This is a genomic window from Caballeronia eucalypticola (assembly GCF_047608185.1).
Lineage (GTDB): Bacteria > Pseudomonadota > Gammaproteobacteria > Burkholderiales > Burkholderiaceae > Caballeronia.
Map to the genome: position 1 here is coordinate 1 of NZ_JBLKRU010000010.1, position 111,906 is coordinate 111,906.

Sequence of the window (111,906 nt, forward strand, 5' to 3'; positions counted from 1 at the left end):
CCGGCGTTCCTATCCTGACCGGCGGCGACACCATGCCGACGCGCGTTCAGGTTCAATGCCCGGGCTTTGCGTATCGCATGAGCGCCTCCGCTTTGCGCGAGCAGTTCAATCGCTCGGATTTCCTGCGCCGCCTGATGATGCTGTACATGCAAGCGCTGCTGACGCAAATTGCGCAGACCGCTGCGTGCAACCGTCACCATTCGCTGAGCAAGCAGTTGTGCCGCTGGTTGCTGATTGAGATTGACCGTACGCCGTCCAACGAATTCCAGGTGACGCAACAGATGATCGCCGACATGTTGGGCGTGCGTCGCGAAGGGGTCACGGAAGCGGCAGGAAAGCTGCATGACGCGGGCCTGATCCATCACAGCCGTGGTTGTATCAAGGTGCTCGATCGCGCCGGCCTGGAAGCGCGTGCTTGCGAATGCTATGGCATCGTCAAGCGCGAGTTCGACCGGATGCTGCCGCGCGTGCGCCAGGCTGAAGAAGTCTGCTAAGCGTGGTCTTGCTGACGCGAAGCTCAAGCGTGTAGATCGTCGAACGAGTCGAAAAGGTGGGAGGAAGTCGTCCTCTCGGTGCCGAAGAAGGTCGACTCCGGTCCGATCGGCTGCGCGAATTCGTAGATTCAATGCGCCAGTGCGCTTTACCGCTATCTCAGGTAATGCGCCGCAGTCGAATGCTTAGAAAATTCATTCGCCCGTTTCATGAGGTTTCCTTATGAAATCGTATTTGCTCATTCCTCTCGCCTTACTGCGACACGCTAGGAGTCCTTGAACTCCGCCAAAGCCTCGCGGATCGAACCAGCATCCGTGGTGGTGCGACTCGAACTTCTCCTTATGCCCGTGATCTTGTGCGCTGAAAAAGCATAGATAATGCAAGCGTAATCTAAGTGTTGGGCAAGTGAAGCTTTGGCACGATTCACGCTGTCTTTTCGGTTGTATCCACCACGAAACATCGTTGTTGGCGCGCTATCTTGTTGCTTAGCAAGCAGTGGCTGCGTAGATTCTGTACGATGCGAGTCAATCGATGGCTGGCAGCGGCCTTCGCCAAACCAACAGATCTAGAGCCCTATTCCCGATCCTTCTGATACGCCGGCAAGCCTCTCAAGCCAGACCGGCTTGATCACTGGCTCCGCAACCCGGACGCATCGTCTTCTTGTTCAGGCGGGGCCACATTTGCCGAGATTGTGAATGGACAAGATCATCGTCTTTATACTGCCGGTTTTTGTTGTCCTCATCGGGGCCGAGTTTGCTTACGGCTGGTTCAGGCAACGTAATACGTATCGGCTGAACGATGCACTGAGCAGTCTTAGTCAGGGCCTGATAAGTCAGGTGCTGGCGCTAGTCACGCAACTCTTTCAAATCGGTCTGTACATCCTTGTGTTCAACGCGTTGGGGCGAACTCCGAACGTCAGGTTCTGGGACACTTGGTACGGCTGGCTGATCGCCATCGTCCTGTTCGATTTCTTCGACTATTGGCTGCATCGCGCCGGGCATGAGTGCGCTGTCATGTGGGCTGCGCATGTCGTTCATCATCAAAGCCAGCACTTCAATTTTTCGACCGCCCTGAGGCAGGAAAGTACCGTCGCGCTCATCGGCTGGATCTTTTACCTGCCCATTGCGGTGATAGGCGTGCCGCCTGAACAGTTTGGCATTGCCGGGCTTGTTGTCCTCTTGTATCAATTCTGGATTCACACCGAACATGTCGGCAAACTTGGCTGGTTCGATCGCGTGTTCTCTTCGCCGTCCAACCATCGCGTGCATCATGCGGTCAACGATCAGTATCTCAACAAGAATTACGGTGGCATGTTTGTGATCTGGGACAGGATGTTCGGGACATTCGCGGAGGAAGAGGAGCCTTGCGTCTATGGAACGAGGACCCCGCTGCGAAGCTGGGATCCCGGCTGGGCAATCTTTGCGGAATACTGGTCGCTCGTGCAGGCATCGCGTCAAACGAGGTCGTGGGCGGACAAGTGGCGCATCTGGCTCAAACCTCCAGGCTGGCGACCTTCCGGTTCCGGTGCGGACCTTCAGGCAGAACTCGCCGCGCCAGCGTTCGACCTCGACGCAGCCAGGCAGTTGTACGGAGAGCCGCTTGGCACCCGCGCTGCGATATTTGCCGCCGTGCAATTTGCGCTGATGATGGGCGCTACGGCCGGTTATCTCTGGTATGCGGAAGAACTTTCATATGCGAAGGAGCTGGGGCTGACCGCTGTGATAGTCGGCGGACTTTGGGCCTTGGGCGCATACGTGCAACGCCGCGTGAGCGTTATGCCGGTTGTTCTGGTTGACCTTGCGGGCTTAGCAGCTGCGGTCATGATGTTCAGAGCTTGATTGGGATTTTCTGGCGGCCCGAGGGCGAACGCACCCGCTGACCATCTGCAACAGTAATCAAGCAGGGCCCGTCAGAACAGAAGTCCTGACGGGCCTACGCGACCTTTAAGCGAGGTCGAAACGGTCGAGATTCATCACCTTGACCCAGGCTGCAACAAAGTCGTTGACGAATTTTTCCTTCGCGTCCTCAGTCGCATAGACTTCGCTCAATGCCCGGAGCTGGGAATGCGAACCGAAGATCAGATCGACACGGGTGCCGGTCCACTTTCTCTCGCCGCTCTTGCGGTCACGTCCCTCAAACACATCTCGCGCCGACGAAAGCGGTTGCCATTCCGTATTCATGTCGAGCAGGTTGCGGAAGAAGTCGTTGGTCAGCGTTTCCGGCTGGCCGGTGAAGGCGCCATTCCCATTCGTCCCTGCACCCACGTTGAGCGCACGCAGGCCACCGATAAGCACCGTCAGCTCCGGAGCGGTCAGCGTCAGCAATTGCGCCTTATCGATCAGCAAAGCCTCGGCCGGAACGGTGTACTTGCCCTTCAGATAATTGCGGAAGCCATCGGCGGCCGGTTCGAGCGCCGCGACGGATTCCACATCGGTCTGTTCCTGCGAGGCGTCCGCCCGGCCCGGCGTGAAGGGCACGGTCAATTCATGTCCGGCTTTTTTCGCCGCCTGCTCGATGCCGGCGCCGCCAGCCAGCACGATCAAGTCCGCCAGCGAAACTTTCTTGCCGCCGGACTGCGCGCTGTTGAACTCGCCCTGAATGCCTTCGAGCGCTTTCAGCACCTTCGACAATTGCTCGGGCTGGTTGACTTCCCAATCCTTCTGCGGCGCGAGACGGATGCGCGCGCCATTGGCGCCGCCACGTTTGTCGGAACCACGGAAGGTGGACGCTGACGCCCAGGCAGTCGACACCAGCTCCGAGACGGATAGCCCTGATGCCAGGATCTTCTGCTTGAGCGAAGCGATGTCCGCTTCTGCAACCAGCGGATGATCCACTGCCGGGATGGGGTCCTGCCACAGCAATTCTTCGGCCGGCACTTCCGGGCCAAGATAGCGGGCGCGCGGTCCCATGTCGCGGTGCGTCAGCTTGAACCAGGCACGGGCGAAGGCATCGGCTAATTGATCGGGATTTTCCAGGAAGCGCCGCGAGATCTTCTCGTAGGCCGGGTCGAGGCGCAGCGACAGGTCAGTGGTGAGCATGGTCGGCCGAAGCTTTTTCGACGGATCGTGAGCGTGCGGGATAGTTTCAGCGCTATCCTTCGCGACCCACTGGTTGGCGCCGGCAGGGCTCTTGGTGAGCTCCCATTCGTGGCCGAAGAGGTTCTGGAAGAAGCCGTTGCTCCATTGCGTTGGCGTGCTGGTCCAGGTGACTTCCAGACCGCTGGTGATCGTGTCGCCGCCCTTGCCGCTGCCAAAGCTGTTCTTCCAGCCCAGCCCCAGGTTCTCGATATCGGCAGACTCGGGTTCCGGACCCACATTGTCGGCAGGACCGGCTCCGTGCGTCTTGCCGAACGTGTGACCGCCGGCGATCAGCGCGACGGTTTCCTCGTCGTTCATGGCCATGCGCGCAAAGGTCTCGCGGATATCGTGCGCCGCAGCAACCGGGTCCGGATTGCCATCGGGACCTTCAGGATTCACATAGATCAGGCCCATCTGAACGGCGCCCAGCGGATTTTCCAGGTTGCGTCCGCTATCGGTGCGGCTGGCCTCTTCGCCGTGCTTTTCTTCATCGGCTACGATCACGCCGCCGTCGTCGTCCTTGCCGGCTGCTCCCTTGCCATAACGGACGTCGCCGCCTAGCCAAGTCTTTTCGTTGCCCCAGTAGACGTCCAGGTCCGGTTCCCACGTGTCCTCGCGGCCGCCGGCGAAACCGAAGGTCTTGAAGCCCATGGTCTCGAGCGCGACGTTGCCGGTGAGGACCAGCAGGTCAGCCCAGGAAATCTTCTGGCCATACTTTTGCTTGATCGGCCAGAGGAGGCGGCGAGCTTTGTCGAGGCTGACATTGTCCGGCCAGCTGTTGAGCGGCGCAAAACGCTGCTGGCCGCGCCCGGCGCCGCCACGGCCGTCGCCGGTGCGGTACGTACCCGCGCTGTGCCAGGCCATGCGGATAAATAGCGGGCCATAGTGGCCGAAGTCCGCCGGCCACCAATCTTGCGAATCGGTCATCAGCGCGGCAAGGTCCTTCTTGACTGCAGCCAGGTCAAGGCTCTTGAAAGCCTCGGCGTAATTGAAGCTCTTGTCCAGCGGATTGGACTTGCTGGAGTGCTGGCTGAGCAGGTCTACCCGCAGTTGTTTGGGCCACCAGTCACGGTTCGTCGTACCGCCGCCGGCGGCATGATTGAACGGGCACTTTGCTTCGTTTGACATGCGTTATCTCCTTGAGAGGACGTACCCACTACTTATTCTTTAAGGGCGTCAGGCTTTCATGGTGCATTGCATCGACGTGTCCCGCGCCCGCGGGTCTGCCGGGAAATCCCGTGGCGGGCTCATGCTGTTCATCACCCTGGGCGCAAGCTATTACTTCAACTCCAGCAAGCAATGTTGTCGCTTACATTGAACGAGCACTGCTCGTGTTGGCGAGCCTACTCCAGTTAAATATAAGCGCGTGTGACCCTCAACAGAATTAGATTCCTGCAATGCCATTGATAGGTCTCCGCTATATGGCATCGAGTGGTTGCGTTTGACACGCTGCAGCAATTGCATGTGGCGAGACTGAAACCCGTGCCAGCCCTTTCGTCGATGGTAGTCCATCGCCGCGCAATACAACATCGAATCGCGGAGTTCTCGTCAGCAAGCAGAAACTGTGGACCGCAGGCATGACTGGATCGTTACCATCGATAAGTTAACCGATTGGAAACTTCAGCAATCGCGACTAACGTATAGGTACAAATGAGAACGATGAACACACTATCCAGCATTCGACGATAAGCAGTAAGGGATAGTACGGAGACACGCAACAGGATCTTCCGGAGTGACCACAGTTTGTACGCATCGCGCGTGAAGGGTAAGCACGGTGAGCGCTATCTTCAGCAGGATAGCGAGTACGACGCTTGAGGTTTCCCGAGATTCCCCGCGAGAACCCGTGCCCTCTGCACTGAGCGTTGTTTGCGTAGCGCGCACGCTCAGGTGCGATGTGTCATCGATTTATACACAATAGCCTTCTCGCAGGGGGACGCATGGTCAAGGTCGTCGGCAAGCTTCTTACGGTGTTTCAGCGGGATGGTGAAACGGTCGTGCGCGCGCTCGAACGCTCGGAGTATCCTGCGGCGATCAAGGACATCGTCCGGTCTTCCCGTTGCGGTTTGTGCAACGTGTGGTGCGTACTCGATTCGGGTAACGCCGTTGAGGCAGTATTCGGATGCCAGAGCGACGACTGCGCGGACGACTGCGTGTTGACGAAACATGTGATTGGCGAGCAAACCTATTGGGCCTGTCAGTGTGTCGCCAAAAAATCACCGACGAACATCATTCCGTTGCACCGGCCATCTGACCGTTCGCCGACGAGTTGCAGCAAGCAACGTTATTAAAAGTTGGCGGGTGATTGCGTGCATGACCGCGTCCGGCTTTTTTTGCGGACTCGCCGGCCGGTAGTCGTTCGTAACCGGTCAGGATGGAGTTCGAATATTATTCCGGTTAATCTGCCAATGAATCTTTGGCATTGCTCGTAAAACATACACCGGTGCAGCGCGTTACCGCGCGAACAAACAAAACGAAATCACGATGACCACTCGAGTTCCGCTCAACGGGCAACCATCAGTATCCCGTCGACCCACAGTCGCCCCACGCGGTGCTATCAGCGCAGTGATTGCAGGATTGCTTCTCTTGGCAACTGTTCTGTTCCTGCTCTCTCTAGGTGCAACGCTCGAAGGGTTGTTCGAGAAATATTGGCTAGGGAAGGTCTCAAGCAAATACGACCCATTTTTCGCGATTTTCATTCCGGTCACTAGCGGGACCGGTATCGCGGTCGTGGTCTTGCTGCTGCTGCGCATGATGGCGGCTTGGCGCAGGCGACGGGCGCGATAGATAGACCAACTGCTTGCCGCTACGGTCAGGTTCCGTTCATCGAATGATTGACGGGAGATCCTGCCTTGTCGATTAAGTTTGATCGTCTATCGCCGTAGCCCTGTCATGGTGAATGGTGCATCTTTCCTTGGGTTCAATATAAGCAACAAGCTCACGCATCCGGTGGTCAGGGTGAGCGAGGTTTTCGCCATCTTCTCTCAAGGTCGCTGGCACAACGATGCGGCAAACGCACCTTCCATGATTTCGTTCCCCGACACCATGCTTATCCTGCCGCAGCGTACTGGCGAGAATCATGTGAGGGGCATTGATCGGTGAGTCGCGTCCAAGTGTACTTCGGTGCGCGCCGAGCCGAGTCGCCACGTTTGATCGTGGTATTGGCCGAGAGTCGCATCGCTCCACGAAACGCGGATCGTAGCGCTGGGCTTTGCGCCTGTGCCGTGCGTCGAACCACCGGAGAAGAGGCTTGCGGAATCGCCTTGAGTGACAACGCACGACACCTTAATCAAGTCACGAAATCTTGATACGTGATCCTGATAAGACGTCGTGCCGTTCGTCCGTCCGGCATGCCGGCGTGTCACAAGCGCGAGGCGAGTTGTCGCTGGTCAAGCCGGGCAATTACATTCAGGTCGTTGAGCCGGCGCGGTCTTCGACAACCACTGACGGGGCACTCACAGACGTACTCTTCGATGATGTCTTTTTCGTCAGTGTGCGTTTTGCACGTGCCTTCGGCGTCGCGTTGACCGCAGCTTTCCCACTCTTGGTCTTTGCGGTCACGGCCTTCTTAACAGCGGGCTTCGTAGCCAAAGCTTTTCTCGCTACTTTCTTAGCGACGGTTTCTTTTTTTGCTGGCTTTGCGCTGCTCGCGACTGTCGAACCGGCATTGGCGCCATCAACGAGAAACTTGGTCCGATCCTTCGATGCTGCAAGCCATGCGGGTGCCGGACCGCGTCCGCTCCAGGTTGCTCCGGTCTTCGGGTCGAGATATTTTGCGGGCTGCGGTCCCTTGCGTTGTCCCTTACCTTGTCCTTTAGCAGCGAGTGCACCTGTCGCTAGCGAGGCTTTCTGGATTGCGCTTTTCGCTTTGCTCACAGCGCCAACAGCGGTTGTGCCGCTCGCGATCAGGAACCTGGTGCGATCCTTGGCATCGGCAATCCATGCCGGCGCGCGGCCGTGGCCGGTCCAGGTGGCGCCTGTCTTCGGATGCTGGTACTTCGGCGGGGTCTCGCCATTCAGAAGACCAGCAACTTTCGTTTTAACGCTTTGAGTCTTCCCGTTGGCTGCTTTCGCTTCCCGCTTTGCCTTTGCTTTGGCTTCAATGTCGACGGTAGTCAGACCGTGCACCAGCATAATTTTTCGAATCTGATCGACCGCGGCTTGCGCCTTTTTTGCAATCAAAGTGTCGGCTTGCACCTGCAGCTTCTTCATCTTTTCCTGGATCTGTTCGAGGGTCGGCATAGTGAACTCCTTAAATGAATATGGCCGAACTATGCCATGAGCGTCGAGAGTGTGAAAGCGCTGATAGGCTGTTCACGTTATTCAGAGACGACCAACGACGACGGTAGCAACTGTAAAAATCGTTCGCGCTTTTCAGTCCGGGTGAGTGAATTTTCGGATGCACGATACCGGCTGCTCAATACCGGCTGCTCAATGCGAAGTGGGCCAGCGCTTCTTGTTAAACAGCGACCGTCCAAGAGGGCAGCCGTTGTTTGTTTTGTCCATCTTCGAGGGCTTTCCAAGCCTTGAGGGGTGGGGTTTTACTGGACTCGCGTCCATGAGACAGCGCACAGGTCATCATTTTCGTGACGATTATGCGAAAAGCCCCTTGATTTATGGCTCCAGACGTTGCGTCTTGATGTCGGTGTTGTTACGCTGGCGCCAACCCGAGAATTTGTACCTTTGCGTTAGTCGGTGACGGCGCAAAGGCAAAGGCCTTGGGCAACCTTTGACTAGAAGAGAGGCATTCATGGCAACAACCGCTACCAAGAAAACAGCTATCAAGAAAACCGCGGCTCCCGCTGCAAAGAAAGCGGCAGCGCCCGCTGCGAAGAAAGCGGCAACTGTCAGCAAGAAGGCGGCACCTGCAGTGAAGAAGCCCGTTGCGTTGACGCCCTTGAAACCAATCAAGGATACGTTCACGAAGACATCGTTGACGATTCACCTCGCCGAGCGCTCAGGCGTGGAGCCGAAGGCAGCCAAGGCGTTGTTGGCGGCCCTTGAAGAAACGGTGCTTGCATCGATTCACAAGAAGGGTGCGCAGGAATTCACCCTGCCGGGATTGCTGAAGGTGGTCGCGCAAGATGTGCCGGCCAAGAAGAAGCGCTTCGGCAAAGACCCGTTCACGGGTGAAGACAAATGGTTTGCGGCGAAGCCCGCTTCGGTGCGCCTCAAGGTGCGCCCGCTGAAGAAACTGAAGGATGCTGCGCTGTAAGTGAACGTGTTCTGACCTGGAAATGCCCCTCGCGACGAAAATCCGAGGGGCGTTTTTTCGTTTACTGTCGTGCCGAACGACGTGCTCGTCGACGTGCTCATCGACGTCAGAAGCGGCTAGCCAATGTGCAGCAGCGACATCTGACTTTCCAGCAACGCGCGAAGCTCACGCGCATCGGGCCGTGTTCCCCAATTGCGAGCGCCGGCAACCGACGCGATCGCCATCCAAGAATTTGGCGGAAACCACTCGCGCACGAGAGCGCCATCTTTAAGGATGCGAAGACGTCCGGTCTGCGCGCAGTATTCGGCACATATCTCTGTGTCCGCCAAATGCGTGGTAACTCGATGGCTACGGATTCGCAGCATGGGTCTCTCCAATATGATGAGGTGGTGACCGTATACGCCCTGACACGATCACGCCCCTGACACGATCGCTCTCGGCTCAAGGCGGGGAGCGCAGTAATCGATCTATCGCATCCGTATATTGGACCGGGTACGGCGTGCAGTTCTGTGCGTGCGACAACACGCTACGTGCTGTCAGCGATCAAGACGGCGCGGCTGTGGCGCGTTGGTTCACGGCTACGTTCCGCTCCTTTTCATTTTCCTTTGCGTAGTGATGCCCCACGATGCAGCCGCCCATCGCTCCGATGACAGCATGGTGGCCCGCGACGTGGCCGGCCACTCCGCCGACCACCGCGCCTTTCAGACATCCTGCTGCGTGTGCCGTGCCGACGGCCGTCAGTAATGCCAGGGCCCACATCGCGCTGACTACATTGCGTATACTCATTTACCGCTCCTGAAAGAGCTGGACGCGGATTCCGTCCAGTCACCGCGAGTCTATGTGCGGGGAGCGTTCACAAGTGAAACCGGCTTGCGAGATTGGTAACACGCAGTTACCGCACTCAGCCGGCAACGAGACGGTTCATTTGCACGAGAATTTTGAAAGCTGCCCGTTACTTAAAAGCGGACGCAGCTTTCGAAGACTTATACGCGTGCGCCACGTGAGTATCTGCAGCAGATGGTGGGGTTCCGCACATCGTTTTCTCCTGGGGCCATGGAGACTCCCAACAAGATACCGATGATGTGGTTGCGTGCATTTTTCAAAGAGCTCGATGCCCGAGCGAACAGAGTCGCTCCATGACTGCGCGCACGGTCGGCGACCTCACGGTGAATGACGAGACCGTCACGTGATCCTGGTAGCCGAGCACGTGACGCCCGGCAAGCGCCCGGCGATCCTCTCATTCAGTGGCTCAATCAGGCATCCCTCGTCCGCGCGTCTCGGGCAGGAACCAGGGCAGTATGATTCCCAGCACATAGACGGAACCGAGCGCCATTGCCGCCTGCGAAACGCCGCCAAACGATTTGATCATGCTCCCCGCGATAATCGGGAAAACCCAGGCAATCAGCCGCGCCGCGTTAAACACGAAACTGATTGCAGTTGAACGCACCGTGACGGCGAAAAGCTCGCACGGGTATATCGCCATCCACGCATAGGCGCAGCCGAGCGTGAAAAACCCGTTGATCGGCGCAATCACCATCATGGCTTCAACGCTGCTCGTCAGCTTGTAGGTGATGAATGTCGTCACGAGCGAGCCAACGAACGTCAGCGATATATAAGCACGCCGGCCGATAGCATCCACAATGAAACCGGCTAGCAAGTAAGCGATGATCGCGCCCACCGTGTAGATGATCGACACCCTGGAACCCCACGATAACGCATCCGGCAAGCCCTGCGCCTTGGCGATCGAGACCGTGAATGTGGGTAGCCAGCTCGATATGGCCCACCAGCCGACGGTTGTCACAATCGACAGCAGCACCAGAAGCAGCGTGCGTTTCCTTGCTTCGTGCTCGTTAAACAATTGTGCAAGTGTAAAGGGCCGCTGGTTGGATGCGCCGGCAGATCCTGTGGAGGGTAGCCCGCTGGTAGCGTTCCAGCGTTTTTCACGCACTGCGCGCTGCCATTGTTCCGACTCGTTCACGCCGCGCCGGATGTATAGAACAAACAAGGCGGGTAGCGCGCCGAGCACGAACATCAGCCGCCAGGATTGCTCTCCAAGCGGATGCACCGATGAAAGCGCGTACCAGACGACCGCCGCTATGAGCGTGCCCCAGCCGAAGCCGGATTGCAGGAAGCCTGCGCCCTTGGCACGTGCCCGTTCAGGCCACGTCTCGGAGAGCAGTGCGATCCCCGTACTCCACTCGCTGCCCATAGCCAGCCCGGTAAGAAAGCGCAGGGCGCATAGCGTCCAGAAGGTCTGGGAAAACGCAGTGAATCCTGAAAACATCGCGTAAAGAAACACCGACCAAAGCATCATGCGCTTGCGTCCGACATAGTCCGCAAGAATGCCGCCGACGAGGCCGCCCACGCCCCAGCCGAGCAGCGTGATCCCGATCACCAGACCTGCATAAACCGGCGTGGATGCGGCTTGCGCGGGAGAGAGAACCGAATGCAGCATTGGCGCAATGACGACGACCAGAACAAGCGCTTCGTAGCCGTCGAATATCCAGCCCAAAAAGCTGGCCCTGAGAACGCGCCAGTGCGTGGGCGTCAGATCGGCGTACCAGCGGCCCTGGTTGCCTGACGCTATTTTTTCTTGTCCAGTCTGATCCATTGAGTGTCCCCGTTATAGTCATTAGCGATATTCATTTCCAATGTCTCGCGATGTTCGCCTAGTCAATGAAGGGAAATCACGGATCATCTGCGGGACAAGAAAAGAGCGGCAAAACTAACGGCCACCTCTCGGTGGCCGTGGGTTGCCAAGTCATCTTATGCGCCGTTCCAGATATAGTCTACTCACATATGGCTTAACGCGGTCGTCGGTGGACCGCGCAGCCGTTTTTCTGCAAGGCTTCTTTGGCGGTTCATGCGATGGTCCAAGCAATGGGGATGTTCAAGCCCTGGCGATCTCCGATGACAACGGCAAGCCAAATAAACGCCGGCTATTCTCGGTGCAAGCTTGAGCAACTTCCTCTTCGCTGATGCCTTTCAGTTCTGCGACAGCGCGGGCCACCCATATCAGGTTCGCGGGCTCGTTATACGGCCGACGCTTTTTGGCATTCTTGGGGCCGAGATACGGAGCGTCGGTTTCCAGATGCAGCCTGTTGAGCGGCAGGTCCGGAATGGCGGAGCGCAGGGCGTCGCCACGCTTCTCATCCGTCACCCAACCCGTGATGCCGATATCCAACCCAATATCGACAAAAGCCTGGGCTTCATCGGCTGACTCGGTGAAGCAGTGAACCACCCCATGGGCGCCGGACTGAACCGCTTCTTTCACCATTGCATGAAAGTCTGCGAACGCATCGCGGCAATGGAGGAAAAGAGGTTTCTTGATCTGCACGGCGGCAGACAATTGAGCGGCAAACGCCAGGCGTTGATTCGCCGGCGTCGAAAAATTGCGGTTGTAGTCGAGCCCGCATTCGCCGACAGCCACGCAGACCTCGTCTCGCCATAGCACACCCAGCGCGTCGAGCATTTCAGCGGACCAGGCATCTGCCGAATGCGGATGGACACCTGCAGTCGAAAAGAGATATCCAGGGTAACTGTGAGCGAGGGCCAATGCTTCGTGACTCGATTGCATCGACGTACCTGTCGCCAGAATCGCGCTCACGTCCGCCGCTTTCGCGCGTTCGATGAGACTGCCGGTCAGTCCATGCAATTGCTTTGAGTGGAAGTTGACGCCGATATCGATAAGTTGCATGGCCCAGCGTGCACGCCCGGTTTAGCGGAGAGGTGCCACCGCCACAGATGCTGCCAAAGAGATTGGGAGGCGGGGACATACCGGGCCTTGATGGCGCGCCCAGCTTCCGTGAGGATAGCAGGGCGCCTCGCGAAGCGTGCATTGCTCATTGACTAAGAGGCGGTTTCAAAAAGCCGAAATAGATCGCTGAAGAGTACTCCAGCAGATTAGGCAAGCAGCGAACTTCAAGAAGGCTTCATGGATCTTGGCCAGTCGCTCGTAGCGGATTCGTAGACGGTGAAAATTATGGAACCAGGCGTGAGTACGTTCGACTACCCATCGATACTTTCCAAGTCCGCTGCCATGTTCAGTGCGGCGCCTGGCGAGAACAGGCTTAATACCGCGATCGCGCAATTTCTGTCGATGTGCTTCGGAGTCGTATCCGCGATCTGCGAAGACCACTTGAGGCTTTTGCAAGGGGCGACCGCGTATGCCACGGATGGCTGGAATCGCATCGATGAGAGGCAACAATTGTGTGACGTCATGGCGATTCGCACCGGTCAAGATGATCGAAAGCGGCACCCCGTTTGCGTCGGTCGCAACATGGTGCTTAGAGCCCGGTCGCGCACGGTCTACGGGGTTCGGCCCAGTTTTTGGCCCGCCCCGATAGCCCGCACGGAAGACGAATCGACAACCACGCGTGACAAGTCGATCTGGCCCGCTGCGCGTAACTCGGCGAGCAGTAGTTCGTGCAATCGATCCCACACGCCTGCTTCTTGCCAGTCGCGTAAGCGGCGCCAACATGTCACGCCAGAGCCGCAACCCATTTCGGCGGGTAGATCTCGCCACCGCAGCCCTGTGCGTAACACAAACACAATGCCGCTCAATGCTGCGCGATCCGGTACCGGCTTGCGACCGGGATACTTCTCGCGCCGAGCCTTCGGCTGTGGCAGTAAGCGTTCGATCCGTTTCCATAACTCATCGTCAATGATCGGCTTGTCCATTCCTTGGTCTCGTCGTCACGATGGCCTAGGTTAACAGTATGTTTATAAAGTTAACAGTCCTGAGAGGTCTTTTTGAAACCGCCTCTAAGTTGAGCGGCCACAGACCCGTCACTGCCGAGGCGTTGGGTTGCCAAGCTCATTGGACTCGTGACGAAGCATGTCTCGCGACCGGCCGATATCGTGCCGTTTTTTAAACAAGTCAGACCGCTCTTCCTCGCCCGGAAGCGGTGACGTGAATGCTCTGAAAACAACAAAGCCGACGAACAACAAAATACAGATAACCGATGGAATCTCGAACAGGGCGTGACTCATGGGGCCTCCCGCTGCGCCTCAATAAGCGCAAATGGATTTACGAGCTTCTATCCTAGGCCCATCACCTTGCCTTGAAAAACGATTAAGTTTCACGTGTATGTGAGAAATATTCATTTGAGCAGCGAGTGCGAGCAATACCGGTTAGCGTATTTGCCAGGTTCGTATCCAAGTCCCGTGTGAGCTTCCTACGGTAGCCTGGTTGTTCAGTTCGCAGCGCCCTCCGGGGACCCGAGATCTATACACGGGCGGTAAGGTTGAGCAGTTCGATGCCCCGCGAAGATCGTCGCGTAAAGGAGCCGGATGGCAGGGAAGGTTCTTGTGAGACGCGCCCGTTCATTCAGATGGTCGCCCGCATTTAATAGAAAGCCGGCCTTCGCCCCGTCTCATCTACTTCAGCGGTTCCAGGGCACGGCGATGCAGCACCGGCGTTTCAGTCACAACATCACTCTGGTAGAACGCTAGAAACCGTTCGAACTGACGTTGGGCATCGGATGGATCCACGCCTTCTTTCAATACGGCGCTAGAGAACCCGGTCCGTTCCATCTGCACGAGTTGATCGATCAGCACGTCGCCTCTCGCTCTCAAGTCACCTTTGAAACCAAGCCGGCGGCGTAGCAGATACGCCTGACTGTAGGCGCGTCCGTCAGTGAAGTGAGGGAAATTAAGTTCAATGCGCTCGATAGTCTCGATGTTGTCTTTCAACGTCAGCGGATCTTCATCATTCGCGAGCGATACAACCTGTTGATTCGCGTCCTGTGAATGCTCGAATGTTGTAAGAAGCCTGAGGTGCGTGGCGCTCGTCATGCGACTCGCTCCTCACTCTTGCGTACATCGTTGGCGGCCGACTTGAAAGGATCCAGCCCAACGCGTCGTACCGTCTCGATGAAGCGTTCTTGCCTGCTGCCAATACTCTGCCTGATGGATAAATACGTCGACAGCACTGCGTCGATGACTTCAGACACCTCATGCGCCGAGAACGATGGGCCGATAACTTTGCCCGCTTGCGCCGCGCCGCTCGTGGCCGAACCGTCCGATCCTCCCAGCGTGACCTGATACCACTCCTTGCCGTCCTTATCGACGCCGAGAATACCTATGTGGCCGCTATGGTGATGACCGCACGAGTTGATGCAGCCGCTGATATGAAGGTCGATTTCTCCGATGTCATTGAGTTCGTCAAGATCCTGGTAAAGCTGCGTGATAGCTTCGGCGACGGGAATCGAGCGTGCATTCGCCAACGCGCAAAAGTCCCCGCCGGGACACGCGATCATGTCGGTCAGAAGATGTACATTCGCACTTGCAAGACCAGCGTCGCGAGCGGCTTCCCAAAGCGGAAACAGGTCGTCGGCATGGACCCACGGGAGCACCAGATTCTGCGTATGCGTCACGCGCGCTTCGCCTGCCGAAAAGCGATCGCTAAGTCCGGCGACCAGATCGAGCTGATCAGCTGACGCATCGCCGGGCGCCTGAAGAAGCCGCTTGAACGAGAGCGTGACAATGCGCAAGGACGGATCTTTATGCAGGGCGACGTTGCGTTGCAACCAGCGTTCAAACTGCGGATGCAGCGCGGCTTGCGCCTTTAGCTTGGCAAGTGCATCTGCGGATGTGGCATGGTCAAGCCGCTTGGGCAACGCTGGCGGAAGAAAGGACGCGCTCACGCGATCCAGTTCGGCTTGCGGGATGGTGTGCGGGCCGCCATCGTGTTCCACGATCTGACGGAACTCGTCCTCGACTTCATCAATGTAGCGCTGGCCCTCGGCCTTCACCAGGATCTTGATGCGTGCCTTGTACTTGTTGTCGCGGCGGCCGAACTGGTTATAGACGCGCACGACTGCTTCGATGTAATTCATGATCTGGTTCCACGGCAGGAACTCACGCATGACGGTTCCAATGACGGGCGTGCGACCCATGCCTCCTCCGACAGACACACGAAAGCCCAACTCGCCCGTGTCATTGCGCAGCAAATGGAGGCCTACATCATGCCAATCCGTGGCGGCGCGGTCTTCGGTCGCGCCGGTCATGGCGATCTTGAACTTGCGCGGCAGGAAGGCGAATTCAGGGTGCAGCGTCGTCCATTGGCGCATGATTTCTGCGAAGGGCCGCGGATCGGCGACTTCATCGGGCGCGACACCCGCGCGTTCATCGCAGGAAATATTGCGAATGCAATTGCCGCTGGTCTGGATGCCGTGCATGTTGACGCTCGCCAGGAGATCCATCACGTCTGCCGCCTTCGACAGCGGGATCCAGTTGAACTGTACATTCGTGCGCGTGGTGAAATGAGCGTAGTGGGTGGGAAGGTGAACGGCGCCGAGCTTGCGTTGAGCCTCCGATGCGAGCCTGTATGCCTCCGCCTCGGGTTCATCGTACTCACGCGCCACTCGGGCCAGCACACGAAGTTGAGCGCTCGATAACTCGCCATATGGCACTGCTACGCGCAGCATGGGCGCGTGGCGTTGAACATACCAGCCGTTCTGCAGGCGAAGCGGCCGGAAGTCGTCTTCGCTTAGCTTGCCGCTTTGCCACCGCTCGATCTGGTCGCGGAATTGCGCAGCGCGACTGCGCACGAAAGCTCGGTCGAATTCGGTGTATTGATACATGGTCAGGACTATCCTGCGACCCTGCCGATTGGGCCAGCGTGTTGTTTTAGATGAGTGAGCGAATGCTTGAGCGTCGATAGAAAATGCTCACGCGCCAGCGCTTAGGTCAGTGGCTTAAGGTAAGGGAGCGATGCGCCGGGTTCAAGAAGCAGATGACATCGAATGTGGGGTAGCAGTTTCTTCTGCTGCTACGAAACTTCATCCAACTGCTGCTGTTCTGCGCGCCTTGACCCTTCTATGATGGGATCAATGAAAATGTTTTGTCATTGGTCAACCGAGAGAGGTGAGTCATGGCTTTCCTGAGAATGCTGAGAATCGTACTGTGGAGTTTCTTTGGCGTCCGCAAGAGTGCTTCGCATCAGGCCGATATGGCGGCGGTAAAGCTGCCATTGCTACCGGTGGTTGCCATCGGGTTGGCTGGCGGGTTTGGTGCGCTCCTGTTTGGTCTCGCGCGGCTTGCTTCAACGGTGACGCACTAAGAGTTTTCACGCGGTGATTGCATGGAGCGGCGTCATCGCTTGGCACGTACCGACGGGTGCTTGAGTAGCTCACCGAGTACGCGAATCGCGTCGTCAATCTTCGGGCTCCACGGATGGCCGAAGTTGATCCGCACATAGTGCTCGAATGCGTGCGTGGCGGAAAAGATCGGGCCTGGCGCAAGGCTGATGCCTTGTTCAATTGCAAGCCGATGCAACTCCATTGCGTCGATTGCTTCGGGAAGTTCGAGCCAAAGAAAGTATCCACCCGCCGGATGCGTGCGCCGGACTCCTTCGGGTAACCAGCGCCGGATAGCGTTGTCCATTTCGCTTAGCTGCACGTTCAATGCGCCGCGCAACTTGCGAAGGTGCTTGTCATAGCCGCCATGCTGAAGATAATCGGCAATACCGGCCTGGACCGGAATGCTGGCCGATAACGTCGTCATCAACTTTAGCCGCTGAACCTTGTCGGTGAATCGTCCCGCGGATGTCCACCCGATCCTGTAGCCCGGCGCGAGCGTCTTTGAAAACGAACTACAGTGCATGACGAGACCCTTTTTATCGAATGCCAATGCAGGCAACGGGTACTCGGGCTGAAAGTGCAACTCGCCATAGACATCGTCTTCGATCAACGGTACCTCGTGCTCCGCGAGCAATTCGACAAGGGCCTTTTTCTTCTCGAGCGAGAGCGTCACCCCTGTCGGATTCTGAAAATTCGTCATGAACCAGCAGGCGCGGATGGGATGTTTCTTCATCGCGTCGGCGAGTGCGTCAAGGTCGAGACCCGTAACAGGGTCAACCGGAATTTCAACGGCCCGCAAGTCCAGCCGCTCAATAGCCTGGAGCGCAGCGTAAAAGCCGGGCGATTCGACAGCGACTACATCGCCGGGCCGGGTGACCGCCATCAGGCACAGGTTCAACGCCTCCAGCGCGCCGTTGGTGATGACGATCTCCTCAATTGGCTGCGATATGCCCATCCCCATGTAACGTAAGGCGATCTGACGTCGCAGATGTTCATTTCCCGGTGGCAAGTCGACCACGGTACTCCACGGGCTCATCAGCCGCGCGGCCTGCGCCAGGGACTTCGCAAGACGCGACAACGGGAAAAGATTAGGCGAGGGGAAAGCCGAACCCAACGGCACAATGCCCAGCGTTTTTGCCGCGTCCAGCACGGAAAAAACCAGGTTGCTGATGTCGACCTTGCTTGATTCGGCTAGTGAAGGCGCACGAGGCGCTCGCGGAGCAGTAACACGCGCGCCCGGCGCGACGTAGTAACCGGAACGTTCCTGAGCCCGGACCAGACCCCATTCTTCGAGCAGATAGTAAGCGCGAAAGACGGTTGATTGACTCACGCCATGCTGCGCGATGATCTGACGCAACGAGGGCATGCGCGAGCCGACCGCAATGCCGCCCGAACGAATTTCGGCGGCCATCGCGTTGGCAAGTGTTTCGTATCGGTTCATTGCTAATCAAGGTCCTTGGCGCAGCGCAACTGCTTCGTTTGAAACTCGTCGTTTGCTGCTATGGCAATGGCGGTCATTTTCTTATGGTTCGTACCGGAAGGAAAGTATCGCCGTGGGAGTGTGCCGTGGCGGAGTGTCCGCTTTCCAGGTCACCTGTGTGTGACTATCGGGAATTGCTCCTGCTCGAAACGATTGTCGACACTTCACGTTACGCGAACGCGGTGGATCGCGTTCAACTGTCAGCTATTCGCTAGTTTTTTTATTGCTGTCTCGAGCCGATGTCATTTCGCTTGACGGTGGTTTTGCAAGCGCTGCCGCTTTCGATTTGAATGGTCTGCGTGGTGCCACAGCGCGTCACTTATCTCTTCGCTGGCGCAGTTGGTTTTTGTTCGCACTTGGGGGGTGAGGGGATCCGGTTAGCGGTTGGGTCAATGCCGGGTTGCTGCTTTCCAGGTCTTCGCGGGTTATACGTTAGCTGACTTCTTTATCACTATTAGCCACTGCGCGTGGCGGCGCGTCATTTCTTTGTCCAAAGCGACAAAGAAACGAAGCAAAGAAAACGCTTTCAACTCTCTAAAAATTAAGTGTCCACAGCGTGCAGTTTTTATTCATTGGTACCCGAAAAGCACGGTGCTCGCCAGAACCACCGATGTGTGAAACCCTCCTTCTCCGAACACCGATACCCACACGCTTCGCCACCAGTGATTGAACCCGCCCAAGGGACACCCCGCGCTATCCGCGTGAACCATCCACCGAATTTGTATGCACGTCAAGCCACGCCGCCACCCACCTCAAAACAAGGCCGCCAAAATTCGTTTGGCCGTAACCCCCAAAATAATGGCGCAAACCGAGCAGCCAACCCGCTAAGAACCGGAGCGGAAAATACCCCCGAAACCGTACGAACTCCTTGTTCTGAGCGACATCGACGTCGACCCTGTAGCAACTAACGGCGTTCCATTATCTAAGGGCGGGTTCGCTTGAACCCGCCCTTAGCCGCATGCGAGGCTCTGTGAAAATTAGACGCGTGCGTCTTATACCGGGCAACGCCCCGCACGCATTTGCGATTGTCTTTTGCCAGCGCTGCGCCGAGCAGATCGGGGAGGGCATCCAGCGCCCGGCACGCTGTATCCGATGGGGGAGTACCGGTGCATGACGCAGCCACGCATTCCAACTCCGGAGCCCCACGTGGTCGCGACGCCACAGGTGTAACCATTCGTAAGCGCTATGTGGGGTCGCCCACATAGCGCCGGAGCACTCGCAATTATTATGGCCTCGCTGACCGACAAAAAGCGCCCAACGATCAAAAAAACGAATATTCAGAGGCAACAGGTCAGCTACGAGAGAAACATCATCGAGGCGGTAACGGGGGTTCCCGCTTCGATTTAAAGGCCCGGCATCGTCCGGGCCTTTTTCCATCCGGCGCTCGCCGATATTCCACCGAAGCAGGTGCGTCTTAACGCACTTAACTCCCTTGGATCATCGCCGGCGCGTCTTCCTACGCCCCTTCGCCACCGCCACCGCCACCGCCACCGCCAGTTCCCGCGCGTCCAGCACGTAGTCCGAAGACTGGGCCAACCGCTCCACCGTCAAGTCGATAAACGCCCGCACCCGCGACGGTTGCGCCGCGCGGCTTACGTAGTACACATGCACGCTCATATGGTCGGTAACGTGGTCCGTGAGCAGCGGCACAAGCCACCCCGAACGAATCAGAGGCGCCGCCGACAAGCCGGACAACAAGCCGATCACGTGACCCGACAGCACCGCCTCGGTCTCGAGCTGGGCATCGTTGGTCAATCACGCGGGCGGCAAGTCGTGGGAGATCACTTCGCCTCCGACCTTGAGAAGCCAGAGCAGGATTCGGCCTGCCGGAACACGCTGCATCGATGCGACGCCAGCTGTTCAATCGACTTCGGCGCCCCATGTGCCGCAATATAGGCCGGCGCCGCACAGACGATCAGTTGCATGGCGAAAAGACGCCGAGCAACGAGGCCGTCCTCAGGCGCGGAACCAATGCGCAAGCCAACATCCACACGGTCCTGCACCCAATTGCCAATCCGGTCATCGAGTTTGACATCGGGCTGAACTTCGGAATGGCGGCGGCAAAACTCATCAACGAGAGGCCAAAGTATTGGCAGGAACGAGTACTTCGGGGCGACGATTCGCAATGGCCCGGCAATATCGTCCTTCGCCATGCGAATGCGGTCCACCGCGCGCTCCAGTGCGGCCAGCGCGGCCAGCGCGGGCTCGAGAAACTCCTGTCCCTCGGAAGCGGCGCGATGCTCTTTGTCGTGCGATGCAAAAGGCGCACGCCCAGCCGCTCTTCAAGCGCCGCGAGCGCCTGGCTCGCGGCCTGAGGACTGACGCCCTGGGCCGCCGCCGCACGCCGGATGCTGCCAAGTTCAATGGCCTTCGTGAAGGTCTCAATTGCGCGAAGTTCGCTAATGGGCACGCAGTGCTCCCCAATATTGCGAGTGGACAGTATCAACATGTCCTTGCTACTGGATCAAGGCTTGGCCCGCTAGTGGCTTGACACCGTGAAGTCTACGGTCAAGTTCCACATCATCACCAGGAGGGTTTCATGAGCGACCAGATCAACGGCAAAGTGATCGTTATTACCGGCGCCAGCAGCGGCCTGGGCCTTGCGGCCGCACGCCTGCTGAGCGCGCGTGGCGCGTGCGTCGTACTCGGCGCGCGGCGTATCGAGCGCTTGCAGCAACTAGCCGATGAATTGAACCGCACGGAACGCCGGGCGCTCGGCGTCGCCACCGATGTCACCGTGCTCGACGATGTGAAGCGTCTCGTCGATACCGCCGTGCAGACCTTCGGGCGTATCGACGTGATGATCAACGACGCGGGCCTCATGCCGCTTTCGCTGCTCGGGCGTCTGAAGGTTGACGACTGGGTCGAGTCCTTCGCGCGGGCGGTGGCCTTCGCTATCGACCAGCCGGACGACATGGACGTGAACAAGATCCTGTTCCGGCCCACGCGTCAGGTCTCTTGAGAATGAGGTAAGCCCCCGGACGCCCCGCCTTTCGGCTCATGGTCAAGCAGAAGCCATGCGCTGATGGCGCTTGCGAGCGCGAGACCCGATGCGATCAGCACGATCACGCGGAACCCGAAGACAAAGGACTCGCGCGCGGCCTCCATCACGCGGGCGTCCGGATTGACCGCTGCACCAAGAAGCGCGCGCTGCTCGTTCACCTGGTTCTGCGCGGCTTGAGAAAGACCAAGCGGTACAAGGTGCATGTCGAGCGATTGATTAAATAGCATTGTTAGGACAAGGCCGAAGACCGCGACGGCGAGTAGCCCGGCGACTCGCGAAATCGCGTTGTTCACCCCGGATGCAACTCCCGACTGATTCTCCGGAACGGCGTTCATGACCGACGTGGTCAGCGGGGCGACGCAAATCGCCATGCCCAGGCCAAGCACGATGACGGGCGCGAAGAAGGTGTGTAAGTACGGACCGCCAACTCCAGGCCATGCCAACAGCGCATATCCCGCAGCGACGATGACAGAGCCCAAGGTGAGTGGCACTCTCGCGCCGTAGCGTGCGACCAGTCCGCCGGTCCATCGTGAAAGCACGAAGATGATCAGGATCAACGGCAACAGCGCGGCGCCGGCCTTGGCCGCAGAATAATGATGGATCTGGATAAGGGTGAACGGCAGGAAATAAAGTATTCCCCCCAGTCCGGAATAGAGAAAGAACGTAATCAGGTTTGCGCCCGCAAATGTGCGCGACTTGAAAAGTGCCAATGGGACCATTGGAGCGCGGCACCGGGCCTCGCGAACCAGGAAGGCGATGAGTGCTATCACGCCGACCGACCCGGCAAGCAGAACGCCCGACGCTTTTTCGGAAGCCTCGATCAGTGCGTACGTGATTCCGGCGAGTCCTATCGATGCTAAGAGTGCTCCTGGCCAGTCCAGTGCTTTATCAAGTTTTTCGTTTTTGCTTTCATTGACTCTCCATAGCGCGATGCCCACGACGACTGCCGCTAGCGGCAGGTTGAGCAGGAATACTGATCGCCACGAAAGGTGTTCGACCAGCCAGCCTCCAAGGACGGGACCACCTGCGCCCATCATTGCTGTGAATCCCGACCAAGTGCCGATCGCGCGTCCGCGCGAGCTTGCCGGGTAGGCCGAGCTGATGAGTGACAAGCTGCCGGGCACAAGGAAAGCGGCACCGATACCCTGGACTGTCCGCGCAGCGATCAATCCTTCGATAGAACCCGCGAACGCGCACCATGCCGATCCGGCTGCGAATAAAACCGTACCGAACAGGAAGACCATTTTCCTGCCGTAGCTATCGCCGAATGAACCGCCGACGAGCAGCAGCGACGCTAGCGACAGGGCATAAGACTCAACCACCCACTGAAGTTCTCCCGAGGTCGCGTGAAGCCCGCTCTGTATTGCAGGCAGCGCGATATTGACAACCGTACCGTCGATAAACGCGAGGCTCGAGCCAAGGATCGCGGCGATCAATACCCAGACGTTGCCCTCAGGTGCGCGCTGATAGGAAGGTTTCATGAGGCTTAAAGTAACACGTCGGCTCACGGCACTGGGACACCAGAACGCTTCGAATACTCTGGAAGGATTGCGTGCCTATCGCGGGGCAAACTTGGCGGTGACTTTCTCGTCGAGCTGATTCACCGCGCCCAACGTGGTGGTGAGTACTGCAGGCCGGCTTCCTCGCAAGCCAGCTAATGTTGGACGGCCGTCACGGACGAACGTGTAGAACCCGGTCACGAGATACACGCCCATGGCGTCGATGTATCGCGCCTGTTCGCCCAGTACTTCCTTGAGCGTTGGTGATGAAAACAGCGACTTTGCCGCTAACGGGCTGGCGAATGCAATTTCCGCAATCGCCAGATTCAGTCTGTCAGCTTCAATCCGGCGAACACCATTGGCAAGAGGCCAGGAGTTCGCGTAATGGTCGCGGTCGAAGTGCTGTTGAACGTAGAAGTTGAGTCCCGGCAAGCGCGAGCAGAGCGTTGAATGCACGTCGCGCCAGTAATTCGAAAAGGCTTCTTGAGGGAGACCGTCCCGCCTTCTCACGGAAGCGTAGATGTTATGTTTGACGACCTTGTCACGAGCAGAGAAATCGGGCTGATTCATCAAAACTCCCTAGCGATGGTGGCGCCTTGGTCAAGCGTTACGCGACTTTGTCCAGCAGCACCTTTGGATCGAAGTAAGCCACAAGTAGCCGATGCGCCTGACCCTCTGACACATCCCAATGCTCGGAAATCAGAATTGATCCGTCAGTTCCCTGGACGCCAATCCGGATCAGGGCCACGACGTGTTCACCCTGTACGGTCAGGCTCTCGTACGACAGCCTCACGGCATCGAGTGTCTTTGCCAGCTGGGGAAGAATGGACACGTACCCGGCTTTGTCATATTGACCACCCCAAGGAAGATAGTCGGGAACGAACAATATGAAGCCCTCAGCGGTGTACTTTTCGAAGTCCACGATCCGGCCTTCAGCGGCGCCTCGATAAAACGTTTTGACAACCGCCAGCGCATCCGCCTCTTTGGTAGCGAGATCGTGCATGTTTGCGACTCTCCCCGTGACGGATGCCTGACTATACGCTCGTGTTGCAACGTAAATATTAGCCTTGGCCGCTTGAAGCGAATAAAAGTCCAGGCGCCACGCTCGCGTTGAGCACCTAAGTCAGGATTACCGATAGCTCGGGCTGGGAGTGCCATGCAAACGCCGGGTGAGGAACCAGTTGCTTACTTGCGTGGCTGATCGTCCGCCATCTGCACCGGTTCCTCGGCGACGACCGACGTCAACACAGTAGAAGGCAAGTGCCGCATGTCGCTCGGGCTGACCTTGCCGGCGAACTTCCAGCCGCCCGGCAGCTTGACGAAGGCGAAGCCGGTTGGCTTGTCGACGAATACGTCGAAGTTTTTCGCGGGCGCCGCAGCCGCCTGTGGGCTGGCTCCGGGAGCCGTCTGCGCGAAGACGGTGGTTGAGGCCATTACGATTGCGGCAGCAACCAAGGCGCGAAGTACGGGTTTCATTTTGAACTCCATTTCAATTGAGGAAGGGCAGTGCCGACGACGGTACTGCCCCATCGCCGCATAAATTCCCTATATATGTGTCGATCGATACAGAATATTAAACCTCAAAAATTGATCCGAATCCAGATTTTCGTTATGATCGTTACAAAATAGCGATTCAGGATCGTGACCTGACCGGAGACTTGGAGAAATATGATGAATAGCTCAGTTGATGAAGGAGCTTCGAAGAGGCGCGGCAGGCCCCGAACCTTCGACCGCCAGGCCGCGCTGACATCCGCGATGGAAATGTTCTGGCTGAAGGGTTTCGACGGTTGTGCGATCAGCGACCTGACTGTCGCCATGAACATCAACTCGCCAAGTCTCTACGCCGCATTCGGCAGTAAGGAAGACCTGTTTCGTGAAGCAATCGACCTCTACGGGACGCTTGAGGGGGAAGCGACAAGGTGTGCGTTAGCTGGGCCACGCGGCATCCGGGAAGCGCTCAGCGCGATGCTCAAGCGTAGCGTTGAAATGTTCACGCGCGGTCCGCAGCCACGCGGTTGCATGGTGATGCTTGGCGCGCTGAATGTGAGTGCCGACCAGAAGGAGCTTCGCGCGCTGCTGCACAAACGGCAGAAGCAGATTGTCGACTTGATCTGCAAGCGCATGAAGCTGGCGGTCGATGATGGCGAAATCGCGCCGTCGGTGGACGTCGATGCGTTGTCGATGATGTGCGCAGTGTTGTTTACCGGCCTGGCCGTCCACGCTCATGATGGAGCCGGCCGCGCGAAGCTAAATTCGGCGATCAATGCTTTCGTCGCTACTTTGCCGGTGACAGGTAAGTCCAAGACGGTGCCGCGCGTTGCGGCTGGAAAAAAGGCGTCGTAATAACTGCCGGTGGATGATGCGCAAAGCGGTCGTCCACCAGGATCATTGCCCATCAGCTTTTGGTGAGCGGCCGCAACCGGTCATTCGTCAGCGCCCGCAGATTGCCAACAATGCTAATTGTTCAAAAAAATAGAGTTGACCAGGTAATGGACAAAATTGAAACCGGAGCGATTCGAATAGAGTTGAACAATGTGATTCTTCGAGATTTTCGGCCCGCGGACCTGATCCAATATCAACAACTCAGAAGCGATCCGAAAATGCATCGTTTCTATAGCGAGGATGACTCCTCGGAGCAGCGTGCGGGCCAACTGCTGCAGATGTTCATCGAACAAGCCGACAGTCTGCCAAGGACCAAATTTCAATTTGCCCTGGAGTCAGGAGGGGAACTCGTCGGTACTTGCGGCATCCGCTTAGAGTCACCTGGCGATGCTTCCATCGGATGCGAAATTGGCCGGCAATGGCAATGGTCCGGGCTAGCTCGAAAGGCTGCTGCCGGAATACTTGAATTTGGCTTTGGCACGCTGTGCGTCGAGCGAATTTATGCGGAGACGATCTCCGACAACCGCGCCGCAATCAAGTTATGCAACGCTGTCGGAATGACTGTCACAGCAGAGCGCATTGGGGATCGAACGTTCAAGGGCCGGACGTGGAACACGACAACTCTGTCTATTAGTCGGGAAGCATGGGACGGTAAGCGAGCTTAGGCGTTGTCGTCAATGAAGAGGGAGTTCGTTTGCAAGTTTCCTCACCGGGGTTCCGCTCTACGGGTAATTTTCTAAACAGGCACCCAATCAATTTTCTGGCTCGTCACTAGACACGCAGCGCTCAATGGTGGAGCACTAGGCAAGATTGCGCTCGCCCATCAGCGCTTAACGCCGGGATTTCCCCGAAAATAGAAATTCACCCTTGCGGAGAATGCGCTTAATTATGAGCGACCGCTTTCCTACAATGGCAATGGATCGTATGTGTCGAAATTCCAATTCAATTAAGGAGACGGGGTCATGAACAAGGCAACCAGTACATTAATCGCGGCCGTCGCTGCACTCACGTTATCAGGCGGCGCTTATGCACAGAGCAACAACTCGCTGGCGCGACCAAGCGTGACGTCGCCGGTCGCTGCAACGGGCGGCGGCTATGGCACGCCAGGGGACGCCAACTCGGACAGCGGCCACGCCGCTGCGTCGTCGAATTCGGGCACGCAAAATAGCGCTAATGGATCGACGCCTGCGGCTACTGTTTGGCCGAGCAACAATTCACTGGCGCGACCGAGCGTAGTATCGCCGGCTGCAGGCCAGTAATAGCTGATAGCGATGACAATTTCGCCTGGAATTGTCATCGCCAATAGATTCTAAGCGGGTGACCGATCGTTAATGCATGGGTAAAGCATTAACGAGTAGACGCTGGGCAGTCTTAACGGCTTAGTTCAAGAGGGCTGACCGACCTGACATGTTGTACTTGTGCTGTACTCACCACGCTGAACAGGTTTGTCGGCGTGGAGCAACGCGTGCATACACGTCTCGCACTGTCCCTATCGCGGCCTTCGCAGCGTGATCCTGATCCTGATCCTGTTAGGCCGGCTTTTCCGTCGAGACACGGATCCGATAGGCCCTAGGCGAACAGCCATGGATCTTCTTGAATGCAGTGCTAAATGAAGCTTCGGATTCGTAGCCAACTTCATCTGCAATTCGCGCGAGGCTAGTTTCCCTATTCGTAAGCCGATCGACGGCGATCTGCATTCGCCATCGAGTCACATAGTCCAATGGCGTGGTTCCCACCGCCTGCCTGAACTTCGCGGCGAAACTCGAACGGGACATGCCGGCTATTCCTGCCATGTCCATTACCGTCCAACGATGACGAATATCCTTGTGCGTCGCATTGATAGCGGCGCTCAACTGCGGATCATTCAACGCGGAAAGCCATCCATGGTTCATGGTTTTTGTTGATGCGAGATGCAACCGCAAAATCTGAATGAGCATGATGTGCGCGAGATGCTCAGCAGTCAGCGAATGACCTGGTTGATTGTTCCGCAGTTCTTGCGCGAGAAAATCGAGTGACCATCGAAGCACTGACGCCTCGCTCGACGCGGCGCTCACCGGGACCACCGCGGGGAGATATTCGAAAAGCCTGTCGATACCACTTCCCGCCAACGAAAAATGCCCCGCGACCAAAAAACAATCGGCGCCTGTCTGGCATCGTGCAATGCCTTGCGCACCGTAAGACAGCGCGTCCAGATAATTCACCGGCGGAATTGAAGGGTCGCTGGCAAGCACGAATGACCGGCCGCTCGTCAGTAAAAAGCAGTCTCCTTCGACAAGACGATAGGGTGCGCTTTCTCCATCGGAAAGAAGCCAGCATGAGCCCTTCAAAACCATGCCCTTATACAGAAGTCAGGCATCGTCTTCGCGAAGTGCTCGAATGGTCGAGGCGGCATCCATGGTTCGCTGCATGCCAATCCAGAGGGTTTTCGCACCGGGTTCACCATCGCTCTTACGGCCCAGAAAACCACCCAGTGAAGCATTCAGGCGAATGATTTGATTAAGTGTGATGGGAGTTTTTGGTCGCGGCTTCTTGGCCAGCAGGAAAGCACCGCGTATCTCAGGCGTCGAAGAACAACGAGGCATCCATCTCAGGACAGGTCCTGCCCAAACGCATCAGCCGGGCAATGCGCCATGCCACCACCATGTACAACGCCAGAGCCCGCTCCACGCGGTCGATTTGCGAGAGTTGGAGCGCTTCTACCTTGCAGCCGTTCTTCAGAACATGGAAGAACATCTCAATCTCCCATCGCGCTCGATACCAGTCGATGAGCTCGACCACGGCATCAATGTTGTCTGCTTCCCGGTTCGTCAGCAGGCGCCACACCACAGGCCTCATGCTCGCCGGCGCTCCAATTTCCTGCGCCAGCACGCAGGTGACAGTGGGCCCGCTCGCCCCTGGTAGCTTCACGCGTTGGGCTCGTAACGTCTGTGTGACTTCGCGCGCCTTTTGGCCCGCGCGTCCCGGTAGGATGAAGCTGATCTCGCCCAGCACTGCGCTCGCCTCGACCGTCTCCCACAACCGGCTCGCCTCGCTCACGGAAGTGACGACTTCCTCACGCGACTTGCGTGCCTTCGGAGAGATGCTCAGGCGCCGATGATGGACCATTCGAGCCAGCAATAGGCACGGACAATGCCGGCGGCGCCGCATATCCGGAACACTTGCCTCGTGAATCGTGTTTGCCACTCTGTCCCGAAGACGATACATGTTGCGCACTGCCATGCCTCCCCGGGCGTGTCGGATTGAATGGCATCGTCCTTGCATGCTACGAATCCTTGGTGTCCAACTAAGAAGGAGGTCGGCAATGAATCTCGATTTGACGTTCCGCACAGGCGAAGCCACGGTGTTAGCCGCACCCGGCCAAGTGACTGACGCGATGCCCGAAATCCTGTTAGGCCGTGTTGACGGACCCGCCGGTCACGCGTTCGCCAACATGATGGCGCAGAGCAAGGGGCACACGGCCATGTTCGCGATCCGCGCCTGCAATCAGATGGTGCGTCCTGCCACGATGATCGTCCCCAAGGTGACGCTCAGGGACATGACCACCATCGAGCTATTCGGCGGCGTGGTGCAGTCGGCGACGGCCGATGCAATAGTCGATTGCCTGATCGAGGGCATCTTGCCGAAAGATCAGGCCAACGAGCTATGCATCATCAGTCTCGTGTGGATCGATCCGCGTTGCGCCGCGGAGACGAACCTCGACAAGAAGGACATGTATCGCACGAACTACGAGGCGACCAAACTCGCCATTCAGCGGGCGATGAACAACGAACCAAGTGTCGACACGCTGATCGCCAACCGGCACAGCATCAAGCACGATATGGACGACTGGAGCTGAAGCGCGTTCTTGCGATGCACAGCTCAATGATGTGATCTTTTGCAACGGCGTAGGGTTGTTGGCACAGGCCACACCCTACTTGGGATCATGTTTATTATTCCGGTAGCATTTGGATTCCTAACGGTTAACCTCCCTTCCCGACGTTCGTCCTTCATCACGCCTGCGTCTGCTTGATCGCGTCAAATTTCTTGTCATGGATCATATTTCGATTTACGGAATGGATTGATACGTTGAGCCTATCGGGAGTTGGTGAATCAGGAAGGGCGTTTTTCCAACCTTCAACATGGTGATTGCTTCAAAGATGTATAGCAATGCCGGTATCGTGCAGATCTCGCCGTCGTCGACCAACCCGGGTTATACGCAACAAGGCTTCAAGACAACATATCGTGTTGTGGCAACCGATGCACAACAAGGTCCGGCACTTGCCATGCAGGAGGAAGCGACCGTTTCACGCTCAGATGGCAAAGCGTGACGGCGCAAAACCTCGGTCGTGGCCGCCACCTTAACAACCCACGAAGTCCGATTGCAGACACAACGTGTCCCGCCTGCTGTGACAGTGTGTTTCTCTGTCGCTCACAACTGGCTGATTAAAATCCTCACTGACAAGTCTCCGAACAATAATTCATCGGCTACTTAAACTCGGTACGACTTTTGCATTCCCTCGTTCCGGCGCGTTGTTTCCTTTCATCGTGCCGCGATGCAACAGGAGACCTGGCCGATGGCTTTCGAGGAGCAACTACAGGACTGGCGCGAGAGTGCGTTACGGGTGGAACTGAGCGTCACAAGCGCCGTCGCCGGCCAGCAGGACATCATCCGCTTGATCAATGTCGCGCTGTTTGCGCGCGGTCACGTGCTGCTGGAAGGGGGCGTAGGTGTCGGCAAGACCACCGTGCTGCGCGCATTTTCGCGGGCCATTGGTGGAGGCTTCGGGCGCGTGGAAGGCACCATCGACATGATGCCAGGTGACCTCATCTATCACACGTATGTGGACGCCGAAGGAAGACCCCGGATCGATCCCGGTCCTTTGCTGCGTCACGGCGAAAACCTGACCACGTTCTTCTTCAACGAGATCAACCGGGCGCGGCCGCAAGTCCAGTCGCTCCTGCTGCGGGCGATGGCCGAGCGTTCCGTTTCGGCGTTCGACCGCGAATATCACTTCCCTCACATGACGGTGTTCGCCGATCGGAACAAGGTTGAGCGCGAGGAAACGTTCGAGCTGGCATCGGCTGCACGCGACCGGTTTTTGTTCGAGCTGAACATGCCGACGCCGACAGATCCCGAAGTCAGACGCGCGCTGGTTTTCGATCCTGTTTTCCACGATGTCGACGCGTTGCTCGAACGGGTGACGCCGGGCGTGGTCCGATGGGCGGAGTTGAACGATATCGGCGGCAGCATTCAACGCAACGTGAGCGCCAGCGCGACAATCGAGCGCTACGTGCTCGACATCTGGCGCGCGACTGAGAATCCGCAGCAATTCGATATCGCACTTGACGGCGTCGACATGGAGCGCCTGATCCTCGTTGGCGCGAGTCCACGCGGCATGAGCGCGCTCTTGCGGGCGGCGCGCGTGGTCGCGTGGCTGGCCGGGCGCACGCATGTGGTACCAGAGGATATTCACGCTGTGCTGTTGCCCGCGCTTGGGCATCGCGTGTTCTTCACGCCAATCTACGAACTGCGCCGGCAGGAACTTGCGGAAGCGTTAGTCGCGCAGATCATGGCGAGAGTCGCGGTGCCGTAATCTCATGAGGACATCATGAATACGCTCAGCGCGATGCCAGAGTTTCACTACCGGTTGCCGATGCGCGCCGGTGGCTCGCGACCCGGATCGCATCCCGGTTCGAGCTTCGGCGCGGGTCAGGCATTCGCGATGCACGCGCGTCTTTTCGATCATCCGGATCCGCGCCGTATCGATTTACGCGCAAGTTTGCGGGCCATTCCCGCCGAGTGGCTCGTTCGCGTTCATCTGCAACGCGTGTCCGTACCGGTCTATGTCGTGATCGACGTATCAGCGTCGATGCACTTCGGGCAGATCAAGTCCAAGCTCGACGTTGCGGCGGATTTTGTCGCCGCGCTGGGGTACAGCGCATTCCGTGCGGGCGATCAGGTCGGCATGCTCGCGTTCGATGCCGCCGAACGTGAGGAACTCTATTCACCGGCGCGTTATGGTCAGGGTGTAGGCGACGTAATGGCGGCCACCGTGCGCCGTGCGGCGCAATCGCCCGGCGTGGCAGGTGGTATCGATGGGCTTGAAAAATCGGTCGCGAAACTTGCCGGGCGGCAGGGCATTGTCTTCATTGTCTCGGACTTTCATTGGCCGCTGCAACGGCTGCCGAAGATACTCGACACGTTGACCCATGCGTACGTTATTCCGATGGTCGTATGGGACCGCGCGGAAGTGGAGCCGCCGGAGCATGGCGCGCTGCTAGCCATTGACGATGCCGAAACGGGAGAACGCCGGACATTGTGGCTGCAAGGAAAAACTCGTCGAGATTGGCGCGACGCGGTCGCGCGGCGGCGTGCCGAAATCGACCGGCTCTTCGATAAGCGCGGGATTCGGCCGTTCTACCTTCAGGGTGAATTCAATGCCGAATCGTTGTCGCGATACTTCCTGGAAGCGGTCGCATGAGCCCATTCGCGCGTCCGCCGATCCTGGTCATCATGACAGTAATCCTAAGCATGACAAACGCTGCGATAGGGGCGCCTTCATCGGCGACGGTTGAGCAACCGCGCGCATTCGGCTACACGGTCGGCGATGTGCTTTCGCAACGCATCCTGCTTCCTTCGGGCACGGCCGGTTCAGGCAGTGACGATTCGAGCGCCGCCGCGACGCCATCGACTGGGCGCATCGGCATCTGGTTCGAGCGCCGCCATCCGCGCATTGAAACGGATGGAGAAGGGCGGCGATGGATGGTCGTTGACTATCAGATCGTGAACGCGCCGCAAACGCTCATCACTATTGCTCTCCCCGCCCTGACTTTGGGATCGCTACAAGTGCCGGAATGGCCGGTGAGCGTGAGTCCGCTCACGCCAAATACGGCATTCGGCATGGGCGAGCTCCAATCGCTGCGCCCCGACCGGCCGGCTCCGCTACCCGCGATTGCGCCGCTGCGCAGGCAGACCCTTTGGGCGCTCGGCTTGCTCGTTTTAACGCTTGCCGCATGGTTCGGCTGGTGGAAATGGCGTAACACACGCGAAGCGGCGAGCTTGCCGTTTGCCCGCGCATACATGGAGATGCAGCGCCTTGCGTCATCCCAACCTGATAAAAACGTGCGCGGGTGGCTGTGTCTGCATCGTGCATTGAACGAGACGGCGGGGCAGGTCGTGCATGCCGGTTCATTGCCGGGCTTGCTTGCAAGAGCACCGCATTTGCAAGCGCTGCAGCCGCAACTCGAACGCTTCTACCAGCAGTCCGGCGAGCGTTTCTTTGCTTCGGGTTCCGCCGATGAAAACTTTCCCTTGCTCGACTTGAGCCGCTCGCTTTATCGCGCGGAGAGGCGTCAGCAGCAATGACTTCCCCTATCGACTTCGCGCATCCCTACGTGCTCGCCCTACTGCCGCTCGCGTGCCTTCCGTTGCTGCGCCGACGCAGCGATACGCTGAGTTTTTCATACATTGGATGGCTGCCGGTCAATCGGATTGGACGTACTGTCGGAATGATATGGCGAGGCTGCGCGGTGCTGGCGATACTTGCCATAGTCATCGGTCTCGCGGGCCCAGGCCGTTCCAATATGCAGGTTCTGCACACCGGCACCGGCGCCGAAATTCTCATCCTGATGGACCGGAGTTCCAGCATGGACGACGCCATGGGGCGACAGCCCATCGACTCCCGGGGCATGTCGAAGAATGAAGTCGCTCGCCGCGCAATAACCCGTTTCGTCGATGATCGTCCGAACGACCGGCTCGCATTCATGATGTTCGGCATCAGCCCCATACCGGTCATTCGCTTCACGGAAAATCACAAGATTATTCAGGATGCGATAGCCGGCACGGGCATTGGCCGGGGCATGGCGGACACGCAGCTCGATCGCGGTTTGCGCGCGGCGATCGGACAATTTGACGGACGTCGTTACGATGGTCATCGGGTAATCGTACTTGTCTCGGACGGCGGCGCAAGACTCGACGCACAAGCGCGTCGCGACATAGAAGAAGGCCTTGAGCGCAATCAGATCGACTTGTATTTCATCTACTTGCGCAGTGGCGTGTACAGCCCCGACCTGCGGGCGGTCGCCGCGAACGATACCTCCGCCGAGGCCGAGCTGCACCGGTTTTTTCTGACGTTGAAGTCGCCGTATCACCTCTATCAAGCAAACGATGCCGATGCGATGGCCGCTGCCATGAACGATATCAACCGGCAGCAAAAATATCAGGTGTCGTTTGTCGAGCGGTTGCCGAGACAGGACCGCAGTCCTTATTGTTTTGCGGCCGCGCTGGTCTTCTGCACGTTCCTGCTCGCGTTGCATCTGCTTCAGGTCAGGAGTTGGGCATGAAACGCTCCTGGGCTCACATCGCGTTTGGACTGGTTGCGCTGGGTTGCGCGGCGGTGGCTATGGATGGTGCATTACGCATGAAGCATGCTGAAGATGTGCGTCAGGCTGTTGCCCAAGCAGGCGTCATGACGAGCGCGTCGTCCCATCTCGCCGATCTCCCCGAGGCTCAGTTGACCCGTGCGATGGCGCTTTCGAAGGCGGGCGCTTACGCTGACGCGCAGAGGCTCTATGAGGCACTGATACAAGACGACGCCAACAGCGAGTTGGCGCATGCCGCGGTTTTTAACCTGGGCAATATGTATCTGCGTCAAGCGACGGGCGAGGGAAATCCCGGTCCGGTCAAATCCTTGCCTTTACTGGAACAGGCGAAGCAACGATACCGTCAGTTGCTGCGCGTTGCGCCTGGCGACTGGGACACGCGCTACAACCTCGAACGTGCGTTATGGCGCGCTCCGGAAGAGACCGAGAGTGCCGACGAGCCAGACATCAAGGAGCAGCACGACGTCAAGTTGCGCGGCGCGCAGGCCGAGGATCTGCCGTGAAAATTGCCCTAAACGGACGAAGCCTCTTCAGCCGGCAGCAGTGGCCGATCGTGCTCGCGCTGCTGTTGCTGATCGCCGCGCTTGCAATGCCTCCTGTCATTTTGCCGCGCGATACCGCGCGTTACATCGTCACCTTCGATATTACGCAGAGTATGGACACCGAGGACGTGGGCGCGAGCGATGCGCCGTTGAGCCGGCTTGAATTCGCCCGTGCCGCCACGCGCGAAACGTTGGGGAAATTGCCTTGCGGATCGAAGGTCGGATGGAGCGTGTTTACCGGGCAGCGCACGTTGCTGTTGTTGCCGCCCGTTGAAGTCTGCAGCAATTTCGACACGCTGCTGTCGTCGTTGAATGAAATCGATGGGCGCATGCGCTGGACCAACTGGAGCCGCGTGGCCGAGGGCGGCATCTACTCGGCGGTGCGGACAGCGCAGCAAGTCGGGCCGGATACCGCGGTGATCTTCATGACCGATGGTCAGGAAGCGCCCCCTGTGTTGCCATCGAATGACCGGGTGCGCGAAATAGCCAGCGGGAAGGTTCATGGCTGGCTTATCGGCGTGGGCGGGGACCAGCCCGCCAATATTCCAAAGACCGATGCCAACGGCAACAGGGTGGGGTTCTGGCACGCCGACGATGTGATCCAGGTCCCGACCATCCCCGGCAAGCCGGCCACGGCAGAAAGCCACGAGGAGTTATCGCAACTGCGGGGGGAGTACCTTGCCTCAGTGGCGTCACGGATTGGCTTCAAGTATCAGCGGTTGCTTGGGGCCGAAGCGTTGACCCATGCCATGCTCGATCCGCAGTTGATGCACCGGGAGCCGGCGGCGACCCATCTTAATTGGTGCCCCGCGTTGCTTGCGTTGCTGTTGTTGACGTGGCGATTTCTTCCGTGGCGGAGCCTGCGGGGTTTCCGTTCAAAGCGGCCGCAGACGGTGAGCGGTTCAGCGTCAACTGCCAGCCCTAAACGAGCGTTGACTGGCTAGGAGTTGCGGCATGGAAGATCGAATCATCGACTCGTGGATACCAGCAGCCATGCTGCAGTTGCCAAGCGTTTTACATCATGGAGCACGGCGCGCATTGCGCGTTCTGCGTGGCGTCGCGCTATGTCTTGCAGCAACAACTGCCGGATCGCATGCGATGGCTGCGCCGCGGTCGATTGCTGTGATCGACTGCACGCTTATCGACGATAACGCTTCTTACAACGACGCCGATACCAACCGCACGCAACAGGCTCGCATTGTCTTGATCAGCAATGACCTGCGTGCCCAGTTGCGTGACCGCCAGCTTTTTCGCGTCGCCGATAACGCCCCCGCGAGCGCCATGATTACGCAACTTACAGCGGCGCAGAATATGAACGCGTGCAACGGTTGCGAGCGGGAAGTTGGACGCAAACTTGGCGTTGAACGCGTCGGCGTGTGCTGGGTGCAGAAAGTCAGCAACCTGATCATCAACATCAATCTTCGCGTGGAAGACGTGACGTCGGGCAAGACCCTGTTCGAGCGCTCGGTCGATATCCGCGGCAACACGGATTTGTCATGGCGCCGCGGCGTCGAGGCGCTGGTCGATCGTCTCGCCGACGACCCCGACGCAACGCGATAGACCCGCGGACGCGCTGTCGAAAAGACGCTTTCGGGAGAATCTCCCGCCCCGATCCGTTGTCAAGTACCGCCTTGATGGGCTAAGTTGGCCTTTGGGTCCGCGACGTCCGAAGACATCCGGTGTACCTTGCAAAGAACAATAGGCGGAGACGAACATGCATTTGAAAAAGGCGACGGCGTATCTGGCGCTCGCATCGGTGGTGACGACCGGTATCACGTTCGGCGCGAGCGCCGCGTGGGCGGCAGCGCCGACTGCTTACGTAACGAGCGAGACGGCGGGGGTGGGTGTGATCGACCTCGACCAGATGACGCTCGCGAAGACATTCGCGTTCGGCGACGATGGCCCTCGCGGCCTGAGCCTGACGGCGGACGGGCGCCGGCTGCTGCTGGCCAACAAGAAACCAGGCGATCTGTCCGAAGTCGATACAGCCACCGGCAAGGTATTGCGGCGGGTGAAGATCGGCAAGAATCCGGAGTTTGTCCGCGTGCACGGTAACTACGCCTACGTGACCTACGAGCCGGGCGAGGACGGCGGCCCGCCTCCGGGCGTGTCGGGAGCATCAGGAGCATCGGGAGGGCCAGGAGCCGCAGCAGGAGCCGATAAAGGCGGTCCTCCGGGCGCAGGAAAGGACGACGACGCGAGTGAGCCGCCTGCGGAGATCGCGATCGTCGACTTGAAGACTTTGCGGGTGATCCGTTCGGTGAAGAGCGGGCACGAGACGGAAGGCGTGGAGTTTTCCGGCGATGGCCGGGAAATGCTGGTGACCAACGAGGGCGACGATACGGTGTCGGTGTATCACGTCGGTACCGGCGCGCCGCTGCGCACGCTCAAGCTGGATCATGGATCGCGCCCGCGCGGTATCAAGCGAACGCCTGACGGCAAGCAATATGTGGTCACCCTTGAGAACACCAACAAGTTCGTCGTGCTGGATGCTCAGAGCTTCAAGGTGATCAAGACTGTCGATACGCAGTTGGGACCCTACGGTGTCGCGTTCGACCCTGCCGGCAAGCGCCTGATGGTCGCGGCGGCGCGCGGCAAGATGCTTCAGGTATTCGATGCCAAGACCTTCGATCACCTGACCGATGTACCGGTGGGCCAGCGTTGCTGGCACTTCAGCTTCACGCCCGACGGCTCGAAGCTGATGCTGGCATGCGGCCGGTCGAACGCCGTGTATGTCTTCGACGCCACCAGCTACCAGCCGGTCAAGCAGATTGAAGGATTGCCGCTCGCATGGGGCATCGTGACGTATCCGCACAGCGCAGGGTCAATCGAGTAGCACGCCAGTCTTGTTCGCACCGGGGTTCAGCTGAGACAGTTGCTCCCCGGTGCGAAACAAAATTTACTTCCACGCATACCTCAGCCCTACCCATGCACCGCGCGGCGCCCCGATGCCGAGGAACTGTTCATTGGCAGGATTGGCGCCGTTGAAGCTGTGGTTCGGACCATCGAAGTCATTCTCGCCAAGGATCGCGAAACTTGCATAACGTTTGTTAAGCAGGTTCGTGATGCTGGCGAATACCTGCAGTTGCTTCGTGATGTTGTAGGTCGTGTCGAGGTCGATCAGGAAATAACCTGCTACCGACCCGTTCACGTCCTGGTTGTCTTCGTCGCCGCGAGCAAAAATGTTGCCGCGATACGTGAGGTTAGTCCCTACATTCCATTTCGGCGTGGCTGCATAGTCGAGCCGCAGCTTGACCGTGTTCTGCGGAATGCTGGGAATACGATCGACTGGCTTGACGGTGATATTGCCGTTGGCATCGGCGCTCGAATTGCTGGAACTACTTTCGGTCCACGTCGATTGATAGGTTGCGTCTACGTAGCTATAACTCGCTGCCACGCCCAGTGGTCCGAACTGCGTGCGCCCGGCCAGTTCTACTCCTTGCCGGCGCGTCTTGCCCACGTTCTGGAAAAAGCCCAGCGTGCTGGCTGCGCCGTTGCTGCTGACGAACTGGATGTCGTTATCGAGCGTGGTCCGGTAGAGTGCCGCGCTCCATGAGGTTCCATGTCCGAGCTGGCCACGCGCGCCGATCTCGTAGGTCTTTGAAATCACCGGTTGCAACGACGGGTCCGCAATGAAATCGTTCGGCAGGGAACAGGGTGCGGCCGGATCGGCACAGGCGAGTTCGATCGCGGTCGGCGAGCGCATGCCTTCGTTGTAGGTGGCGTAGGCGGTGAACGTGGAGGTCGGGTTCCAGTTGACGCCCACCGCCGGGTTGAAGCGGGAGAATGTATGGCTGCCGTCAAGCAGCGGCTGCACACCGCTTTCATCGCCGATAACAGACTTGGACCAGTTATAACGCCCGGCCAATGTCATGGACCACTGTTGCGTGATCGACAACGTATCCTCGAAATACACGCCATAGTTCGCGTTGCGCGTCTTTGCATCGGTTTGAGACTCATAGGGACCAAGGCCTATGGTCGCGCGTGAATCGGTGAACTGCGCGTCTTGCGAAGCCTGCGTGAAATGCGAGTTGGCGAAGTCGCCCGCCATGCCCGCGACGAACTGGTTTTCCATCCCGGCCAGCTTGTTGAGCAGCGTCATTTGCAGGCTCGCGCCGTAGCTGTCCGTGACGATCACGGACTGTACGTTGGTCGCCTGGACCGTGTCGACATTGCCGTCGTCATCGACCTGGCCGAAGTCGTCGTTGGTGTTGCTGCTGGTGTTCACGTTCCGGTAGTGCCGGTAATACACATTGCCGCTGATCTGCAGGTTGGGGCTGAAATAATGCTCGCCCGACAGCGTCAGGTATCCGACCTGATTCTGGTTCTGGTCCGGGAATGTATAGGCCTGCTTGTAGTTATCGAGGAAGGAGCGGGGGATGGTCTGCGAGCCTTGCAGGTCGTTGTCGGCGCCTCCCATGGACAGTGAAATCGTGGTGTCCGCGTCGGTGTAGCGGAGCTTGCCGAACGCCTGGCGCAGTCGGCTGGAATTGTGGTCGGCCCAGCCGTTGTCGTTGGTCGTGTTCGCGGTGAAGTAGTAGTCGAGGTTCTGGCCGATCACGCCGCCTTGCTCGATCTGCGCCGTCTTGCGGCCCCACGAACCACCGGAGACTTCAGCTTCGCCGCCCGGATTGCTGCGGCCGTTTTTCGTCGTGACGGCAATGGCGCCGCCCAGCGTGTTGAGGCCGAAGGTAGGGTTGGAGCCGGGGATCAGCTGGATCGTGTTGATCGCGGCTTGCGGGATCAGGTCCCAGTTCACTACGTCGCCGAACGGCTCGTTGATGCGCACGCCGTCGAGGAACACGGACAATCCCTGCGGCGTGCCGAGCAGCGGCGACGCGGTAAAGCCGCGATAGTTGATGTCGGTCTGGGACGGATTGCCCTGGGCTTCGTTGATGTCGACACTGCCCACGTTCTTCTCGAAGTAGTCGGTGAGCACCGAACGATGCTGCGCGTCGATCGCGCTGCCCTTGATAGTCTGGACGTTGGCCGGCACCTTCTCGAGCGGTGTGCCGATACCCAGCAGCGGGGTGGTTCCCACCACCACGACCGGCGCGAGTTGGATCAGGTTCGGCTCGGACGCAGCGACCGGCGGCGAGGCTGCATCTTGCGCCCAGGCCGCGGCGCTGAGGCCGGCAAGCGCGCTGCCGAAGCACACGCGCAAAGCGAATGGAGGCCTGCGAGAAGGGTGATGGGGTGCTTGGCTCATGATCGTCTCCTGCTGGGTGTTGTTATCGGTATGACTTCGGTATAACGTTCGGGCGCAGCAAATATCCGCGCCGTTGCCATACTGAAAGCGTCCCACAAGATGCGTGTCGTGCAACCGGGAGGTCTTCCCGATTACAGGGGGAAGCATTCCCAACCCGCCCGGTTTGCACGCGACGCAAGCACGCGTGCTGAGTAGAATGAGAGAGCCATGCCACCCGATTCCACAAACTCCTCCGCACCAGCGCCGGCATCTCATGCGAGTTCACCTACGAGCGTGTGGCGCGACCTCGCTTGCGTGCTGGCGGTTACGGTCATCGCTGCCGTGGTTTGCATGCGCCTGGACGTCGGCGAGCTGACCTACGCCCTCACGCGCCGGTTCGAACGCTTCCAGATGGACGAATATCCGCCCACGCTGGTCGTGCTCGCCTTGGGCCTGGCGTGGTTTGCCTGGCGCCGCTATCGGGAATCACAACGGGAATTACTGCATCGCCGCGTGCTTGAAGAGCAAGCCGAAAAGCTCCTCGCCGACAACCGGCGTCTTGCCAGCGAAAGCATCGGGGCGCAGGAAAACGAGCGCCGCCATCTCGCGCGCGAGTTGCACGATGAACTCGGTCAGTACCTGAACGCCATCGCGCTGGATGCGGGACGTATCCGCGATCTGTCAGTGCAAGGCGAGCCCGAAGTCCATCGCTTGTCGCTGGCGGTCATGCAGAGCGCCAGCACGGTGTATCGGCAGATAGGAGGCATGATCCGGCGCTTGCGGCCCATCGGACTCGATGAATTCGGCTTGCCCAGCGCACTCGAACATTGCGTTGAAAGCTGGCGTGAACGTCTGCCGCAGGCGTCGTTTGCACTGACGGTAGACGGCGAATTCTCGGATCTGGCGGATGTGCTGAACATCACGCTCTACAGGCTGGTGCAGGAAGGGCTGACGAACGTGTCGAAGTTCGCGCGCATGTCGCGAGTGGAAATCTATCTGGTCCGGACTGCGGATGATCCGCACGCTGAACGTGAACGCAAGCAGCGTGACGAGATCGTGGTGACCATGACCGACGACGGTCCGGGTATCGATCTGACAAAACCGCGTGCAGGTCTGGGGCTGATCGGCATGCGCGAACGGGTGGAGGCGATCGGCGGTGAGTTCCATATCGCCAGCCAGCCGGGCAGCGGTTTCTTGTTTTGCGCGCGCGTGCCGGTTCAGGCCGGATTGCCGGAGCTGAACGAACTCAGCGAACCCGCCGAGTTGGCGAAATCGGCGAAATGAAGGCCCAGGCGGTTTGCCATCTGCGCAAGCTGCACGCCATTGTCCGCGCCGAACTTCTGCCGGATCACCGATTGATGGTTGGCAACGGTCTTCTGGCTCAGGCCGAGTCTTTCCGCGATGCTCGGCAGCGTATAGCCCTGCACCAGCAGACGCAGGACCTCGAATTCCCTCGCCGATAAATGCCGTCCCGGCGGCCCCTCCTGGAACGTGGCCCGCAGCGCGAGTGCGTGCGACACGTCCGCGCTCAGGTAGCGTGCTCGTCCCGCGACCGCGCGGACCGCTTCGACGAGGACGTCGGGCGCGCTGGCCTTGGTCACGTAACCTCGCGCGCCGGCATCGAGCGCGCGGCGCACGAAGATGGTTTCTTCGTGCACGCTGAAGATCAGCACATGGGCGTCGGGTTCGCGGGCGAGCATGCGACGCATTGCTTCAATGCCGCTCGCGCCCGGCAACGCCAGGTCCATCACGACCACGTCCGGGCGCAATGCGCAGAAACGCTGGTACGCCTGCGCGGCGTCGGCGGCTTCGCCGGCCACGCTCACGTCGGGACTCAGTTCGAGCAGGCGCCGGTAACCTTCGCGCACCACGGCGTGGTCATCGACCAGGAGGACACTGATGTTGGCGATGGTCATTTGTGGACTCCCGCAAGATCGGTGACGTTGCGATGGTTGGGGTCGTGATCGTCGGACGCGGCCGCCAGCCGGCGCGAATTGCTGTCGTCGCGAAACAGGATCGGCTGCTCGTTTGGCTCGCGCTGAGCGGGTTCAACGTGTTGAGCGGCCGCCTGGCGTACCACGTTGATCACGGCTTCGTGATGAGGCGATTTATCGCAGACTGGATCGGCACTGGCCGGGTCGCCGGTCAGCAGGTAGGCCTGGCAGCGGCAGCCGCCCGCGTCGATGGTTTTTTCCTCGCAACTGCGGCACGGTTCCTTCATCCAGTCGAAACCGCGGAAGCGATTGAACGCGTCGCTTTCATACCAGATCTCGCGGATCGAAGTCTGTTTCACATTCGGGAAGGTGAGACCGGGCAATGAACGCGCCGTGTGGCAGGGCAGCGCCGCGCCATCCGGAGCGATGCCGAGGAACACCGAGCCCCAGCCGTTCATGCATTTCTTCGGCCGGGTTTCGAAGTAGTCCGGCACGACGAAGAAGATCTTGCAGCGATCGCCGATCTCGCTTCTGTAGCGTTCAACCACGGCTTCCGCTTCTTTCAACTGTTCAGCGGTCGGCATGAGTTGGGCACGGTTCGCATGCGCCCAGCCGTAGTATTGCGTGTTCGCGAGTTCCAGATACTCGGCGCCCATGGCCAGCGCCATGTCGATGATCTTGTCGACGTGAGGCAGGTTGTATCGATGCAGCACGCAGTTGAGCACCATTGGAAAACCATGCGCCTTGATCGATTTCGCCACGCGATTCTTGAGGTCGAAGGTGCGCGTGCTGCTCAGGAAGTCGTTGAGTTCCTGGCTCGAGTCCTGGAACGACAACTGGATGTGATCGAGCCCGGCGTCTTTCAACGCGTCGAGGCGCTTGTCCGTCAAGCCGATGCCCGACGTAATCAGGTTCGTGTAAAAACCCAGTTGGCGTCCCTCGCGTACGAGTATTTCCAGGTCGTCGCGCACGAGCGGTTCGCCGCCCGAGAACCCGAGTTGCGCCGCGCCGAGCGCACGCGCTTCGCGCAGCACGCTGAGCCACTGATCGGTGGACAGTTCGCTCGCGTGGTCGGTGTAGTTCACGGGGTTGTAGCAGAACGCGCAATGCAGCGGGCATCGGTACGTCAGCTCGGCGAGCAACCACAGCGGCGGCGCGATCTTGTTCATGTCGCTCATGTCAGTCATGTTGCAGCCTCCGCAGTTTCCAGCCAGCCGCGGCGCCCGGCTTCGGCAACAAACAAGCGGACTTCATCGCCAATGTCTTGCGCGTTGAAGGCTTGCTGCAGGTCCGTGATCAACATGTCGATATCGCGCGTGCCGTCGCAGCGCTTGAGTATCTCGCCCGCGCTTTGATTGAGCTTCACCATGCCTTCGGGATACAGCAGCACATGCGCTTCCTGCGCCGGTTCCCATTGCAGCCGGAAGATTCCCTTGAGCTTGAGCAGTGGCGATGTCATTGGGGGAAGGCCTTTTCGATGGCATCGAGCATTGACCACAAGATGTCGAGCTTGAACTGCAGTATCTCAAGCGCGCGTTCCTGCTGTTCACGGGTTTTGAAGTAATCGAGCGTGACCTGCAAGCCGTGTTCAACATCGCGTTGTGCGAGAGAAATACGTGAGCGGAAATACGTCAATCCGTCGGGCTCGATCCACGGATAACACGACGGCCACGTTGCAAGCCGGTCCTTGTGGATCTGCGGCGCAAAGATCTCGGTGAGCGATGAACACACCGCCTCTTGCCATGGCGCGCGGCGTGCGAAATTGACGTAGGCATCGACGGCGAATTTCACGCCCGGCGTCACGTGTTCGAGCGACCAGAGTTCGTCGCGCGAGAGGCCGACCGCATCGCCTAGCCTTGCCCATGTTTCGATTCCGCCTTCGTCGTCGCCATAACCGTCGTGATCGAGAATGCGCAGCACCCAGCGCCGGCGCGTCTCGCGATCGGGGCAATTCGACATCACGGCCGCATCTTTCAGCGGAATATTGATCTGATAGTAGAAGCGGTTCGCGACCCAGCCGCGAATCTGCTCGCGGGAACAGCCGCCCTCGTTCATCTTCACGTTGAACGGATGATGAATGTGATACGCCGTGCCCTTCGCGCGAAGCTGGGCTTCGAACGCTTCGCGAGTCCAGGCTGCCGTGTTGTCCGTATTGTTGTCTGTCGCGTGGTTGCTAGTCATCGGAGTGGGGCCGTTCACTTGCTTGCCTCCTGTAAGCGCTGCTTAAAGTTCGAATGCCATCCCATCGAATGCAACTTCAATGCCGTGTTCTGCGAGCCGCCGTCGTTCGGGACCGTCTTCAACCAGGATCGGATTCGTGTTGTTGATGTGGATGAGGACCTTGCGCACGCCGTCACGTTCGATCGAATCGAGCACGTCGATCATGCCGCCCGCGCCGGTTTGCGCGAGATGGCCCATATCGGCGGCGGTCTTCTTGGAGAGCCCCAGTTCGATCATTTCGTCCGGTGTCCAAAGCGTGCCGTCGACCAGGAGCAGGTCGGCCGCGTTCATCGCTTCGAGGACGTGCGGTTCCAGCGCACCAAGGCCCGGCGCATAGAACGCACGCTTGCCCGAGTGTTCATCGATGAACGTCAGCCCGATGTTGTCGCCACGCTGCGGTGCTTCGCGATGCGGCGAATAGGGCGGCGCCTTGCTCGACAGCGGCAGCGCTTCAATGCGGATGTCCGGCAGCGCGGGAACGGCAAACGAAGATCCGTCGAGCGGAATAGCATGGCGTTCGACGCCGCAGTAATGCGCGAGTATCGATACAACCGGCAAGCCGGTGCTCAGGTCTTGCAGGACGGCGTCCGTGACATACAGCGGCAACGGGGTGTCGCGCTCGCGCAGCATCAGCAGGCCGGTCACGTGATCGATCTGTGCGTCCATGGTGATGACGGCGGCAATGCCGCTATCGCGCACGCGTCGCGCCGGCTGGAGTTCGGGATGGGCCGCGATTTGCGCCAGCAGGTCCGGCGACGCATTAATCAGCAGCCAGTCCTCGCCGTTCGCACTCACGGCAATGGACGACTGCGTACGCCGCTGTGCCTTTAGCGTACGGTTGCGCACGCCGTCACAGTTGCGGCAGTTGCAGTTCCATTGCGGAAAACCACCGCCCGCCGATGAACCGAGTACCTTGATTTTCATGCGACGTGACGCTGAGCGCGTCCCTCTATAAAAATTCGATTAGGCCTTGTCACGGCAGCATCCTTTCCATCAGCCGGTCTCGGTCAATCAACTGATGTTTGAGCGCGCCGGCCACATGCAGCAGGATCAACGCGATCAGGATCCAGGCCGAGACCGTGTGCACCGTGAAAAAGATTTTCCTCAGGCCGGGATCGTCCCACGCCCACATGGGCAACGGGATACCCCAGAAGCGCGTGCCGAACTTGTTGAATGACGAGCCGAGATAACCCGTCAGCGGCATGACGATCATTGCCACGTATAAAAGACCCTGCGTCATGCTCGCGGCGGCGCGTTGCCACGCTTGCATCGGAGGAAGCGGAGGCCGGCCTGCAACCAGGCGAACCACGATGCGAATCAGCACAAGCAGGAAAACGGTCATCCCAAGCGATTTGTGGAAGTTGATCAGGGTCGACTTGAAAGCGAGGCCCTTCGGCAGTCCGACCATATAAAGGCCAATGCCGAGCATGACGATGATTGCCAGCCCGATCACCCAATGCAGCGCGATCTGCGCGGGTGAATAACGCGGCACGCCTGCGCTCGCGTCGGGCGACGCGGCGGATGAATGCGCAATGTTCATGGTCGCCTCCTTCAGGTTCTATGTGCGCCGCTTGCCGGCTTTAGCTCGTTCGTTGTTCGACCGGTTGCTCCACCGGTTGCTCAACGGGTTGCTCCACATTACGCCGATTGGTTTCATCCGACGAGCAGCAGTTCCCCGCGTCCGTCCACCGCGAGATCGCCGGTAAACCGGCGCGGCAGCGAGCTGGCTTTCAGCGTCGAAAATGGTGCAATTTCGGCGGCAAGCGAGCGGACGAGAAGCGACCAGAAGACATCGAAGCCCTTACCGCCGGCAGTGAACGTCGGCGGCAAACTGGCGGGCGCCTGAACCAGCAACAGCGTGCCGCGCCGCATGCCATAGCCGAAGTGCGGCGCGAGCTTTCCCGCGATGCCGATCGTGCCCGCCACGAGCCGCGATGCCGCGCATTCGCCCGCGTCTCCGCAGACCAGTACAACCCCGCGACGCATGCGATCGCCAAGCCGCGTGCCGGTGTTGCCCTGGATGGTCAGCGTACCGCCCGTCATGCCTTCCATGTCGCCGGGCAGCGGCCCGGCCGTAAAGTCGCCACTATTTCCGCCTACCGTCAGGCGGCCGCCGCTCATCTGGCAGCCGGTGAAGTCGCCGGTGTCGTCGTCGATGCGCAATTCGCCGCCTGCCATGCGAAAACCCGTGTGGCTGCCGCTGGAACCGTGGACGTCGATACGACCCTCAGCGAGATGCGCGCCAAGACGGTCAAGCCATGCCACATCGCCTTCAATCACGAGCGCGGCGCGATCCGTACCGTCCCCTTCCGTACGCGAAATATCGAACAGTTCGCCAGCCTCGCAACGCTCGTTACCGGCCGGCAGCACGATGCGTCCGATCTCCGCTGGCGAAAGCGCGGTGAGCGCAGAAGGCAGCAACCCGGCAGCATCCACACGAAACCCGGGCGCGCTCCTGAGCCGCAACGTAGTTGTGCTCATGCACGCCTCCCGTCCAGGCCGGCCGCAAGCTCGCGAAGATGAAAGTGATAGGGACCGAGTTTGCCGCCGTAGTTTCCCGCCGATATCCGCAGCACGCCGCCCGCTCGCCCGAGTCCGGCCGCGGCCGTGATTCCCGCGGTCATCGCCGCGCCGACGTCGCTATCGGTCAGCCCATCGATCACGATTTCGAGCACGCAACCGACCTCGGCATCCAGTTCGCTTTTCGGCGACAAGCCGATGAGCGTCGGGCAAAAAGCGTCGTTCGTCGATGCGGGTGCCGCAGCATATTTCGAGCCTACCTTGGAGCCTGAGCGCACGACGCCGCCGGGGAACGGCATGATTACGTTCGGCAAGCGCCGCATTGCGTGAACCGCGCTTTCGGCCACGCGCAGCGCCGCGTCGGTGTCCGTGGCGAGCAGCAACAAATTGCCCCCGCCGACGGCCTTCACCGTGACGGTGCTCTCTTCGGCGACGAACTCGCCATCCATCACGGGCACGCGCCAGTAGCGCGTCTCGCCGAGCATCTTGCTGATCTGCCAGCCGTCGCCGAAGAAACGCAGGCTGCTGCCGAGCGGGGCGTTATCGGAGAGAGGGGCGCGGCTTGTCGCCGGATCGATACCGCTGAAGACCGCCGTCGTCGGACAGGTCAGCACGCATTGCCCGACACGCCGCTCGACTTGCTTCGCCAGTTCTTTCGTCGATACCGCGAACAGCAGCACCGCGACGCCCGGGCGGCCATCGGGTGTTTCATGCGGGCCGAGTTCGCGTTCGATCCCCGCTTCGCACCCGCAGCCGATAACCGACGTGGCGAAGCCCGTCAGCGACTGCGCCGCGTGGTTAGCCCAGACCGGCGTGTGCGCGGTGATGACGAGCCGCGTCGCTTTCATCGGGAAGGCTTCCGCGAAGGTGTCGTCGATGAGGGTGTCGTTGATCTGCATGGTGCGCTTTTCGCTCACTTCGCTCACTTGGCTCACTTGGCTCACTTGGCTCACGCTCCGGCGTTCAGGCACGCAACCGGCAATAACCTGCCGCCGCGGCAGCAGGCGCAGATTTCGTCGTCGCTGATGGCCGCGTGGACCGGATTGCCGACCAGGTTCGCCGCGCTATACGCTCGCAGGGTCTTCTCGATGCCGCGATCAAAATCGGGCGAAACGTAGTGGATGCCGCCTGTGGGCGTGGCGACCAGCACGCCGTCTCGCGCGACCAGTTGTCCGTCCTTGAACACATACGCCGGCGACGTGAACATCCGTTCCTTGTCCGCGTGATCCCGATACACCGCAATGTCCGCCGCCGCGCCCACGCCCAGATGGCCGCGATCCTTCAGGCCGAGCAAGCGCGCCGGGCCTGCGCGCGTGATGATCGCGATGTCGTACAGCGAGAACTCGCGTGTGAGTTCCGGCAGCGCGCTGGCGACCTGCGCTTCGGGGTTCAGCTTCGCCAGTTGCTCGTCGCGAAAGCGCTTGTCCATCAGCAATCGAATCAGGTGCGGATAACTCGTGAACGGTCCGCCGTTCGGGTGATCGGTGGTCATCGACACGCGCCACGGGTCGTCGACAGCCAGGAAAATCTCCAGCCCGATGATCCATTGCAATGCGTTTACGTAGCTCTGCTCGCGATATTTGAACGGCACGATTCCGCAGCCTGCATCGCATTCGATGTCACCGGCTATCCACTTCTTCGGTGTCGCAAGCGGCGCGTTCTTGAACTGCATCATGGTGTCGCCCGACGCGGTGACGGTCTGCCCAAAGATGATCTGACCGACATCGATCGACACGTTCGGCCGCGCATTCACGGCGTCGGCAATCGTGCGCGCGCCCGATGAAAACTTGCGCGGTCCTTCCACGCCATAGCTATGAAACTGGATATGCGTCAGATGAATGGGCAGGCCGTCGGCCGCATCCATGGTCGCGATCGTCGATTCGATGTTGCCCGGAACGCCAAGGTTGCTCGCATGCACGTGCAGCGGATGCGGCACGCTTAGCTCGGTCAGCGCGCGCGATAACGTTCGCAGCACGTCGCGCGGCGTGATGCCGTAATGCACATGCGGCTCGTCCACGTCCAGCGAGCGCTGGTTGAACTTGAACGCGGAGATGCCGCCGGGATTCACGACCTTGACGCCGAGCGCCTTGCTTGCGTGCATCGTCCAGCCGACGTAATCACGCAGGCGCTCGAAGCTGTCGCGCTCCGCGAGAAGCTGCAGGAACAGTTCGTCGTTGCCGAGCATCACGTACGCGCCGTGATCGATGATCGGCGTGTCCCCCATTTCCAGATGCGTGTGGCGCGCGTTGGACGGCATCATCGCGGGCTCGAAGGCGGCGGTGTACCCCATCTCCGCGTATCGATACCCCGTGGCGAGCGTGCCGGGCGCGCACGTACCGCATGACGGCAGCCGCAAGTAGCGGCCATTTGCATCCAGCGTTGCGCCATCATTTGCGCCGCCGCGATGATCCTCCGGCAACAACAGGCGTGAGAGATTAGTCTTGCCGCCGCCAATGTGCGAGTGCAGGTCGATACCGCCCGCCATCACGACCATGCCGGTCGCGTCGAATTCCTTGTCGACGGGGACGCCGGGATCGGCCGCGACAAGCCGGCCGTCGCGCATGGTCAGGTCGCGGCGTTCGCCGTTGATGCCGTTGGCCGGATCGTAGAGCGTGCCGCCTTTAAGCCGCGTCAGGCTCATGGCGGGCTCCTTGAATCGAGCAAGCCGGTCAAGCGTTCCGCGATGGCCGCGACCGTCGGAAGTGCAGAGGCGCGTGCGGCGCTCAGCGGGGCGACCACCGAACCGTCAACGCGAAACAGGTGGCCGCTGCTATCTACGCCGGGTGTGGCTACGGGAATAAATACTGTCGGCGCGGTGCGCGTGCCGAGCATCGATCGCATCGCGGAATGGCCGAGCACGATGGCTGGGACGTTGTCGGCGAGACCGGTTGGCAATGGCTCGGGCTGAAAGCTCGCGACCCATAACAGCGCATCGGCTTCATGCGCCGCCAGCAGGCGTTGCGTCCTGTAACGATGGGAATCGTGATCGAGCGCTGGTTGATCGGCGAGGCGTGTGGGCATTGAGACGCGGGTGCGCAGCGGCAACCCCGATAGCCACGTGACGGCCTGGTTGACACTCATCGCGCCATCGTCGCCGCCAAGCGCAAGTGCGCCGGCGCGCGTGGTCCGGTTAACGGCCTTGACGATCCGGTTCACCGCTTCAATCAGCAACGCCGAATGCGGACCGGGCAACGCGGCGGGTTCATACACGACTACCGCATACCGGGCGGCGCTTACGCGTGCGGCCAGATCCGCGAGCGCATGGGCGATGGTGTTATTGCCACCAATCGACGCCACTGTGCGGCCTTCGGTTAGTGCGGACCAGATCGCCAAAATGTCGTATGGATCGCCATCCTTGAGGATTGAATGCGTGCTCGTGTTTTCAACGCTATCCGCCGCAGGATCCACTTCGCAGCCCACGAAGATCAGCTCGCGTGAGTGATCCGTTCCACCCAGCACGCGCTCGTAAAAACGCGGATAACGCAGCGACGGCTGGCAATCGAAAATGATCAACAGGTCGGCGCGTGAACGCACTTCGGAGAGCGTAGTGAAAAACGCGCCGCGATCTTGCAACGCAGCCGTCGATGCCGCCATCGCATCGCCGTGCAGATGATCGAGGATTGCGCCGCAGCCGGCGGCCAGCGGGTAGAGCGCCCGGGCACCGGCGACGTCGGTCGCCAGTCCGCCGAAGAGCGGCCGGGATGCGCCTTTGAGGATGTCGGCGGCGCGCAGCAGGGAGGATTCCAGGTCGGTGTCCTGATCATCGATAGCGGGCTGGCTTGCACCGGGCGCACTGAACCACGTCAACGCTTGGGTGAGCCGCGGGCATTCCACATCGGGGGCATCGAGCGCGCCGTCGGCGTGCACGATGGTCGTGATGTCGTCGCAGAGCAGGGGGCAGAACGGGCAGGTCCAGTCGCGCACGCCGGATGCGGGCGCGGGCACAGCGGCGGACAGCGGCGATGAAGCCGCGGCGCGCACGCTTGGCTGAGCGACACTCGACGAAGAGGCGGACGAAAGGTGCATGAAGCCGTTAGTGCAAAGTCCATGCCGGTTTTTGAAGCATCACGCGTGATGGTTGCACCGCAAGCCTGCCTCCTTGCACATTCGATGCACATGCGGCGTGGACGGCGAGCCAACGCGGCACTCATCCCGCCGCGGACATGTCCGCCCATGCCTTAAACGGCACCCCGCTGCGCAGCACAGTATGTGCGGCGCTGGAACACAGTGTCACCCGCCGCGCACAGCAATTGCAGTTCCTTGCCAAACGATTACAGGCAAAGGCAAGGCGTCCCGCTTGGCATGGATATTGTGTATTCGCCTAGGGTTTGGCGGCAGGGAGACCGAGTCGCCGGTCATGAAGGGCGGACGCCACGAGCCATGCAGCGGCGCCGCTCTCGGCTGCGGCGGACAAGTCGGCGGCATGGCGGATACCGCCGGCGCCGATAAGCTCACGATCGCCGGCTTGCGCCCCAATGTCCGCGAAGGTGTTGAGGTCGGGGCCTTCGTATGAACCGACGTGATCGAGCGTCATGACGATCACGCGCGATGGCCACCATGATGTGTCCGGCCCGGGCTCTCCCGCCGACGGCTCGGACATCAGCCGGCCAGCGCGGTGATCGAGCGAGAGCAGGGGCGCAAGACCGGCAGCTTCGGCCTCGCGCAGGGCATGGGGAGTGTGCAGGGTCTCGGTGCCGAAGACGGGCACGAGCGTGGCGCGGCGAGGTGGCTGAATGCCATGGACACAACGAATGGAGTCGATGCGATCGAAGAGCGTTTGCATCGAAGGGAAATCGGTGAAACCCGCGTCGAGCCAGATTTCGACGCCGTGACTAAATGCATCGAGCGCATCGAGTGAATCGAGTAGCGCTGCAAGGTGGCTGGCGTGATCGCCTTGCTTCAGGATCGCGCCGAGATCGGCTATGTAGAGCGTGCGGGCGCCTGTCGCGGCCAACAGTGCGTGCGCGACGGCGAGTGGTTCGCTAGTCGCGCACAGTGAGGACTCGATCGGCTTGTAGCGGGCGCGCTCGCCGCGCACCGCGCGTACTGCGAAGCCATCGAGCAGATCGAGTACTGGAATCACCTGCATCACCGGCATGGAAGGGACCCTTGACCAAGTTATTCGTGTACGAGTATCTCACCGGCGGCGGCATCGATCCGGCACTGGCCGGCGAGGCCAGCTTGCTCGATCTTAGCGCGCTCATCGTGGAAGGACGCGCGATGCGTGACGCCCTCGTGAAAGATCTGCTCGACCTCGGCGGCGTGGAAGTGACGTTCGCCAGTTCGCGTTTCGAAACCGTTGATCCGGCACGCAGCCATTGCAAGGCGCTGCCCGGCGAATCGATCACGGCCTTCGTGGCGCGTGTCGCCCGGCAGCACGACCGGGCGTGGATCATAGCGCCCGAATGCGACGGTTTGCTGCTGCATCTGCATGACTCGGTTGGTTCGGTGCGCTGGCTTGGATGCTCGAAGGAAGCCATCAGGATTGCGTCGAGCAAGAGCGCGACAGCGGCGTGCCTGGAGGCGCACGGAATTGCGGTGACGCCCTCGCTCGAACCCGGCGATATGGCGACTGGCGACAATCCGCACGCGCGCTGGGTCGTGAAGCCCGACGACGGCGCGGGCGGTCTGGACACGGTCGTCTACGACAATTTCAGCGATGCATGCACCGAGTACGACGCGCGCGCGGCGGCCGGTCGCAATCCCGTCCTTCAGGAGTGGGTCGACGGCGAGCCGTTGAGCCTTTCGCTTATCTGTGGCGCGCACGATGTGGAACTGGTCAGCATCAACCGGCAGGTGATAGGCCTGTCCGACATGGCTGCGTCGGGAAAGAAGGAGCACGTGGTCGAATTCAGCGGCGTGGAGGTCGATCAGATTGATCGGCACAGCGCGCAGGGGAAGGCACTGGAAGTGCTGGCGCGAAAGGTCGTGGCGGCGTTGCATGGCTTGCGCGGGTATGTCGGGATCGATCTGGTGTGGCATGCAGAAAGAGGGCCAGTGGTGATCGAAGTGAATCCCAGGCTGACGGCGGCGTATGCGGGGTTGTCGGCGCGACTCGGGCGCAACGTGGCCGGCGATCTGCTGAAGGCGCATGGCGTGCCGTATGAGTGTGGCACGTGCACATCGGGAGCGCGTTCATGAAGACCGCCGCCGTGGTGTTCGGCTGGGATGTGGGGGGCGCGCACGTGAAGGTGTCGATGGTGGCGGCATCCGGTCAGATGCTCGATATCGCGCAATGGGCGTGTCCGCTATGGCAGGGGCTCGGGCATCTGGAGAAGGTGATTGATGCCGTATTCGACCGCTGGCCGGCTGCTCGCGAGGCAGGGGCGCATCATGCGGTCACCATGACAGGCGAGATGGTTGATCTCTTCGCCGACCGCGCTGAAGGCGTCAGCGTTCTCGTCGATACGCTTGCGCGGCGGCTTGGACCTGACACGCGGTTTTTCGCGGGCGCGGCGGGCTGGCTTGCGGCCGCAGAATGCATCGATGGCTGGCGCGATGTGGCATCGGTGAACTGGCGTGCCACCGCGCAATGGGTCGCAAGCCATGTCAGCGATGCGCTGCTCGTCGATATAGGCAGTACCACTACGGATATCGTGCCGATTGTCGGAGGGCAAATCGCGGCGGGTGGATGCAACGACGCGAGCCGGCTTGCCAGTGGCGAGCTGGTGTATCACGGCGTGGTGCGCACGCCGTTGTGCGGCGTATCGCATCGAATTGTGTTTCGTGGCGAGCGCGTTAACGTGATGAACGAATGGTTCGCGACGACTGCGGATGTCTATCGGTTGACGGGGGAATTATGGCCGGCGCACGATCAGCATCCGAGCGCCGATAACGGACCGAAGACCGAGGTCGCGAGCCGCGCGCGGATTGCACGGATGATTGGCCTCGACGCTCGCGACGCCAGCGACAACGAATGGCGGGAGTTCGCGCAGACCTGGCGTGACGAGCAGTTGCAGGTGTTGGTTGAGAACCTTGCCCGCGTGACCGACGCGCATCCGGTACTTGCACGCGCGCCGCTGGTGGGCGCGGGATGCGGGCGGTTTCTGGCCAATGCGCTGGCGCAGCGGCAAGGACGGAGTTTTATCGATTTCACAAGCCTGGTCGATGCGCCCGCCGCGGGTCCGGACGTGCCGGAATGGATAGCAACCTGTGCGCCGGGCGTAGCGGTCGCGTTGCTTTCGTTGCAGGTGTTGCACGAGCCTGCGGCCACGGCTTGATGCAACGTTAGTGCAGCGTTGATGCAAATCAAAGCGAGGGACATGTCATGTGGGTGGTGAAAATCGGGGGAAGCCTGAGTCACGACCCGTCGCTGCGCGAGTGGCTTACCCAGCTTTGGGAAGTAGGCGGCGGGCGGGTCGTGATCGTGCCAGGCGGCGCGGATTTCGCGGACACGGTTCGCCAGTATCAAAGCGAGTGGCAATTTGGCGATCTGGCCGCTCACAACATGTGCCTGCTCGCGATGGCGCAGTACGCCATCTTGATGCAAGGGGTCATGCCGGAACTCGTGCTGGCATCGAACGAGAGCCGCATCCGGCGAGCCTTGCGCGATGGACGCGTGGCCGTGTGGGTGCCGACCGATTTGATGCGCGACACGCCCGATGAAATGACCAACTGGGACACGACGTCCGATAGCCTCGCCGCATGGTTGTCGACCACGCTGAACGCCGAGCGGCTGATGGTGGTGAAGTCTTGCGCGGTGGAAGCGGGGACGCCGTTCGAGGTTTTGTCGTCGAAAGGCGTGGTCGATGCCCGCTTCGCCAAGCACGTCGCCGATGCAAACTACGTGGTCGAGATGTTCAACAAGGGCGACGCCGGTTTGATGCGGGAGAGGTTGTTGCACATTCCAGTGGCTTGAAACCTGATGCGAAGATCAGGTCCTTGTTAATGAACTACTGCACTCCGGTGCAGCGCATCGGCCCATCGCGCGACTCTTGCGGGGTCCAGACGTCCTGCACGTCCTCCCTCGCACAGTGCGGTGCGAAACCCCGCTATATCCGGCGCCAACTCGCGAATCTCCGCCAGTTGTTCCCAACTTAGCGACCCCGCTAACCCGGTCATTGAACCGTTCTCGCCGGCCGCTCGCAAGCAGGCTGCCAGCGTGTTTTTATCGACGCAATCAAAGAGCGTGCGCCCGTCCTTGTTGGCGGTATCGAAGACGATTCCCGCAAAGCCCAACCCGGCTGCAAAGCGCGACAGTTCCACGTCCATTCCCGCATCGCACAAAAGCACCGGCACGACCGATGCGGGCAAGTTCGCCAGCTCGGTCAGGCATGACCGGGCCGCGGCCCCGGGTGTCACGCCGACCTTCACGTAATCCACCCCCGTATTGCTCACGTCGATAACACGCGCTGCGATTTCATCCGTTGCCTCAGTCGCAATATCGCCGATGGTCGCGCTGATCGGCTTGACCGGGTATATCGAGCGCAGCACGGTCACGATCCGCGTGATCTCGTGCAGGGACACGCCGCCCAGCGCCCCGGCGGCCGGTTCCTTCAGATCAATCAATTCGGCGCCCGCTTGTGCTGCATCGAGCGCTTCTTCAGACGAGCGGACGCTCGCGAGCAATGCGGTCATGACAACCTCCGGAATGATTCAGTGCCGCTCGGACAGCGGCGTGTTCAATGCGTGCGCGGCGTACGCGGGAGCTTCAGCGGCGCGATGACGCGCAATGGCAGCCAAGATCCAGTCCCACGCAAAACGCTCCTGCTCGCCGGCGGTTTTATCGATGGCGATTTGCAGGTAAGCCACTTCATGGTCGACTTTTTCCGCCGGCAGCATGAACAGGCGGCTGACAAGAATCGCGCCTTCGACCACGGCAGCCTGCGCGCGATTAAAGCCCGTGAACGGCGCATGCGTTTCCTCATGCACGCTTCTCATGCGCAGCACGGGACGCTGCGGGTCGTCGTGGAATGTATCGAGCTCAAGCTCTGTGTGAGCGAGCGAATTTACCAGCCGTACGCTCTTCACGCGTGTGGCGGCGAGTGTTGGCCAGTCTCGCGCGTAGCCCGTCACGCAGCCTGCGAACACGCGCACGTCAGTCGTGAAATTGATCACGGCTGCGCGCGTGGCAAGAATATTGTCCAGCGTTGTGGAGGGGCGAAAAGGCGCAAGAATTGCCAAGCCGTCCTCGAAGCGGACGCCCATGGGTGCGATGTGGGGCCGGCCATCGTGCGCCGCGGTCGTGACGATCGTTTCGTAAATCATGGCGGGGAACGCTGGTCAAGGCGACGCACTGGGAACCGGCGGGTTAAAACAACTACAACTCAAGCACACTCCAACTCAGGCGTCATCGCTACCTGTGCTTGTACGGCAGGACGATCACGCCAAGCCGCACGTCAGTTGCCCATGCAAAAACCATGGGCCGACGGCGGCGCCCGGCGCTTAACGCGTTGCGATATACATCGTGATTTCGAAACCAAAACGCATATCGGTGTAGCTCGGTGTCGTCCACTGCATAGTCGTCTCCATCAAGTTATCCAACGGAACGCCAGTACCGCCTTCGTTGCCTTTCCTGCAGCTTTCGCAACGACGGGCAGCGCCAGCAAGCACACCCTCACGCAAGCAGCGTGCCAAAACGCACGTGCCGTGTCTGGAGCACATACGGAACACGCGGACTGGTTGACGCAATGGCGAATGCGCCTGACTGTCGCGGAACCTGAGCAAAGTGTCCCACGTCGCCGCGGCACACGGCTTTAGGGAGTACCCCACGTTAACGGATCGCTTAACCCTGTCGAAGAAAATCGTGAATTCCCTTCGGAACCGCTGGCGCTTACATTGATTTCACAGCGCAGGCCAGTTCGTCATCGGTTCACTACCTGGTCACGAGGCGCTTTTTTGAAGCTTGTACAGCGCGTTTTTTACTTTCGAGGCAAACGCAATGAACGATTTCACCAAGGCAGCCGTCGAGCCGGCATCCACCGCGTCGGCCCCGCGTTCCCGCTATTCGGCGGGCGTCATGAAGTATCGCGAGATGGGTTACTGGCAGCCCGACTACGTACCGCAGGACACCGATGTGATCGCGCTCTTCCGGATCACGCCGCAACCCGGCGTCGAGCCCGAGGAAGCGGCGGCGGCAGTGGCGGGGGAATCGTCGACGGCGACCTGGACCGTGGTCTGGACCGACCGCCTTACCGCCTGCGATATGTATCGCGCCAAGGCGTATCGCGTGGATGCCGTACCGTCTTCGAGCAGCGCGGAGCCGCAGTATTTTGCGTATATCGCGTATGACCTGGACCTGTTCGAGGAAGGTTCGGTGGCGAACCTGACGGCATCGATCATTGGCAATGTGTTCGGCTTCAAACCGTTGAAAGCGCTGCGGCTCGAGGACATGCGCATGCCTGTTGCTTACCTCAAGACTTTTCGCGGGCCGCCGACGGGCATCGTGGTCGAACGCGAGCGGCTCGACAAGTACGGCCGTCCGTTGCTTGGCGCCACGGTGAAGCCGAAGCTGGGACTCTCGGGCAAGAACTATGGACGCGTGGTGTACGAAGGCTTGAGAGGCGGTCTCGATTTCTTGAAAGACGACGAGAACATCAACTCGCAGGCGTTCATGCACTGGCGCGACCGTTTCCTGTTTTCCATGGAAGCCGTGAACCGCGCGCAAGCCGCTACCGGTGAGGTCAAGGGACACTATCTCAACGTCACGGCCGGGACCATGGAGGACATGTATGAACGCGCGGAATTCGCGAAGGAGCTGGGCTCCTGCATCGTGATGATCGACCTGGTGGTCGGCTGGACCGCGATCCAGTCGATGGCGGCCTGGGCTCGCAGGAACGACATGATCCTGCACCTGCATCGTGCAGGACACGGCACTTATACACGGCAGCGCAATCACGGCATTTCATTTCGCGTGATCGCGAAATGGCTGCGCATGGCAGGCGTGGATCATGCACATGCCGGTACGGCGGTCGGCAAGCTTGAAGGTGATCCGCTTTCGGTACAGGGCTATTACAACGTGTTGCGCGAGTCGCGCAATCCGGTGGACTTGTCGCGCGGTATCTTCTTCGATCAGCCTTGGGCGGGATTGCGAAAAGTCATGCCGGTAGCGTCAGGCGGTATTCACGCCGGGCAGATGCACCAGTTGCTGGACCTTTTCGGCGATGACTGCATCCTCCAGTTCGGCGGCGGCACGATCGGCCATCCTGCCGGTATCCAGGCGGGCGCTGTCGCCAACCGCGTGGCGCTGGAGGTCATGGTGAAGGCGCGCAACGAAGGCCGCGACATCGCGAACGAGGGGCCGGAAATACTGGAGGGCGCGGCGCGCTGGTGCACGCCGCTCAAGCAGGCGCTGGATACATGGCGCGACGTGACGTTCAACTACGCGTCGACCGACACGCCGGACTTTGCCGCCACGCCCACGCCGGCTTGATGTTTTGTGCGTGGCGCTTAAGAAGGTTCTTCAGACAAGAGGTTAGTCATGCGAATCACACAAGGTACGTTTTCATTTCTTCCCGAACTCACCGACGAGGAGATCGGCTTGCAGATCGACTACGCATTGCAACAGGGCTGGGCCTGCTCGGTCGAGTTCACTGACGACCCGCATCCGCGCAATACCTATTGGGAAATGTGGGGCCTGCCGATGTTCGACCTGAAGGATCCCGCCGGCGCGATGCAGGAAGTCAGGGCTTGCCGAACCACGTATCCGCAGCACCACATCAAGGTCAACGCGTTCGATTCGGTGCGTGGCTTCGAGACCATGCGGCTGTCGTTCATCGTCAACCGGCCGCAGGACGAACCGGGCTTCCGCCTGGAACGCCAGGACGTCCAGGGCCGCGTGCAGCACTACGCGATCAAGTCTTATACGAATGATCAGCCGCCTGCGAACCGCTAAGCACCTGAGCCACTGGAGAGACGACGATGACGTTAGCCGAAGCGGATCCGACGGTTCACGAGCCGGCCGAAAAATCGCCTGAACATTCGCTTGAATATTCGCTAATCAAGCCGGACATGCCGAGTGTCGATCTCGTCGCGCTGTTCCGCGAATCAGCGGTGGGCGATGTGCTGGCGGAACTGGATCGCGATCTGGTCGGGCTGACGCCGGTAAAGACGCGTATCCGCGAAATAGCGGCGCAATTGCTGGTTGAACGGGCGCGTGAAACGCTTGGCATAGCGAGCGGCGCACCTACATTGCATATGTGTTTCTCCGGCAATCCGGGCACGGGCAAGACAACGGTCGCGTTGCGGATGGCGGAAGTGTTGTTCAGGCTGGGGTATATCCGCCGCAAGCATCTGGTGTCGGTTACGCGCGACGACCTTGTCGGCCAGTACATCGGGCACACGGCGCCCAAGACACGCGACGTGCTCAAGCGCGCCATGGGTGGCGTTTTGTTTATCGATGAAGCGTATTACCTGTACAGGCCGGAAAACGAGCGCGACTACGGGCAGGAAGCCATAGAGATCCTGTTGCAGACCATGGAGAACCAGCGCTCGGATCTGGTGGTCATTCTGGCCGGTTACGAGTCGCGCATGGAAACGTTTTTCCAGAGTAATCCAGGGTTTCGCTCACGGATTGCGCATCACGTCACGTTCCCTGATTACGACGTCACGGAACTGATTGCGATTGCGGAAGGCATGCTCGCGCGGATGCACTACCGGCTCGACGCAGAGGCACGTACCGCGTTCGAAGACTATCTCGCGCGGCGTATCAGCCAGCCGAATTTCGCGAACGCGCGCTCGGTGCGCAACGCGCTCGATCGTGCGCGATTGCGCCAGGCCAGCCGTCTGTTCGCCGAAGCGATGCAAGGCGGTGGTCCATCCGATACCGCCACGCTCACCCTGCTATGCGCCGCCGATATTCGCGCGAGCCGCGTGTTCGATACGCCGCCGCAGAGATCTGCTTGATCACGCTTGAATCTCCCAGGAGTGCGCCATGCTGGATGGACGGACCACACTTTCAAAGTTCCTGATCGATACCCTCGATCGCGATCCATCGCCGGTTCAGGCCAGCGGTTTGTCGGCGCTGCTGGTCGACGTAGCGGCGTCGATCAAGACCATCTCGGCGCAATTGACCAAGGGGGCATTGGGCGGCAACTATGGCTCGGCCGCGACCCTCAACACGCATGGCGAGGAACAGAAGAAACTCGATATTGCGACCAACGACATCTTCCTGCAGCACTGCGAGTGGGACGGCCTGCTGGCGGGCATGCTGTCTGAAGAGATGGAAGACGTGTACACGATTCCGCCCGCGTATCCGCGCGGGGAATATTTACTGGCGTTCGATCCGCTGGACGGCTCCTCGAATATCGATATCAACGGTGTGGTCGGATCGATCTTCTCGGTGCTGTGCGCGCCCGCCGGGTTGCAGGGCGGCCCGGGTGAAATTGATGCCGCATTTTTGCGGCCCGGTCACGAGCAAGTGGCGGCAGGTTATGCGGTGTACGGTCCCTCGACCATGCTCGTTCTGTCAGTGGGGAATGGCACGCATGGCTTCACGCTGGAGCGCGAGGTCGGCAATTTTGTGCTCACGCATTCGGATATTCGTATTCCTGACGATACCTGCGAGTTCGCCATCAACGCGTCGAACGAGCGCTTCTGGGAGCCGCCCGTGCGCCGTTACGTGCAGGAATGCAAGGACGGCCGCAGTGGTTGCCGTGAACGCGATTTCAACATGCGCTGGATTGCTTCGATGGTCGCCGAAGTCCACCGCATCCTGATGCGTGGCGGCGTGTTCATGTATCCGCGCGACTTCAAGACGCCGGCCATGCAAGGACGCTTGCGCCTCTTATACGAGGCCAGTCCGATGAGTTTCCTGATCGAGCAGGCGGGCGGCATGTCGACCACAGGGCGCGAGCGGATCCTCGACGTGCAACCCCGGGCGTTGCATGAACGAGTGCCAGTGATCCTGGGTTCAAAGAATGAAGTGGCGCGCATTGCCCGCTATCACGCCGACTACGACCGTGGCGAAGACAAGCCTTTCACGTCGCCACTTTTTAACAAGCGATCGTTGTTCTTGCCTGAAGCGCCGGTCTGAGAGCGTCGCCTGATCGAATTCGATTGCGAGAACCAGGAGACACATCATGTCAGTCAAACATCCGGTCATCGCGGTGACCGGTTCCAGCGGTGCGGGCACGACAACCGTCATGAAAAGCTTCACGCATATTTTCAGGCGGGAGCGTATCGACGCGCAGATTGTGGAGGGCGATGCGTTTCATCGGCACGATCGGCTGGGCATGCGCGAGGCGCTCAAGCAAAGCGAGCGCGACGGCATGCCCAACTTCAGCCATTTCGGCCCCGAGGCCAACCTGCTTGAAGAGCTTGCACAACTGTTTTCGGACTATGGCGCGACAGGTACCGGACAGGTTCGCCACTATGTCCATGATGACGCGGAAGCTGCGCTCTACAAGCAGGACTCAGGCACGTTTACGCCATGGGAAGCCGTCACTGCCGGCACCGACCTGATGTTTTACGAGGGGCTGCACGGTGCGGTTGTCACCGACAAGGCCGATGTCGCGCGTCACGCGGACCTGCTGGTGGGCGTGGTGCCGATCATCAACCTTGAGTGGATCCAGAAACTGCATCGCGATCAGACCTTGCGCGGCTATTCGCACGAGGCGGTCGTCGACACCATCCTCAGGCGTATGCCGGACTACGTGAACTACATCTGCCCGCAGTTTTCGCGCACGCATGTCAACTTCCAGCGCGTGCCGACCGTGGACACATCCAATCCGTTCACCGCGCGCGAGATCCCGCATGCGGACGAGAGTTTCGTCGTGATCCGGTTCGCGCGGCCGAAGGGAATCGACTTCCCGTATTTACTCACCATGCTGCATGACTCGTTCATGTCGCGTCCGAACGTGATCGTCGTACCCGGCGGAAAGATGGGGCTCGCGATGCAGCTCATCTTCACGCCGCTGATCCTGCAGTTGCTCGATCGGCGTGCGCGCGCCTGAGGTCCGGTCTTATCTATTTTCATTTTTGATTGAAGGAGGCATGCGATGAGTGCCGTCACTGATATGTCCACCGAAGTGTCTGCGCCGCCAGGCGTCCGCGCTGAAACTCGCTTGATGGCGAATGCGTTGCGTTTTCTTGCTGTCGATGCGGTCGGCCAGGCTAAATCCGGTCATCCCGGCATGCCGATGGGAATGGCGGAGATTGCCGTCGCCTTGTGGAGCCGGCACCTCAAACATAATCCGCGCAATCCCGATTGGGCAGACCGCGACCGGTTCGTGTTATCGAATGGGCATGGCTCCATGTTGTTATATGGGCTCCTGCATCTGAGCGGCTACGACCTGCCGCTCGATGAACTGAAGCGCTTCCGTCAACTGCATAGCAAGACGCCGGGGCATCCCGAAGTAGGGCTGACGCCGGGCGTTGAAACGACGACCGGACCCTTGGGGCAAGGACTGGCGAACGCGGTTGGAATGGCGCTTGCCGAGGCGCTGCTCGCGCGAGAGTTCAACCGGCCGGGGCATGTGATTGTCGATCACCGGACCTATGTTTTTGTCGGCGATGGCTGCTTGATGGAAGGCATATCGCACGAGGGCGCTTCGTTGGCGGGTACGCTCGGATTGAACAAGCTGACAGTGCTCTACGACGACAACGGCATTTCGATCGACGGCCACGTGGACCACTGGTTCGCCGACGATACACCCGCGCGCTTCGAGGCCTATGGGTGGCACGTAGTGCGCGAGGTGGATGGTCATGATGTCGATGCCGTCGACCGCGCATTGCGCCATGCGCGCACTGCCGGAAAACCGACGCTGATCTGTTGCAAGACGGTCATTGGAAAAGGCTCGCCGTCGATGGCCGGGACGCACGACGTGCACGGTGCGCCGCTTAGTGCTGAAGAGGTGGCCGCGACCCGGCGTGCGCTCGACTGGCCTTATCCGCCCTTCGAAATTCCGTCGACGATCAGGAGCCTGTGGGACGCTCGCGAGCGCGGGAAGAGGGTTGAAGCGGACTGGACCGTCCGGTTCGCTGCGTACCGGCGCCAGTATCCCCGCGAAGCCGCCGAGTTCGAACGGCGTACGCGCGGAGCACTGCCAGCGCACTGGCGTTCCGCGGCGCTGACGCTCGTGCAGGACGCCAACCGCGCAGGCCAGTCGATGGCAACGCGCAAGGCATCGCAGCAGGCCATAGAAGGACTGGCTCGCGCGTTGCCCGAACTGCTGGGAGGATCGGCGGACCTCACTGGTTCGAATCTCACGCGCTGGAAGGAAGCGGTGACAGTGGAGGGCGGACGCGACGGTCCTCAGGGCGGCAACTATGTGCACTTCGGCGTGCGTGAATTCGGCATGAGTGCGGCGCTTAACGGTATGGCGCTGCATCGCGGATATCTGCCTTTCGGGGGGACTTTCCTCACGTTCTCCGACTACTCGCGTAACGCGTTGCGCATGGCCGCGCTGATGAAGGTTCGCACGGTGTTTGTGTTCACGCACGACTCCATTGGTCTCGGCGAAGATGGTCCGACGCACCAGTCGATAGAGCATGCAGCAACCCTTCGCATGATTCCAGGTCTGGATGTATGGCGTCCGTGCGACACCGTGGAGACGGCGCAGGCATGGGTGTGCGCGGTGGACCGCGATCGTCCTTCCTGTTTGTTGCTGAGCCGTCAGACCTTGCCGTTTGTATCGCGCGACGAAGAACAGATCGATGCGATTGCCAATGGCGGCTATGTGCTGCGCGACTGGGCGGCGCCGGCGGGTCGTGTGTCGAAGCGCGTGGTGCTGATTGCGACCGGGTCGGAGATCGCGCTTGCGCTGGCGGCAGTTGAGCCGTTGCATGCGCAGGGCGTGTTTGCCCGGGTGGTGTCGATGCCATCTACGACCGTGTTCGACCGTCAATCGCGGGCGTGGCGTGACAGGGTGTTGCCGCGGGATGTACCGCGTGTCGCGATTGAAGCGGGGGTGAGTGCTTTTTGGCGGCAATATGTTGGGCTGGACGGCGGGGTGGTGGGAATCGATAGTTTTGGCGAATCCGCGCCGGCCGAGGCCTTGTTCGAGCATTTCGGGCTGACGGTAAAGGCAGTAGTCGATGAGGCAAGCAGGGTTGCTCGCTGAGCACATCTGTTTTTAGGGAGCTGCTCATAACCTAAATATAACGGAGTCCGAAATGTCATTTATCGCATTGCGTCAGCTGCTGGATCATGCAGCGGAACATGGCTATGGCGTGCCCGCGTTCAACGTGAATAACATGGAGCAGATCCAGTCGATCATGCAGGCCGCGGAAATGACGCGCAGCCCGGTGATTCTGCAGGCATCGGCGGGGGCGCGCAAATATGCCGGGGAGCCGTATCTGCGTCATCTCGTGTTGGCTGCGATCGAGGCGCATCCCGACCTGCCGGTCGTTCTGCACCAGGATCACGGGGCGAGTCCGTCGGTGTGCCAGCAGGCGATCCGGTCCGGCTTCACGTCCGTGATGATGGATGGATCGTTGATGCCTGATCAGAAGACGCCCGCTGATTACGACTACAACGTGGAGGTTAGCCGGCGGGTCGTGGAGGCGGCGCACGCGGTGGGGGTATCGGTTGAAGGGGAGTTGGGGTGTCTGGGGTCGCTCGAAACGGGTCAGGCCGGCGAGGAGGATGGCGTGGGGGCGGAGGGCCGCTTGTCGCATGATGAATTGCTCACCGATCCTGGGCAGGCGAGGGAATTTGTTGGAGCGACCGGTGTGGATGCGCTGGCTATTGCCATTGGTACTTCGCATGGCGCTTATAAGTTTAGTCGTCAGCCGGATGGGGATATTTTAGCTATTGACCGGATCGTGGCGATTCACCGGTTGATTCCTGATACCCATTTGGTGATGCATGGGTCGTCGTCGGTGCCGCAGGAGTGGTTGTCGATTATTCGTGAGCATGGTGGTGAGATACCGGTGACTTATGGGGTGCCTGTGGAGGAGATTCAGCGCGGGATCGCCAATGGTGTGCGCAAGGTGAATATCGATACGGATATCAGGCTGGCAATGACCGGGGCGATGCGGAGGTCGCTGGCGATGGCAAAGGGTGAGTTCGATCCGCGTCATGCGTTGAAGGCAGCGACGGCTGCGGCGAGGGATTTATGCGTGGCGCGGTTTGAGGCGTTTGGATGTGCAGGGCATGCGGACAGGATCAGGCCAGTGGGGTTGGATGTGATGGCACGGAGGTATTGATCGGGCGGAGGTGATCGATGGCGGTTGGGTATGGATGGTCGGGGTTTGGGGGTGGGGGTCGGAGTCAATGCCGGGTTGCTGCTTTCCAGGTCTTCGCGCGTTTTACGTTAGCTGATTTCTTTATCACTATTAGCCACTGCGCGTGGCGGCGCGTCATTTCTTTGTCCAAAGCGACAAAGAAACGAAGCAAAGAAAACGCTTTCACCTCTCTAAAAATTAAGTGTCCACAGCGTGCAGTTTTCATTCATGGGTACCCCAAAAGCACGGTGCTCGCCAGAGCTTAGGATGTTTGAACCCCTCTTTCTCGCGAATCCTGACAGTAAAACGCTTCGCCCCGTACGCTCTCGGGCTAGCACCAGTGCCCCACGTTCCCGCACGGCCTCACGCGTATTTGCCGCTGTGGTGCTTCGCGGGTTAGCTATTAGTTTGCATTGTTATTTGCCGGTTTTAGGCCTTATGCATTCTGCAGGTGGTTTAAAAATGGTTCGGCATGCGTACAAATTGGGTGGAAGGTTTTCTGCGGATAGCGCGGGGCGCTTCTTGGGCAGGTTCAGTCGCTAGTGCTAGCCCGAGAGCGTACGGGGCGAAGCGTTTTACTGTCAGGATTCGCGAGAAGGAGGGGTTCACACATCCTAAGCTCTTGCGAGCACCGTGCTTTTGGGGCACCAATGAATAGAAACTGCACGCTGTGGACACTTAGGGTAGAGCGGTGAAAGCGCTTTCTTTGCTTCGTTTCTTTGTCGCTTTGGACAAAGAAATGACGCGCCGCCACGCGCAGTGGCTAATAGTGATAAAGAAAACATCCAACATAAAACGCGCGAAGACCTTGAAAGCAGCAACCCAGCAATGAACCAGACCACCAACGCGAGAACCCGTGCAACCCAGCAATGAACCAGACCACCAGCGCGAGAACCCGTGCAACCCGGAAAAAACTCAGACCACTAACGCGAAGAACAAGTCCAACCCAAACCCCAAAAACAAACCGCCAGCAAAACAACCCCCTCACGAACGCTTCCGAGTACTCCCCGGCGCCGCCCAGCACTCAAGATCCGCAGTGGATCTATCCACCTCCACCTGGCATCCCCAGTCCAACGCCTGATCCTGATCGAACCGCTTCCCCAGCTTCCAGGCAATCTCCGCACGGGCCAATTGCACGCCCATATAAAACGCATGCCCTCCATCGGCCTCCAGCCCAAGCCCCGGATAAAGTGCGAACGGGTCTCCCTCAACAGCATGCCCGTCGCGGTTATAAACGTGAATGCCATCAGCCGCGACCTGAACCCGAAAATTCGGATCACGCACCGCCTGCGCAATCACCGCAATCTCCGCCGCGTCATAAGGGAAAGGCCGCTTCGCATGCAACGCCGACAAGTCGCTGGAAATCCCCTTCGGCAAGACTTGCGCGTCGCGTGCTACATGCATGATCCGCCGCGCAACATCGGCCTCCTTGACAGCGCGCCGCGCATGCAAACTAACCGATGTAGTCAGCACCGCGCTAACCCGCAATTCCGCAGCCATGCCCAGCAACACCGCATTGATTCCGCTCGTATCGGCTTCGGTCAGCTCCGTCACATTGCCAATGCCCATCATGATGCCGATCTCCGGATAGCGCGCCCGCAACCTGACATAACGCGCAATCGATTGAGCCAGTCCAAACGGAATCGGATCAAGAATGGGATCGGCGAGAAAAGATCGCCCACGAGCCAGAAGCACATCGATCGCTGCATCGAGCGAGCCTGGATCGCCCGGCTCCCGCGCCACGAGAATTGGCACGGCGGGAACTTCATCAGCAATCCATAAGGTATCCAGATTAAGACTCATCAGGTAGTCCGCACCGGCACGGCCGCCCCGCACGAGCTCCTCGGTACGCATGGAATCCACGCTCACCCGATACCCACGTTCCTTCAGCGCACGCACCGCGTCTTCCAGATGCGGAAAGGGTGTTTCAGGCAGGCAGCCGACATCGATGACATCGGCTCCCTGAGACGCATACACGGCAGCCCGCGCGACAATGCCGTCAATATCGAGTCGCGGCGCATCGACGATCTCAGCGAAAATCTCGGTCTCGTATCGGGACAAATCGAAGTGGCGCGCCTCACGCCCGAAGAACCGCGGCAAATCCTTAACCTCCTCCGGACCGCGTTCGACCAGCACGCCGAAGTGCGCGCTCAACGCGTCGAGATCGCCACGGCATCGTCCCGGCACGATCATCCGCGTGGCTGCAAGCGGCACAGGGACGCGCCGGCGGATCATGTCGGCGGTCATCAGCGCGGCTACCTGAAGTCCGATCTCACGGATCCCCCACGTGAACGGCGTGGGCGCCATGCCCTCGAGCACCCGTTGCAAACTGTGTTCAGCAAGCCTGCCAGTCAGGAAGACGATGTGGTCCATGCGAGCCCGAGCGTCGACAGCCGTTGATCAAGCGCTGCCTTCAACTCATCGAGCGAGCGCGCCACCGTCGTGTATTCGATCAGCGCCAGTTGCTCCACATGCCGGAGCTCGACACTGCGCGGCCGCACCTCGACCCATTCATGCGGGCTCTGGGTGATCACGCTCGGCGCCGTGTCACATGCGAAAACAATGCCCGGTATGCACTGTTTGCCCGCTTGCGCATACAAATTGGTGGGCAGCGTGTCGGAAATCCCCAACACACATTTGGCGACCGTGTTGCTCGTCGCGGGCGCGATCACGACCGTATGATATTTGCCTTCATAGAGCATGCCGACGGGAACCCCGCTCGCACTGTTGTCGCGAAATACCCGAAAGTGCTCGCGTAGCTTCGGCAGCGGCCATCCATACAGCGGCAACACTTCCTCTCCCGCCGACGACAAAAACAGGTCCACGCCCGGCAGCTTGCAGGCAAGCTCGATGGATTCCTCGATCATGTGCCCCGAGCCGGTCACGCACCACGCAAAACCCGCGTTGGGTTTGAACTGGTCAAGCCTGCGAGCGGGCAAAGGCGAGGGCGAACCCGCACCCGCACCCGCACCCGCACCCGCACCCGCACCCGCACCCGCACCCGCACCCGCACCCGCACCCGCACCCGAACCCGAACCCGAACCCGAACCCGAACCCGCGCTCATGAATTCCACGGTGTGGCGGACCCGTCATGCGATAACCGGATATGCAGGCGATGCATCTTCCGATACAGCGTATTACGGCTGATACCGAGCCCTTTCGCTACGCTGCTGACGTTCCACCGATGCTCATCCAGCAGTTCCAGTACGGTCTCGCGCTCCTTGACCTGGATCGCGTTGAGCTCGGAGGTGTCGGCATCGTCGGCGCCATGCGGGAACGGTCCGGTCACGGGCGTGCCGCTCATGCCGGTCGCCAGTCCCAGGTGCGCGGCAGGCGTTGTGCCCGCATATTGCACGACCTCGGGCGGCAGATGCGAGCAGTCGATCTCCGGCCCGTCGCACAGCGCTATCGCCATTTGCAGCACGTGGCGCAACTGGCGGATGTTGCCGGGCCATGCATAGTTCAACAGCGCATGCCGCGCCTCGGCGCTAAGCGCCGGCGGCTCATCCGGGTCCGATTCATTGGCAAGCAAATGATGGATCAACGCGAGCGCGTCGGCCCGTTCGCGCAGCGGCGGCAAGTTGATCTCGATGCCGTTGAGCCGGTAATACAAGTCTTCGCGGAACGCGCCGCTCTGCACCAGTTCCAGCAGGTTGCGGTGGCTTGCACTAATCAACTGGAAATCCACCTTGACCGTGGTTTCAGCGCCGAGCGGGGTGACTTCATGCTCTTCCAGCACGCGCAGGAGCCGCGCTTGTAATGCCATCGGCATGTCGCCGATTTCATCGAGAAAGAGCGTTCCCGCGTTCGCCTGCACGATCTTGCCCCGCCGTCCTTCACGCTGCGCACCCGTGAACGCTCCCGCGCGATAGCCGAACAATTCGCTCTCGATCAGGTTCTCCGGTAACGACGCGCAGTTCACCGCAACAAAGCTGCCGCCGCTATTCGGGCTGATGCTATGGAGTGCATTGGCAAAGACTTCCTTGCCGGTGCCGGTCTGGCCCCGCAGGATGATCGGGATCTTGCGCTGGATTACCCGCACAGCAAGCTGGATCTGCGACGCCATGCGCGGATCGCCGAACTCAAGGTGCGAGAGTTTCTCCAGCCGCCCCGCCTGGCCGGGCACTTCCCTGGCTGTTCGCGCGGGCCGGGCGGCACGCGCGGCGGTAGACACCGCGCGGCTCGTGGGGTCGTTCATGAAGATGCGGGTCGCGCTGGTCGCTGCATCGCGCGGGGTCTGGGCGATCAGGAAAAAACGGTTGTTTGCGCTGGCGCTATAGACGGTCACCGGATGGAACGAGCCGCGGATACTGCGGGCAATCATGTCCTCGAGCGACACGTTGAACGCTTCCTCGATGCGTTTGCCGCACAGCTCCGCATGCGAGCGGAAGTCGAGCTGGAACAGCGCGCTGCGGCTGGCCGCGAGCACGACACCGTCATCGCTGACAGCAAGTTTTCCGGCATGCAGCGTGCCGACAAATTCGGGCCGACTATGGAAGTGGATCATGTTCGCATGCCGATACCGCGCGTCGATCAGGCGATTCTCGATCATCTGTCTCGACATGCCCACCAGCACCAGCGAATGCTGCTGCAGCAGTTTCGAACGGCTGGTTACGTCCAGCACGCCGGCCACTTCACCGCGATCATTGAAGATGGGCGCGGCCGAGCAAGTCAGCGACGTATAGCGCGGATAGAAATGCTCGTGTTGGTAGACCGCGATGCATTCGCGCTCGGCGAGGCACGTTCCCATGCCGTTGGTGCCGGCTTCACGCTCGCTCCATAACGCACCTACGCGCAGCCCGTCGGCGGCGATGGCTTCCCCGAACGGCACCGACGCCACCTGATGCACGATCACACCGTCGGCATCGACGAGTACAACGGCGAGTTCCGGGTCGGCGAGCTGCTGGTAGAGCGTCGTCATCTCGAGTTTCGAGCATGCGATCAGGTCGCTGGCCGCTTCGCGCCGCGCGGTGAGTTCGGGCTGGGTCAGCACCGGCGGCATCACGAAACGCGCCGGATCGAGCCTGAACTCCTTCAGGCAACGCGTCCATGATTGCGCAACGGAGTCGCTTGTCGGGCGAGTCGGCAACTGATTATTGACGATGTTCAGTACTTCCCGGACGTGCACGTTACTGTCTGCAAACGACGACATGGGGCTTGTCTCCGGGGCGTCCGGTTCGTGCCCGCGAGAATTCGCAGGTCACTGCGGCGCCGTATCTATGGTGTTCCCCTGCGCTGCGTTTTTCTGGGTCCGCATGCGCGCGAAGCGATACGTATTGACGTTTTATGAACTTAACCGCGTCGGCAAAACTTTACCTCCTATGGCGCCAGGGTTCAATAAGTAGTCGCGTAAGTGTTAGCCGCTGCGCCCGATTTTTGCTTGCGACTTGCTGAAACCGCGGCAACAGGCCCGCGTGTGCATGCGTGTGAGCGCCTGACGGAAAGCCTCATGCCAGGCGGTACAAAACGCTCACACGCTGTATCGATTCCGCGACACACATTGCTGCGGCTATCTGTTCGTCAATGGCACGCCCACAGCCCTTTCCCTGCAATCGCCAACGGAGGTTATTCATGGAGCTTTTCGATGCGGTTCGACCCACACGTTCTTCGCTGGGCACGCTGCAGAGCGCGCAAACGGGTGTGATTCCCCACTTTCCCTGCATCGATACCGCACCACAAGCTGCCACCGATGTGCCCATGGACATCGTCTACATCAAAGGGTTTACCGGGAGTACGGTGATCGGTATCGACGTCAGCGAATTGCGGGACCCGCAACCCGTGCGTATCAGCCTCACCATTGGCGTGCCGTCGATCCGCGCCTGTGCGACGGATCGTATCGAGGACACAGTAAATTATGCGGCCGTCCACGATGCACTGCATCAATTGCTGGCCTCGCACGGCGTGCAGTTGCTCGAACGTCTTGCCGAGAAAATTGCTCAGTTGGTGATTGCCGATTTTGGGGCGCATTGGGTCCGGGTATCGCTTGCGAAGCCTGCAAAGTTTCCCGATGTGGAATCGGTCGGGGTTCTAATTGAACGCAGGCGTCAGCCGGTCAGCGCGCAAGCCGTCACCTGCGCTTTCCTCGGGAAAGGGCTTATCCCGAACTGATCGTCAGGACGCTTAAGGGACGCGCGAAGCTTCGCGCTTTGAAGTGCTCGCCACTCTGCGGGTGCTTCACTTGGTTGCGGCAGCGGACTTTGTCACGCCACACGCGCGAAAAGCGTCGGTCTGAATCGAACGAAAGTTCTTCGTTTGGGCTTTGGCCCGATCCACGCGAAACTCGTTGCCGCCTTCGCCGCCGAGCGTCGAATATTTCGAGAAGGTCATTTGCTCGACGTAGTCGTCGTAGGGAAGAACCGCCGCGATATGGTCGATCGCGCAAGAACACTTATATACGTTGGCGAAGTCGTGACCGTTGTCATCCATGCAGCCGAGCACGTATTCCACGCGGCCCTGAGTGGGGTAATCGTGGCCTTGTGCCGGATTGCCGGCGGCCGGAACAACGGGATCGGTCGACGGGTCCGCCGCCCATGCAAGCGGCGATGCAAGTGACGGTGCGAGCACGAGACAGGCAATCAGCAGCCGCGTGCGACATCTGGAGGTCATGCCGGAGCCTCTCCAAAAAAAGTCATTCCTCGGTTGAATGAAGGACTGGACGGGCCGCTTGTTGTCGTGAACGACTCATGAATAACGCATGAGTAACGCACGAATATCTTGAGCGGCCGCGTCCAGACCCGATTTTTTTACACCACGCCATAGAACCGCGCCGCGCTTCAGTTGGCCGCGAACGGATGCGCGACGGAAGCTTTCTTCGCGACTACATCGGCTGCGCTCGGTTCTCCGGCAACCGCGCGCTGGATCGCTTCGCGGGTAGCCTTGTAGTTGTATTCCTGGATCTTCTTGTCGTCTTCGGCTTCCCAGTGAATGAACACGCCCACGCAAACAAAAACATCGTCGGCTTCGTCCTTCGGAATCGTGCCGTCTTCAACGCTATCCGCTACGGCGAGCGCGACGGCGTGCTGGGCAGGACCGAACATCTGCACGGCCTGCTTTGCGCCCTTGATGGTTACCTTGTTGAACATCACCGTATTCGGACGGGTGATGAGATTAGGCGCGACGACCGCCAGAAGCGACGTAAAGCCGTCCTTGTTATTAGTCAGGGCATTGCAGAACGCGGTCTCGACAGCAGAGCCGCGCGGTCCAATCAGCAAGTCGATATGAGCGACCTCGTTGCCGTCGCCGACTAGCGACTCGCCTACCATGACGCGGTTGATTTTGGCCATGCTGTTCCTCCAGTGATTGGATATTGAATGTGCCCGCTTGGCGGTCAGCCCGCGAACGGCGTGAATTGACGCCGCCCGGAGCCGGTTGAGAACCATGGCTGTTCCTATCATGTTCCGTGCCAATGGCGGGTTACCGTCGCAGCGTTGGGCGGCACCGCGTGCCTCAGTGCGCTCAGATGCCGTCCGGAATGCCGTCCACGACACCTGCGACAAACAGCGTAGCGACCGTGAGATCCGCGCTCGTGCCCGGATTGATGCCTTGTGCCTTGAGTTCAGCGTCCCACTCCCTGAGGGCATGCAGTTCATTTGCGACGCCGCCGCGGGCCCGAGCGCGGTGTATCGCGTCCTGGCGCGCGCGCGCCTCGCGCGTGACACTCTGCGCCACGAGCAGGCCGTGCTTGCGCACAATGTGTGAATCGGGCCAGCCGCTCAGGAAGACCAGGAACACCTCGAGCGTGATCGCCGCGGCGGATTGCGAATGTCCCGAACGATGATCGCGGCGTACGGTTTCCAGGCCCGTTTCGAACACGTCGCGAAATCCGTTCGCGTATTGACGCGCGATGCTGTCGCGATCGGCAGCGAGCGCCATCGCAGTGCGAAGATCGACGCTCGGCAAGTCGTGGACCGATTGTTCGGGCGCGTCGCCCAAACCGCCGGGATTCGCGAGCGCAATTGCGCGATAAGCGGCGCGGGTATCGTCGATATCGAGCTTTTGCAGCACCTGTTCCGTTGCAGTGCGGTACGCGGTGACATTCGCGTCGGTGCCGTGGATTTCAAGCGCCGCGGCGAGTGGGGCGACCAGCAATACGATGCCGAGGTTGGTGTTGCAGCCAGCCGTCTCGCGGGTGCCGCTGACGGCATCGAGAATCCGCGTGCCGACCGTCGCGGCGGGTGCGAACAGCGCATCCGCCGCGACGTCCGCGCTCGCGATGAATTGCGACGCCGTCATGCCGTGACCGGGGTTGTCGATGCTCACATTGCCCGGCTTTGCGGTCTCCACATCGAGCCGGCAAGCCCTTAAAAAGGCTGCTCTTGCCGTTGCGAGAGGGAGGGGGCTATGTGGGGGCATCGGCGGTCTTCAGAGGCGCGTGCGCCGCGAGCCTGCGCGCTAGCAGGTCGTCAACGAGCGCGGCGGCTATGTCAACATCCGTCACCGATTGCAAGCCGCGCCACGCCGCCACGCCGTTGACTTCGAGCACCAGGGGGCGATGTGCATCGCCGCAGCTGCTGGACGTGCGCTGAGGAAGAATCAGGTCGACGCCCGCATAGTCGAGGCCGAGTGCACGGGTCGCCCGCTCGGCCGTGTCGGCCAGGACGGGATCGAGCGGCGCGCGCTCGCATTTCGCGCCTCGCGCGAAGTTGTGAATCCAGCCTTTGCCGCCCACGCGCCGCATGGCCGCGACCGCCCGGCCGCCGATCACGAGGACACGCCAGTCGAAGCCCGGCCGCGCGGTTTCCACGTAGCGCTGCAGATAAGCGACTTGCCCCGATGTCCGCAACGACGGCAACGGGGCGAGCGACCCGTCGCGACGGTTGGCGCCCAGCCGTCGCAACCCCTTGCCCTGCGATCCGAACAGCGGCTTGAGCACGACCCGGCGGTTCGCGGCCGCCTCGCGCATCAGCACCCGCTGCGCGAAGGCCGCCGATTCTCCCGCCCATGTGGCGGGCGTTGGCACACCATGCAGGTTGAGCAGGAAACTGGTCATCGACTTATCGACGCTGCGCTCGATCGCGCGTGCGTCGTTATATACCGGCACGCCGCATTCGCGCAGCGCGTGCAAGATGCCGAGCCGCAGCGTGACCTGCTCGAACGTCCCGCCCGCGATGCCGCGTACGAATACCGCATCGGGCAGCGCGTGGCCAAAGCCCGGGATCGCGAGACCGTGCGGCGCCCACGTGGTATCGATGCGGCATTGCGCCAGATCCACGCAGCGCGCCTCCACGCCACGCGCGAGAAATGCTTTCTTCAGGCGCCCGGTGTGCCAGCCGGTTTCGTCGGTCATGATGGCGACCCGAAGCCCCGGGCTCATGGCGTCTGCCCCGCGCCAGATTGCGGCGTTGATGTGCCCGAAGTGCCTGAAGTACCGCTCCATTGGGCGTCTAGCAGCGCCATGTCGAGCTTGCCGCCGTGATAGGTCAAGCCGCTTTCGAGGCTGCCGACCCACACTTCGGCGGGCGCGAACAACGCGGCGTCGATCTGATAAAAATCGTAGTTGAACGATGTGAAGATATCGGCGAAAGGACGCCCGTAATCACGCGCATTCGATGACGGCAATTCTGCCGCGAGCCGTTGCGCGACGGCATCGCTTTTCACGGTCAGGTGCACACGGCCGCCGTAGAGAATGGCGTCGTTGGTGCGGCCCATCGCCTGGATTCCGTCGGGCGCGGGCGGTGGCAACGGGGCCGTGCCGCTGCCCTCGATGATCTCGTTGAGGTCCACGCCAAGCACATGCGTCTTGTGCAGTGCAACTTCGACCACCCGCGCGACGACCTGCACCGTTCCCGCGACAGAGTGTGTCGGCGTCACGACCAGCGTGAGTTTGTCGGGCGCCAATGCACAGTCGCGCAGGATTTTTTCAATCACGACGGGCGGCGGCAAGCGGTCCACTTCGAGCACGAGCGCACCGCGATCGTGGCGGTCGCGATAGCCGAGTTCATCGAAGAGTGTTTCCTTGCCCGCGAGCGCGCGCGCCGGGCCTGAGCCGAGCGAGAAAAACTTCTTGCCGCCGGTTTGCTCCTTCGTCGCCGACAAGCTCCACCCCGCGTACTGGCTGCCAAGGCAGGCGAGCACGGGTGACGATGTATGGACCTCGATCATGCTCGGCCAGGGCGGATTGGCGTCGAGACTCGAGCGCACGGCGACCCGTCCGAGACCGCCCATGCACAGCCGCGCGATCAGCACGCCCGCTTCGATGCCGCCCATTGCGTCGATACCCGCGTCGACAATTGTCGTGCCGTGGGGCGTGCGCGAAACGGCTATGCGCAGCCGCGCGGCGTGGTCGACGAGCCGGGTGGCAAGCCGTTCGCTCAGGGCGTTGACGCTGAGCTCAGGCGGAGGAAGAGATGACGGCATCAGTGTGCTCATGACAGGTTTCGATGCGTTGCAAAACGAGCGCTTCGCGGCGCCCGAGTTCGTCGCGGACGGTGGAGGTGGAGGGCTGCGTGACGACGAGCGTGCAGACCGGCTCGCCCGCGCCGATTCGCATGCCTGGATGCGGTACGTCGTGGCACGCGGGGTCGGTCAGGCAGGCGTCGCTGAAGGGGCCGGAGACGATAAGACTGCGCGGCGCGAACACCACGCGCTGACCGGCTTTGGATCGAGTCGAAGCGGGAGATGTTCGCGTTGGCAGACGTCCTTCGAGACACGCATCGAGGTGGCACGCGATCAGGCCACGCGGCCATGCATCGGGCGCGGCGGTTTCGTAGAGTGTCATCGTCGATGAAGGGCGCGCGTTGATTTCGAGGACCTGGAACGTGTCGCCGTCCAGCAGGAAGTCGATACTGTTCAGCCCCACGAGACCCGTGTTCGCCACGATCGCGCTGATTGCCGTCGTGACGTCGTCCATGATTTGCGGCGGGATGTCGGCGGGCCCGATCGACCCGGTGTGCAGGAACGGCCGGTTGCCCACGGACTCGCTGAGCTGCTGTGCAAAGCCGATCACGGACGCTTTTCTCCGTGCCGCGACAAACAGCGCGGACATCGAACGTCCTGCGCTCATGCGCTGGAAATAGCCGTTAGCCGCCGGCGTGTTCGATGTCGAATCGAGTGCTTCTATATGTGTCCCGCCGCAGCCGTCGGCGCGTTTGAAAAGCCAGCCGGCGGGATCCAATGGAGCCGCGTAGCAGACCTCCGGATGCGCGATGCCCAGCCGATCCAGCAGCGCAAAAAACCGGCGCGGCTCGCGCACGGCAGCGCTTGCGCCGGCGCTATTCCCTATCAGGCGCGGCAATCGCTGTGCACTGCACAAATCCTGCATCAGCGGCTCAAGCCCGCTGCCCATCACGAAGCCGAGCATGCGTGGCAACCGAGCCGTACGTTCGAGTGCATCAAAGAGACGCTGAGCGTCGATCGACAAACCCTCGCCGCCGATATCGAACCATAGCGGCGCATAACGCCGTGTATCGCGGTCGCCGAAGATATCCAGCGCGGCCACGTTCAGCCCCGCGCGACGCGCGGACTGGGCAAGCATGCGCGCTGACAAGCCGACGGCCGCGATGTACGGAGCTTGCGCGGAACGGGTGCCGGGCGTCATGAACGAACGATCCATCAGGTGGTGTCGCCAACAATCGCGCGAGCCTCGTCGAACGCTTCGGGAAAGCCGAGATAGACCGGCTTGACGCCGGTGCGCATCCGCAGGAACAGCCGATGTTCGACCTGGTATTTGACGTTGCCGATCGCGAGCGCCCCGATTGCGAGCGCGTCCTCGCGAACCGCGCCGGCAAGCGGTTTGCCATCGTCCATGACATGCACGCCCGCGATACCTTCGGGCGGCACGGCGTTGACATCGGCGGCGATCAGCAGGTGTTTGGCGACCGCGACGTCGGCTGCGCTCATGACCTGTACGCCCGCGACGGCCGTTGCCATCACGACCTCGGCGCTCGCGAGCGCGTGATGCAATTCATCGCGCGTGTGGACCGAAACGCCGGTGGTCGCGATATCGAAACGCTGGTTGACTTCGTCGCTCACGCGGGTCGCGCGGGCGATGTCCGAATGGCTCGCTATCAGGACCTGCGCGCCCAGCGATGCAGCTATGGCGGCCGCCACGCGTCCCACCGCGCCGGTGCCGCCAAGAATCAGTACGCGCTTGCCGCCGAGCTCCGCGCCGTGGGCTGCTTTCAGATGACGTTCGACGAGCGCAACGAGCGCGGCGGCGGTCGTGTACGAGCCGCTCGGATCGGCGAATACCGATACTTCGAAGGGCGGCACCATGGCGTGGCGCGCGGTGTCGAGCATATCGGCGGCGAGCATGACGTCACGTCCGCCGATGAAGATCCCCGTGCGCGACACGCCTTTCGGACCGCGCGAAAAAATCGCGTCCTGAGTCAGCGTGACGACGTCGTTCGCACCGACATTGCAATAGGGAACGATGACCTGATAACCGGCATCGGCGGCCATGTTGACGTCGAAGGGACTCATCTGCGGCGTGGCCGTCAACATGTGCAGGATGTAGGGCCGTTCTGTGGCTTCGGGCATGGGAATGGACTCGTTTCCGGTGGTTAGTGGCTCGATTCGCGCGGCGCTTAAGCGAGACCGCTGTGGCAGCGTTGCAGGCCGACGGCATGGATGGACGCGCCGCGATTGCTTCCCGCCGCTACCGAGCACACGACGCCGGCTATGCCGCGCGTGACGTCCGTCGCGGCGGCCAGCGCGCGTTCGGCATCCTGGGCGTTCTGCACGAACGCGAAACCGGTGGGTCCCCACGACGTCTGGCCGATGCCCGCGCGGTGCTGCGTGGCGGCTTTGGCGGCGTTGATCGCCGCGGCGACCGTGGGACTTGAGAATACGCCGCCTTGAGCGGGCGCGAAATATTCGCCGATGGTCTGCTGCAGTTCGCTAATCCCTTTCGCGAACGCATCGAAATCATGTTCTGCAATGCCGGGCAGCACGAGCATCAGCACGAGGTGACACAGGTGCGCGGCAAGCTCTTTCGGGAAGGGAGCAAGGGTCGCGAGCGCTCGCCGTTCCTCGTTGCCGTGAAGGCCTTCCTGACGGGTGTCGTCGACAAGCAGGATGCGCCATGCGTCGGGAAACGGCAGGCGGGTCAGGATCGATGGAACGTGAGGTTCATGATGCGCCCCGGAGCGAGCAGAGGACCCGCTGTCCACGATCAATCCGCCGTGATCGAAACCGAGCGTGCCGATGCCGGAGCGCGCGCCGCGTCCGAGCAGCCGCGCGAGTTCTGCTGTGGAGGCGGTCCGCCCAAGCAACCTGACGAACGCCGTACCGACCCCCAGCGCGAGCTGCGTGCCCGAGCCGAGGCCCGCGTGTGCGCGGGGAGCACGCCGGACATCGATCCGAACTGGCGGGCCGCCGTAAGCGTCGTGCAGCAAGCCCAGATAGTGCGTGATGCGCTCGCGTTGTGCGTCGGCGTGGGCACCGGCCACCTGCGTCTCGCCGGCATGATCGGCATGATCGATATATTGCGCGGTGATCCGCGTACCGGGTGCATCTATCGTCAATCCGACGCTGCCGAACGCGCGTCCCAGTGACCCGCTTGGGTCGAGAAAACCCAGGTGCAGGCGCGCGGGGGCGTCGACCGTTACAGTCGTAAGCGGCGACGCGGTGTCCGATTCGTGGTCCGTTCGTTGGTCCGATTCATGATCCAGGCGAAGCTGCATCGCGAGTGTCCCTGGGTTCGATGTCGTGGTCAAAGCCGTGGCCGTGAAGCCGGGTGCGTGGCCTTCAAGGCAAGAGCCGTACCAACGGATTCGCGACCTTGCTCAGGCCTTCGGTGCGTCGTACTTGATATAGCGGAAACGCTGGTCGTCGCGCGGGGTGCCTTCCAGCGCTCCTCCTTCCAGCCCGGGTTGCCACTGGATCACTTCCTCGATCTTGGTCGCGAGCGCGATATCTTTATCGGTGATGCCTTTGGCCGAATGCGTCTTCAGCTTCACGGTGACGAACGCATATGACACCGTCAGGTCCGGGTGGTGCCACGCCGCTTCCGCGAGGTGCCCGACGGTATTCACCACCATCAGCGTGCCTTTCCATCCTTCCGTCTTGATCTTGCGGCGCAGCCAGCCGTCCTCCATATACCAGTGCTGGAGCGGGCCGGTGAGACGCTGCTGGATCTCATCGTCGGAGTAGACCCTCTCGGGTTGTGTGCTGGTCATGGCGATCCCTCCCACGCTCGTTCGTAGCGAACCTCAACCGGGGTTCAACTTGAAGATGCTTTGCAAACACCGCGCCAGCCTGCATGAAGACGGGCCTCGCACTTTGAATAACAGCCTCGCGCCACGGCCCTTGCTGCAGCGCACCGCCCGCTGCTGGGAGCACTGAGTTTGCAGCGCCTTTCAGATTGGAGTGTGTATCGCGGATTTGACACAGTATGTGTCGTAATCCGAATGAAGCGTCTCACCCTCGCGCCATCGTGATGCTATTCGTCCCCTCGGGGTTTTCCCTTCGCATGGACGCCCGCAGCAATCGGTGCCACGCCCTGCCGATCTCCGTCAATCTCAGTCGCTCTCCAACGGCAGATTCGACAACGGGAGAAATTCCGGCATGGAATATGCAATTCGTCTTCGCAAACAGCAGCCCGGCATTTGACCGGGCGGAACTTCAGCTCGCTGCCCGCACCGGTGAAGGCGCGCCCGGGGCATAGGCGGTGGGGTCATCCCTGAGTCGGACGGCAACACATTCTGGAGGAGACATGAAATTACGCACCCTGGTTCTCGGACTGGCGGTGGTTGCGGTAACGGCCCTCAACTCTTTTGTTGCACAGGCCGATTCGCAGCTCGACGCCCTGATGAAGAACTCATCGAACTGGGCCGCTCAAGCAGGTGATTATTCCAATCACCGCTATAGCCCCCTTAAGCAGATCAATGAAAGTAACGTGGCGAAGCTGCAGGTCGCCTGGACCATGTCGACCGGCGTGTTGCGCGGTCATGAGGGTTCGCCGCTTGTCATCGGCGACACGATGTATATCCACTCGCCATTTCCCAACAAGGTTATTGCGATCAACCTGAAAGACCAGACGTTCATCTGGCAATACGAACCGAAGCAGGACGCGCAAGTGGTGTCGGTGATGTGTTGCGACACGGTCAATCGCGGGCTTGCCTATGGTGACGGCAAGATCTTTCTTCAGCAAGCCGACACGAAACTCGTTGCGCTGGATGCAAAAACCGGCGACGTGAAATGGACCGCGCAAAACGGCAACGCGAAGGCGGGTGAAACCAACACCAACGCGCCGCACGTATTCGGCGACAAGGTGATCACCGGCATTTCAGGCGGCGAGTTCGGCGTACGCGGGCGGCTGATTGCCTACGACATCAAGACCGGCAAGCCGGTCTGGACCGCTTTCAGCACCGGTCCGGACAACGAAATGCTGCTCGACCCCGACAAGACCATGACCTGGGCCGACGGCAAGATGGTGCCGGTTGGCGCGGACTCATCGCTCAAGAGCTGGAAGGGCGATCAGTGGAAGACAGGAGGCGGCACGACCTGGGGCTGGTATGCATGGGATCCGAAGCTGAATCTTGTGTACTACGGCACGGGCAACCCCGGCACCTGGAATCCGACGCAACGGCCCGGCGACAACAAATGGTCGATGTCCATCTTCGCCCGCGACCTGAACACGGGACAAGCGAAATGGGTCTACCAGATGACGCCTCACGACGAGTGGGACTATGACGGCGTGAACGAAATGATTCTTGCCGACCTGCCCATGAACGGCAAGAAAGTGCCGGCCATCGTCCACTTCGACCGCAACGGTTTTGGCTACACGCTCAATCGCGAAACAGGACAGTTGCTGGTTGCCGACAAGTACGACCCGGCGGTGAACTGGGCTGACCGCGTGGACCTGAAGAGCGGCTTGCCGATTCGCAACGCGGCTTATTCGACGCAGGCGGCAGGTCCAGACCATAACGTGAAGGGCATCTGCCCGGCGGCGTTGGGTTCGAAAGACCAGCAACCGGCTGCGTTCGATCCGAAGAGCAACCTGTTCCTCGTCCCGACCAATCACGTGTGTATGGACTACGAACCGTTCGAGGTTGAATACGTGTCCGGTCAGCCATACGTGGGCGCGACCTTGTCGATGTACCCGGGCCCGAACGAGAAGGGCGCGATGGGCAACTTCATTGCCTGGGACGCCAGCAAGGGAAAAATCGCATGGTCCAAGCCGGAGAAATTCTCGGTATGGTCAGGTGCGCTGGCGACCGCAGGCGGCATTGCCTTCTACGGCACGCTCGAAGGCTACCTGAAAGCTGTTCGCATCTCGGATGGCAAGGAGCTTTGGAAGTTCAAGACACCTTCCGGAATCATCGGCAACGTGTTCACGTATGAGTACCAGGGCAAGCAGTTCGTCGGTGTCTATTCCGGCATTGGCGGATGGGCGGGTATCGGCATGGCGGCAGGCCTTGAGAAGTCCACGGAAGGTCTGGGCGCGGTTGGCGGTTACCGCGAACTCGCGAAGTACACGGCACTTGGCGGCACGCTGTTTGTGTTTGCCATCCCGAGTTGACGGGGGCGCAGCTTCAGCCTCTTCCAGTCGGTCGTCGAGCTCCGGGAAAGCTTGACGACACGTACCGGCCGGCCTTGCATGACCGAGGCGGCCGGGCGTGTCCCGGACCCGGGACACGGCACACATCGTTTCAACCCTGCGCTCTTTGCGTGCAAGACGCATGACGCAGCACGTTCAAACCGAAGGAGACACGTGCAATGAAAGGCCGAATACTCTTGCCGCTGGCGATAGCCTTGGCGACGTTACCCGCTTCATACGCCCAGACCGATCCGGCGCAAATGAAGCCGGTTGCCTACCAGGTTGTCGATGGCAACAAGGTGGATAACAACACGTTGCAAGGCTGGCGAACCTGGCGCGCGCTTGCCTGCGAACGTTGTCACGGCGCGCAGCAGCAGGGCATGGTGGGGCCGTCGCTGATCGATGCGTTCAAGACCATCGATCCAGCGGAGTTTCATCGGACAGTGTTCGGCGGACGTCTTGACAAGGGTATGCCCGACTTCAGCTCCAGCAACATGATGCAGAAGAATTGGCAGAACTTGTTTGCGTATCTGAAGGGGCGCTCCGACGGCAAGATCAAGCCGGGCGACCTGCAGGCGATCGATGCGAAATAAGCCCCGCACTGGACATCCGCGCTGCCCGAGCGGCGCCGACGTTGGCGCCTGTATCACGCCGCCTGTATCACGCTTTACCGGAGGACTGATGTCTGACGCTTATGTTGTTTATGGCGTTTGTGTAGCTCACGGAACTTATCGCAAGCCTGGCGCGTTCGCGCGCACGGCGCTCGTGGCTGCGTGCATGGTGCTTGGGTTCAGTACCGCGCATGCCGACGGTCCCGCGCTGCCTCACAACGACGGAGCCGACGGCGTGCTGCGTGTATGCGCCGATCCGAACAACATGCCGCTTTCGAATGACAAGGGAGAGGGGTTCGAAAACAAGATCGCGGCGCAGATGGCGAGCGACTTTGGCTACAAGATCGAATACACGTATTTTCCGCAGCGCATGGGTTTCATCCGGCACACGCTGCGCGAGAAGATACCCGACACGGACGACTACAAGTGCGATCTGGTGATCGGCGTGCCGAAGGGCTACGACATGACGTCGACCACGCGTCCCTGGCTCCACTCCACTTACGCGATGGTGTTCCCGAACCGGCCGGAATTCGCGTCCATCACAACACCGTCCGATCTGCTCAAGCTGCCGCCCGACCAGTTGCATAAACTGCGTCTCGGGATCTTTTCAAACACACCCGCTGTCGACTGGCTGCTTGGCAACAACCTGATCGAGCAAGCCGTATCGTACAAGGTGCAAAGCGGCGACCCTGCGGAATTCCCGGGCGAGATGATCCAGCGCGACATGTCGGCGGGTAATGTGGATGTCGTTTTCTTGTGGGGTCCCATAGCCGGTTATTTTGCGAAGCAAGCCGGCGACAAGGTCAAGCTGGTTCCTTTCCCGCCAACGCCGGGGGTGCGCTTCGACTATGAAATATCGATGGGCGTGCGTTATGGCGAAGGCCCGTGGAAGACGAAGGTCGATCAGTGGATCGGCGCAAACCAGCCCAAGATCGACAAGATACTGACGAATTATGAGGTTCCGTTGCTCGCTATCAGCGAGCCCCCCGCCGCACAGGCCAACGCGAAATGAGAGCGTGGACGCGTATGGCAAAACTGCGGACAGGGTGGTGGGTCGCCGCCGCGGCCAGTGTCTTGCTGGCTGCTTCCGGCCCAGCGTTTGCGGCCGATGCTGCCAGCGCGGCAAACCCGGCAAGCAGCGCCAGTCCCGAGATCGCGCCGGCTGAGCGGCTTCTTTTTCTATCGACGCACCTGAAGGGCGTTCAGCCTCAGACGGAACTCGACTACGCTGTTGAGCGGACCGGTCCACCGGCGAAGGAGAAAGATACGGTCAAGGTCCTGGTAGTCAGCGCCGACAATGCCAACGGCGACGCGCTGGTGAGTGACCATGCCGGCAAGGTGGAGCTGCCCGGTGAAGGCATGCCGTGCAATCCCGTGATCCTGTATTTCCTGGAGCGTGACATTGCGGAGATGGAGCAGTTGACGGGCGGACAGCGCCGCTATTTCCAGCGCCGTGTCCGCCTGGCGCTCGCCGCTAGCCCGGCGATCACGCCGGTGATGCGCGACGCGCAGGGCAAGAAGGTCCCGGCGAAGCAGATCGTAATCCAGCCTTATCTCGGCGATCCGAATGGCGCGCGCTTTCCTCAGTACATCGGCAAACGCTATACCTTCGTCATGTCGGACGAGGTACCGGGACAGGTGCTGCTGATTCGCACGGACGTACCGGGTTCGAACAATGATTTCGCGCATCCGGTACAGAGTGAAACGCTGAGTTATCAGGGCGCGCTGCGGTCCTTGTCTCCGCTGCCCGGCAAGAAGACACCGGATAAGGCCGCGAACGCGCCTCGTGCGAGCCGCTGAAACAGTTCTTTCTTCGCGGATGGCCGTCTACAGTGAACTTTATTCGCTCGCTGACCTTGCGACAGTTGCAGATCTTCGTGGTCGCCTGCCGGTATCCGAGCTTTGCGCGCGCCGCCGAGGAACTGCACCTGACGCAGCCCGCAATCTCCATGCAGATCCGGCAACTGGAGGAAGCTGTTGGGCTGCCGCTGTTCGAGCGCGTCGCCCGCAAGCTCACGTTGACCGAAGCGGGCGAACGCTTGTCGCACCATGCGAGCCGGATACTCGGCGAGATCAAGGACGCCGAGGACGCCATGTCTTCGCTGTCGCTGGCCGATAGTGGTTCCATCTCGGTGAGTATCGTCAGTTCTGCCACCTATTTTGCGCCGAAACTGCTTGCTGCCTATTCGCGGAAATATCCGCGCGTGGACGTGCGCTTTTCGGTGGGAAATCGCGAGATCCTCCTGCGCCAGCTACAGGACAATGCCACCGATCTCGCCATCATGGGCCGCCCGCCGCCCGAGCTCGGCACGACGGCGGAGCCATTGGCTTATCACCCTCATGTATTGATTGGGCCTGTCGATCATCCGCTGCGGGATGCGCGCCGGTTCGACCTTCAGGAACTCGCGGGCGATACTTTCCTGCTGCGCGAACCGGGATCGGGAACGCGCGCGGTGTCCGAGCAAATGTTCAAGCAGCACTTGTTCACGCCGGCGCGCAGCGTGACGCTGGGCAGCAACGAATCGATCAAGCAAGCTGTGATGGCCGGCATGGGCGTGAGCCTGATCTCGTTGCATACGCTTGCGCTCGAATTGCGTTCGCAGGAGCTTGCGTTGCTCGACGTCAATGGCACGCCGGTCGAGCGCACGTGGCAAATCGTTCATCTTCGCTCGAAGAAGTTGTCGCCGACTTGCATCGCGTTCCGGCGTTTCTTGCTCGAACATGCCGCACCGTTTCTCGAGCGTGAATACGCGGGATTCGCGTTGCGGGCGCGGGAGGCGGGGGGCGAGGCGGCCGAGGCGCGGCGGGGAGAATAGTCACAAAGTACTCCGGTTCGATCCCTGCTTTCCCGCGTGTTAACATCGCCGCGGAGTGGATCGCGGCCGTCAGCTCAAGTCGGGCGGGACCGCATTGCCTGGCATTGGGAGCGGTTGCACACATGACGAACATCGAATGGAAATACAAGTCTGTCCGGGAACTGACGGCGGCGCTGGCGGCCAGGGAGATTTCGGCTTGCGAACTGGCGGAAGCTGCCATCGCCCGAATTGAAAGCCTCGACCCGAAGCTGAATGCAGTCTGTGTACGCGACTTCGATCGTGCGCTCGATGCAGCGCGCGCCGCCGATGATGCGTTGGCGAAGGGAGAGCGGCGACCCCTCCTGGGCATTCCGCTGCTCGTCAAGGAATCCTTCAATGTCGCGGGCCTGCCCACGACATGGGGCTTTCCGCAGCACAAGGATTTCGTTCCGACAGAGGACGCGTTGCCGGTCGCGCGTATCAAGGCGGCTGGCGGCGTTGTCCTCGGTAAAACGAATGTTCCGCTCGGCCTTGGAGATTGGCAGAGCTATAACGATATCTACGGGATAACTAACAATCCCTTCGACGTGAGCCGCTCTCCTGGCGGCTCGTCGGGCGGGTCGGCGGCCGCGCTTGCAGCAGGTTTTGTGCCGCTCGCGCTCGGCTCCGACCTCGGCGGATCGCTGCGGATGCCTGCGCATTTCTGCGGTGTCCATGCCCACAAGCCCACGCACGGGATCGTGCCCGCACGCGGACATGTCCCGCCGCCTTACCCACCTCTACCCGATACAGTCGATCTCGCGGTGATCGGGCCGATGGCGCGTTGCGCGGAGGACCTTGCGCTCCTTTTGGACGTCATGGCCGGGCCGGACGAGATCGATACGGGGATCGCCTACAGGCTCGACCTGCCGGCTCCGCGACACGAGCGGTTGAGCGACTTCCGCGTGTTGATCCTCGACGCGCATCCGCTGCTGCCGACCGGCGGCGCCGTGCGGACCGCTATCGAATCGCTTGCTCGAAGCCTTGGGGAAGCGGGCGTTCGGGTTGCCCAAGAAAGCGAACTCCTTCCGAATCTCGAAGAGGGTGCGCGGCTCTATATGCGGATGCTGATGTCCCTCCTGTCACTGAACTGGCCCGCGGATGTCTATGCGAATCTTCAGAAGCAGGCTGCAGCATTGCCCATGGAGGCCTCCGGCCTGGACGCCGAACGGGTTCGCGGCGCGGTGCTGAGCCACCGCGACTGGATCATCGCAAACAACGCCCGTTCTCAACTGCGTGCCCAATGGCGTAAGTTTTTCAAAACATTCGACGCACTGGTCTGTCCCGTCTCGCCCGTGACTGCGTTCCCGCACGATCACTCGGATAGGGAAACACGGCGAATAGTGATCGATGGTCGGCGTTATCCCTACGGCGATCAGCTCATCTGGCCGGGCGTCGCCACGCTTTCGGGCCTGCCGGCGACGTCCATTCCCATCGGCATGTCGGCGGAGAATCTTCCAATTGGCGTCCAGATCATCGGACCGGCGTTCGAAGATCGCACGCCGCTCAAGCTGGCCCAATTGATAGAAGCCGAATTCGGCGGCTTCGTTCCACCGTCAGATTTTTGAGCCGCAAGTTGCGCGGGTGCGCAACGCTCGCCAGCTCGTGTTTTTGGACACATCGGTTCACGTGAAAGCGTGGCCAATTTTTCGTCTGCGGCTGCTTGGATGACACGAATCAGCGTAGATGGTGCCAACGTCATCGGATGGATTACCCAAAACTCCTACACGTTCGGAGTGCCGCCGCAAGCTCTGTCCCTCTAGCCCGCATCGCCGGCGCTGATCAAAGTTTGTGCGCCACTCAGGTGATCGATCAGATAGCGCATTAGGGCTGCAACATCTCCGGAATCGATGGAGCCCGTCGTCACGCCATCGTCGAAAAGGGGTGAGCCGTTCAACTGGCTTGTAATAATCAGACCATTGAAAGACGCGGTGGGAATTCGCTCGTCCTCGATCTGGAACATGTTGCCATTCGCGACAGCGTCGCGAATACGCATCAGGAACTGCACCTCCGGAGTCCGCAACTCGGAGAAATCATGCGCCTCGAAAAATCCCGCTACGGCCAGAATCGCGTTCGTACTCGCCAGCCTCGTCACCGCCAATAAACGCTGCGGGTCTTGATGAAGCGCGTTCCAGGACGACTCAAGCCCGAGCGCCTTCCGTTCAACGCCGGGCGTCCCATCCTCTACATGTGGTTGGGGTTCAGTGGGTAAAAGCTTGCGCCTGAGCAGCCCGTAGGCGGTGGCAAGATCGGGCAATGGTTTCTCGTGACCGGTCCGGTCAGCGACCGCGCCGGCGTACAGCAAGAGGGCAAGCAACTGCTGCTCGATTAAAGCAATGCCTAGTTTTACCGGATCGTTTTCTGTCTTCCTGACCATGTTCTCGTCTCTCGGGGTGGTGCATGCCGCATTCATGCCGCACGCATGGTGGCTTGGAAACCAACGCATTCATTCGATGCCGTGGTAAAACGCTACCCGATTGAATCAGCACTATTCGAGCCCGGAAAACCGGGAGGAAAAGTTCGGCGGTTCGCGGCGGCCGAGGCGGAGTGCATGGCTTCCTCATTCCGAATTTCCAATACGTCACCCTGACAAGCGGCCTGATGTCGATTGGCAATAGCAGGAGCTTTTCGTAAAAGGTCTTCGGCTTTAGCCATGGCGTCATCTGTATGAGAGGGGCTTCGCTATATTATTGGAGATCCTGCTATCAGAGTGAATAGCTGTTCCCGCGCGTTAAACACGACATAGGTGTCGCGAGAGCAAATGTCCACGCTCACAGGCAAGATGTTTTTAGACCATCAACCACCACCGTGACAACACCATCCGATGCAAGCACAACTCAGAATCGCAAGACCCGTCAGTGATCTTTCTCGCTTGGAGAGCATGTATCTCGTAGCGCTAAACCTGGTCGTGCTGGCGCGATTTCAGGATCATCAAGGCTTTGATGGCGTGATGCTCGGTCGTGCCGGAATGGACTATCACTTCGAGTTCACCCAGTGTCGCGAACACCCGGTATCGCCCACTCCGACACCGGAGGATTTGCTGGTTTTCTACATTCAAGATCGAGAAGCCTGGCAGTCAGCGTGTGAACGCTTTATCGAAAACGGTTTCGTTCAGGTGAAGTCGTTCAATCCCTATTGGGACGTATTGGGTCGAACATTCGAGGATCTCGATGGGTACCGGATCGTCTTGCAAATTGCCCCGTGGTCGGGTTGACGCGTCGCTATAGAATCCCTGATCAGGTCCTATATGTTTTGTCACCCAGCAGATAATCGATGGATATCCGTCCTGGTCCCCAGGCTGCAATTGCAAGCGCCATCGCGAGCCAGGTCAGGTGGATCGGCCAGCCTTCCGGCACGGTCAACTCGATGATGCACGTCATCAATATCAAGCCAAGCGCCGCGAATCGCGTTCCAAATCCAAGCACGAGCAAAACCGGAAACATGACCTCGCCGCATCCCGACAGAAAAGCGAAAACGGCAGGATGAGGAAATGCGTAGGGACCGCCCGGCAGATGCAGCTTGAACTCTTCGGTGAACAAATCAATAGCCGTGTCATTGAGTTGAAGGAAGCCGCTCCATTTGAGTATGCCCGACTTGAAGAACGGCACGGCCAGCGCGAGCCGCAGAACGAACTGGACGAGCCATGGTTGCGCGAGGCGCTCAACCAGCCGCTTCGCCGCGCTAATCACCGAAACAACTGCGGCAGGGATGGGAAGTGCAACATCGTGTCGGTCAGACATTTTGGGTGTCTCCAAGTTGAACGGCAGTGAACACGCCGGCTGAGATCATTCCTGCCAGGTTGGCGTGGATATCGAAGGAAGGGGCTTCTTCCAATGCGGTGGTGATTGCCTCGCCGAGGGAAGCGCCATCGAGAAGACAGATGAGGAACGCCGCTCCGCCCGGCGGAAGGCGCGAAACGATCACGTCCTGATCCGGCCGCGTCACGAGCGCGTCTTCGCGATCGCTGGAACGAAGAGGCGAAACGGGGTCGTCGGCACGGTTCATCGCGAAGATCGCAACGGCGGGATAGGGCGATCGCACAATCCGCGTGGCGGGATGCGCTTTGAAACGCACCTCGGCCAGCAGTTCGGGATCGACCGCCGCCAGCGCTTCAGCCGCAAGCACAGCACAGTCAGCCGCGTGATAAGCATCCAGCCAGGCACGCTCGATACGCGCCGTATCCGCGAGCCACGGCATGTCGCGTGCGTACTCGTACGACTCGATAAACGCCGGGAAATCGCAGCCGTACTCGAACAACAATGGCGATGCGGGAGGCGTTTCACGCACATGGAAACGCGCCATCGCCCTGAAAAAATCGACGCCGGTAATGCGCTGGATCGCGGGGTAGATGGCGGCAGGCGCATCGATCAAGCTCACCGTGACGTTGTTGCGATAAACGTTGTAGCGTTTGATCACGCCCTTGCTCGCGCTTGCGACTACGTCCTGCGGCGCGACAATTTCCGGGTCCGTCAGGCCGGGTGCGAACGTGGTTGCGTATTCGTTCGTGAAGTTCTCAGCGTTCATGACTGAGCTCCCCGGCGAGTGACATCGCGCGTTCTTCCATGACTTGCCGGGCCATTGATGCCTGAGCGCGCAACACGTGCCACTCGGGAAGATTGCTGTCCCATTCGATCAACGTTGGCATTGGCCCGATGCGCGACACGAGGTCTGCGTACAGCTTCCAGACAGGATCGGCGACGGCCCGGTTGTGGCTATCGATGAGAAGCAATTCATCCTCGTCATCCATTTGCTCGCTGTACCCCGCGAGATGAATCTCGCCGACCTGTTCAAGCGGAAAGTCAGCCAGATACGCCGCAGCAGAAAAGCCGTGATTATTCGCCGATACAAAAACGTTATTGATATCGAGCAGAAGACCGCAGCCCGTGTGCTGCGCCACCGCTCGAAGGAAACCGGTCTCGCTCATGGTCGATGATGCGAAAGCCACATACGTCGATGGATTCTCGAGCAGGATAGGGCGCTTGATCATGTCCTGAACCTGGTTGATGTGCGAACACACCCGGTCGAGTGTCTGCTTCGTGTAGGGCAATGGCAGGAGGTCGTTGAAGAACGTCCCGCCATGCGACGACCATGCGAGATGCTCCGAGACAAGAGCGGGTTCGTATCGGTTCACGACATCCCCGAAGCGCGCGAGATGAACATCGTCCAGCGCGTCTGGGCCGCCAATGGACATGCATACGCCATGAAGGGAAACGGGATAGTTCTCGCGAATGGCTGCAAGCATCCGATGCGGAGGGCCGCCCGCGCCCATATAGTTTTCAGCGTGGACCTCGAAGAAGCCATCGCTTGGTTCATCCGCGAGAATCGCAGAAAGATGACCGTGCTTGAAACTGGTGCCGGTCAGCTTTCTGACGTCAGAAGACGCGTGAAAGGAGCGGTCTGCGCTACGCGCCGCGGGTGTTTTCGTGAAATCGTCCATGACCGCTCCCGTTCTCTTCGTGGTTGCAGTATCAGGACGCCATCGGCGTCAGCGAGCCGTGATCGCCGCCCGGCACCTGGATGCTGGTGCACGTTCCACCCTGAACGAACTTCCACGAGTTGTGCTGGAAATCCATTGTCGACGTACCTTGACACGTCGTGCCGGGACCGGCGGCGCAGTCGTTTTGGCCCTTCAGCGCGACGCCATAGCACTTCTCTTTATGAGCAGCAATGGCTGCGCTTTCTTCGCCCTTTGTAAGCGGCGCTGCCTGGGCAACCGATGCAAACAGGCTCGTGACAATAGCAGCGAGAAGGGTGGCGCTAACAGTGGTTTTTGCGGACATTGAATCTCTCCAGTGGTTGAGGTAGTCGGTACCCGCAGCGGGTACATACTCTATTTCGCCAACTGCCGAGATACGGTTACACCGGGCGTGCGTTATTTTTTGAGCGGCTTTCCCGGCGATGTCACTGATGTGTCAAGAGGAGTTGCGCAGCACGAACGGCGGTATCTATTCGCACGCCGGCAATACGAGCTGCAACGTGCTCGCGTACGGTTGCAAGACCATGGAAATCAACCAGCAGTCATCGAAACGAAATCTGCCGGCGTGCAGGTCGCTCATTCCGCGGGCTGGTTATAAGTAAAGAAATCCACCAGGCTTTGCGGCGCGTCGGGCCCTAGACACAGGTCGAGTATTCCTTCCGCCGCCGCAGCCTCAGCCGCGCTGCGAGGGAACAATTCCTTTTCATAAGCGCTCAGTGCGGCTTCAATGTCGCCGGGGTGGGCGGCGATAGCCTGCGCGAGTTCGGCCCCGTCGAACATGGCGAGGTTGGCTCCTTCGCCAGACGGGATCATCAGATGCGCTGCATCGCCGAGGAGTGTCACCCCGGGCACGCGTGCCCATCGGTGCCCGACCGGAAGCGCATGAATGGGACGCGGCACAGGGTCCGTTTCACCGTCGGTGATGAGCGCTGTCAGTGCCGGAGCCCAGCCTTCGAATTCATTAGCGATCCTATCTTTTGCCGCTACTGGGTCGGAGAAGTCGATGCTGTCGATCCAGTCGCGCGGCTTGTTCAACTCCACATAGGTGTGCAGCGCGCCATCAGGCTCGCGATGCGCGAGGATGCCTTTTCCCGGCGCGAGCGCAAACAGTGCGCCGCCGCCGACTGCCTGCGCACTTGGGATGTGACGAGTGTCAGCGTTGAACAGATATGACTCGATGAACGATGTACCCACATACACCGGCTTCGCCCCGGAAAGAAGCGGTCGAACTTTCGACCAGGCGCCGTCGGCGCCAACGAGGAGGCCAGCGGTCACGGTCGTGCCGTCGGCAAAGGTCAACACGTGCTGTCCATCTCCGAGTGCGGACGCGTCTGTGAGCTTGTGTCCCCAGCGGACGGCGCCGGCAGGGAGCGAGTCGAGCAGAATTCGGCGAAGCGCTCCGCGAGGGACCTCAGGCCGGCCGCCTGTGCCGTCGTCGTGATCTTCGAAGAGGACTTGGCCGTCCTTGTCGAGAACCCGCGTTGCCTGGCCGCCAACGTGGATGATCTCCAGGAACTGATCGAAGAGCCCGGCGGCTTTGAGGGCGATCTGCCCGTTGTTTTCGTGGATATCGAGCATGCCTCCCTGCGTTCTCGCGTTCGGCGAAGTTTCCGCTTCGTAAATGGTCGCGGCAATGCCGTGGACGTGGAGAACCCGGGCAAGCGTCAGCCCCCCGAGCCCCGCACCGATGATCGCAACTGAAGTATTCATCCTGCTCCTTGGTTCGGGCGTCGCTATAGTCAGTGACGCAATGGAACGTCGTTCCATGATAATATTGGAACAACGTTCCATGAGTGTCAAGAGGAGTGTCAAGAAGAGCCATGGCAAAAAAAGCAAAAACCCCTCAACGGCGGGAGGATTCGCTCTCGCGGGATCGGATCATTGACGAATCTATTGCGCTCCTCGACAGCAGCGGCGAGCGCGGCCTGACGTTCCGCGCTCTCGCCGAGCGGCTCGCCACAGGTCCGGGTGCAATCTATTGGCACATCGACGACAAGAACGACCTGCTGACTGCCGCGTGCGACGCCGTCATCGCTCGCACGATGAGCGCGCCGGTGATCAACACGACGCCAGAGGCTGCGATTCGCGCGCTCGCGCTGGGCATGTTCGACACCATCGACGCCCATCCGTGGGTTGGCTCGGCGCTCACTCGCGCTCCCGCACAGTTGCCTATGGTGCGTATTCTCGAAGGCATAGGGCAGCAGGTTCGCGCGCTCGGCGTGCCCGACATTACGCAATGGTCGGTGGTGTCCGCGTTGTTGAATTACATCCTTGGCGTGAGCGGGCAGAACGCGGCGAATGCGCATCTTGCACGGGAATTAGGCGCCGATAGGGACAACTTTCTGCATGAGGTGTCGGTCATGTGGTCTCAGCTCGATCCGGATGTATACCCTTTCACGCGCAGCGTAGCGGGACAGTTGCGCGTACACGACGACCGCGTCGATTTTCTAGCCGGGATCGATCTCATCCTGCGCGGGATCGAGTCGTCGCAAGGCCGCTGATCTGAACTCGATACCGGAGTAACGACGAAGTCGATATTTCCCAGTACTACGTATTTTTCCAGCCAATAGAATTGATCAGCGACGGGCTGATCGGAAATGCGACGTAATAATCCGATGCCTCAACTGGGGCCAGAAAGCGGAATAACGTCCGGCGGCGACGCGTTTTATATGCAGCAGATCCGCGTCGCCGCGCACCTTTTCGGATGCGACTTGACGTGCCGGCAACGCACTCTGCGAGGCGAACCGATGGGGTCTTTACGGTGTCGATGCGGCGGTCCGCGTCGTGGTGCCGGACCGTCGAGCAGGACGGATTCATGCGCAACTTAATTGGACTTGGAATGGTGCTTTGCAGTTGTGTCGCCTGCGCGGCGCCGATGTCGGACCAGCCCGGCCAGGCTGCTCCGCTGAACGATACGACGACCACGTCGGCCGTGTCACCCCCATGCCGCATGGTCAACGGCACGGCGGTTATCGATGGTGCCACGCAGAACATATCGGGTCTTGCCTGCAAGCAGCCCGACGGCACCTGGCAGATCCAGCAGCAAGACGCGGGCGTCGATATTGACGACGTTTCCCCGCCGCCCCCGTATCCGTACTATTCCTACTACGACCCGTGGTTTTATGCGCCATCCTTGGCATTCGGCTTTGGCGGCTCGTTCGTCTTCGTCGATCGATTCCATCACTTCCATCGTATGGATCACGTCCACGTTGGAGCGCACGGCGGCTTTCATGGAGGCGGCGGCTTTCACGGTGGAGGCGGCTTTATTAGAGGAGGTGGTTTCCACGGCGGCGGGGGACGCCGCTAGCCATAGCGTCAAGTAATCGCGTCTCCATTCCTGCGCGAAAGGACTGAGATTGCCGTACATCGCGGCGTTTTCTGACGCTCTCATTTCATGCGTAAGGCATTGAGTTTCCTGGAGTCGAAAGATGATGATCGCGACAAAGAATATTTATTTTTCAATGCTGCTTATCGTTATGTCAGGCGGGGCCTATGCCCAAACAGGGTCTGACATGACAAACGTCGGGAACGGAGCGCTCGTTCAAGGCGCCAACGGTGCGGGCGGCATGCCGCCGCCGGCGGCCGCGGCTGTTGGCGGTGGTGACGACGTGCGAGCTAGCGCGGGCCTCACGAAAGGGACAGATGGCATCATCAGCAGTATGCGAAGCAACGGCACGAGAACAACCGAGAGTCCGAGTCTCAGAATGCCTAACCGCACCGGAACAATGCCTGCGCGCTAACAGGCTTGGCACGCAAACGGTTCCCGTGAAGAACCAGGGGAAGGCTGACGTTGGCCCCTCAAGCGACTCTGTTTGCCCCCTCGAGCAAGCCAAGCCGAATCAGGCTCTCAGCCGAAGCGACAATAGCCTCTTCACTCGAACGCGGTGCCCAGTCGAGCAAGCGGACAGCCTTCTCGCTCGTGGCATTCATATTCCTGCCGAGCAGTGTCGCAATGCCTCGCATCCCGGGGTTCCTGAGCGCCGCAAGGAGCACCAGCCAGTTGGGAAGTTCGCGCGTCGGCACTTTGCTTGCCGCTGCGCCCATGCGTGAACGCAGCACCTTCGCGACATCGATTAGCCAGAGACTCTCGCCAGCGATCGCGAGAAAGCGCTCTCCCTTGGCGGCAGGGTGGGTCATCGCTCGCACATGCAGGTCTGCGACGTCCCGCACATCGACAAAGCCGCAATTGATCTTTGGACACCCTCGTTGCCCATCGAGCATGTTGGTGATCATCCGGACGGAATGCGAATAGTCGGGGCCGAGCACAGGGCCAAGAACAGCAGTCGGGTTGACGGCCGTCAGCTCCAGAGCACCTCCTTCCCGCGCGATGAAATCCCAGGCCGCGCGCTCGGAAAGCGTCTTCGATTTTTGGTACGGCCACACCTTACCCGTCAGATTGCTCCAGTCCGTTTCGTCGAACGGCCGCGTCATCGAAGGATGCCCGGCACAGATCGCGCCAAAAGCGGAGGTCAGCACCACGCGCTTGACCCCTGCATCCCGCGCGGCGCGCAGGACCCGCAGATTGCCGTCGACTGCCGGATTGATCCAATCCTCCTCGCGGACCTGATCGCCCGATGGCGTGGGTGAAGCGCCGTGCATCACATAAGCGCATCCGGCGGCGGCTTCTGCCCAGCCGCTGTCATTGGCCAGATCCGCAACGACGCACACCAGGCGATCTCCCGGGTCGGCTCCGCCGGTCTTGAGATTACCTCGTACTTCCGCTTCCCGTGCAAGCGAACGAACCGTGGTTCGCACGCGATAACCCTCGCGCAACAAAGCGAGAATGCAGTGCTGCGCAATGTATCCAGTTCCGCCAGTGACGAGTACCCATTCTTCGTTCATGCCAGTTCCCTGATTAAGTAGTTCATCAGGTTAAACAGAGAGGACGGGACTGTGAATGCTTGAAAGTGCGATTTACTTGCGCGATAGTGCGGATATGAGCACCGATCCTTTCTCTGACATCCTCAAGTTCACACACGCCGAATCACTGGTGACAGGTGGTTTCACCGCAGGCGGCACATGGGCCATCCGCTTTCCCGCACCCGACAAGATCAAGTTCTTCGCCGTGGTGAGGGGCCATTGCTGGGTTTGTATCGAAGGCGAAGCAGAGCCGGTTCGCTTTGATACGGGAGACGTCGGGCTGCTGGCGGCGAAGCGGTCCTTCGTACTCGCAAGCGCTCCGGACGTCGTTCCGGTCGAGGCCATGAGCCTGTTCACGGGCCCGGGAAACACGGCACAACTGGGCGACGGTGCGGACTTCGCCCATATCGGCGGCCACGTCCTGCTCGATCCAGCGAGCGGGCAATTGCTGGCGAATGTTCTGCCACCGTGGATTCATGTACCGGCGACTTCGCCGCAAGCAACGGCTTTCCGCTGGCTGCTCAATCAGCTTGTTGAAGAACGGGCCGTCGCCCTGCCTGGCGCGGAACTCGCGTCAGCGCAACTCGCGCAGCTTCTCTTCGTCCAGATCCTGCGTGCTCATCTGAAAACATCCGCCCCGATGCCCCCCGGATGGCTGCGGGCGCTGGGTGACCCACGCGTCGCGCCAGCCCTTCAGTTGATGCACGGAGACCCTGCACGCTCATGGCATCTCGACGAGCTCGCCAACGCGTGCGCCATGTCGCGCACGACGTTCGCTTTCCACTTCCGAACGAGCGTGGGAGTCGCGCCGCTGACCTATCTCACCGAATGGCGCATGCGTCTCGCTGAGCGCGCGTTGCGCGACGAGAACAGCCCGATTGCCGTGATCGGCCAGGCGCTTGGATATTCGTCCGAGAGTGCTTTCAGCACTGCCTTCAGGCGCGTGACCGGGAACTCACCCAAGGCATACCGCGTTGCCGCGCGAGCGGCTGGGACGCACGGGGCTGAAGCGCTGACCGGCGAAGCGAACCGATAGACATGCGCCTGCCTCAGCCACGAAGTTAGCGGCAGCGCTGCCTTCCTTGAATTGGCCGGCGCAGCGCAATGCTCGCTCGACGGTGTCCTGTACAAGGTCATCCACACCCAAGCGAAAACCCGGGGGCGTCGCCTCGGTGACAGTTGATGTCGAAAACGTTGTGCTGCCGGGCATTTTGAGCCGCTACAGTTCACTGGCGGCAAGGTGCGCTGACACGCCCCCCTATACCGACAAACCCTAGTCCCGCGGTGCAATAGACATCATCGGCTGCGCCACTCTTCCGGAGGACGCTTGGAAACGCTCGCTTTCATCTGGACCAACGGTCCTTCGATCCTGCACATGCTCGTGGAGCATCTGCAGATTGTCGCGGTGGGCGTCGGCTTCGCCATCCTCACTGGCGTGCCGCTTGGCATCGCCATCAGCCTCAACGAACGCGTGGCGCGCGTGGTGCTCTATGTAGCCGCCATCCTCATGACGGTGCCATCGGTGGCTTTGTTCGGCTTGTTGATTCCGGTCCTGTCGCTGATCGGGCAAGGCATTGGTTTCCTGCCGGCGGTGATCGCGCTGTTTCTCTATTCGCAGTTGCCGATCGTGCGCAACACCTACACGGCGATCCGTAATCTCGACCCTGCCATGCGAGAAGCGGCGCGCGGCATGGGCATGACCACGAAGCAGCGGCTCTTTCGCGTCGAACTGCCTATTGCCGTGCCCATCATCATGGCCGGCATCAGGATGGCTGTGGTGATCAACATCGGCATCGCGGCGATCGCTACCTATATTGGCGCGGGCGGGCTCGGCAAGCTGATCAGCCGCGGGATCTCGCAGTCGGACCCGCGGCAACTGATAGCGGGCGCCGTGATCGTGGGCGCGCTGGCGATCGTGGCGGATTTCGGGCTGGCATGCCTGCAACGCCGCCTCACGCCAGCCGGCCTGCGCCCGCCACGCCTGCCTCTCCTGGCACTGGGCCGTCGCGGTGTTTCAGCCGATATCTCAGTCATTAACTCCGCCAATATCTCAGCCGATGTCCGCGCAGTCGACCCCATCACCATTGCGGAGAGCCGATGATCAAGCTCCAGAACCTCACCAAGCGCTTCGAATCGCGCCAGTCGCAAGCGGTGGTCGATGACCTCACGATGGATATCGGCGAAGGGGAGTTATGCGTGCTGCTCGGACCTTCGGGTTGCGGCAAGACCACCACGCTCAAGATGATCAACCGGCTGGTGCAACCCACGTCGGGCAAGATCCTGATTGGCGGAGAAGATACCGCAAGCTTCGACGTGGTCGAGTTGCGTCGCCGCATTGGTTATGTGATCCAGCAGGTCGGCCTGTTCCCCAACATGACAGTGGAAGGCAACATCGCGCTCGTGCCGCAGATGCTCGGTTGGGACAAGGCGCGCACACGCAAGCGCGTGGAGGAGTTGCTTGAACTCGTCGCGCTTGATCCCGCAGTGTTCATGCGCTGTTATCCGCGCGATCTGTCGGGTGGTCAGCAACAACGCGTGGGCGTGGCGCGTGCACTGGCCGCCGATCCTCCGGTGATGCTGATGGATGAACCGTTCGGGGCTATCGATCCGATCAATCGCACGGCGATCCAGGACGAGTTCCGCAAGATCCAGCGGCGCCTGAACAAGACCGTGGTGTTCGTGAGCCACGATATTGATGAAGCCGTGAAGATGGCCGATAAGATCGCGATCTTCCGCGACGGCAAGCTCGAGCAATATGGACCGCCTGAAGAATTATTGGCACGGCCGGCGAGCGCGTTCATTGCGAATTTCGTCGGCTCGGATCGCGCGTTGAAGCGCTTGCGCCTGCTGTGCGCAAGCGACGCGTTGATGGGTTCGAGAGCCGTTGCGCGCGTGGGAGAAACGCACCGCACTGTACGCGTTGCATTGAGCTCGCATCCCGGCGGCGAAGTTGTCGTGGTCGATGGGAATGGCACGCCGTGCGGTTATCTCAGCACTGCGTGTCTAGACGCTGCGGGCGCGAACGGGGACGACCGGCTGGATGCATCGCTTGCAATGCCGCTTCCCGCGACCGCTCGCGCAGGCGATGACTTGCGCAGCGTAGTGTCCGCCATGCTTGCGCACGGTGTCTCATGGTTCGCTGTGCTCGACGATGCCGGCCGCTTCGCCGGTTATGTCAGCTATGCAGCAATCGCGGCACTCGCGCGTGCGGGAGATCCGAACGCATGCGCTCAAGCCGGCTTGAGTGTGTTCACCGATAACGCCACGGGGTTTGTTCCACTTGCTGCCCAGGAAGATCCGAACGCGCTCACACGTGCGGAAGAGGGCGCATGAACATGAACGCGCCTAATGTTCATCGCACGGTTCATTGCACGGTTCATCGCATGCGCGGTCGGTGTTTAATCGCCGCGCTCATGATGCTCGCCACTTGCGCCGACGCGCATGCCGGCAACTGGTTCTCGTCGCTCGCGCAGTATCGCGCGGACATCGTCTATCAGGCGGGTCAGCAGATGCTCATGGTTGCCATCGCCGGTCTGGCGGCCATCGTGGTCGCGATTCCCACGGGCATCTGGCTTAGCCGCCCCGGACGCGGCCGTGCCGCGCATCTTGTGCTGCTCGCGCTCAACGCGGGACAAGCCGTGCCGAAACTCGCGCTGCTTGCGCTGGCCATGAGCTTGCTTGGCATTGGCGCGAAGCCGGCCATCTTCGGCTTGTGGGTGGCGACCCTTTTGCCGATCGCGATGAATACCTATGAAGGTTTGCGCGCCGTGCCGCCGCTGCTGATCGACGCCGCGACCGGCATTGGCATGACCAAGCAACAAATCTTGTGGCGGGTGGAAATGCCCAACGCGATGTACGTCATTTTCGCGGGACTCAGGACCGCTTTGGCGATTACCGTCGGCACCGCGCCACTGGCATTTCTGGTGGGCGGCGGCGGGCTGGGCGAACTGATCTTTACCGGCATCGACCTGAACGATTTCACGATGCTGCTGGCCGGCGCAATTCCAACGGCAGCGCTCGCCATTGCCACAGACATGCTGGTCGCGCAGATGCAGCTTCGGCTCGTGCCACGTGGCGTGAATCCACAGCGCTGAGCGGTTTATTTTTGTTTGTCTCATTTGCCAAACCCGTTGCCAAGTCCCTTTGTCCCTTAACCACATTTCGGACCTTCCATGCACACTCGGCTCTCCCGCTTGATTTCCCGCGCATTCATTTTCGCGCTAGGTTTTTGTATCGCCGCAGCATTTGCGTCGACGTCCGCCAGCGCGGCCACGATCACGGTCGGCGGCAAGAATTTCACCGAGCAAGTCCTGATGGCGCAGATGACAACCGCCTTGCTGGAGGCCAAGGGATTCACCGTCGTGAAGAAGGACGGCATGGGCAGCAGCGTGCTGCGCGAGGCGCAGGAAAATGGTCAGATCGATGTGTACTGGGAATACACGGGCACCTCGCTGATCACCTACAACAAGGTCACGGACCATCTGGATCCCGCGCAGACCTATCAGCGCGTGAAAGAGCTGGACGCGAAGAAGGGACTCGTGTGGCTCGATCCATCGAAGGCAAACAATACCTATGGCCTCGCGATGAATCGTGACGAAGCCGCGAAGCTTGGCATTGTCTCCCTGAGCGATTTGTCGAGAGTTCTCAAGGGCGGCAAGGAACTGACGTTTGCGTGCAATTCGGAGTTCTATGCACGGCCTGACGGGCTCAAGCCGCTGCAGCAAGCGTATGGTTTCAGCTTCTCGCCGTCGCAGGTCAAGCGGATGGATTCGGGCCTCACGTATCAGGCGTTGAAGGACCGGCAGGTCGATCTCGCGCTGGTGTTCATGACCGATGGCCGCGTGCCCGCATTCAACTTCGTCGTGCTGCGCGACGACAAGGGTTTCTTCCCGGCCTACGCGCTGACACCGGTTATCCGTAAAGAAACGCTCGACGCAAACCCGAAGCTCGCGGGCATTCTCAACGCGCTTTCCGCGAAACTCGACGATCAGACCATGGCGCGCCTGAACGCCGAAGTGGATGTGTCGAAGAAGTCGGTGGACGACGTCGCCGCAGGGTTCCTGAAGTCGTCGGGACTGATTTAAAACAGGCTCTGGCGCAAACATGAACTATGAACTCGTGGTGGCGGCCGCACAGATGGAAAGCGTGCCGGGTGCGACTGCTTCGAATGTCGACAAACATCTCTCGATGCTGACAGCCGCCGCGGCGGCGAATGTACAACTGCTGGTATTTCCGGAATTGTCACTGGTCGGTCATGGCGCGGGGAGGGAAACGCTGCGCCTCGCCATGCCCGCCAATGATCCCGTGCTGCTGCGCATAGCGGCTGCATGCAATGGCATGCATGCAGTAGTCGGCTTCATAGAGGAAGCACCGGGCGCGCAGTTCTACAACAGCGTGGCCACGCTGGCGCAAGGCCGCGTGATCCATGTGCATCGGAAAATCGCATTGGCGACTTACGGCCAGCTCGATGACGGCAAGTATTTCGCGCCGGGCGATGCACTCGGCGGTTTCGATCTTGATACGCGCTGGCGCGTCGCCACGCCGATTTGCGCTGACCTGTGGAATCCGGCGCTTGTGCATGCCTCGGCGCGTGCGGGCACGACCTTGTTCGCGGCGCCGGTCAGCTCGGCGATAGAAGCCGTCGGGCAGGACTTCGACAACCCGCGCGGATGGGATCTCGCCTTGCGTTTTTATGCGCTGGTCTACGGGACGCCGGTCGTGATGGCGAACCGCGTAGGACGCGAGGGCGACCTGCATTTCTGGGGCGGTTCGCGCATTGTCGGCCCCGACGGTCACGTCATTGCTCAAAGCGAACAGGCGCGCGAAGAACTGGTGATCGCGAGCCTGGACTACGACGCCGTGCGCCGCGCGCGGTTCGCCTTACCCACCATTCGCGACGCCAATGCGCTGAAGATGAATCCGGCTGTTGCATCGGGGCGCATCGTGTCGGATTCGTGATGGGCTTGGTCGTGAACCTGCGCTCACGCGGCAAAACGGCGGCAGACAATAGCTTCACATGAATGTTTCTTGGACGGACATGACGATGTGGGACGCAGCACAGGTTCACGCTCTACTAGCCAGCCGGCGCGAAGGCTTCAGTCTGGCGCAGCCGTTTTATATCGACGAATCGTTTCATGCGCTGGATCTCGATGCGGTCTTCATGAACGACTGGCTGTTCGCGCTGAACGCCTGCGAGATTCCGCAGCCCGGCGATTATCAGACGCTGGAAGTGGGCGAGACGTCGGTTGTCGTGTTGCGCGATCCGCACGGTGAGATCAAGGCATTCTTCAATACCTGCCGGCATCGCGGATCGCGTATTTGCATGGAACCGCAGGGGCATGTGCATCGGCTGGTCTGTCCTTATCATCAGTGGGTCTATGACCTGGACGGCTCGTTGTTGCACGCACGCCAGATGCCGCCTGATTTCGAACGGGACGGTTATGGACTCGCGCCGGTGCAGGTGGAAGTGATCTGCGGCATGGTCTATATCTGCCTTGCTGATCCTTCCGATCCCCACTCGATCACGCCCGACCTGTCGCGTTTTCGCCGCGCGGTGACGCCGTACATCGCGCCGCATCAGCCGGAGCGGACGAAGGTGGCGTGTTCCATGACCATCGTCGAGAACGCGAACTGGAAGCTCGTGATCGAGAACAATCGCGAGTGTTATCACTGCTCGGGCAATCATCCCGAACTGCTCGCTACGCTGGTGGAATTCGCTCTGCCAGATGATCCGCACGGCTCGCAGGATTTTCGCCGGTTGATGGATGACAAAGCGCGCCAGTGGGACAGCTTGAGCCTGCCGCATCTGCCCGCCGACGGGGGCAACGAGTTCCGTTGCATCCGCTTGCCGTTTCATCGCGGCGCGGTGTCGTTCACGGCCGACGGGTCGCCGGCCTGTAGCAAACTGCTTGGTGAATTGACCGAACCGGATCTCGGCTCAGTGAGGATGTTCCGGGTTCCTAACAACTGGAATCATTTCCTCTCCGACCACATCATGCACTTTCGCATCCTGCCGCTCTCGGCAAACCGGACCGAGTTGCGCACGACGTGGCTAGTTCATGAAGACGCGGTGGAAGGGGTGGATTACGACGTCGAAACGCTCGCGTCGGTCTGGCGTGCGACCAACGACCAGGACGCGAGGCTGGCGGCGAACAACCATTTAGGTATTGCATCGAAAGCCTATGCGCCGGGACCGTACGCGCCTTCCGAGTTCATGTTGCGCAACTTCACGAACTGGTACGCGGACAAACTTGCCGCGTATGTTGAACGCGTGAGTTCGAAGCCCCGGACGATTGCATTGCAGGTGTCCAATGGCTAACGGCCTTGGCAGTATCGACGCGCTCGAAGCGCTGTTCCCGGGCACCCCGGATGCGCCCGCGGATCGCGTGCTGGAATGCATCGGCGTGCGGTGCGAATCGCCGGATGTGAAGACGTTTGTGTTCCGCGATACAGAGCCTGATGGACCCCGTTTCGTCGCCGGTCAGGCGATGCTGCTGACGCTCGATATGGACGGCGAGCGCGTGGACCGGACGTTTTCGATAGCATCGGCGCCCGGTATCAATACCGGTAACAACACGCTCGAACTCACGCTTAAACGGCAACGTACAGGCCGCGTCACGCGCTGGTTGCACGATGAACTGAAACCGGGCATGCGCGTGCGTTCGCGTTACCCGCTAGGCAGGTTTCGTCTCGATGCCATACCGCCAGGACCGATCGCGTTGGTCTCGGCAGGATCGGGCGCGTCGCCGTTGATGTCGATGCTGCGTACTCTCGCGCGCCATGCGCCTGGGCAGGATATTGCTTGGTTTCATGCGGCGCGCCGCGCGGAAGATATCTTGTTCGCCGACGAGATCGCTACGCTGCAAACGCACATGCCCAAGCTGCAAGCGAGCATCACGCTGAGTCAGCCCGGACCCGGCTGGTTCGGTTTGCGTGGGCGCGTATCGCGACGGCTGATTGCAGCGGCCATGCGCGATTTTTTCACGCGGGAAGTTTATTGCTGCGGCCCGACGTCGTTCATGGACGATGTCCGCCGCATTCATGCCGCCGATGGCGCCCGGCATGCGCGTTTTCATGTGGAGCATTTCGGCGCAGTGACGGAGGTGGTCTCGACATCCCCGGTAGCCAGCGCGGATCTGGACACAGATACGAGATTCAATATCACCCTTGGCGACAAGCGCTTCACTGCACGTGCAGGTGAAACGATCTTGATGGCTGCGTCGCGACAGCAGGTCGTCATTCCCTGCGGTTGCGCGAGTGGCATCTGCGGAACCTGCAAGCTGCACAAACGCTCGGGCGTGATTGACATGCGCCATCAAGGCGGTCTCTCGCCGCAAGACGAAGCGAACGGTTTCATTCTTGCCTGTTCGAGCCGGCCGTTATCCGATGTGACGCTCGACTTCTAACCACTCTCCGGCAGACCACACGCAATGAACGATCACGTCGGACCATTCATCCATTCGCTTCGTTTCGAAGACCTGCCCAATGCCGTGATCGAGCAGGCGCATTACTGCTTACTCGATCTGCTCGGCGTCGCGGCAGCGGGCAGCAGCACGCAACTCGCACGGATAGCCTGCGATCATGCCGCTGAATTTTTCGGCGCGGGCAGCATGCGCACCCGGCTGCTGTTCGACGGACGTATTGCGAGCCCACTGGGTGCAGCATTGGCCGGCGCGATGACGATCGACAGCTTCGATGGTCACGACGGCCATTCGCTAACCAAGGGTCACGTCGGCGTGGCCGTGTTGCCTGCGTTGCTGGCAATGGCGGAGCTGGACCCGTCCATGGACGGCCGCGCGTTCCTCACAAGCCTGGTGCTCGGCTACGAAATTGGGACACGTGCAGGCATCGCGTTGCATGCGACCAGCAGCGAATATCACACGTCCGGCGCGTGGAACGCCCTGGCCGCGGCAGCAGTTATCGCGCGAGGGCTGAAGCTCGATATAGAGCGCACGCGACATGCGTTAGGTATCGCGGAATATCACGGACCCCGCAGCGACATGATGCGCTGCATCGACTTTCCGACAATGCTCAAGGATGGCTCAGGCTGGGGTTGCATGGCGGGCGTGAGCGCTGCTTTCCTCGCCGAGCGTCATTTCTCCGGAGCGCCCGCGTTGACAATCGAAGCGCATGATGAAAAGGGGTTATGGTCAGATCTCGGGCAACGCTGGATCATTCTCGAACAGTATTTCAAACCGTTTCCCGTGTGCCGCTGGGCGCATCCGGCAATCACTTGCGCACTGCGTTTGCGCGAGACTGAAGTATTCGTGGCGGATGCCATTGAAAGCGTCGAGATAGAGACGTTTCACGAGGCCACCCGGCTGTGCGCGTCGGTTCCGGTCACGACCGAGGAAGCACAGTACGGCGTTCTGTTTCCTGTCGCGGCCGCGCTTCTGGATGGACGCGTGGATGCGGAAACGATAGGACCGGATGGTCTTGCCGACGCGCGTTTTCACTATCTGATTCCGCGCCTTCGTCTGCAGGATTCCGCTGCATTCAGCGCGCTGTTTCCCGCGCAACGTTGGGCGCGTGTCATCGTGCATACACGCGACGGCAGGACGCTTGATTCCGGTCCGATGCAATCGCAAGGCGACCCAGAACGTCCATTGCCGCGCGATGCGCTGCGTGCGAAGTTTCGCGCATTCGCCAATGCGCAAATGGACCCTGAACGGGCGGCGGCCGTGGAGCGTGAGGTGTTCAACCTGACTGAACCTGCGCACGCCCTGAGCCCGCTTCTCGATCTCGTGCTGAGCGCGCCGGAAACGTCGCCCGCGGAAGCGATCAGGTCGGTTTTGTGATCCCGAGCGCAGTGCTCGTCACCTGATAATCGGACAACCCTTCATCGCTCAAGGATTACTCGTGGACCAACCCGTGCGGCATCCTGCCGAACCTTCCGGCCCTGTGGAATACGATCCGGCGTCGGTCGCAGGCAAGCAACCGCCCATCGCAGATGAAACCGATCTGCTCGTGATCGGCGCGGGACCGGCGGGGCTCGCCGCTGCGCTGGCTGCATCGAATCGAGGTGTGCGGGTGACGTTGATCGACGAAAACCCGGTGCCTATCGAAACGATGGGCGAAGAGATTCCGCTGCACTTCGGCAGCCGCATGGGGACGGTCGTGGCAAACCGGAACGCGATGCTCGAAGCGCTGCTGGAAAGCACGCCTGAGCTTGCCGATGCGCTGGAAGCCGGCGTGAATGTGCGTCTTGGGACCGTTGCATGGGGCTTGTTTCCGCAACGTCCCACGGCTGCGTGGATAGACGGCTGCGTCGCGGGTCTCGCGGACGAAGACCGTGCCTATTTGCTGCGTTTCAAACAGGTGATTGTTGCGTCCGGTAGCCGTGACATGGGGCTTGCATTCCCGGGATGGGAATTGCCAGGCGTGATGGGCGCGGGCGCGGCGTATCGGCTTGCAATGACTTATGACGCGCTTAACGCGCGCGTGGCCGTGATGGTGGGCAGCAGTACTGCAGCGTTGCAAATAGCGAATGCGCTCTCCGATAAAGGCGTGCGTATAGCAGCGATTATCGAGCAAGGTGAAGCCGTGATGGGCGACGCCGCGCTACTCGCACAGTTGGTTGCAAAGGGAGCGCAGGTGCTGACTCGCCATGTGATCGAACGGGCCGAGGGCGCTACTGGATCGGGCGATGTCGAGTCTGTATTGGTCGCGGCAGTCGACGCAAACGGGCGGCATCGGAAGGATGAGTTGAAGCGCCTTGCTTGCGACACGGTGCTGCTGGGAGTCGCGACAGCACCCGCGATTGAATTGCTTGAGGCAGCCGGCTGCGAGACCGCGTTCATTGCGGAGCGCGGCGGACATGTCGCAAGGATCGATGAAGTACAGCGGACGTCGTTGCCGTTTATTTTCGCTGCAGGCGATTGCGCGGGGACGTGGGCGGCTAAAAGCGTCGCGCCATCGATCGCTAGACGCGAAGGACGGATCGCGGCGGCCGCCGCATTGAGCGCTTTAGGTGTGAATGGCCAGAAGCTCGCCGATGAAGTGCCCGTGGTTCCTGACACGTCTTACATCGATCCCGCAGGCGAGCGTTGCGCGTGGGTGCGGGCGTCGGTGATCGAAGCGGTTGGCGAGCCCTACGTCTGCCAATGCGAGGAAGTCACGGCGGCCGAGATTCTGCAGGTGCGCCCTCCGCGTTACATCGGCTGGGAAAGCAAGAAGGGCAACGAGCACCCACACACGCTCGCACAACTCGCCGGCGATGGTCCGCCAAACCCTGACATCGTCAAACGGCTCACACGCGCTTGCATGGGGCCGTGCCAGGGACGCCGATGCCGCGAGCAAGTGGCGGCGCTGTTGTCGATCGGCTCGGGCACTGAGCTGGCGGCCATCCCGCTTGCCACGTTCCGTTCGCCAGTGCGCCCGCTGCCGCTGCGGCAGCTTGCGGCGCTGGAAGAAGCGCCCGAACTCGGCAAGCACTGGGACAGCTGGTTTGGAATGGCCTCCCAATGGGTGCCATTCTGGCGGCCCGTGCCGCTGTATACGGCGGCAGGACGCGAGCGCGGCGCGGTCGTAGCGAGCGAATAGGTTTCAATTTAATTTACGCATACGCGCAAGCACGAGGACAAGCAAACCATGACAGCGCAACAGCGCCAGACAGAGCATCCCGTCTCCAATAACGACGCACAGAAGGGTGCCGCGGTCGTCATCGTTGGCGGAGGCGTCACGGGCCTGAGCGCCGGATGGTGGCTAGCCCGCGCCGGCGTGGACGTGCTTGTACTCGATGCAGGCCTGATCGGCTGGGGCGCATCCGGGCGCAACGGCGGCGGCTGCTCGCATCATCACAGTCCGTTGTTCCTGGAAGAGCAGCGGCTCTGGCCGATGATGGACGAGTTACTCGGTTATCCTACGGAATTCCGGCCCAGCCGAATTCGTATCGCGCTCGACGAGCATCAGTTCCAGCTATATCGCCGGGCACTCGATAACGGCGCGTTTCATGGCTTGCGCTCCGACATCCTCGACCCCGCGCAGGTCCGCGAACTCGTGCCCTTCGCGGGCGACAACGTCTTCGGCGGATACTTCTATCACTTTGGCGGCCATGCGAATCCGCACCGCACGCTGCAAGCCTACGCATGGGCAATGCAGGATCACGGCGGGCGCTTGTTGCAGCATACGAACGTGACCGGCTTCACGACGAATAACGGACACATCACTGGCGTCAACACGAATCGCGGCCACATCGCGTGTGATCACCTGGTCCTTGCTGCGGGACTGCACACGGGCGAACTTGCCGCGCAACTTGGCGTGGATGTCCCGCTGGCGAGCGCGCGTGCCGAGATGATCGTGACGGAACCGCTGCCGCCCATGAACATAGGCGGCGTCGACGGCAACGGCCTGTATGGACGGCAGACACTGCGCGGTAATCTCGCCTATGGCGGCGGTCCGCACGAGTGGATCGATCTCGCCGATGCGAACCGCCAGCGGCCTCATTCCACCCCTTTGCAATGCAGTATCGCGGCCCGCGTGGCGGGCTTGTTTCCGAAGGTCGCGCATGCGCGTGTGATCCGGAGCTGGGCGGGTTTTATCGAGAATACGCCGGACGGGCGGCCGATTATCGACCAGCCTGGCCAGTTCGATAACCTCACCCTGGCGACGTTATCGAGCGTTGGCTTCGGGTTGTCGCCGGCGAGCGGTCACGCTATTTGCGATCTCGTGACTGACGGCAGATGCAGCTTTGCGGATCTGTCGAGCTTTGCGCTTGCGCGATTTGCGAATCTTGAACCGGACTGGCGAGCGTTGCAGGGATGGCTGCCGCTGGCTTCGGAGCCCGCCTCACAGCCAACCTCGCAAGACCTGCTCGCAACGCTAGGAGCGTGACTGAGCGCCTCGCAGATCGGACGGACTCGCCTGATACACACGACGCACCCAGCGCGCCAGATGCGAGGGCGAAGCAAAGCCGGTAGCGAGCGCAACGTCGGCGACCGGAACGCTTGAATAGGCCAGCAATTCGTGCGCGCGTTCAAGCCGCAGCTGCACGTAATAGCGTGCGGGCGTGGCATTCAGGTGACGCAGGAACAGGCGTTCAAGTTGTCGCGATGTCATGCCGATGGTCGTCCCTATCTGCGCAATTGGCAGAGGGGCTTCAACGTTCGCCCGCATCAGGTCGATCGCTCGCCGGATGCCTCTTGGCAGGCTGGCGTGATTGTGGTCGCGCCAGCCGCGCTGATCGTCGCGGCCATCGCGGATGCGTTCATGGTGAAACTGGTTTGCCACGCGCACCGCAAGCTCCGCGCCGTGCTGCTCGGAGATCAGGTGCAGCATCATGTCCATTGCCGCGATGCCGCCTGAGCACGTCATCCGGTTTCTATCGATCTCGTAGATCTTTCCCGAGCACAGCAGGTCGCGAAACTCCTCCGTGAACGCCGGCAGGTTTTCCCAGTGAATGGTGCATTGATAACCATCGAGCAACCCCGCGCGAGCCAGCAGATAACTGCCTGTGGACAGGGACCCGATCACTGCCTTGCTGCTCGCCGCGGTGCGCAGTGCGCGCAGATAGCGGGGTTCGAGTTCGGGGTCGAGCCGCAGGCCGCCGCACACGAAAAGATAATCCGCGTGACGCATGGCCTCGGCGAGCGGGCGAGCCTGCAGTTCAATTCCGTTCGAGGCCTGTACCGGCGCTCCGTCGAGACTTGCCATGTCCCATGCATAGAGCGGCTGCGCCGCGAGGCGATTAGCCGAGCGCAAGGGTTCGATCGCGGATGACAGGCTCATCATGGACAGCCCTTCCACCAGCAGGAACACAAAGCGCCGCGTAGTAACAAGCGTTGGCGATTCGGATAGGTGAAACGGGCTTAGCGTATCGACGCTGTCAGGATTCATGGTCCACCGATTGCATTTTTGCGAGTAACGCTTGCGCTGCTGGAACTAAGCGAGCGAGCCTTGACTATCCTAACGCCTTAAAGAAAATGGCGGTTATTTTCTGTATTTTCCTTTAAGTTAAAGGCTCCCGTTTTGGTCGAGTTGCGTCTGGAATCGGCGCAGCACGTTTTTTGCTGGGAGGCCGGGACCTTGCAATTTCTTCCGGGAAGCTTAGGCAAATGAAAATAGCGACCTTCAACGTCAACGGGATTCGTTCGCGGCTATCCGGATTGCTGGAATGGCTGGCTAAGGAAAAGCCCGACGTAGTTTGCCTGCAGGAACTCAAGGCGGCGGACGCCGGATTTCCTGTGAAGGAAATCAATGAGGCAGGGTACGGTGCAATCTGGCACGGCCAGACTTCATGGAATGGCGTCGCGATACTGCAGAAGGGCGCTGATCCGCTCGAAAGCCGCAGAGGCTTGCCCGGCGATAAAAACGATAAACAAAGCCGCTACATTGAAGCGGCCATCGACGGCATGGTCATTGGTTGCCTCTATTTGCCGAATGGCAATCCGCAGCCGGGTCCAAAATTTGAGTACAAACTCGCGTGGTTCGAGCGGCTGATCGAGTATTCGGCAGCGTTGCTCGAGAGCAAACATCCCGTCATCCTCGCAGGCGATTTCAACGTCGTTCCTACCGATGAAGACATCTACAATCCGCGCTCCTGGTTAAAGGATGCGTTGCTGCAGCCGGAAAGCCGCGAATGTTTCGAGCGCCTGTTGAGCCAGGGCTGGACCGATGCGCTTCGGCATGTCTACGGCGACGAACGGGTCTATACCTTCTGGGATTATTTTCGGCAGCATTGGCAAACCAACTCCGGTCTACGGATCGATCACTTGTTATTGAGCCCCGATATAGCGGCACGCCTGAAAGCCGCCGACGTCAGCAAATGGGTGCGTGGACAAGCGCACGCCAGCGATCACGCGCCAACCTGGGTTGAACTGGGTCCAGCTAAGCGCAAGCGCAGTGCGAAGGGGGCGTGAAGGCCGGAGATTATGCGCACACTGTCGACATCAGGCCGACGCGGTCTCGTCGCGCGTCGGCGTGCCGGCCATCTGTAGGTGAATGCTTCGAGGGCGCCCGCGAATCGGATTTTTATGTGCGTCAGGATTCCGATCTTCGGAGGGGATAGGTTCACATTGGCCCTGGGGTCAACCCTTCACGATGGCGAGGATGAGCGCTAACGAGGGGTTTCACTCGCCGCATCATTTTTAACCGGGCGCTCCTCAGACGAATCAAAACTCGCGGGAGAACCGGACGGAAACGCGTTTTCTCCGCCGCCCAAAATCGTTTGAGCCTGGGCCCAATAAATTTCGGCGCCGCCGTCGGGACAACCTGCTTGTTGCCACAATTCGTAGGCCTTGGTACGGATATCGTCTTCGGTAAATGAGTTCGACATAACGGTCTCCAAATATGCAGTAGTAGGTTCAGCCGTGAGTTAGCGCGACACACGAGGGATGCGGATTCAGTTCAAGGAACGCGGCTTGAGCCAAGGGAAGTAAAAGGGACGCGGAGAAGTTAGTGCAATCGGTGTGCCACCAGGAGACGAACTATGTCGACAACACCCAAGGCGTCAGCGTTAGGGTGCAGGCATTTATCGTGCGAGGACGTGCATAAGTCCAACGGGAAATATCGACGCCTGGTGACGAATCATTTTCCCAAGGAATGCAAATCATGCCCGGTCCCAACGCTGGCGCCAGCTCCCCTCATCTCGATGACGGAGAACAGAAACAGGCGGCTCAACATACTTCCCCGCGTGCCCTTGTTATTCATGAAGTGGTCAGGGAGGAGGGCGAAGCCGCGATGGAGCGAACGGCCGGTGCGCTCATCATGTCCGCGCTGGCCGCCGGTCTGTCAATGGGATTTTCGTTCTTGGCGCAGGCCATTATTGAAAGTTCGTTACCCGATACATCCTGGCGGCCGCTCGTCGCGTCATTTGGCTACACGGTCGGGTTTGTCATTGTCATTCTTGGGCAGCAACAGCTTTTCACGGAAAGCACGTTAAGCGCTGTCCTCCCGATCCTGACGCATCGCGACGTGAAAACCGTTGCGAAAACAGGGCGGCTTTGGGTACTTGTGCTGCTCGGGAACGTCGCCGGCACATTGATATTCGCGGCCATGCTCCAGATCCCGGGTGTCTTTTCCGATGAGGTCGTCAAGGCGCTAGGAGCTTTAGCGCGGCAACCCTATTCGGGCAGCTTCATGGTGACAGCAGTGCGTGCGGTGTTCGCCGGTTGGCTGATCGCGTTGATGGTCTGGTTGCTGCCAAGTGCGCGTTCAGCTCGGCTCGTGACGATTCTTTTGATCACTTATATAGTCGGGATGAGCAAGCTGTCGCATATCATTGCGGGCTCGGTGGAAGCGAGTTACAGCGTGATGGTGGGCGCTGCAAGCGTATTGGATTACCTGCGTGGATTTTTTCTGCCCACCTTGCTCGGCAACATGATTGGGGGCATCTCGCTCGTGGCGATCATTAATCATGGTTCCATCGTGTCCGAAATGACGAACCCGGACGATTAACGCGCCACGCTAATGCGTGTACGCGTTACAGGCAGCGTTGAGCTCAAGGAGCTTGAACGAGACGGATGAATTTCAATAATGGCTTTCATTCACGAGACCGAGGCTATCGCGACGAGAATCAGTCTCAGGCATAAATAATCTCGATCCCGTTTCCCGTCACCCAGTCGACGTATTTCTGTTCCAGCCCGGTATCGGTGATCAGGTGATCGATCTTCTCGATAGCGCCGAACGTAGCGAACTCACGCTTGCCGAATTCTTTGAATCAGCGAGCAAATAAACAGACTTGGCCGCGTCGATCATCGCGCGCTTCACATGCAGGTCGATGAAGTCCGGGTATGAAATACCCGCTTCTATCGAGACACCGCCGGCGGCGAGAAACAGTTTGTCGACGAACATGCCTTCAAAAAACGCCGACGCTTTTCTCGCCCGATACCGCAATGGTCTCGGCCTTGAAAATGCCGTCCGTGAGCATGACCCGGTTCGTCGGCTCGCCGCCGAGGATGATGGCGATGTTGAGCGCGGTCGTGACAATGCGCAGGTTCTGCCGCTCCGACAAAGTCCTCGCCAGCTCCGTGGTCGTGGCGCCGCAGTCGAGAATGACCGAGTCACCGTTCGATATGAACCCCGCCGCCTTGCGGCCGATTCGCGCCTTTTCTTCACTGGTCGGAAGTATCCCGGCGTTCCCGGTGTTATAGGCGTCGAGCAGTGCCTTGGGCTGGCGTGACGCCAGACGCACGTTGCCATGCACATGCTCGACGCGGCCGCCTTTCTGCAATTCATCGACGTCCTTGCGGATCTTGGGCATCGAGACGCCCAATTCACTGGAAAGCTCCCATAACTTCACCAGTTTCATGGCCTGCACCATCTCGAAGATTTTTTCTGTTCTAGTCCGCTGATCCATGTCAGCTTTCCCTGCGAAGCCGCCTGAGACACGCGCTGCGTCGACCCGCGTATTGTGCCTCAACCCACCGACCTGAAAGCCAGCGTCGGTGTTTCCCCGATTACTTGCGTTTTTCATTGGCTTTCGAGCGAAACAACAAGAAACTTGAAGGCATGGCATCACAAGTTCCCGGACGAAGATCAATTGAAGCAAGCGTTGCGGGCGTCTGACCGAGGCGGGCCAGGACATCATCGTCGTGGTTGCCGACGCAAC

The 111,906-nt window shown here is 60.3% G+C and carries 109 protein-coding genes and 3 pseudogenes; 55 read left to right on the plus strand and 57 right to left on the minus strand.

Annotated features, from left to right (window positions below; genetic code table 11):
• Nucleotides 1–494, plus strand: a 494-nt coding sequence (locus ACMX25_RS13705) for a Crp/Fnr family transcriptional regulator (RefSeq protein ID WP_414950491.1), incomplete at its 5' end; no start/stop codon positions are given.
• A gap of 693 nt (nt 495–1,187) precedes the next feature.
• The gene (locus ACMX25_RS13710; RefSeq protein ID WP_414950492.1) at nt 1,188–2,330 is read left to right on the plus strand and encodes a sterol desaturase family protein; all 1,143 of its coding nucleotides are present in this window, start codon (nt 1,188–1,190) and stop codon (nt 2,328–2,330) included.
• A 105-nt stretch (nt 2,331–2,435) separates the two neighbouring features.
• On the opposite strand, the gene katG is transcribed toward ACMX25_RS13710, so the two are convergent.
• Nucleotides 2,436–4,697, minus strand: coding sequence for a catalase/peroxidase HPI (gene katG, locus ACMX25_RS13715; RefSeq protein WP_414950493.1), 2,262 nt, complete (start codon nt 4,695–4,697; stop codon nt 2,436–2,438).
• 809 nt (nt 4,698–5,506) lie between these two features.
• On the opposite strand from katG, the gene ACMX25_RS13720 reads away from it, so the two are divergent.
• The 3 genes from ACMX25_RS13720 to ACMX25_RS13730 all read left to right on the plus strand — a co-directional run bounded on the left by ACMX25_RS13720 (nt 5,507) and on the right by ACMX25_RS13730 (nt 6,668).
• Nucleotides 5,507–5,857: a hypothetical protein gene (locus ACMX25_RS13720; RefSeq protein WP_414950494.1), complete on the plus strand. Its 351-nt coding sequence runs from the start codon at nt 5,507–5,509 to the stop codon at nt 5,855–5,857.
• A 295-nt stretch (nt 5,858–6,152) separates the two neighbouring features.
• Complete coding sequence (locus ACMX25_RS13725; protein ID WP_414950495.1) at nt 6,153–6,353, plus strand: hypothetical protein; 201 nt, start codon at nt 6,153–6,155, stop codon at nt 6,351–6,353.
• 78 nt (nt 6,354–6,431) lie between these two features.
• A complete protein-coding gene (locus tag ACMX25_RS13730) occupies nt 6,432–6,668 on the plus strand; it encodes a hypothetical protein (protein ID WP_414950496.1) in 237 nt (78 codons plus the stop codon).
• A gap of 306 nt (nt 6,669–6,974) precedes the next feature.
• On the opposite strand, the gene ACMX25_RS13735 is transcribed toward ACMX25_RS13730, so the two are convergent.
• Complete coding sequence (locus ACMX25_RS13735; RefSeq protein ID WP_462686294.1) at nt 6,975–7,808, minus strand: H-NS family nucleoid-associated regulatory protein; 834 nt, start codon at nt 7,806–7,808, stop codon at nt 6,975–6,977.
• 508 nt (nt 7,809–8,316) lie between these two features.
• Between ACMX25_RS13735 and ACMX25_RS13740 the strand changes: the two genes are divergently transcribed.
• Nucleotides 8,317–8,781, plus strand: a complete 465-nt coding sequence (locus tag ACMX25_RS13740) for an HU family DNA-binding protein (protein WP_414950498.1) — start codon at nt 8,317–8,319, stop codon at nt 8,779–8,781.
• A 116-nt stretch (nt 8,782–8,897) separates the two neighbouring features.
• Here ACMX25_RS13740 and ACMX25_RS13745 read toward each other — a convergent pair whose 3' ends face one another.
• The 8 genes from ACMX25_RS13745 to ACMX25_RS13780 all read right to left on the minus strand — a co-directional run bounded on the left by ACMX25_RS13745 (nt 8,898) and on the right by ACMX25_RS13780 (nt 16,367).
• On the minus strand, nt 8,898–9,146 hold the full coding sequence (locus ACMX25_RS13745; RefSeq protein ID WP_414950499.1) for a hypothetical protein: 249 nt from the start codon (nt 9,144–9,146) through the stop codon (nt 8,898–8,900).
• A 178-nt stretch (nt 9,147–9,324) separates the two neighbouring features.
• The gene (locus ACMX25_RS13750) at nt 9,325–9,567 is read right to left on the minus strand and encodes a hypothetical protein (protein WP_414950500.1); all 243 of its coding nucleotides are present in this window, start codon (nt 9,565–9,567) and stop codon (nt 9,325–9,327) included.
• Nucleotides 9,568–10,030: 463 nt separating this feature from the next.
• Nucleotides 10,031–11,392: an MFS transporter gene (locus ACMX25_RS13755; RefSeq protein WP_414950501.1), complete on the minus strand. Its 1,362-nt coding sequence runs from the start codon at nt 11,390–11,392 to the stop codon at nt 10,031–10,033.
• Nucleotides 11,393–11,671: 279 nt separating this feature from the next.
• The gene (locus tag ACMX25_RS13760) at nt 11,672–12,478 is read right to left on the minus strand and encodes a TatD family hydrolase (RefSeq protein WP_414950502.1); all 807 of its coding nucleotides are present in this window, start codon (nt 12,476–12,478) and stop codon (nt 11,672–11,674) included.
• A gap of 165 nt (nt 12,479–12,643) precedes the next feature.
• A protein-coding gene (locus tag ACMX25_RS13765) for an IS5 family transposase (RefSeq protein ID WP_414950503.1) occupies nt 12,644–13,461 on the minus strand; the annotation gives its coding sequence in 2 pieces (ribosomal slippage) (nt 12,644–13,113 and nt 13,113–13,461; 819 coding nt in all).
• A gap of 108 nt (nt 13,462–13,569) precedes the next feature.
• Nucleotides 13,570–13,773 (minus strand): hypothetical protein, encoded by a 204-nt coding sequence (locus ACMX25_RS13770; protein ID WP_414950504.1) that lies wholly within the window; start codon nt 13,771–13,773, stop codon nt 13,570–13,572.
• Nucleotides 13,774–14,160: 387 nt separating this feature from the next.
• Nucleotides 14,161–14,577, minus strand: coding sequence for a DUF934 domain-containing protein (locus tag ACMX25_RS13775; RefSeq protein ID WP_414950505.1), 417 nt, complete (start codon nt 14,575–14,577; stop codon nt 14,161–14,163).
• Complete coding sequence (locus tag ACMX25_RS13780) at nt 14,574–16,367, minus strand: nitrite/sulfite reductase (protein ID WP_414950506.1); 1,794 nt, start codon at nt 16,365–16,367, stop codon at nt 14,574–14,576. Before ACMX25_RS13780 ends, ACMX25_RS13775 begins: the two co-directional genes overlap by 4 nt.
• 290 nt (nt 16,368–16,657) lie before the next feature.
• Here ACMX25_RS13780 and ACMX25_RS13785 point away from each other — a divergent pair, with 290 nt between their 5' ends.
• Nucleotides 16,658–16,846 carry a DUF2970 domain-containing protein gene (locus ACMX25_RS13785; protein ID WP_414950507.1) on the plus strand — a complete coding sequence of 63 codons (189 nt, stop codon included), beginning with the start codon at nt 16,658–16,660 and terminating at the stop codon, nt 16,844–16,846.
• A 32-nt stretch (nt 16,847–16,878) separates the two neighbouring features.
• Here the strand turns inward: ACMX25_RS13785 and ACMX25_RS13790 are convergent, their stop codons facing one another.
• Both ACMX25_RS13790 and ACMX25_RS13795 read right to left on the minus strand, forming a co-directional pair.
• Nucleotides 16,879–18,306, minus strand: coding sequence for an aminotransferase-like domain-containing protein (locus tag ACMX25_RS13790; protein WP_414950508.1), 1,428 nt, complete (start codon nt 18,304–18,306; stop codon nt 16,879–16,881).
• A 1,476-nt stretch (nt 18,307–19,782) separates the two neighbouring features.
• A pseudogene (locus ACMX25_RS13795) lies at nt 19,783–20,755 on the minus strand (LysR family transcriptional regulator).
• Nucleotides 20,756–20,884: 129 nt separating this feature from the next.
• Here ACMX25_RS13795 and ACMX25_RS13800 point away from each other — a divergent pair.
• On the plus strand, nt 20,885–21,307 hold the full coding sequence (locus ACMX25_RS13800; RefSeq protein WP_414950509.1) for an SDR family oxidoreductase: 423 nt from the start codon (nt 20,885–20,887) through the stop codon (nt 21,305–21,307).
• Here the strand turns inward: ACMX25_RS13800 and ACMX25_RS13805 are convergent.
• From ACMX25_RS13805 to ACMX25_RS13820, 4 genes are all read right to left on the minus strand, one after another.
• Nucleotides 21,295–22,830 carry an MFS transporter gene (locus ACMX25_RS13805; RefSeq protein WP_414950510.1) on the minus strand — a complete coding sequence of 512 codons (1,536 nt, stop codon included), beginning with the start codon at nt 22,828–22,830 and terminating at the stop codon, nt 21,295–21,297. The two genes, ACMX25_RS13800 and ACMX25_RS13805, sit on opposite strands and share 13 nt — an antisense overlap.
• A gap of 75 nt (nt 22,831–22,905) precedes the next feature.
• Nucleotides 22,906–23,418: an EthD domain-containing protein gene (locus ACMX25_RS13810; RefSeq protein ID WP_414950511.1), complete on the minus strand. Its 513-nt coding sequence runs from the start codon at nt 23,416–23,418 to the stop codon at nt 22,906–22,908.
• Between the two features lie 37 nt (nt 23,419–23,455).
• The gene (locus tag ACMX25_RS13815; RefSeq protein WP_414950512.1) at nt 23,456–23,851 is read right to left on the minus strand and encodes a nuclear transport factor 2-like protein; all 396 of its coding nucleotides are present in this window, start codon (nt 23,849–23,851) and stop codon (nt 23,456–23,458) included.
• A 182-nt stretch (nt 23,852–24,033) separates the two neighbouring features.
• On the minus strand, nt 24,034–24,324 hold the full coding sequence (locus ACMX25_RS13820) for a hypothetical protein (protein ID WP_414950513.1): 291 nt from the start codon (nt 24,322–24,324) through the stop codon (nt 24,034–24,036).
• 192 nt (nt 24,325–24,516) lie between these two features.
• Here ACMX25_RS13820 and ACMX25_RS13825 point away from each other — a divergent pair, with 192 nt between their 5' ends.
• The 3 genes from ACMX25_RS13825 to ACMX25_RS13835 all read left to right on the plus strand — a co-directional run bounded on the left by ACMX25_RS13825 (nt 24,517) and on the right by ACMX25_RS13835 (nt 26,489).
• Nucleotides 24,517–25,191 (plus strand): TetR/AcrR family transcriptional regulator, encoded by a 675-nt coding sequence (locus tag ACMX25_RS13825; RefSeq protein WP_414950514.1) that lies wholly within the window; start codon nt 24,517–24,519, stop codon nt 25,189–25,191.
• A gap of 146 nt (nt 25,192–25,337) precedes the next feature.
• On the plus strand, nt 25,338–25,895 hold the full coding sequence (locus tag ACMX25_RS13830; RefSeq protein WP_414950515.1) for a GNAT family N-acetyltransferase: 558 nt from the start codon (nt 25,338–25,340) through the stop codon (nt 25,893–25,895).
• A gap of 297 nt (nt 25,896–26,192) precedes the next feature.
• Nucleotides 26,193–26,489 (plus strand): hypothetical protein, encoded by a 297-nt coding sequence (locus ACMX25_RS13835; RefSeq protein WP_414950516.1) that lies wholly within the window; start codon nt 26,193–26,195, stop codon nt 26,487–26,489.
• 270 nt (nt 26,490–26,759) lie between these two features.
• Here the strand turns inward: ACMX25_RS13835 and ACMX25_RS13840 are convergent, their stop codons facing one another.
• A complete protein-coding gene (locus ACMX25_RS13840) occupies nt 26,760–27,563 on the minus strand; it encodes an AraC family transcriptional regulator (protein ID WP_414950517.1) in 804 nt (267 codons plus the stop codon).
• Nucleotides 27,564–27,578: 15 nt separating this feature from the next.
• Nucleotides 27,579–28,452 (minus strand): annotated as a pseudogene (locus ACMX25_RS13845) (IS4 family transposase); the annotation flags it as partial.
• A 79-nt stretch (nt 28,453–28,531) separates the two neighbouring features.
• On the opposite strand from ACMX25_RS13845, the gene fae (ACMX25_RS13850) reads away from it, so the two are divergent.
• From fae (ACMX25_RS13850) to ACMX25_RS13895, 10 genes and pseudogenes are all read left to right on the plus strand, one after another.
• Nucleotides 28,532–29,065, plus strand: a complete 534-nt coding sequence (gene fae, locus ACMX25_RS13850) for a formaldehyde-activating enzyme (RefSeq protein WP_414950518.1) — start codon at nt 28,532–28,534, stop codon at nt 29,063–29,065.
• Nucleotides 29,066–29,357: 292 nt separating this feature from the next.
• A pseudogene (locus ACMX25_RS13855) lies at nt 29,358–29,492 on the plus strand (branched-chain amino acid ABC transporter substrate-binding protein); the annotation flags it as partial.
• Between the two features lie 291 nt (nt 29,493–29,783).
• Nucleotides 29,784–30,803 carry an AAA family ATPase gene (locus ACMX25_RS13860; protein WP_414950519.1) on the plus strand — a complete coding sequence of 340 codons (1,020 nt, stop codon included), beginning with the start codon at nt 29,784–29,786 and terminating at the stop codon, nt 30,801–30,803.
• A 15-nt stretch (nt 30,804–30,818) separates the two neighbouring features.
• Nucleotides 30,819–31,691, plus strand: a complete 873-nt coding sequence (locus tag ACMX25_RS13865) for a DUF58 domain-containing protein (RefSeq protein WP_414950520.1) — start codon at nt 30,819–30,821, stop codon at nt 31,689–31,691.
• Nucleotides 31,688–32,575, plus strand: coding sequence for a calcium incorporation protein MxaA (locus tag ACMX25_RS13870; RefSeq protein WP_414950521.1), 888 nt, complete (start codon nt 31,688–31,690; stop codon nt 32,573–32,575). The genes ACMX25_RS13865 and ACMX25_RS13870 overlap by 4 nt, the downstream gene beginning before the upstream one ends.
• Nucleotides 32,572–33,552: a vWA domain-containing protein gene (locus ACMX25_RS13875; RefSeq protein ID WP_414950522.1), complete on the plus strand. Its 981-nt coding sequence runs from the start codon at nt 32,572–32,574 to the stop codon at nt 33,550–33,552. The genes ACMX25_RS13870 and ACMX25_RS13875 overlap by 4 nt, the downstream gene beginning before the upstream one ends.
• Nucleotides 33,549–34,094 (plus strand): hypothetical protein, encoded by a 546-nt coding sequence (locus ACMX25_RS13880; protein WP_414950523.1) that lies wholly within the window; start codon nt 33,549–33,551, stop codon nt 34,092–34,094. Before ACMX25_RS13875 ends, ACMX25_RS13880 begins: the two co-directional genes overlap by 4 nt.
• An 86-nt stretch (nt 34,095–34,180) precedes the next feature.
• Nucleotides 34,181–35,077 carry a vWA domain-containing protein gene (locus tag ACMX25_RS13885; RefSeq protein ID WP_414950685.1) on the plus strand — a complete coding sequence of 299 codons (897 nt, stop codon included), beginning with the start codon at nt 34,181–34,183 and terminating at the stop codon, nt 35,075–35,077.
• Between the two features lie 10 nt (nt 35,078–35,087).
• A complete protein-coding gene (locus tag ACMX25_RS13890; RefSeq protein ID WP_414950524.1) occupies nt 35,088–35,693 on the plus strand; it encodes a DUF3280 domain-containing protein in 606 nt (201 codons plus the stop codon).
• Between the two features lie 154 nt (nt 35,694–35,847).
• The gene (locus ACMX25_RS13895; RefSeq protein WP_414950525.1) at nt 35,848–36,969 is read left to right on the plus strand and encodes a YVTN family beta-propeller repeat protein; all 1,122 of its coding nucleotides are present in this window, start codon (nt 35,848–35,850) and stop codon (nt 36,967–36,969) included.
• 63 nt (nt 36,970–37,032) lie between these two features.
• On the opposite strand, the gene ACMX25_RS13900 is transcribed toward ACMX25_RS13895, so the two are convergent.
• On the minus strand, nt 37,033–39,342 hold the full coding sequence (locus ACMX25_RS13900) for a TonB-dependent receptor (protein ID WP_414950526.1): 2,310 nt from the start codon (nt 39,340–39,342) through the stop codon (nt 37,033–37,035).
• 207 nt (nt 39,343–39,549) lie between these two features.
• On the opposite strand from ACMX25_RS13900, the gene ACMX25_RS13905 reads away from it, so the two are divergent.
• Nucleotides 39,550–40,605, plus strand: coding sequence for a histidine kinase (locus ACMX25_RS13905; RefSeq protein ID WP_414950527.1), 1,056 nt, complete (start codon nt 39,550–39,552; stop codon nt 40,603–40,605).
• Here the strand turns inward: ACMX25_RS13905 and ACMX25_RS13910 are convergent.
• The 11 genes from ACMX25_RS13910 to ACMX25_RS13960 form a co-directional block, all read right to left on the minus strand.
• Nucleotides 40,539–41,237, minus strand: coding sequence for a response regulator (locus ACMX25_RS13910; protein WP_414950528.1), 699 nt, complete (start codon nt 41,235–41,237; stop codon nt 40,539–40,541). The two genes, ACMX25_RS13905 and ACMX25_RS13910, sit on opposite strands and share 67 nt — an antisense overlap.
• Nucleotides 41,234–42,442 (minus strand): pyrroloquinoline quinone biosynthesis protein PqqE, encoded by a 1,209-nt coding sequence (gene pqqE, locus ACMX25_RS13915; protein WP_414950529.1) that lies wholly within the window; start codon nt 42,440–42,442, stop codon nt 41,234–41,236. The genes ACMX25_RS13910 and pqqE overlap by 4 nt, the downstream gene beginning before the upstream one ends.
• Nucleotides 42,439–42,714, minus strand: coding sequence for a pyrroloquinoline quinone biosynthesis peptide chaperone PqqD (gene pqqD / locus ACMX25_RS13920; RefSeq protein ID WP_414950530.1), 276 nt, complete (start codon nt 42,712–42,714; stop codon nt 42,439–42,441). Before pqqD ends, pqqE begins: the two co-directional genes overlap by 4 nt.
• Nucleotides 42,711–43,436: a pyrroloquinoline-quinone synthase PqqC gene (gene pqqC / locus ACMX25_RS13925; protein WP_414950686.1), complete on the minus strand. Its 726-nt coding sequence runs from the start codon at nt 43,434–43,436 to the stop codon at nt 42,711–42,713. The genes pqqD and pqqC overlap by 4 nt, the downstream gene beginning before the upstream one ends.
• Nucleotides 43,437–43,478: 42 nt before the next feature.
• Nucleotides 43,479–44,399 carry a pyrroloquinoline quinone biosynthesis protein PqqB gene (pqqB, locus tag ACMX25_RS13930; protein WP_414950531.1) on the minus strand — a complete coding sequence of 307 codons (921 nt, stop codon included), beginning with the start codon at nt 44,397–44,399 and terminating at the stop codon, nt 43,479–43,481.
• Between the two features lie 49 nt (nt 44,400–44,448).
• Nucleotides 44,449–45,015: a cytochrome b gene (locus tag ACMX25_RS13935; protein WP_414950532.1), complete on the minus strand. Its 567-nt coding sequence runs from the start codon at nt 45,013–45,015 to the stop codon at nt 44,449–44,451.
• 113 nt (nt 45,016–45,128) lie between these two features.
• Nucleotides 45,129–45,956 (minus strand): formylmethanofuran dehydrogenase subunit C, encoded by an 828-nt coding sequence (locus tag ACMX25_RS13940; RefSeq protein WP_414950533.1) that lies wholly within the window; start codon nt 45,954–45,956, stop codon nt 45,129–45,131.
• Nucleotides 45,953–46,894, minus strand: coding sequence for a formylmethanofuran--tetrahydromethanopterin N-formyltransferase (fhcD, locus tag ACMX25_RS13945; RefSeq protein ID WP_414950687.1), 942 nt, complete (start codon nt 46,892–46,894; stop codon nt 45,953–45,955). The genes ACMX25_RS13940 and fhcD overlap by 4 nt, the downstream gene beginning before the upstream one ends.
• Nucleotides 46,895–46,944: 50 nt before the next feature.
• The gene (locus ACMX25_RS13950) at nt 46,945–48,636 is read right to left on the minus strand and encodes a formylmethanofuran dehydrogenase subunit A (RefSeq protein ID WP_414950534.1); all 1,692 of its coding nucleotides are present in this window, start codon (nt 48,634–48,636) and stop codon (nt 46,945–46,947) included.
• Nucleotides 48,633–50,021, minus strand: coding sequence for a molybdopterin-binding domain-containing protein (locus tag ACMX25_RS13955; protein ID WP_414950535.1), 1,389 nt, complete (start codon nt 50,019–50,021; stop codon nt 48,633–48,635). Before ACMX25_RS13955 ends, ACMX25_RS13950 begins: the two co-directional genes overlap by 4 nt.
• Nucleotides 50,022–50,316: 295 nt before the next feature.
• The gene (locus ACMX25_RS13960) at nt 50,317–51,084 is read right to left on the minus strand and encodes a HisA/HisF-related TIM barrel protein (protein WP_414950688.1); all 768 of its coding nucleotides are present in this window, start codon (nt 51,082–51,084) and stop codon (nt 50,317–50,319) included.
• 20 nt (nt 51,085–51,104) lie between these two features.
• Here ACMX25_RS13960 and ACMX25_RS13965 point away from each other — a divergent pair, with 20 nt between their 5' ends.
• Genes ACMX25_RS13965 through ACMX25_RS13975 form a run of 3 tightly spaced genes read left to right on the plus strand, consistent with a single transcriptional unit; the run spans nt 51,105 to nt 53,853 of the window.
• On the plus strand, nt 51,105–52,136 hold the full coding sequence (locus ACMX25_RS13965) for an ATP-grasp domain-containing protein (protein ID WP_414950536.1): 1,032 nt from the start codon (nt 51,105–51,107) through the stop codon (nt 52,134–52,136).
• Nucleotides 52,133–53,215, plus strand: coding sequence for a hydantoinase/oxoprolinase family protein (locus tag ACMX25_RS13970; RefSeq protein ID WP_414950537.1), 1,083 nt, complete (start codon nt 52,133–52,135; stop codon nt 53,213–53,215). Before ACMX25_RS13965 ends, ACMX25_RS13970 begins: the two co-directional genes overlap by 4 nt.
• Nucleotides 53,216–53,262: 47 nt before the next feature.
• A complete protein-coding gene (locus ACMX25_RS13975; protein WP_414950538.1) occupies nt 53,263–53,853 on the plus strand; it encodes an amino acid kinase family protein in 591 nt (196 codons plus the stop codon).
• Nucleotides 53,854–53,879: 26 nt separating this feature from the next.
• Here the strand turns inward: ACMX25_RS13975 and ACMX25_RS13980 are convergent, their stop codons facing one another.
• The 3 genes from ACMX25_RS13980 to pqqA form a co-directional block, all read right to left on the minus strand.
• A complete protein-coding gene (locus ACMX25_RS13980) occupies nt 53,880–54,572 on the minus strand; it encodes a (5-formylfuran-3-yl)methyl phosphate synthase (RefSeq protein WP_414950539.1) in 693 nt (230 codons plus the stop codon).
• An 18-nt stretch (nt 54,573–54,590) separates the two neighbouring features.
• On the minus strand, nt 54,591–55,202 hold the full coding sequence (locus ACMX25_RS13985; protein ID WP_414950540.1) for a DUF447 domain-containing protein: 612 nt from the start codon (nt 55,200–55,202) through the stop codon (nt 54,591–54,593).
• Nucleotides 55,203–55,379: 177 nt separating this feature from the next.
• Nucleotides 55,380–55,454, minus strand: coding sequence for a pyrroloquinoline quinone precursor peptide PqqA (pqqA, locus tag ACMX25_RS13990; RefSeq protein WP_013342881.1), 75 nt, complete (start codon nt 55,452–55,454; stop codon nt 55,380–55,382).
• Between the two features lie 421 nt (nt 55,455–55,875).
• Between pqqA and ACMX25_RS13995 the strand changes: the two genes are divergently transcribed.
• The 7 genes from ACMX25_RS13995 to fba all read left to right on the plus strand — a co-directional run bounded on the left by ACMX25_RS13995 (nt 55,876) and on the right by fba (nt 64,082).
• Nucleotides 55,876–57,366 (plus strand): form I ribulose bisphosphate carboxylase large subunit, encoded by a 1,491-nt coding sequence (locus tag ACMX25_RS13995; RefSeq protein ID WP_414950541.1) that lies wholly within the window; start codon nt 55,876–55,878, stop codon nt 57,364–57,366.
• Nucleotides 57,367–57,414: 48 nt separating this feature from the next.
• Complete coding sequence (locus ACMX25_RS14000) at nt 57,415–57,828, plus strand: ribulose bisphosphate carboxylase small subunit (protein ID WP_414950542.1); 414 nt, start codon at nt 57,415–57,417, stop codon at nt 57,826–57,828.
• 116 nt (nt 57,829–57,944) lie between these two features.
• Nucleotides 57,945–58,838, plus strand: a complete 894-nt coding sequence (gene cbbX, locus ACMX25_RS14005) for a CbbX protein (RefSeq protein ID WP_414950689.1) — start codon at nt 57,945–57,947, stop codon at nt 58,836–58,838.
• A gap of 28 nt (nt 58,839–58,866) precedes the next feature.
• Complete coding sequence (locus ACMX25_RS14010; RefSeq protein WP_414950543.1) at nt 58,867–59,967, plus strand: class 1 fructose-bisphosphatase; 1,101 nt, start codon at nt 58,867–58,869, stop codon at nt 59,965–59,967.
• Nucleotides 59,968–60,013: 46 nt separating this feature from the next.
• The gene (locus tag ACMX25_RS14015; protein WP_414950544.1) at nt 60,014–60,886 is read left to right on the plus strand and encodes a phosphoribulokinase; all 873 of its coding nucleotides are present in this window, start codon (nt 60,014–60,016) and stop codon (nt 60,884–60,886) included.
• A gap of 45 nt (nt 60,887–60,931) precedes the next feature.
• The gene (gene tkt, locus ACMX25_RS14020) at nt 60,932–62,995 is read left to right on the plus strand and encodes a transketolase (RefSeq protein ID WP_414950545.1); all 2,064 of its coding nucleotides are present in this window, start codon (nt 60,932–60,934) and stop codon (nt 62,993–62,995) included.
• Nucleotides 62,996–63,047: 52 nt separating this feature from the next.
• Nucleotides 63,048–64,082 (plus strand): class II fructose-bisphosphate aldolase, encoded by a 1,035-nt coding sequence (gene fba, locus ACMX25_RS14025; RefSeq protein ID WP_414950546.1) that lies wholly within the window; start codon nt 63,048–63,050, stop codon nt 64,080–64,082.
• A gap of 64 nt (nt 64,083–64,146) precedes the next feature.
• Here the strand turns inward: fba and ACMX25_RS14030 are convergent, their stop codons facing one another.
• The 4 genes from ACMX25_RS14030 to ACMX25_RS14045 all read right to left on the minus strand — a co-directional run bounded on the left by ACMX25_RS14030 (nt 64,147) and on the right by ACMX25_RS14045 (nt 69,252).
• Nucleotides 64,147–64,326: a hypothetical protein gene (locus tag ACMX25_RS14030; protein ID WP_414950547.1), complete on the minus strand. Its 180-nt coding sequence runs from the start codon at nt 64,324–64,326 to the stop codon at nt 64,147–64,149.
• 758 nt (nt 64,327–65,084) lie between these two features.
• Nucleotides 65,085–66,473, minus strand: coding sequence for a DUF6513 domain-containing protein (locus ACMX25_RS14035; protein ID WP_414950548.1), 1,389 nt, complete (start codon nt 66,471–66,473; stop codon nt 65,085–65,087).
• Nucleotides 66,452–67,165 (minus strand): flavoprotein, encoded by a 714-nt coding sequence (locus ACMX25_RS14040; RefSeq protein ID WP_414950549.1) that lies wholly within the window; start codon nt 67,163–67,165, stop codon nt 66,452–66,454. The genes ACMX25_RS14035 and ACMX25_RS14040 overlap by 22 nt, the downstream gene beginning before the upstream one ends.
• Complete coding sequence (locus ACMX25_RS14045; RefSeq protein ID WP_414950550.1) at nt 67,162–69,252, minus strand: sigma-54-dependent Fis family transcriptional regulator; 2,091 nt, start codon at nt 69,250–69,252, stop codon at nt 67,162–67,164. Before ACMX25_RS14045 ends, ACMX25_RS14040 begins: the two co-directional genes overlap by 4 nt.
• A gap of 419 nt (nt 69,253–69,671) precedes the next feature.
• Here ACMX25_RS14045 and ACMX25_RS14050 point away from each other — a divergent pair, with 419 nt between their 5' ends.
• Complete coding sequence (locus ACMX25_RS14050) at nt 69,672–70,208, plus strand: dihydroneopterin aldolase (RefSeq protein ID WP_414950551.1); 537 nt, start codon at nt 69,672–69,674, stop codon at nt 70,206–70,208.
• Nucleotides 70,209–70,274: 66 nt separating this feature from the next.
• Here the strand turns inward: ACMX25_RS14050 and ACMX25_RS14055 are convergent, their stop codons facing one another.
• The 9 genes from ACMX25_RS14055 to ACMX25_RS14095 all read right to left on the minus strand — a co-directional run bounded on the left by ACMX25_RS14055 (nt 70,275) and on the right by ACMX25_RS14095 (nt 78,217).
• Nucleotides 70,275–70,706, minus strand: coding sequence for a hypothetical protein (locus tag ACMX25_RS14055; protein ID WP_414950552.1), 432 nt, complete (start codon nt 70,704–70,706; stop codon nt 70,275–70,277).
• 167 nt (nt 70,707–70,873) lie between these two features.
• Entirely contained in the window at nt 70,874–71,383 is a 510-nt protein-coding gene (gene fae, locus ACMX25_RS14060; protein WP_414950553.1) for a formaldehyde-activating enzyme, read from the minus strand.
• Between the two features lie 172 nt (nt 71,384–71,555).
• Nucleotides 71,556–72,452, minus strand: a complete 897-nt coding sequence (locus ACMX25_RS14065) for a triphosphoribosyl-dephospho-CoA synthase (RefSeq protein WP_414950554.1) — start codon at nt 72,450–72,452, stop codon at nt 71,556–71,558.
• Entirely contained in the window at nt 72,439–73,413 is a 975-nt protein-coding gene (locus ACMX25_RS14070; protein WP_414950555.1) for an ATP-grasp domain-containing protein, read from the minus strand. The genes ACMX25_RS14065 and ACMX25_RS14070 overlap by 14 nt, the downstream gene beginning before the upstream one ends.
• Complete coding sequence (mch, locus tag ACMX25_RS14075; RefSeq protein WP_414950556.1) at nt 73,410–74,468, minus strand: methenyltetrahydromethanopterin cyclohydrolase; 1,059 nt, start codon at nt 74,466–74,468, stop codon at nt 73,410–73,412. Before mch ends, ACMX25_RS14070 begins: the two co-directional genes overlap by 4 nt.
• Nucleotides 74,431–75,636: an ATP-grasp domain-containing protein gene (locus ACMX25_RS14080; RefSeq protein ID WP_414950690.1), complete on the minus strand. Its 1,206-nt coding sequence runs from the start codon at nt 75,634–75,636 to the stop codon at nt 74,431–74,433. The genes mch and ACMX25_RS14080 overlap by 38 nt, the downstream gene beginning before the upstream one ends.
• 14 nt (nt 75,637–75,650) lie before the next feature.
• On the minus strand, nt 75,651–76,577 hold the full coding sequence (locus ACMX25_RS14085; RefSeq protein WP_414950557.1) for an NAD(P)-dependent methylenetetrahydromethanopterin dehydrogenase: 927 nt from the start codon (nt 76,575–76,577) through the stop codon (nt 75,651–75,653).
• 47 nt (nt 76,578–76,624) lie between these two features.
• Nucleotides 76,625–77,722, minus strand: coding sequence for a beta-ribofuranosylaminobenzene 5'-phosphate synthase family protein (locus ACMX25_RS14090; protein WP_414950558.1), 1,098 nt, complete (start codon nt 77,720–77,722; stop codon nt 76,625–76,627).
• Between the two features lie 102 nt (nt 77,723–77,824).
• On the minus strand, nt 77,825–78,217 hold the full coding sequence (locus ACMX25_RS14095; RefSeq protein WP_414950559.1) for a 4a-hydroxytetrahydrobiopterin dehydratase: 393 nt from the start codon (nt 78,215–78,217) through the stop codon (nt 77,825–77,827).
• A gap of 536 nt (nt 78,218–78,753) precedes the next feature.
• Here ACMX25_RS14095 and ACMX25_RS14100 point away from each other — a divergent pair.
• The 6 genes from ACMX25_RS14100 to ACMX25_RS14125 all read left to right on the plus strand — a co-directional run bounded on the left by ACMX25_RS14100 (nt 78,754) and on the right by ACMX25_RS14125 (nt 85,593).
• A complete protein-coding gene (locus tag ACMX25_RS14100; protein WP_414950560.1) occupies nt 78,754–80,562 on the plus strand; it encodes a methanol/ethanol family PQQ-dependent dehydrogenase in 1,809 nt (602 codons plus the stop codon).
• Nucleotides 80,563–80,759: 197 nt separating this feature from the next.
• On the plus strand, nt 80,760–81,173 hold the full coding sequence (locus ACMX25_RS14105) for a c-type cytochrome (protein WP_414950561.1): 414 nt from the start codon (nt 80,760–80,762) through the stop codon (nt 81,171–81,173).
• A 184-nt stretch (nt 81,174–81,357) separates the two neighbouring features.
• On the plus strand, nt 81,358–82,203 hold the full coding sequence (locus tag ACMX25_RS14110; RefSeq protein WP_414950692.1) for a substrate-binding domain-containing protein: 846 nt from the start codon (nt 81,358–81,360) through the stop codon (nt 82,201–82,203).
• Between the two features lie 14 nt (nt 82,204–82,217).
• On the plus strand, nt 82,218–82,991 hold the full coding sequence (locus ACMX25_RS14115) for a hypothetical protein (protein WP_414950562.1): 774 nt from the start codon (nt 82,218–82,220) through the stop codon (nt 82,989–82,991).
• A gap of 32 nt (nt 82,992–83,023) precedes the next feature.
• Nucleotides 83,024–84,007, plus strand: coding sequence for a LysR family transcriptional regulator (locus ACMX25_RS14120; RefSeq protein WP_414950563.1), 984 nt, complete (start codon nt 83,024–83,026; stop codon nt 84,005–84,007).
• Between the two features lie 122 nt (nt 84,008–84,129).
• A complete protein-coding gene (locus ACMX25_RS14125) occupies nt 84,130–85,593 on the plus strand; it encodes an amidase (protein WP_414950564.1) in 1,464 nt (487 codons plus the stop codon).
• A 191-nt stretch (nt 85,594–85,784) separates the two neighbouring features.
• Here ACMX25_RS14125 and ACMX25_RS14130 read toward each other — a convergent pair whose 3' ends face one another.
• Nucleotides 85,785–86,402 (minus strand): hypothetical protein, encoded by a 618-nt coding sequence (locus tag ACMX25_RS14130; RefSeq protein WP_414950565.1) that lies wholly within the window; start codon nt 86,400–86,402, stop codon nt 85,785–85,787.
• Nucleotides 86,403–86,849: 447 nt separating this feature from the next.
• Between ACMX25_RS14130 and ACMX25_RS14135 the strand changes: the two genes are divergently transcribed.
• A complete protein-coding gene (locus ACMX25_RS14135; protein WP_414950566.1) occupies nt 86,850–87,239 on the plus strand; it encodes a VOC family protein in 390 nt (129 codons plus the stop codon).
• A 22-nt stretch (nt 87,240–87,261) separates the two neighbouring features.
• On the opposite strand, the gene ACMX25_RS14140 is transcribed toward ACMX25_RS14135, so the two are convergent.
• From ACMX25_RS14140 to ACMX25_RS14160, 5 genes are all read right to left on the minus strand, one after another.
• Entirely contained in the window at nt 87,262–87,765 is a 504-nt protein-coding gene (locus tag ACMX25_RS14140) for a DoxX family protein (RefSeq protein WP_414950567.1), read from the minus strand.
• Entirely contained in the window at nt 87,758–88,549 is a 792-nt protein-coding gene (locus ACMX25_RS14145; RefSeq protein ID WP_414950568.1) for an HvfC/BufC family peptide modification chaperone, read from the minus strand. The genes ACMX25_RS14140 and ACMX25_RS14145 overlap by 8 nt, the downstream gene beginning before the upstream one ends.
• The gene (gene bufB, locus ACMX25_RS14150) at nt 88,539–89,462 is read right to left on the minus strand and encodes an MNIO family bufferin maturase (RefSeq protein ID WP_414950569.1); all 924 of its coding nucleotides are present in this window, start codon (nt 89,460–89,462) and stop codon (nt 88,539–88,541) included. The genes ACMX25_RS14145 and bufB overlap by 11 nt, the downstream gene beginning before the upstream one ends.
• Nucleotides 89,463–89,493: 31 nt before the next feature.
• Entirely contained in the window at nt 89,494–89,805 is a 312-nt protein-coding gene (locus tag ACMX25_RS14155) for a BufA1 family periplasmic bufferin-type metallophore (protein WP_414950570.1), read from the minus strand.
• A 272-nt stretch (nt 89,806–90,077) separates the two neighbouring features.
• Nucleotides 90,078–91,211: an FAD-dependent oxidoreductase gene (locus tag ACMX25_RS14160; protein ID WP_414950571.1), complete on the minus strand. Its 1,134-nt coding sequence runs from the start codon at nt 91,209–91,211 to the stop codon at nt 90,078–90,080.
• A 110-nt stretch (nt 91,212–91,321) separates the two neighbouring features.
• Between ACMX25_RS14160 and ACMX25_RS14165 the strand changes: the two genes are divergently transcribed.
• Both ACMX25_RS14165 and ACMX25_RS14170 read left to right on the plus strand, forming a co-directional pair.
• Nucleotides 91,322–92,002 (plus strand): TetR/AcrR family transcriptional regulator, encoded by a 681-nt coding sequence (locus ACMX25_RS14165; protein WP_414950572.1) that lies wholly within the window; start codon nt 91,322–91,324, stop codon nt 92,000–92,002.
• Nucleotides 92,003–92,316: 314 nt separating this feature from the next.
• Nucleotides 92,317–92,808 (plus strand): hypothetical protein, encoded by a 492-nt coding sequence (locus ACMX25_RS14170; protein WP_414950573.1) that lies wholly within the window; start codon nt 92,317–92,319, stop codon nt 92,806–92,808.
• A 491-nt stretch (nt 92,809–93,299) separates the two neighbouring features.
• Here ACMX25_RS14170 and ACMX25_RS14175 read toward each other — a convergent pair whose 3' ends face one another.
• Complete coding sequence (locus ACMX25_RS14175) at nt 93,300–94,343, minus strand: SDR family oxidoreductase (protein WP_414950574.1); 1,044 nt, start codon at nt 94,341–94,343, stop codon at nt 93,300–93,302.
• Nucleotides 94,344–94,398: 55 nt separating this feature from the next.
• Between ACMX25_RS14175 and ACMX25_RS14180 the strand changes: the two genes are divergently transcribed.
• From ACMX25_RS14180 to ACMX25_RS14230, 11 genes are all read left to right on the plus strand, one after another.
• Nucleotides 94,399–95,397, plus strand: coding sequence for an AraC family transcriptional regulator (locus ACMX25_RS14180; RefSeq protein ID WP_414950575.1), 999 nt, complete (start codon nt 94,399–94,401; stop codon nt 95,395–95,397).
• A gap of 291 nt (nt 95,398–95,688) precedes the next feature.
• Nucleotides 95,689–96,462 (plus strand): ABC transporter permease, encoded by a 774-nt coding sequence (locus tag ACMX25_RS14185; RefSeq protein ID WP_414950576.1) that lies wholly within the window; start codon nt 95,689–95,691, stop codon nt 96,460–96,462.
• Nucleotides 96,459–97,694, plus strand: coding sequence for an ABC transporter ATP-binding protein (locus ACMX25_RS14190; protein ID WP_414950577.1), 1,236 nt, complete (start codon nt 96,459–96,461; stop codon nt 97,692–97,694). Before ACMX25_RS14185 ends, ACMX25_RS14190 begins: the two co-directional genes overlap by 4 nt.
• Nucleotides 97,691–98,455 carry an ABC transporter permease gene (locus ACMX25_RS14195; protein ID WP_414950578.1) on the plus strand — a complete coding sequence of 255 codons (765 nt, stop codon included), beginning with the start codon at nt 97,691–97,693 and terminating at the stop codon, nt 98,453–98,455. The genes ACMX25_RS14190 and ACMX25_RS14195 overlap by 4 nt, the downstream gene beginning before the upstream one ends.
• Before the next feature lie 78 nt (nt 98,456–98,533).
• Nucleotides 98,534–99,445 (plus strand): glycine betaine ABC transporter substrate-binding protein, encoded by a 912-nt coding sequence (locus tag ACMX25_RS14200; RefSeq protein WP_414950579.1) that lies wholly within the window; start codon nt 98,534–98,536, stop codon nt 99,443–99,445.
• A gap of 19 nt (nt 99,446–99,464) precedes the next feature.
• Nucleotides 99,465–100,319, plus strand: coding sequence for a nitrilase-related carbon-nitrogen hydrolase (locus tag ACMX25_RS14205; protein WP_414950580.1), 855 nt, complete (start codon nt 99,465–99,467; stop codon nt 100,317–100,319).
• A 58-nt stretch (nt 100,320–100,377) separates the two neighbouring features.
• The gene (locus ACMX25_RS14210; RefSeq protein WP_414950581.1) at nt 100,378–101,679 is read left to right on the plus strand and encodes an aromatic ring-hydroxylating oxygenase subunit alpha; all 1,302 of its coding nucleotides are present in this window, start codon (nt 100,378–100,380) and stop codon (nt 101,677–101,679) included.
• A complete protein-coding gene (locus ACMX25_RS14215; protein WP_414950582.1) occupies nt 101,672–102,766 on the plus strand; it encodes an FAD-binding oxidoreductase in 1,095 nt (364 codons plus the stop codon). Before ACMX25_RS14210 ends, ACMX25_RS14215 begins: the two co-directional genes overlap by 8 nt.
• 24 nt (nt 102,767–102,790) lie before the next feature.
• Nucleotides 102,791–104,158 (plus strand): MmgE/PrpD family protein, encoded by a 1,368-nt coding sequence (locus ACMX25_RS14220; protein WP_414950583.1) that lies wholly within the window; start codon nt 102,791–102,793, stop codon nt 104,156–104,158.
• Nucleotides 104,159–104,219: 61 nt separating this feature from the next.
• Nucleotides 104,220–105,902, plus strand: a complete 1,683-nt coding sequence (locus tag ACMX25_RS14225; protein WP_414950584.1) for an FAD/NAD(P)-dependent oxidoreductase — start codon at nt 104,220–104,222, stop codon at nt 105,900–105,902.
• A 48-nt stretch (nt 105,903–105,950) separates the two neighbouring features.
• On the plus strand, nt 105,951–107,192 hold the full coding sequence (locus tag ACMX25_RS14230; RefSeq protein WP_414950585.1) for an NAD(P)/FAD-dependent oxidoreductase: 1,242 nt from the start codon (nt 105,951–105,953) through the stop codon (nt 107,190–107,192).
• Here ACMX25_RS14230 and ACMX25_RS14235 read toward each other — a convergent pair.
• The gene (locus ACMX25_RS14235) at nt 107,181–108,194 is read right to left on the minus strand and encodes a GlxA family transcriptional regulator (RefSeq protein WP_414950586.1); all 1,014 of its coding nucleotides are present in this window, start codon (nt 108,192–108,194) and stop codon (nt 107,181–107,183) included. The genes ACMX25_RS14230 and ACMX25_RS14235 overlap by 12 nt on opposite strands.
• Nucleotides 108,195–108,412: 218 nt before the next feature.
• On the opposite strand from ACMX25_RS14235, the gene xth reads away from it, so the two are divergent.
• Nucleotides 108,413–109,216: an exodeoxyribonuclease III gene (xth, locus tag ACMX25_RS14240; RefSeq protein ID WP_414950587.1), complete on the plus strand. Its 804-nt coding sequence runs from the start codon at nt 108,413–108,415 to the stop codon at nt 109,214–109,216.
• A gap of 197 nt (nt 109,217–109,413) precedes the next feature.
• On the opposite strand, the gene ACMX25_RS14245 is transcribed toward xth, so the two are convergent.
• Nucleotides 109,414–109,632 (minus strand): DUF2934 domain-containing protein, encoded by a 219-nt coding sequence (locus tag ACMX25_RS14245; RefSeq protein WP_414950588.1) that lies wholly within the window; start codon nt 109,630–109,632, stop codon nt 109,414–109,416.
• Nucleotides 109,633–109,907: 275 nt separating this feature from the next.
• Between ACMX25_RS14245 and ACMX25_RS14250 the strand changes: the two genes are divergently transcribed.
• Nucleotides 109,908–110,753, plus strand: a complete 846-nt coding sequence (locus ACMX25_RS14250) for a formate/nitrite transporter family protein (protein ID WP_414950589.1) — start codon at nt 109,908–109,910, stop codon at nt 110,751–110,753.
• Between the two features lie 198 nt (nt 110,754–110,951).
• On the opposite strand, the gene ACMX25_RS14255 is transcribed toward ACMX25_RS14250, so the two are convergent.
• Nucleotides 110,952–111,149 (minus strand): hypothetical protein, encoded by a 198-nt coding sequence (locus tag ACMX25_RS14255; RefSeq protein WP_414950590.1) that lies wholly within the window; start codon nt 111,147–111,149, stop codon nt 110,952–110,954.
• Nucleotides 111,150–111,153: 4 nt separating this feature from the next.
• Complete coding sequence (locus ACMX25_RS14260; protein ID WP_414950591.1) at nt 111,154–111,654, minus strand: DeoR family transcriptional regulator; 501 nt, start codon at nt 111,652–111,654, stop codon at nt 111,154–111,156.
• Between the last annotated feature and the right edge of the window lie 252 nt (nt 111,655–111,906).

What these genes read in the sequence shown, in the direction of transcription:
- ACMX25_RS13710 (WP_414950492.1), top strand. Translation starts at nt 1,188, where the DNA reads ATGGACAAGATCATCGTCTTTATACTGCCGGTTTTTGTTGTCCTCATC.
- katG (WP_414950493.1), bottom strand. Translation starts at nt 4,697, where the DNA reads ATGTCAAACGAAGCAAAGTGCCCGTTCAATCATGCCGCCGGCGGCGGT.
- ACMX25_RS13720 (WP_414950494.1), top strand. Translation starts at nt 5,507, where the DNA reads ATGGTCAAGGTCGTCGGCAAGCTTCTTACGGTGTTTCAGCGGGATGGT.
- ACMX25_RS13735 (WP_462686294.1), bottom strand. Translation starts at nt 7,808, where the DNA reads ATGCCGACCCTCGAACAGATCCAGGAAAAGATGAAGAAGCTGCAGGTG.
- ACMX25_RS13740 (WP_414950498.1), top strand. Translation starts at nt 8,317, where the DNA reads ATGGCAACAACCGCTACCAAGAAAACAGCTATCAAGAAAACCGCGGCT.
- ACMX25_RS13745 (WP_414950499.1), bottom strand. Translation starts at nt 9,146, where the DNA reads ATGCTGCGAATCCGTAGCCATCGAGTTACCACGCATTTGGCGGACACA.
- ACMX25_RS13750 (WP_414950500.1), bottom strand. Translation starts at nt 9,567, where the DNA reads ATGAGTATACGCAATGTAGTCAGCGCGATGTGGGCCCTGGCATTACTG.
- ACMX25_RS13755 (WP_414950501.1), bottom strand. Translation starts at nt 11,392, where the DNA reads ATGGATCAGACTGGACAAGAAAAAATAGCGTCAGGCAACCAGGGCCGC.
- ACMX25_RS13760 (WP_414950502.1), bottom strand. Translation starts at nt 12,478, where the DNA reads ATGCAACTTATCGATATCGGCGTCAACTTCCACTCAAAGCAATTGCAT.
- ACMX25_RS13770 (WP_414950504.1), bottom strand. Translation starts at nt 13,773, where the DNA reads ATGAGTCACGCCCTGTTCGAGATTCCATCGGTTATCTGTATTTTGTTG.
- ACMX25_RS13775 (WP_414950505.1), bottom strand. Translation starts at nt 14,577, where the DNA reads ATGACGAGCGCCACGCACCTCAGGCTTCTTACAACATTCGAGCATTCA.
- ACMX25_RS13780 (WP_414950506.1), bottom strand. Translation starts at nt 16,367, where the DNA reads ATGTATCAATACACCGAATTCGACCGAGCTTTCGTGCGCAGTCGCGCT.
- ACMX25_RS13785 (WP_414950507.1), top strand. Translation starts at nt 16,658, where the DNA reads ATGGCTTTCCTGAGAATGCTGAGAATCGTACTGTGGAGTTTCTTTGGC.
- ACMX25_RS13790 (WP_414950508.1), bottom strand. Translation starts at nt 18,306, where the DNA reads ATGAACCGATACGAAACACTTGCCAACGCGATGGCCGCCGAAATTCGT.
- ACMX25_RS13800 (WP_414950509.1), top strand. Translation starts at nt 20,885, where the DNA reads ATGAGCGACCAGATCAACGGCAAAGTGATCGTTATTACCGGCGCCAGC.
- ACMX25_RS13805 (WP_414950510.1), bottom strand. Translation starts at nt 22,830, where the DNA reads ATGAAACCTTCCTATCAGCGCGCACCTGAGGGCAACGTCTGGGTATTG.
- ACMX25_RS13810 (WP_414950511.1), bottom strand. Translation starts at nt 23,418, where the DNA reads ATGAATCAGCCCGATTTCTCTGCTCGTGACAAGGTCGTCAAACATAAC.
- ACMX25_RS13815 (WP_414950512.1), bottom strand. Translation starts at nt 23,851, where the DNA reads ATGCACGATCTCGCTACCAAAGAGGCGGATGCGCTGGCGGTTGTCAAA.
- ACMX25_RS13820 (WP_414950513.1), bottom strand. Translation starts at nt 24,324, where the DNA reads ATGAAACCCGTACTTCGCGCCTTGGTTGCTGCCGCAATCGTAATGGCC.
- ACMX25_RS13825 (WP_414950514.1), top strand. Translation starts at nt 24,517, where the DNA reads ATGATGAATAGCTCAGTTGATGAAGGAGCTTCGAAGAGGCGCGGCAGG.
- ACMX25_RS13830 (WP_414950515.1), top strand. Translation starts at nt 25,338, where the DNA reads ATGGACAAAATTGAAACCGGAGCGATTCGAATAGAGTTGAACAATGTG.
- ACMX25_RS13835 (WP_414950516.1), top strand. Translation starts at nt 26,193, where the DNA reads ATGAACAAGGCAACCAGTACATTAATCGCGGCCGTCGCTGCACTCACG.
- ACMX25_RS13840 (WP_414950517.1), bottom strand. Translation starts at nt 27,563, where the DNA reads ATGGTTTTGAAGGGCTCATGCTGGCTTCTTTCCGATGGAGAAAGCGCA.
- fae (WP_414950518.1), top strand. Translation starts at nt 28,532, where the DNA reads ATGAATCTCGATTTGACGTTCCGCACAGGCGAAGCCACGGTGTTAGCC.
- ACMX25_RS13860 (WP_414950519.1), top strand. Translation starts at nt 29,784, where the DNA reads ATGGCTTTCGAGGAGCAACTACAGGACTGGCGCGAGAGTGCGTTACGG.
- ACMX25_RS13865 (WP_414950520.1), top strand. Translation starts at nt 30,819, where the DNA reads ATGAATACGCTCAGCGCGATGCCAGAGTTTCACTACCGGTTGCCGATG.
- ACMX25_RS13870 (WP_414950521.1), top strand. Translation starts at nt 31,688, where the DNA reads ATGAGCCCATTCGCGCGTCCGCCGATCCTGGTCATCATGACAGTAATC.
- ACMX25_RS13875 (WP_414950522.1), top strand. Translation starts at nt 32,572, where the DNA reads ATGACTTCCCCTATCGACTTCGCGCATCCCTACGTGCTCGCCCTACTG.
- ACMX25_RS13880 (WP_414950523.1), top strand. Translation starts at nt 33,549, where the DNA reads ATGAAACGCTCCTGGGCTCACATCGCGTTTGGACTGGTTGCGCTGGGT.
- ACMX25_RS13885 (WP_414950685.1), top strand. Translation starts at nt 34,181, where the DNA reads ATGCCTCCTGTCATTTTGCCGCGCGATACCGCGCGTTACATCGTCACC.
- ACMX25_RS13890 (WP_414950524.1), top strand. Translation starts at nt 35,088, where the DNA reads ATGGAAGATCGAATCATCGACTCGTGGATACCAGCAGCCATGCTGCAG.
- ACMX25_RS13895 (WP_414950525.1), top strand. Translation starts at nt 35,848, where the DNA reads ATGCATTTGAAAAAGGCGACGGCGTATCTGGCGCTCGCATCGGTGGTG.
- ACMX25_RS13900 (WP_414950526.1), bottom strand. Translation starts at nt 39,342, where the DNA reads ATGAGCCAAGCACCCCATCACCCTTCTCGCAGGCCTCCATTCGCTTTG.
- ACMX25_RS13905 (WP_414950527.1), top strand. Translation starts at nt 39,550, where the DNA reads ATGCCACCCGATTCCACAAACTCCTCCGCACCAGCGCCGGCATCTCAT.
- ACMX25_RS13910 (WP_414950528.1), bottom strand. Translation starts at nt 41,237, where the DNA reads ATGACCATCGCCAACATCAGTGTCCTCCTGGTCGATGACCACGCCGTG.
- pqqE (WP_414950529.1), bottom strand. Translation starts at nt 42,442, where the DNA reads ATGACTGACATGAGCGACATGAACAAGATCGCGCCGCCGCTGTGGTTG.
- pqqD (WP_414950530.1), bottom strand. Translation starts at nt 42,714, where the DNA reads ATGACATCGCCACTGCTCAAGCTCAAGGGAATCTTCCGGCTGCAATGG.
- pqqC (WP_414950686.1), bottom strand. Translation starts at nt 43,436, where the DNA reads ATGACTAGCAACCACGCGACAGACAACAATACGGACAACACGGCAGCC.
- pqqB (WP_414950531.1), bottom strand. Translation starts at nt 44,399, where the DNA reads ATGAAAATCAAGGTACTCGGTTCATCGGCGGGCGGTGGTTTTCCGCAA.
- ACMX25_RS13935 (WP_414950532.1), bottom strand. Translation starts at nt 45,015, where the DNA reads ATGAACATTGCGCATTCATCCGCCGCGTCGCCCGACGCGAGCGCAGGC.
- ACMX25_RS13940 (WP_414950533.1), bottom strand. Translation starts at nt 45,956, where the DNA reads ATGAGCACAACTACGTTGCGGCTCAGGAGCGCGCCCGGGTTTCGTGTG.
- fhcD (WP_414950687.1), bottom strand. Translation starts at nt 46,894, where the DNA reads ATGCAGATCAACGACACCCTCATCGACGACACCTTCGCGGAAGCCTTC.
- ACMX25_RS13950 (WP_414950534.1), bottom strand. Translation starts at nt 48,636, where the DNA reads ATGAGCCTGACGCGGCTTAAAGGCGGCACGCTCTACGATCCGGCCAAC.
- ACMX25_RS13955 (WP_414950535.1), bottom strand. Translation starts at nt 50,021, where the DNA reads ATGCACCTTTCGTCCGCCTCTTCGTCGAGTGTCGCTCAGCCAAGCGTG.
- ACMX25_RS13960 (WP_414950688.1), bottom strand. Translation starts at nt 51,084, where the DNA reads ATGCAGGTGATTCCAGTACTCGATCTGCTCGATGGCTTCGCAGTACGC.
- ACMX25_RS13970 (WP_414950537.1), top strand. Translation starts at nt 52,133, where the DNA reads ATGAAGACCGCCGCCGTGGTGTTCGGCTGGGATGTGGGGGGCGCGCAC.
- ACMX25_RS13975 (WP_414950538.1), top strand. Translation starts at nt 53,263, where the DNA reads ATGTGGGTGGTGAAAATCGGGGGAAGCCTGAGTCACGACCCGTCGCTG.
- ACMX25_RS13980 (WP_414950539.1), bottom strand. Translation starts at nt 54,572, where the DNA reads ATGACCGCATTGCTCGCGAGCGTCCGCTCGTCTGAAGAAGCGCTCGAT.
- ACMX25_RS13985 (WP_414950540.1), bottom strand. Translation starts at nt 55,202, where the DNA reads ATGATTTACGAAACGATCGTCACGACCGCGGCGCACGATGGCCGGCCC.
- ACMX25_RS13995 (WP_414950541.1), top strand. Translation starts at nt 55,876, where the DNA reads ATGAACGATTTCACCAAGGCAGCCGTCGAGCCGGCATCCACCGCGTCG.
- ACMX25_RS14000 (WP_414950542.1), top strand. Translation starts at nt 57,415, where the DNA reads ATGCGAATCACACAAGGTACGTTTTCATTTCTTCCCGAACTCACCGAC.
- cbbX (WP_414950689.1), top strand. Translation starts at nt 57,945, where the DNA reads ATGCCGAGTGTCGATCTCGTCGCGCTGTTCCGCGAATCAGCGGTGGGC.
- ACMX25_RS14010 (WP_414950543.1), top strand. Translation starts at nt 58,867, where the DNA reads ATGCTGGATGGACGGACCACACTTTCAAAGTTCCTGATCGATACCCTC.
- ACMX25_RS14015 (WP_414950544.1), top strand. Translation starts at nt 60,014, where the DNA reads ATGTCAGTCAAACATCCGGTCATCGCGGTGACCGGTTCCAGCGGTGCG.
- tkt (WP_414950545.1), top strand. Translation starts at nt 60,932, where the DNA reads ATGAGTGCCGTCACTGATATGTCCACCGAAGTGTCTGCGCCGCCAGGC.
- fba (WP_414950546.1), top strand. Translation starts at nt 63,048, where the DNA reads ATGTCATTTATCGCATTGCGTCAGCTGCTGGATCATGCAGCGGAACAT.
- ACMX25_RS14030 (WP_414950547.1), bottom strand. Translation starts at nt 64,326, where the DNA reads ATGAAAACTGCACGCTGTGGACACTTAATTTTTAGAGAGGTGAAAGCG.
- ACMX25_RS14035 (WP_414950548.1), bottom strand. Translation starts at nt 66,473, where the DNA reads ATGGACCACATCGTCTTCCTGACTGGCAGGCTTGCTGAACACAGTTTG.
- ACMX25_RS14040 (WP_414950549.1), bottom strand. Translation starts at nt 67,165, where the DNA reads ATGAGCGCGGGTTCGGGTTCGGGTTCGGGTTCGGGTTCGGGTGCGGGT.
- ACMX25_RS14045 (WP_414950550.1), bottom strand. Translation starts at nt 69,252, where the DNA reads ATGTCGTCGTTTGCAGACAGTAACGTGCACGTCCGGGAAGTACTGAAC.
- ACMX25_RS14050 (WP_414950551.1), top strand. Translation starts at nt 69,672, where the DNA reads ATGGAGCTTTTCGATGCGGTTCGACCCACACGTTCTTCGCTGGGCACG.
- ACMX25_RS14055 (WP_414950552.1), bottom strand. Translation starts at nt 70,706, where the DNA reads ATGACCTCCAGATGTCGCACGCGGCTGCTGATTGCCTGTCTCGTGCTC.
- fae (WP_414950553.1), bottom strand. Translation starts at nt 71,383, where the DNA reads ATGGCCAAAATCAACCGCGTCATGGTAGGCGAGTCGCTAGTCGGCGAC.
- ACMX25_RS14065 (WP_414950554.1), bottom strand. Translation starts at nt 72,452, where the DNA reads ATGCCCCCACATAGCCCCCTCCCTCTCGCAACGGCAAGAGCAGCCTTT.
- ACMX25_RS14070 (WP_414950555.1), bottom strand. Translation starts at nt 73,413, where the DNA reads ATGAGCCCGGGGCTTCGGGTCGCCATCATGACCGACGAAACCGGCTGG.
- mch (WP_414950556.1), bottom strand. Translation starts at nt 74,468, where the DNA reads ATGAGCACACTGATGCCGTCATCTCTTCCTCCGCCTGAGCTCAGCGTC.
- ACMX25_RS14080 (WP_414950690.1), bottom strand. Translation starts at nt 75,636, where the DNA reads ATGACGCCCGGCACCCGTTCCGCGCAAGCTCCGTACATCGCGGCCGTC.
- ACMX25_RS14085 (WP_414950557.1), bottom strand. Translation starts at nt 76,577, where the DNA reads ATGCCCGAAGCCACAGAACGGCCCTACATCCTGCACATGTTGACGGCC.
- ACMX25_RS14090 (WP_414950558.1), bottom strand. Translation starts at nt 77,722, where the DNA reads ATGCAGCTTCGCCTGGATCATGAATCGGACCAACGAACGGACCACGAA.
- ACMX25_RS14095 (WP_414950559.1), bottom strand. Translation starts at nt 78,217, where the DNA reads ATGACCAGCACACAACCCGAGAGGGTCTACTCCGACGATGAGATCCAG.
- ACMX25_RS14100 (WP_414950560.1), top strand. Translation starts at nt 78,754, where the DNA reads ATGAAATTACGCACCCTGGTTCTCGGACTGGCGGTGGTTGCGGTAACG.
- ACMX25_RS14105 (WP_414950561.1), top strand. Translation starts at nt 80,760, where the DNA reads ATGAAAGGCCGAATACTCTTGCCGCTGGCGATAGCCTTGGCGACGTTA.
- ACMX25_RS14110 (WP_414950692.1), top strand. Translation starts at nt 81,358, where the DNA reads ATGGTGCTTGGGTTCAGTACCGCGCATGCCGACGGTCCCGCGCTGCCT.
- ACMX25_RS14115 (WP_414950562.1), top strand. Translation starts at nt 82,218, where the DNA reads ATGGCAAAACTGCGGACAGGGTGGTGGGTCGCCGCCGCGGCCAGTGTC.
- ACMX25_RS14125 (WP_414950564.1), top strand. Translation starts at nt 84,130, where the DNA reads ATGACGAACATCGAATGGAAATACAAGTCTGTCCGGGAACTGACGGCG.
- ACMX25_RS14130 (WP_414950565.1), bottom strand. Translation starts at nt 86,402, where the DNA reads ATGGTCAGGAAGACAGAAAACGATCCGGTAAAACTAGGCATTGCTTTA.
- ACMX25_RS14135 (WP_414950566.1), top strand. Translation starts at nt 86,850, where the DNA reads ATGCAAGCACAACTCAGAATCGCAAGACCCGTCAGTGATCTTTCTCGC.
- ACMX25_RS14140 (WP_414950567.1), bottom strand. Translation starts at nt 87,765, where the DNA reads ATGTCTGACCGACACGATGTTGCACTTCCCATCCCTGCCGCAGTTGTT.
- ACMX25_RS14145 (WP_414950568.1), bottom strand. Translation starts at nt 88,549, where the DNA reads ATGAACGCTGAGAACTTCACGAACGAATACGCAACCACGTTCGCACCC.
- bufB (WP_414950569.1), bottom strand. Translation starts at nt 89,462, where the DNA reads ATGGACGATTTCACGAAAACACCCGCGGCGCGTAGCGCAGACCGCTCC.
- ACMX25_RS14155 (WP_414950570.1), bottom strand. Translation starts at nt 89,805, where the DNA reads ATGTCCGCAAAAACCACTGTTAGCGCCACCCTTCTCGCTGCTATTGTC.
- ACMX25_RS14160 (WP_414950571.1), bottom strand. Translation starts at nt 91,211, where the DNA reads ATGAATACTTCAGTTGCGATCATCGGTGCGGGGCTCGGGGGGCTGACG.
- ACMX25_RS14165 (WP_414950572.1), top strand. Translation starts at nt 91,322, where the DNA reads ATGGCAAAAAAAGCAAAAACCCCTCAACGGCGGGAGGATTCGCTCTCG.
- ACMX25_RS14170 (WP_414950573.1), top strand. Translation starts at nt 92,317, where the DNA reads ATGCGCAACTTAATTGGACTTGGAATGGTGCTTTGCAGTTGTGTCGCC.
- ACMX25_RS14175 (WP_414950574.1), bottom strand. Translation starts at nt 94,343, where the DNA reads ATGAACGAAGAATGGGTACTCGTCACTGGCGGAACTGGATACATTGCG.
- ACMX25_RS14180 (WP_414950575.1), top strand. Translation starts at nt 94,399, where the DNA reads ATGCTTGAAAGTGCGATTTACTTGCGCGATAGTGCGGATATGAGCACC.
- ACMX25_RS14190 (WP_414950577.1), top strand. Translation starts at nt 96,459, where the DNA reads ATGATCAAGCTCCAGAACCTCACCAAGCGCTTCGAATCGCGCCAGTCG.
- ACMX25_RS14195 (WP_414950578.1), top strand. Translation starts at nt 97,691, where the DNA reads ATGAACATGAACGCGCCTAATGTTCATCGCACGGTTCATTGCACGGTT.
- ACMX25_RS14200 (WP_414950579.1), top strand. Translation starts at nt 98,534, where the DNA reads ATGCACACTCGGCTCTCCCGCTTGATTTCCCGCGCATTCATTTTCGCG.
- ACMX25_RS14205 (WP_414950580.1), top strand. Translation starts at nt 99,465, where the DNA reads ATGAACTATGAACTCGTGGTGGCGGCCGCACAGATGGAAAGCGTGCCG.
- ACMX25_RS14210 (WP_414950581.1), top strand. Translation starts at nt 100,378, where the DNA reads ATGAATGTTTCTTGGACGGACATGACGATGTGGGACGCAGCACAGGTT.
- ACMX25_RS14215 (WP_414950582.1), top strand. Translation starts at nt 101,672, where the DNA reads ATGGCTAACGGCCTTGGCAGTATCGACGCGCTCGAAGCGCTGTTCCCG.
- ACMX25_RS14220 (WP_414950583.1), top strand. Translation starts at nt 102,791, where the DNA reads ATGAACGATCACGTCGGACCATTCATCCATTCGCTTCGTTTCGAAGAC.
- ACMX25_RS14230 (WP_414950585.1), top strand. Translation starts at nt 105,951, where the DNA reads ATGACAGCGCAACAGCGCCAGACAGAGCATCCCGTCTCCAATAACGAC.
- ACMX25_RS14235 (WP_414950586.1), bottom strand. Translation starts at nt 108,194, where the DNA reads ATGAATCCTGACAGCGTCGATACGCTAAGCCCGTTTCACCTATCCGAA.
- xth (WP_414950587.1), top strand. Translation starts at nt 108,413, where the DNA reads ATGAAAATAGCGACCTTCAACGTCAACGGGATTCGTTCGCGGCTATCC.
- ACMX25_RS14245 (WP_414950588.1), bottom strand. Translation starts at nt 109,632, where the DNA reads ATGTCGAACTCATTTACCGAAGACGATATCCGTACCAAGGCCTACGAA.
- ACMX25_RS14250 (WP_414950589.1), top strand. Translation starts at nt 109,908, where the DNA reads ATGCCCGGTCCCAACGCTGGCGCCAGCTCCCCTCATCTCGATGACGGA.
- ACMX25_RS14255 (WP_414950590.1), bottom strand. Translation starts at nt 111,149, where the DNA reads ATGTTCGTCGACAAACTGTTTCTCGCCGCCGGCGGTGTCTCGATAGAA.
- ACMX25_RS14260 (WP_414950591.1), bottom strand. Translation starts at nt 111,654, where the DNA reads ATGGATCAGCGGACTAGAACAGAAAAAATCTTCGAGATGGTGCAGGCC.